Raw genomic sequence first — 103,609 nt, forward strand, 5'->3', positions numbered from 1 at the left:
TGTCTAAAGAAAAATTTGAACGTACAAAACCGCACGTTAACGTGGGTACAATCGGCCACGTTGACCATGGTAAAACCACTTTAACTGCAGCTATCACAACCGTATTAGCAAAACACTACGGTGGTGCAGCTCGTGCATTCGACCAAATCGATAACGCGCCGGAAGAAAAAGCGCGTGGTATCACCATCAACACATCCCACGTTGAATACGACACACCAACACGTCACTACGCACACGTTGACTGTCCGGGACACGCCGACTATGTTAAAAACATGATTACCGGTGCGGCACAAATGGATGGTGCTATCTTAGTAGTAGCAGCAACTGATGGTCCTATGCCACAAACTCGTGAGCACATCTTATTAGGTCGCCAAGTAGGTGTTCCTTACATCATCGTATTCTTAAACAAATGCGACATGGTAGATGACGAAGAGTTATTAGAATTAGTTGAAATGGAAGTTCGTGAACTTCTTTCTCAATATGACTTCCCAGGTGATGATACTCCAATCATTCGTGGTTCTGCATTACAAGCGTTAAACGGCGTAGCAGAATGGGAAGAAAAAATCCTTGAATTAGCTCAAGCATTAGATACTTACATTCCTGAACCTGAGCGTGCAATCGACCAACCGTTCCTTCTTCCAATTGAAGACGTGTTCTCAATCTCTGGTCGTGGTACTGTAGTAACAGGTCGTGTAGAGCGTGGTATCATCCGTACCGGTGATGAAGTTGAAATCGTTGGTATCAAACCAACTGCGAAAACAACCGTAACCGGTGTTGAAATGTTCCGTAAATTACTTGACGAAGGTCGTGCAGGTGAAAACATCGGTGCATTATTACGTGGTACTAAACGTGAAGAAATCGAACGTGGTCAAGTATTAGCGAAACCGGGTTCAATCACTCCACACACTGACTTCGAATCTGAAGTGTACGTATTATCTAAAGAAGAAGGTGGTCGTCATACTCCATTCTTCAAAGGTTACCGTCCACAATTCTATTTCCGTACAACTGACGTAACCGGTACTATCGAGTTACCGGAAGGCGTGGAAATGGTTATGCCTGGCGATAACATCAAAATGACCGTATCCTTAATCCACCCAATCGCGATGGACCAAGGTTTACGTTTCGCTATCCGTGAAGGTGGCCGTACAGTAGGTGCTGGTGTGGTAGCTAAAATTATCAAATAATTGATAATAAACCTAATTAGAAAGGCGTATCGAATGGTACGCCTTTTTGTTTTCATCATGTTGATAAAACGAATCTGGTGAAAACACAATAAAAAATGACCGCACTTTAATGAAATAAAGTGCGGTCATTTTTTTAAATATTTTTAGTAAACTAGCATTTACTATTTCTTCCAATTCTTCAACGCATCCGCAAAGGCATTGCCCATCGCATTATTTACTCGTGGATTACTACGATCTTGGCGGGCATTATCTGAACGCGATTTTGCGGATAAAGTACGGTCAGATTTTCCGTCATTTTTCACCGCACTTTCATCTAAACGCATGGTTAATGCAATACGACGACGTGCCACATCCACTTCCAATACTTTCACTTTTACGACATCGCCGGTTTTCACCACTTGATGCGGATCTTCCACGAATTTATCACTGAGGGAAGAAATATGAACCAAGCCGTCTTGGTGTACACCAATATCCACAAAGGCACCGAAATTGGTCACGTTAGTTACCGTACCTTCTAAGATCATACCTGCTTTCAAATCTGTGATTTCTTCCACACCCTCAGCAAAGGTGGCAGTTTTAAATTCACCGCGCGGGTCGCGCCCCGGTTTTTCCAATTCTTTGAAAATATCTTGAACCGTCGGCAAACCAAATTGCTCATCGGTAAACTGTTTTGCATCAAGCTGGCGCACTAAACTGGCATTGCCCATTAAATCCAGAATCGATTGCTCTGTTGCTTGCAGGATTTTTTCCACCACAGGATAGGCTTCCGGATGTACGCCGGAGGCATCTAATGGATTGTTGCCTGCGGCGATACGCATAAACCCTGCGCATTGTTCAAAGGCTTTAGGGCCTAAACGCGGAACTTTTTTCAGTTGCTCACGGCTGTCAAAACGCCCGTTTTCATCACGGTATGTCACAATATTCTGCGCTATCGTTTTGGTCATCCCCGCCACACGGGCTAATAACGGTACAGAGGCGGTGTTGAGATCCACCCCGACTGCATTTACACAGTCTTCCACCACCGCATCTAGTTTACGCGCTAATTGGCTTTGATTCACGTCATGTTGATACTGCCCCACACCAATGGCTTTCGGCTCAATTTTCACCAATTCTGCCAACGGATCCTGCAAACGACGAGCGATTGACACGGCTCCACGCAAGGATACATCCAAATCCGGAAATTCCTGTGCTGCCAATTCGGAAGCGGAATAGACGGAAGCACCCGCTTCGCTCACCACCACTGTTTGTGGTTTATTTTCTTTAATTTCCTTGATCACATCTTTGGCGAAACGTTCAGTCTCACGAGAGGCTGTCCCATTTCCGATAGCAATCAATTCCACGTTGTGTTGTTTAATTAATTGGAAAATAGACAACATCGCACGCTCCATCTGCCCAGTGTGGGGATAAATGGTATCGGTTGCCAATAACTTACCAGTGTTATCCACCACAGCCACTTTCACGCCGGTACGTAGCCCCGGGTCTAACCCCATCGTGTTCTTGGCGCCTGCCGGTGCAGCCATTAAAAGTGCGGTCAGATTTCGTGCAAACACATCAATAGCTTCATCTTCCGCTTTCTCACGCAAGGTTGCCATAAGTTCCGTTTCCAAATGCAAGGCCACTTTAATTTTCCATGTCCAAGCAATCACTTGCTCACGCCATTTATCGGCAGGTTGGTCATTAAAACGAACACCTAAATAATCACGAATAATCTCTTCGCAATAACTCTGGCGACTCCCCTCTTCCGCTTCAGGATCCGCATTTAAACTTAATTGTAAAATGCCTTCATTACGGCCACGGAACATCGCCAAAGCACGATGAGACGGCACATTTTTAAGCAGCTCTTGGTGATCAAAATAATCTTGGAATTTCGCACCTTCCGCCTCTTTACCCTCAATCACTTTAGAAACAATCAGCGCATTTTTGCTTAAATAATCACGCACTTTCGCCAATAATCCAGCATCTTCGGCAAAACGTTCCATCAAAATATAACGAGCTCCGTCTAATGCAGCCTTAACATCTGGTACGCCTTTCTCTGCATTTACATAATCAAGCGCGGTGCTTTCCGGCGATGTTTTTGGCTCATTCCAAAGCAAATCCGCCAATGGCTCAAGCCCCGCCTCAATGGCAATTTGACCTTTCGTACGGCGTTTGGGTTTAAACGGTAAATACAAATCTTCCAACTCGGTTTTGCTTTGCGTAGCTTGGATTTTGTCACGCAATTCATCCGTTAATTTGCCTTGTTCTTCAATGGATTTCAGAATAGTTTGGCGACGGTCTTCCAATTCGCGTAAATAAATTAAGCGGGTTTCAAAATGACGCAATTGGGTGTCGTCTAGGCCGCCGGTGGCTTCTTTACGATAACGGGCAATAAAAGGAATCGTGTTTCCATCGTCTAATAATTGAATGGCGGCAAGAATTTGACTATCGCGTACATTTAACTCTTGCGCGATAAGTTGGCTAATTTGCTGGTTTAACATGATATGTACTTCTTAATAATGAAAAAACGGGCATAGCATACTGTTTTTGCGCAAGAGGCTCAAATGTTTGTTCCTTTTTCGGTATAATTTTACGGCAATTGAGGACAGGATGATGGCAAAGTCAAATTACATTACCCGACAAGGCTGGAATGTGTTGGATCGGGAATTAAAATTTTTATGGAAAGAAGAACGCCCGCAAGTCACACAGGCGGTATCTGATGCTGCCGCATTGGGCGATCGCAGTGAAAACGCGGAATATATTTACGGTAAACGCCGATTACGGGAAATTGATCGCCGTGTACGCTTTCTCACTAAACGGCTGGAAGTACTACAAATCGTGGATTATTCCCCGAAGCAAGAAGGAAAAGTGTTTTTCGGTGCGTGGGTGGAGCTAGAAAACGAAGATGGCGAAGTTAAACAATATCGTATTGTGGGCTGTGATGAATTTGATCCGGCGAAAAACTGGATTTCCATTGATTCACCGGTAGCTCGCGCCTTAATTGGTAAAGAAGAAGACGATGAAATTACCGTAGAAACGCCTTCCGGTAAGATTCAGCTCTATGTGAACCGTATTTGGTATGAAAAGGTTTAGTTAAGGTAAAGTGCGGTCAGAAAATTCAGTGAATTTTCTGCGCACATTAACTCAAACTTAAATAACGACGGATTTTTCTGAGAAGTAAGAAAATCCAAGGCCAAAGTACACCACTGGCTAACGCCCCGAAAATTTCTTGCCAGTTAAAATTGGCGCTATGCAAAACAAATTCAATCAAGAAAATACTGACTCGAATAGCAAAAACGAAGCCCACCAGCAACAAACTTTGCATCCATAAGGAAAGGTTGCGCAACCGTAAATGATGTCGAGTAATGAGATACGCGAATAAGGACATCACTAAGGCATGCACACCAAGTGTTGAGCCAAGCACCATATCCCAGATAATACCGATAATAAACGCCCACCCAATATTGACTTTATGCGGAATTGACAACGCCCAATAGGCAAACACCAAAACAATCCATGCCGGTTTAAAACTCTGGAAACCAGATGGCCATGGCGCCAATTCCATCACTAAAGCAATCGTAAAAATTGCCGTCAGCACAAGACATTGAAAGAAAAATCGACCTTGCATTAATCTTCCTCTCTGTGAGATTGATTTGGTAACGGTGGATGATTCATCTCATTTTGCGAATCCGTTGGTGCTTCTGCCGGCATGTATTCAGTTGGTAATGGCGAAGTCATATTATTGCTCGGGTCATTCTCTACCGGGACAACGGTTTTCTTCACTTTATTGGCTTCGGCCCCTTGATTATCAAGACGTTGTTGAACCACCTTACGCACTTCTTCCGGCGTAATGGTTTTCGCTTTACGCATATCTTCATTCGTTGGCCACAATAAAAGCACATAACGCAATTTATCAATAGAAGCCAAGGGTTTTGCCGTTACTGTCGCAAAATAATTTTTTCCATTTCTGGAAACTGATTCCACGATCGCCACCGGATAGCCTTCCAAGAAACGCCCGCCTAAACCCGATGTGACTAATAAATCGCCTTTTTGAATATCAACGGAACGCGGCACATTATCTAACGTCAATTCATCACTATGTCCTGTTCCGTTAGCGATCAAACGTACGTCATTACGCAATACTTGAACCGGAACGGCATGCGTCACATCCGTAATCAACAAAATACGGCTGGTGTTTTCCCCCACTGAAATAATTTGTCCAACGACGCCTTTCTCATCAATCACCGGCTGACCGACATAAGCCCCGTCTTTTTCACCTTGATTGATCACGATTTGTTGACGATAAACATCTGTTTCGGCAGTCAATACTTCTGCAATTTTTTTGTATTCGTCGGTTCGTAATGGTGAATTTAGTAATAAACGTAAACGTTGGTTTTCAACTCTTAACTGATCAAGCAACAGTAAATCGGCATTTTTTTCACGCAATTGCTCTTTTAACACGCGATTTTCAATTTGCAGTTTATTGGTATCCACCAAATTATCAGAAACACCATCTAACACCGCACGAGGTGTATTTGCTAAATAATAGAGACTACCGACCGCTGTTTCTAGAAAGCCGCGGGCTTGAATTATCGCATTCGTTTGTCCGTCAGATAGGATTAAACCGACAGAAGCGGTAACAGCTAAAAAGAGTTTCAATCCTAAGGGAGGGGTCTTACCGAAGATAGGTTTCATTGTCGTCAATTCCGACTAAATAAAAGTGCGGTCATTTTTAACCGCACTTTTTCTTGTTCATCAAGCTTAAATTTCGTCGCTGAAAATATCGCCGCCGTGCATATCAATCATATCCAAGGCCTCACCGCCGCCACGAGCAACACAAGTAAGCGGATCTTCTGCCACAATCGTCGGCACGCCGGATTCTTTCGCTAACAATATATCAATATTGCGTAACAAAGCACCACCACCGGTCAACACCATGCCGCGCTCGAAAATATCGGCAGCATGTTCCGGTTGGCATTCTTCTAATGCAGTACGTACTGCCGCGACAATGCCACTCAATGGTTGGCGAATCGCCTCTAAAACATCTTGAGAGGTTAAGGTAATGGAACGTGGTGCACCTTCTGCAATATTGGAACAATGCACTTCCATTTGTTTGACTTCATCGCCTTCTTGAATGTACGCAATACCAATTTCTTGTTTAATACGTTCAGCGGTTGGTTCACCAATAATGGAACCAAAGTTTTTACGCACATAAGACACGATAGCTTCATCAAAACTGTCACCACCAATGCGCACAGAAGAAGAATAAACGATGCCGTTTAAAGAAATTACTGCAACTTCTGTCGTACCACCACCGATATCAATGACCATGGAACCTGTTGCAGTCGAAACCGGTAACTTCGCCCCAATAGCTGCTGCCATTGGTTCTTCGATTAAATACACTTCGCGAGCACCAGCCCCCATGGCAGATTCTTTAATCGCACGACGTTCTACTTGAGTTGCACCTGCCGGCACACAAATCAACACACGCGGACTTGGACGCATGAAGTTGCCGCTGTGAACCTGTTTAATAAAGTACTGCAACATTTTTTCGGTCACGAAAAAGTCTGCAATCACGCCATCTTTCATCGGACGGATAGCTTCGATACTTTTCGGTGTACGCCCTAACATTTGTTTCGCTTCTTTACCTACCGCAGCAATGCTTTTTAATGAGCCGCTACGATCGCGACGAATCGCTACGACGGAAGGCTCATCAAGAACAATACCCTGTCCTTTCACATAAATTAATGTATTTGCTGTACCAAGATCGATTGAAAGATCGTTAGAAAATAAACCGCGAATTTTTTTAAATAACATACGTATTCCACTGAACTAAATTGAATAAAACAAGCTCATTTTCGAGCGTTAAAAAATTGCGCTAAATGTACCAAAAAATGCGCGCCTATAACAGAAAATTTTATGTTTCAGCGGCAAAAAATTACAATTTAACGATGAGCTTGATGCTTTTCCACAAGCTACCGAACCGCAATTTCCCTTGCTTTAGACAAAACAGCGTGTAAACTGACCGCACTTTATTTGATGAAAAGAAAATTATGGCGAAAAAAACAAACAAAGCGATATTGCAAGATCCGAATTATGCAAAGGAATTGGCAAAATATGACAATCCGATTCCGAGTCGTGACTTTATTCTGCAAGTGATTCGCAAACAGAATTCTCCTATGAGCAAAGAGGAGATTTTTAAAACCCTTGCCATTGTAAATGAAGAACAACAAGAAGCCATGCGCCGTCGTTTACGCGCCATGGAAAATGACGGCCAGTTAGTGTTCACCAAACGCAAATGTTATGCCTTACCGGAAAAACTGGATTTACTTAAAGGCATGGTGATAGGCCATCGAGAAGGCTTCGGTTTTTTACAAGTCGAAGGAAAAAAAGAAGACTTTTTTATTCCCAATGTGCAAATGCAGAAAGTCATGCACGGCGATTATGTGTTGGCGCAACCTAACGGATTTGACCGCAAAGGTCGTCCGGAAGTGCGCATTGTGCGTGTATTGGAAGCGAATAAAAAACAAATTGTCGGTCGTTTTTTCCTTGAGCAAGGCATAGGTTATGTAGTGCCGGACGACAGCCGTATTACACGCGATATTTTAATTCCTGATAACGCCCGTCTTGGTGCCCGCATGGGGCAAGTCGTAGTGGTGGAACTCCACCCGCGTACAGCGCCGTTTTTCCAACCTATCGGCAAAATTACCGAAGTACTGGGTGACAATATGGCGAAGGGCATGGAAGTGGAAATTGCCATTCGTAAACATGATATTCCCCACAGTTTCCCAAGTGCGGTAGAAAAACAACTTAAAAAATGGGCTGAAAACGTGCCTGAAGAGGCTAAACGTAGTCGTGTAGATTTGCGTGACTTGCCGTTAGTGACCATTGATGGAGAAGATGCACGCGATTTTGACGATGCGGTATTTTGCCAAAAACAAGGCAAAGGCTGGAAACTTTGGGTGGCCATTGCTGATGTAAGCTATTACGTTCGACCGAAAAGCGCATTGGACACAGAAGCCTATAATCGAGGCAATTCCGTCTATTTTCCAAATCGCGTCGTACCGATGTTGCCGGAAAAACTCTCCAATGGTTTGTGCTCGTTAAATCCGCAAGTGGATCGCTTATGCATGGTGTGTGAAATCACGCTCTCCGCTAAAGGCAAAATGACAGACTATCAATTTTACGAAGCAGTGATGAATTCCCATGCCCGTTTAACCTATAACAAAGTGGCAAAAATACTGGAAAAAGACACCGCACTTTGTGAACGTTACGCCTCATTAGCGCCTCATTTGCAAGATCTGCATGACATGTATCAAGCATTAGTGAAAGCCCGCCAGCAACGTGGTGCCATTGAATTTGAAACCATTGAAAGTAAATTTATTTTCAATGCGTTGGGACGTATTGAACGTATTGAGCCGGTTGTGCGTAACGATGCCCATAAAATCATTGAAGAATGTATGATTTTGGCAAATATTGCGTCTGCCAACTTCATGGCGAAACATCAAGAACCGGCGCTATACCGCATTCATGCCGTACCAAGTGAAGAAAAACTCACGGCATTTCGCAGTTTCTTGGCGGAATGTGGCTTGAGTCTATCCGGTGGGAATAAACCGACACCGATGGATTACGCACAGTTACTTGAACAGATTAAACAACGCCCGGATCATGAATTAATTCAAACCATGTTGTTACGTTCCATGAGCCAAGCGGTTTACAGCGCCGACAACATCGGCCACTTCGGATTGGCGCTAGAAGAATATGCTCATTTCACCTCACCGATTCGCCGTTATCCCGATTTAACCTTGCACCGCAGCATTAAATATTTATTAGCGAAAAAGAAAGGTTCTAAACGTAAAACCACCGACACCGGCGGATATCATTATCAACTTGAGGAAATGGATGTCTTTGGCGCACATTGTTCCTCCACAGAACGCCGTGCCGACGATGCCACCCGTGAAGTCGCCGATTGGCTAAAATGCGAATACATGCAAGATCATGTGGGCGAAGAATTTGACGGTGTCATTTCTTCCGTGACCGGTTTCGGCTTCTTTGTCCGTTTGAATGATCTGTTTATCGATGGCTTAGTGCATATTTCCGGTTTGGCGAATGACTACTACTTATTCGATATGCCGAAACAACGCCTTATTGGTGAAAACAACGGCATGATTTTCCGACTCGGTGATGCCGTGAAAGTGCGTGTAGAAGCCGTGAGTTTAGAACAAAAACAAATTGATTTTTCCTTAATTTCAAGTGAACGCAAGCCGAAACGTAGTGGTAAAACGGCACGAACGAAAGCCAAGAAAACCGAAGTAAAGCCTTCCAAGAAGACGTCGACCAAGAAAAAGGCAAAAGCAGAAAAAAGTGCGGTCAAAAAAAGTCACGTATCTAAAATGAAACCGAAAGCCACCAAAACGAACAAGGTAAAGAAAAAACATGAGTGAAACAATTTATGGCATCCATGCAGTAAAAGCATTTGTCTCTAATCATCCGGAACGTTTAATTGAAGTGTTAGCGTTAAAAGGCCGAGACGACCAACGTTTGCAACCCTTAATTAATGAAATTCAACGACTTGGTATTTCTGTTCAGTTTTTGAATCGTCAAACGTTGGACAAAAAAGCAGAGGGTGAAGTGCACCAAGGCATTATTGCGCGAGTGCACTCGTTACCTGAATTAAATGAGCATGATTTGGATCGTTTACTCGAAACGCGCAACGTGCCTTTGTTATTGGTTTTAGATGGTGTCACCGATCCACATAACCTTGGTGCTTGTTTGCGAACGGCAGATGCTGCAGGCGTAAGTGCGGTGATTGTGCCGAAAGATAAATCTGCCCAACTTAATTCTACTGCACGAAAGGTCGCCTGTGGCGCAGCAGAAAATGTCCCGCTTATTCGAGTGACTAACCTTGCCCGTACCCTGCGTGATCTACAAGAACGACACAATGTATGGGTTGTTGGCACCGCCGGTGAAGCCACCGAAACCCTCTATCAAACCAAGCTCACTGGTGCCTTGGCATTGGTCATGGGGGCAGAAGGCGAAGGCATGCGCCGCTTAACCCGTGAGCATTGCGATCAACTGATCAGCATTCCAATGGCCGGCTCGGTTTCATCTCTCAATGTCTCCGTAGCGACCGGTGTTTGTTTGTTTGAAATCGTCCGCCAACGGTTAGGCTGATTTAGCGAGTAAGATATTGAAAAAGTGAGGCGATTTTTGACCGCACTTTTTCTCATCCAGATAAAAATAAGCGCTTAGAATAGCGCTTATTTTTTTATTTACCCCTACAATTTATGAGCGAAAATGAACAGCTGATGTTCATTTAGCAACGACAAACATTTCGTATTCAATCAAAAGTGCGATTATTTTTGTGATATTTCTCACAAAACACCATAATTTTGCTTTCCTGTTTTTATATTTGCTTTATCATTCCTGCGTTCTTTTCATATAAAGACAATATTACTTATTTAACTCTTGGAGAATTTTATGTTTGGTCCATTTAAACCAGCTCCACATATTGCTGAGCTGCCGGCTGACAAAATCGATTCCACCTACAAACGCCTACGTTGGCAAGTGTTTGCAGGGATCTTCTTTGGTTATGCCGCTTACTATTTTGTACGTGCAAACTTTGACTTAGCACAACCCGGTTTAATTCAACAGGGCTTGTACACAAAAGCGCAACTAGGTGTTATCGGCTCAGCGGCTGGTCTTGCCTATGGTTTATCTAAGTTCGTAATGGCAGGTATGTCTGACCGTTCAAACCCTCGCGTATTTTTACCATTTGGTTTATTGCTTTCTGGTCTCTGTATGACCATGATGGGTTTATTCCCATGGGCAACCTCTGGCGTAGCCATCATGTGGGTAATGATCTTCTTAAATGGTTGGTTCCAAGGGATGGGCTGGCCGCCATGTGGTCGTACAATGGTACACTGGTGGTCTAAATCAGAACGCGGTACTATCGTATCTATCTGGAATACAGCGCATAACATCGGTGGTATGATGCCGGGTGCAATGGTGCTATTAGCAAGTGCCGTTTTCTTCAGTACTCATGGTATCGAAGCACAAGCAAAAGACATTTGGCAACAATCCCTCTACTATCCGGGTATTGCAGCAATGCTCTGTGCAATTCCAGTTTACTTCGTCATGCGTGATACTCCACAATCTTGTGGTTTACCATCAATCGAAAAATGGCGTAATGACTACCCAGATGACTATAACGAAAAAACTTACGAAAACGATTTAAGTACAAAAGAAATCTTCGTAACTTATGTGTTGAAAAACAAATTGTTATGGTACATCGCGATTGCTAACGTATTCGTATACTTAATCCGCTACGGCGTATTAAAATGGTCTCCGGTTTACTTAAGTGAAGTAAAACACTTCAACATCAAAGGTACCGCATGGGCTTACACAATCTATGAATTAGCCGCAGTTCCAGGTACATTATTATGTGGTTGGGTATCAGATAAAGTCTTCAAAGGTAAACGTGGTTTAACCGGTTTCATCTTCATGATCTTAACTACAGCAGCTGTAGTGGCATACTGGATGAACCCAGCTACACCGGAAGCAGAATTAGCAAATTACGCAGCGTGGTATGAAAACCCATATCAATTAACCGACTTCATCTTAATGACCTTAATCGGTTTCTTAATCTACGGTCCGGTTATGCTTATCGGCTTACATGCTCTTGAACTTGCACCGAAAAAAGCGGCAGGTACAGCAGCAGGATTTACCGGTTTATTCGGTTACTTAGGTGGTACAGTATCAGCTTCTGCCGTTATTGGTTGGGCTGCACAACACTACGGTTGGGACGGTGGTTTCTACGTCATGATCGGTGGTGGTGTTCTCGCGGTGCTCTTGCTCTTTATCGTCATGATTGAAGAAGGCAAACACAAAGCTAAAATAGGTGACACCTACGGCACTAAATAATTAAACAATACAAAGGCGCAGGCGAAAGCTTAGCGCCTTTTTTGTACATGAATTTTTAAGTTAAATGATTTTATCCAACATAAGTTTCTGTCGCTGCATTTGGGTAGAATCAAAAACACCCAAAAAATCAACCGCACTTTCAGGGAGAAATGCTGATGAAATTAAAAACCTTAGCCGTTACATTAATTGCAGCAGGCGTATTAGCCGGTTGTAGCCACCAATCCGCCGTAAACAACATGAAATCAGACAAAATTATTATTGCCCATCGTGGTGCAAGCGGTTATTTACCTGAGCATACATTGGAATCTAAAGCGCTTGCTTTTGCACAACAAGCCGATTATTTAGAACAAGATTTGGCGATGACAAAAGACGGTCGCTTAGTCGTCATTCATGATCATTTCTTAGACGGTTTAACTGATGTTGCAAAAAAATTCCCAAATCGTCATCGTAAAGACGGCCGTTACTACGTTATCGACTTTACATTAAAAGAAATTCAAAGTTTGAATATGACAGAAAACTTTGAAATGAAGGAAGGAAAACAGGTCGCTGTTTACCCTGGACGTTTTCCTCTGTGGCAATCTCATTTCAAAATTCATACATTTGAAGATGAAATCGAATTTATCCAAGGTTTAGAAAAATCCACCGGTAAAAAAGTGGGTATCTACCCTGAAATAAAAGCGCCTTGGTTCCACCACCAAAATGGCAAAGATATTGCTGTAGAAACTCTCAAAGTGTTAAAAAAATACGGCTATGACAAGAAAAGTGATCTAGTTTATTTGCAAACTTTCGATTTCAATGAGTTAAAACGTATTAGAACGGAATTACTACCGAAAATGGGCATGGATTTAAAACTTGTCCAGTTAGTGGCATATACCGATTGGCATGAAACGGAAGAAAAAAATGCCAAAGGCAAATGGGTAAATTATGACTATGATTGGATGTTCAAACCAGGCGCCATGGCAGAAGTTGTAAAATATGCCGATGGTGTTGGTCCAGGCTGGTATATGTTAATTGACAAAGATAAATCCAAACTGGGGCAAATTGAATATACGCCTTTAGTGAGAGAATTGGCGCAATATAAGGTTGAATTGCACCCATATACCGTGCGTAAAGATGCATTGCCTGAATTCTTTACTGACGTAAACCAAATGTATGATGCCTTGTTAAACAAATCAGGCGCAACGGGTGTCTTTACCGACTTCCCGGATACGGGCATAGAGTTTTTAAGAAAACAAAAATAATGCACGAATCAAATATGTGAATTAAGCACATTTAATTGCTTATCAACATAAATAAAAAAGGCTTGGAAATCCAAGCCTTTTCTTTTTTCTGGTTTGCGAAATTATTCGCCCAAACGCTCTTTGATACGAGCCGCTTTACCGGAAAGTGCACGTAAGTAGTAAAGTTTCGCTTTACGTACCGCACCTTTACGTTTCACTACGATGCTATCAACTGCCGGAGAGTGAGTTTGGAAAACACGCTCAACACCAACACCGTTGGAGATTTTGCGTACAGTAAATGCAGAGTGCAAGCCACGGTTACGAATTGCAATAACCACGCCTTCGAATGCTTGCAAACGACGTTTGCTACCTTCAACAACCCATACTTTAACTTCTAATGTGTCACCTGGACGGAAGCTAGGTACGTTTTGTTTTAATTGTTCTTGTTCAAGTTGTTTAATGATGTTAGACATTTTTGATCCTTTTTGATCCTAGATTTAACTGAGTTTACTGTTATATTCGGCTTGCGCCTGTTTTAACAGCTTACGTTGTTCGTCAGTCAGAGCTAGGCCTTCCAGTAGCTCAGGGCGTCGTAACCATGTTCTCAATAACGATTGTTTTAACCGCCATTTGCGAATTTCCTCATGGTGTCCCGACATCAGCACGGGTGGCACGGTTAATCCATCAAGCACTTCAGGACGCGTATAATGCGGACAATCCAGTAATCCGTCGGCAAACGAATCTTCCTCAGCGGAAGCTTGTTTACCAAGCACACCTGGGATAAATCGGGCAACTGCATCAATTAACGTCATTGCCGGTAATTCACCGCCGGTGAGGACATAATCACCTACCGACCATTCTTGATCAACAACCGTTTCAATTAAACGCTCATCAATGCCTTCATATCGGCCGCATAACAAAATCAATTTCTGATTCTGCGCTAATTCCTCTACGCCTTGTTGATCGAGTTTACGACCTTGCGGCGAGAGATAAATCACTTTTGCACCTTCGCCTGCTACTTCTTTTGCTGAATCGATAGCGTCCTTTAATGGTTGCACCATCATCAGCATTCCCGGACCTCCGCCATAAGGACGGTCATCCACGGTTTTATGCTTATCGTGCGTAAAATCTCTTGGATTCCAGCACCGCACTTGTAACAGGTTTTGCTTAACAGCCCTGCCGGTTACCCCATATTCCGTAATTGCTTTAAACATTTCAGGGAACAGACTTATTACCCCAATCCACATAATTTAGCCTTAACTTTTGAGCCTTATGTTAATGTTACCGCAAAGCGCTACGGCATACCTGAGATTAGAAACCAGCGTCCCAATCCACTGTAATCGTCTTAGTGGCGGGATCGACTCTTTTAACTACTTGTTCATACAAAAACGGAATTAACCGCTCTTGTTTCCCGAAAGCATCTTTTACATTGGCTTTTACCACCAATACATCATTAGAACCGGTTTCCATCATTTCAGTCACCGTTCCCATGGCATAACCTTCCAGATTCACCACCGCACAACCAATTAAATCGTGCCAGTAGTAATCCCCTTCTTCCAGTTGCGGAAATACTGATAAATCGACACCGATTTCCACATTGGCAAGAGTTTGCGCCGCCTCACGATCATCCACGCCCTTTAATTTAACGATCAGTTCGTGATTATGATGACGCCAGTTTTCCAGTTCGGTTGGCTGCCACTGCCCTTTGATTTTCAAAAACCAAGGTTGATAATCAAAGATACTTTCAGCTTGTTCTGTGGATGAGTAAATACGTAACCAACCGCGAATACCATAAGTCGAACCTAATTTGCCGACCGTTTCGATTCTTTGTTGTTGCATATTCATCACCTCAAAAAAGTAAAATTACGCAGCTTTTTGCGCTTCTTTTACTAAAGTCGCAACGCGATCAGACAATGAAGCACCTTGACTAACCCAGTGGTTAACACGGTCTAAATTGATACGAACACGTTCTGCATTGCCTTGTGCGATTGGATTGAAGAAACCAACACGCTCAATGAAACGACCGTCACGTGGTGAACGGCTGTCAGCAACGACGATTTGGTAAAATGGGCGTTTTTTAGCTCCGCCACGAGATAAACGAATGGTTACCATAACCTTCCTCTAATTATTTGATTACAAAAAGAAAACCCTCAAATATCGAAAGTTAAATGAGAGTTAAACTTACTTTTTTCTCTGTATATATAGACAAAAAGCCCGTGGATTGTACTCTTTTTCGCATAAAAAGCAAGTTAAAATCCATGTTCGGGCGTTGTTGAAATAGGCGTTTTTCAGATAGCGTGAAACTAAAGTGCGGTCGTTTTTCAGAACGTTTTTAAGTGCTATTTTTACCGCGCCAAAAATTACGCATCTGCCATTAATTTTTCAATATCAGCAATTTCTTTCGGTGCAGCAGACGTCAGATTTTTGTTGCCGTAATCGGTAATCAACAAATTGTCTTCAATCCGAATGCCAATGCCTTTGTATTGTTCCGGAATATCCGCCTCTTTAGATAAATACAATCCCGGTTCTACAGTAAGTACCATGCCGGGTTCCAAAGTGCGATCGCGATTTTCACCATATTCACCCACATCATGTACATCCAAACCGAGCCAATGCCCTAACCCGTGCATATAAAATTCACGATAGGCTTTTTGTTCGATTAATTCATCTACGTCGCCTTTCAAAATACCTAAACGGACCAAACCTTCGGTTTTAATACGAATGACTTCTTCATTCGCTTTCGCAATGGAGCCGCCCGGTACCAGCAATTCAATGGCGCGTTTTTGTGCTTGTAGGACAATCTCATAGATCGCTTTTTGCACTTCGGTAAATTGACCATTCACCGGGAAAGTCCGGGTAATATCGCCGGCATACATGGCAAATTCGCAGCCTGCATCAATCAGCACCAAATCGCCGTCGCGCAACGGCATATCATTTTCCGAATAATGCAAAATGCAGGCGTTTTCACCACCAGCAATAATGCTGTTATAGGAAGGATAACGCGCACCGAAGCGGTTAAATTCATGCAAAATATCGCTTTCCACTTCATATTCTAAACGGTTCGGGCGAGTTTGTTGCATAACTTTAATGTGTGCAAGCGCACTGATTTGCCCCGCTTGTTGCATGAGCGCTATTTCATTTTCCGATTTGAACAGGCGCATCTCACCAAGCATCGGCTTCCAATTAAAAACACTCAAAAACTCCACCGCACTTTGTTCCAGCAAGGCATCACCCCAAGGCTGTTGCTTTGGTGCATAATAAAGTGCGGTCTGTTTTTGTACTAAATTTTTAAACTGCGGCACAAACTCGTCGATGGCATAAGCGGTATCCACCAACAACGTTTGCGGCGCATTGTCCACGCCAAGACGGCGTCCGTTCCAAATTTCCAGTAATTTATCGGACGGGCGTACAAACATGATCGCCTGCTGTTCACCTTGCTGTTTACGCAATAACAATGCCGAATTCGGCTCATTAAAACCGGTTAAATACCAGAAATAACTGTCCTGACGGAAAGGATAATCACAGCCGTCATTGCGGCGACGTTCTATGTCGGAAAACACCAAAAATAAGGAATCTTCCTGCATTAGTTCGAAAACCTTAGCGCGGCGTTGGGCAAATTCTTCCATCGGTAACGCTGCCATGTATGCGAGATCCATATTGTATCCTTATTAATGTAACGTCGGTTGTTTGTCTTCTTGTTTGGTGAAATGGGTAAAAAACAAGGTGGCGATGGTGCGCACATATTCCACGATCTCTTCCACCGCTTGCGCCAGTTCCTCAGGATCATCGTCTTCTTCGTAACCTAACTGGCAAATATCGTGTAAATCGTCCACGGCTTCGCCAATATCGCCTTTTTCTTTATCCAAATGCGGTTGAGCCAAACCTAAACCGAGCAGAAAGTGATTCGACCATTCCGCTAAGCCATCCGCCTGTTCAAACACATTTTCCGTATCGGGCAAACAAAGCTCAAAGTCAAAAGCTTCATTGTCCGCCAATTGGCGATGAACTTGTTGATAAATGTCGCTAACTTGCGTTAAAAGCGCAGTAGGATAGGCATGATTATCATTGGTAAATTGATAGAGTAATGGCTGCCAACTTTGATCTTGAATGCCTCCGCAAATTAAGCCGCTCAAAAAGCCGTGTAATTCGGCGGCAGAAAGTGGAATAGAGGCTTGTTGGAGTTGTTGATTCAAGTTTTGATAAGAAATTGTTGTCATTGAAATTATCCTTGTTGAGATTACGCTTAGTTTATCATTCTACACCGCAGGCAACCAGTTTAGAAATTGGCAAGTTTTTTTGCCTATGGCATAATACAGGCAGTTTTGATTAAGGAATTTGAGGCTAAAATGTCATCAAAAAGTATTGAAATTTCCGTCTTAGGGCAGGTATTACGTTTAAATTGTCCGGAAGAACAACATGAAGCTTTACGCAACGCTGCCCGCGAATTAGATCAACGCGTCTTGGAAATGAAAGAGCGCACCGGCATGTTACAAGTTGAAAAGGTCCTTTCCATCGTCGCCTTAAATTTAAGTTTTGAGCTTATGCAAGAGCAACAAAAAACGCATCTCATTGAGGATGTGCTAAAAAACAGAATTTTACGTCCGCTCGATCATTCTCTTGAAAATATCGGGGCACAAAAGCTCAATTCCTGATAATTTCAGATAACAAAATGTCATCTGAGAAAAAGAATTAGTGCTAGTCATTAAACCTAATTTCGAGTAGTATTGAATAAAAGAAATTCCTGAGGTGTTCGCCAGTGGATTACGTCCCTGAGCCGATACTTTTAATCTTATGAATTGGTTTCCTGTCATTGGTGTGCAGGCTTAGCTCCGCTAAGAAGCCTAAAAATGATTTCAACTAATTCCCTTGAACCGTCGGGTTCAAGGACCGACCATCCACAACGGCACCTCGGGTCCTCTCAAACAACAACTATGCGTTTATTTTCCTCAACCGCCTCTCTTCGCCAACAACTTCGTCAGCAAATGCGAGAAACTCGGCAAAAACTGACCGCACTTCAACAGCAACAAGCTGCGCAACATATTACTGAACAGGCGCTAAAACTTATCGAACAACAGCAGGCGAGGAACATTGCGCTCTATCTTGCCTTCGACGGTGAAATTTCAACAAAACCGCTTATTAACGAACTTTGGCAACAAGGAAAACATATTTATTTGCCGGTACTGCATCCTTTTGTTCGTGGTCATTTATTATTTCTGCGCTACTTGCCTGATACGCCGATGAAAGCCAATAAATTCAGGATTTTTGAACCGCACTTAAATGTACAAAATGTAATTCCACTTGAGCAATTAGATGTGATCTTCACGCCGTTGGTCGCCTTTGATAAGCGGGGAAACCGTCTAGGCATGGGGGGAGGATTTTACGATCGTACGTTACAAAACTCACAACGCCGTTTCATCACCGTGGGTTTAGCACATCAATGCCAACAAGTAGAAGCACTCCCAATCGAAAGCTGGGATATTCCGTTAGAACAAATTTTAGCGGGATAAAAAAACCTCCGAAAATTCGGAGGTTTTTTATGGATTATTGTGGCGCTTTCAATTCCGGTTCTTTTGGTTTTTCCGGCTCATCAAATTTCTTGCCTTCATTAGCTGCAATAATTTTTGCGGTTTGATCTGCTAAGTGAGTCAAGTTCATCTTTTCATAAGATGCTTTCATCAACGGTAATGCATCCAAAGTCGCTTGCGTATCCGGATACAGTTTCAACATAGAAACCACACGATTTGCTGTTGCCACATAAGCATCACGTTTAAAATAAAACTTCGCAATCGCTAACTCATGACGAGCAAGACTCGCTTTAATGTAAGTCATACGCGCCAAGGCATCCGGCGTATAAGGACTATTAGGGAAATGTTGCACTAAATTTTGGAAGTTGGCAAAGGCCGTTTTAATGGATGTATTTTCACGGGTTGCGCGATCCACACCAAAGAAATCTTGGAAGAAATTATCACCCAATGCAGAATTAGTTAAACCCGCCATATAAAGAGCATAGTCTAAATGACTACTGTTTGGGAAACGTTGAATAAAACGATCAATGGTGACTAAGGTTTCGGAGTAGTCCTGCGTTTTATAGTAGGCATAAATCAAATTTAATTGTACTTGTTCGCTATAAGAACTCCCCGGAAAACGACTACTCACAGCATTTAAATAACGGATTGCCTGAGAATAATCACCGTCCTGCAAATAGGTTTGTCCTGTGCTGTATAAGGTTTGTTCCGGTGCTTGTTCTACATCTTGTTTAGAGCTTGAACATGCGGTCACCGCCAACGCCATAGCGGTAAGCAATGCAAAGGATTTAAGTTTACGCATTGAATAGAATCCTTATTTTTACGAAAAATGAGAAATGAGTTACAATTGCCCGATATTGTATAGAACATTGCTAAATAAGCAAACTTGATTAACGGATTTTTTATTTATGGCACAAATTACTCTCTCGGCCACCGTGCAACCGCAACAAATGGGACAGCGCTTAGACCAAACCTTAGCGGAATTGTTCCCCGACTATTCCCGCTCCCGCTTAAAAACATGGATTGAGGAGGATTTGGTGTTGGTCAACGGTGTCGTGCAAAATGTGCCACGTACCAAAGTTTACGGTGACGAACACATTGAGATTACTGTAGAAATTGAAGATGAAACCCGCTTTGAGCCGGAAGCTATTCCGTTAAATATCGTTTATGAAGACGAGGACATTCTCGTTATCAACAAACCCAAAGATCTTGTAGTCCACCCCGGTGCAGGCAATCCTAAAGGTACTGTTCTCAATGCGCTACTTTACCATTACCCACAAATTGCCGAAGTGCCGCGCGCGGGCATTGTACACCGTTTAGATAAAGACACCACGGGTTTAATGGTCGTCGCAAAAACTATTCCCGCGCAAACGCAACTGGTACGTGATTTGCAAAAACGCAAAATCACCCGCGAATATGAAGCCGTTGCCTGCGGCATCATGACCAAAGGCGGCACAGTGGATGAGCCTATGGCACGCCACCCAACCAAACGTACTCATATGGCCGTGCATCCGATGGGGAAACCCGCCGTTACCCACTATCGCATTATGGAACGTTTCCGCGATTACACGCGCTTGCGTTTGCGTTTAGAAACTGGCCGCACCCACCAAATCCGTGTGCACATGGCACATATCGCCCACCCGTTATTAGGCGATCAAACCTATGGTGGTCGTCCGCGTCCCCCAAAAAATGCCAGCGAAGAACTCATGGAGGTACTACGCAATTTTAAGCGTCAGGCACTACATGCTGTGATGTTACGTTTACAACACCCGATTAGCGGCGAAATGATGGAATGGTACGCACCATTGCCGGACGATTTTGTGGAATTAGTGACCGCTTTAAAAGCGGATTATGTTCTCCACAAAGACGAATTGGATTATTAATATGCAAGCCATTAAACCGAACTGGAAAGTCCCTCAAAACGTGAAGGCGTTCACCACGCTTCGCCATGGCGGTGTGAGCCTTGCGCCTTATGACAGTTTTAATTTGGGTGATCATGTAGAGGACGATAAAAACGCCGTGAAAATCAACCGCACTTTATTGGTAGAAAAATTCCATTTACCACAAATGCCGTTGTTCTTAAACCAAACTCATAGCACGCGCGTATTAACCCTGCCTTATGACGGGGAAGATTTCAATGCCGATGCGGTTTATACCTGCCAACCGAATCAAGTGTGTTTAGTGATGACTGCCGATTGTTTGCCCGTGTTATTTACCAATAAACAGGGCACGGAAGTGGCCGCTGCCCATGCCGGTTGGCGCGGATTATGCGACGGCGTGTTAGAGCAAACTGTCGCCAAATTTCACTGTCCGCATGAAGACATCTTAGCGTGGTTCGGACCGGCTATTGGCCCAACGGCTTTCCAAGTAGGTCAAGAAGTTATCGATCAATTTGTTGCCCAAGATCCCCAAGCCACATCCGCCTTTATCGCAGATCCGAAAGCGAAAGACAAATTCCTCGGCAACCTTTACCAAATCGCTACGCAACGCCTCAACGCCCTTGGTATTACCCAAATCAGCGGCGGCGAACACTGCACTTATCTTGAAGCAGACAAATTCTTTTCTTATCGCCGAGAGAATGTCACAGGAAGAATGGCGTCGGTAGTATGGATTAACGAATAATTTGATTTTTAATCTTTTTCATAAAAAAAGTGCGGTCATTTTTAACCGCACTTTTATTTATCAAGGAAAGAAATTAAAACGTATATTTCAACGTTGCATAATAAGCACGACCCGGCTCATTGTAAGTATGCGCGTTATAATTGGTACTACTTGAAGAGCGATAAAGTCGTTTATCAAATAAGTTATTTACACCAACTCGAACACTCACGGTATTTTTCCAGTTGTAACCAGCACTTAAGCCCCAAATTGCATAGCTACCGATATCAGAAGAATTTGCTAACTTACCACTTTCCATTCGATTCTCCGGATTCTTACGAGAAGTTTGCTTGCCGTATTGCGTATAGGTCAACATGGTATCGAACGCCTCTGTAATTTGATAGTTCAAACTGGAATTCAATGTATATTTTGGCACGATAGAAAGCGGGTTGCCGGTATCTTTATTTTTGGTTTTATGCATATAGGTGAAATTATTAACCCAAGATAATTTATCTTCAATTAATGGCAAGGTTAGGTTTCCTTCCAAACCTTCAATTACCGCACGGTTTGCATTGCCCCATTTATACACATAGTTTCCAAGAGTACTAAGACCAACAAACTTGCCATCAGATACAATTTTGTTACGGTAATCGTTGCGGAAATAGGCAATGGAGGCTAATAGACCATCTTTATCATATTCAATACCAATTTCCTTGTTCCAGCTAGTTTCCGGTTTAATCTCGCTGTTTCCTTGGAAATAACAGGTTTTGCCATTCGGTACATAGGTTGGACAACCTTGGCCTAGGGTAAATAAAAGATAGTTCGGATTGGTTTGATAGAGGTTCGGTGCTTTATAAGCGCGAGCAATGCCACCTTTTATTTTCCAGTGTTCAGTTAAACCTTGTAAAAAGTTTAATCCTCCACTGATATTCGAACCGGAATAAGTATTGTAATCGTAACGTAGCGATGGCGTTAAAACCATTGACTTAGTAGCTGAGATATTGTCTTCAATAAAGAAAGCCCATTCACTTTGACTAGAATGCCCACCGCGAACATTATGTACACCGCTCGGTAAGGTTTCTGGAAGATCATAAATAACCTTACCGGAACGGTCACGTCTTCCCCCGAGCAATTGTGTCATAGAGGAAGCATCGTCTAAGCTACTGTGTGCTCCTTCAAAACCAACCGTCAGCATATGCTCGACGCCGAAAGTAAACGGAATATAGAATTCTGAACTAAAACGCGTATTTTTAAGAATAGAATCGCTAAAAGCTGATGTACTAGAATAACTGCCCTCTGGACCTCCTGCTAAGTATTCTGGTAAACGGCTATTTTTAGTTTTATCAAAAGTAATATAAGTTTTATTGTCGAAATGATCGAATTTGCCTTCATAAGTTAAAGCATAGTTCTGACGATATAAACGAGCGGTTTCAGCTTTGCTTCCTGCCAACGTTTTAGTTTCAGGATAGTTTTTATTATTGTAAAGCCCTGCTGAGCTATTTTGTGTATCACCGTTGTAAATATTGCCTTGGCGACTGAAACCAGAATCCAAGGTTAATTTATTTTTCTCATTGATATTCCAAACTAAACGACCGTTAATATCTTTGTTACGTACACCTTCACGACCTGCAATAGCCGGATCGCCATTAATGCCCACATCGTCCGCTTGAGTCTTATTCCAGTTACCATATAGGCGGAATTGCAATATGTCTTTAATTAGTGCACCGCTTAAATTGAAACCTACACGATTCGTCGCACCTTCTTTTCTATCTTCCGGTTGATTCGTATAATAGCTTACGCTCCCATGCAAATCATTGGTGACAGGTTTGGTAATAATATTTACTACACCACCCATTGCTCCCGAACCATAACGTGCAGCTGCCGGACCACGCAACACCTCAACAGATTCAATGGCCTCTATCGGTATCCAGTTACTATCACCGCGAGAATTTCGCTCTCCTCTCACCCCATAACGCTCCGCATTACGTGAAGTCACAGGTTTTCCATCGACTAAAATCAGCGTATTTTCAGGTCCCATTCCACGAATATCAATTTGGCGTTTATTTCCACGTTGCCCTGTAGCTGAGTTGCCAGTTAAGTTTACCCCTGGCATTGTTCGTAACACCTCAGAAATATCATTGGTGACGGGGCGTTTTGCTAAATCTTTTTCACTCACTATTGAAACACCAAGCGACTGTTTTACTTGACTTTCCGCTGTAACACGAATTTCATCCAACTGTTGTGTAGCCACCGCAGCGTTTGCATTATTTACAAATAATGCAGTACTGAGCAAACTCAACATGAAAATAGATTGTTTTTGCATAAAATGCTCCTAAAGAAAAAGTATGTAATATATAAGGCGCTTATTCTAACGAAATAACACCCATTGTTGCAAATACGAATTAATTCTATTTATAAAATATTCTGTTTGGTTGGTATTTTCATATTGTGATTATGTTTCAATACTTAATTCTGGTTGAATTATTTTTTTGATGCAGTATTATTTGCGCCCTGCATTTTTGCAGGCTCACAATATGTTCTGGGTTCCCTAACCCCAATTTAAACTAAAAAGGTATTCAAATGACACACGCATTTTCGATTTTTAGCGATCGCCAAAAACGTCGAGCATTAGTTTTGCTCAGTTTCTTCCACATTTTTATCATTGCTGTCAGTAACTATTTAGTGCAGCTTCCTTTTGAAATTCATGTGCCACTGACATTCTTCGGCGCACAAGAAGACTTTATGTTCCACAGCACCTGGGGCGCAATTACCTTCCCATTTATTTTCTTGGCGACGGATTTAACCGTGCGTATCTTCGGTGCGAAAGAAGCACGTTGGATCATTTTCGTGGTAATGATTCCGGCATTAATTATCAGCTATGTGGTCTCAACCCTCTTTTCAGATACCCAATATCAAGGTCTACAAGCATTAACCGAATTTAATATGTTTGTGTTCCGCATTGCAGTCGCGAGTTTCTTCGCCTATGTTTTCGGACAATTATTAGATGTTTTGGTATTCAATCGCTTACGCCAACTCAAAACTTGGTGGATAGCGCCAACCAGCTCCATGGTATTTGGTTCTATGGCAGACACTTATTTGTTCTTCGCGATTGCCTTCTATGCAAGCAGCGATCCGTTTATGGCGGAACACTGGATGGAAATCGGCTTCGTCGATTATTTATTTAAATTATTCATCGGGTTACTGTTATTCGTCCCTGCTTACGGTGTATTCTTAAATATGATTCTGCGTAAGATTCAGCAACTGACTGCAGTGCTCGAAAATGACATGGAATTACCCCAAAATTCTTAAAAAAGAAAGAATAAAAAAATGCCCTGAATCATCAGGGCATTTTGTTTTTTGAAGAGATTATTTTTGCGCTAAAAGTGCGGTCGGATTTTCTGATGTTTCTTCCGATAAGTTGAGATTTTCAACCGCCATCACAGACTTCAAACCGTCTTCACGTAATTGTTGTGCTGCCACCTTATCACCAACTTGCTCAAAGACATAAGATGCCATTGTAATGTCCGCCGGCTCCAATTTCTCTTTATTGGCGATTAACGCTTTAAACACCTCATTGGCTTTAGCAAAATCATTGTTACGCACATATAAATAACCGAGTGCACGATGCGCACAACATTGCACCGATGTGTTTGCGCCTTTTAACCACTTGCTGATAAATTTCACCAACTTGCTATTATCTTCAGGTTGCAAACGGCTGATTTGTTTAAACAATTCTTGCGTTAACGGGCTATTGTCACTATCTAATTTTTTCACTAACTCCAACATGAATTCATAAGCGGACTCATGATCATTGGCATCAATCAAACGCGTAATTAACGCCAGTTTCACACGGGCATCATTGCGGCGTTTACGAGATTGTTCATCCCACCAATCTAACAAACCATCGACGCCTTCTTCATTCATTTTCTCATCAAGCAATCCATCTTCCACTTGGGTTTGTAATGCAACAAATTCCTGTGAGGCATACAAGCCGGATTTTTCGATTTGGTCTAAAATATTATCTAGCGCCTGGTAAGCTTTTGATTTTAAATAAATCTCAACGGCTAATTTAAGTACTTCCTTATTTTTCCCTGCCATCAACAATAAGCTGTCAACTGAACTACGCGCTGCCGGTAATTTATTTTGTTGTAATAAAATACGGATACGGGCAATTTCTAAAACCAAGCTATCAGAACCGGCAATTTCCGTTGCTTCCATTAAATAACGGTTTGCACTAAATTCATCACCACGCTGTTGTGCTGCTTCTGCTGCTTTAATGAAGTTCAGCACCGGCTCATCAGAATGCTTCGCATTTTTACCAATTAATTTTTCCGCTTTAGAATAATCCCCTTCATCCATACGCATTAAGCCTTCCAATGTTTGCTTTTGCGCTTTCGTGCGTTTACGACGAGAAAACCAGCTGTATGTGTTGTTGCTTAAACGGAAAAAACGGCTAATGACGACTTCAATGCTGTACACCAAGGCTAAAGCGAGCACGAAGAAGATCACTAAAGTAGTAATGGACATTTCGACGATATGACTTGCCGTTTCAATTCGCACATAGCCTTGCTTACCCGCTAAATACGGCCCGGCAATTAAACTTGCCAGTAACAACAACATTAAAAATAGCACTCGTAACATAATCTATTTCTCCTATTGTTGTCCTTGATTGACTTCCGGTTTGGTTTCATTCGCCGGCGCGGTGGCAGCCTCATTTTCTTTTCCTGTTGGCTCAGTTCCCGAATTACCGTGCGACTCGAGTTCTTTATCCACAGAAAGCATGATTTTTTGCACTTCTTGTGTTGGCTTATTCAACAATTTATCTAAGGCATTTAACCCACTTAACTGAGTCGGCACATCCACGTAAATTGATTGTTCCGATAATTCATCCAAATTCTTCAAGAAGTTTTGAGCCACATCGGTATTGGTATCAAAATACGTCCGAATCCAAGAAGCTACAGTTTGCAAAGATTGTTTGTATAAATCGTCTTGTTGGCGTGGCACAGATAAAATTGCAATTTGTAAACGTAAACGAATATTCTCACGTAAATAAATATCTTGGTTTGGCGCTAACAACGCTTTGTCATTCGCTTTCTTTGGGGTCACACGAATAAAATGATTTAAAAAACTCACCGCACTTTTTTCTGCATTTTCTTTCCAATCATCCAAAGAATCCGTCAATTTATCGTTGTTCGGATCTTCATCAAAATTCACGTTTAACACCGTTAATTCGTCAACATTGTTCGCAAGCTCGGATAAATCTTGCATGATGGCGTTTTGGTCTACGTTATTAAGCGATAATAAGTTTTTCAAATCTGCGTGAATGGCGTTACGCACTGAAGTCACCTCTGGCAACGCAACTTTCGATAAAGTTTCATCGGCTACTTTTAACAACGCAATGCTGGTGTCCACATCATTATCTAACACCAATTTACGTAACGCATTATTGAGTAGAAAGTCTGCCTCGGTAAGCAACCAATCATTGGGTTGCTCTGCTTTTGCTTGGTTCGCCAAGCGTTGCACTTCTTGTTTCAACGCTGATAAGCTTTGTTCTTTAACGGCAACTTCCTGATGTAACGCACCTATTTGCTCACTAGCGGCTTGAGAAAATACAATAAGTTGCTGAAGCTGTGCTCTTTCAGCTTCAAAATTTTGCCCTTCAGCTATTACTGCCGGTACTGACTGTTGTACTTTCCCTGAAAGTGCGGTCAATTTTTGTTGTATTTCCTCAACCTGTAACTGACCAAAATAATAGCCCGCGCCACCCAAACCTAGCGCAATTAAAATTGCTAACAAACCTAATGCAGAACCGCCTTTTTTTACAACTACCGTTTCTTTTACAGGTGTTTCTTTCGTTGTAGAAGCGTTAGCAACAGTTTCCGCTACAGCAGATTGCTGTTCCGAAGAGAGCGTCTTTTCATTGTGTTCTTGTTGCATAGTGTTTACTTTATCCTCTATTGGAGCCTCAATTTGTTCAGTTAATGCCTCATCTTGTGTCGCTAAATCAAGATCTTCACTGATATCAATTTTCTGTTCCACTTCTGCATTCCGTTTCGACGGGTGAGATTTCTTGTTAGCCATAAAATTTACCTATAAAGAAAAAATGTGGTTTAACGACATTGTAATAAGGTTTGTAATAACGTTCTATTGTCTGAACACGGACAAACCGTCACTTGTTGCCAACCTAACGCTTGCGCCAAATGGGCAATACGCTCACTGATTGTAATAAGGTGACAACTTTTTAGCCAATTATGTTCGCTTTGCGGAACAAAATCCACTAATTGGGTGAGTATTTCAGCACTGGTCACGACTATCGTTTGTACGCCGGCTCGTTTGCACAAACTGGTTTGCTCCGCTTGATTGTAAACGAGAGGTTCACGTCGATAGCATTCGACAATTTCAATACTGCCACCACGTTGTTGTGCCTGTTCGGCAAAAAATTCCCGACCACCATTGCCGCGCAAAATTAATACCGTTTTCTCAGACAAATCTTGCATCATGGATATCTGCAATAATCCTTCACTATTTTCTTGCGTAGTCGGATAGTGAACAGCCATTTCTGTCATGGCAGCAAAATACTGAGCCGTACTTTTACCGACGGCGAAATAGGATAAGTCATCACGCCACTTGAAACCGGTATTTTTAATGGCTTTATCCGCAAAATCTACCGCATTTTTAGAAACAGCAAAGACATAATCGCCAGGTTTCAGCCTCGCTAATCTTGCAGGCAATTCATTCAGCTCCGCCCCACGAGTAATTTGAAATAGGGGTAAATGCAACGCAACAATGCCGGCTTTCACCAACATCTCAACCAGTTGCTCCCCACGTTCATCAGGGCGTGTCACCAAAACAGCCATATTCAACTCTTATGCGTAAATATTTTGCAAAATCTTGTCAGCACCTTGTGCCAAAAGTTGCTCGGCAATTTGCACACCTAAAATTTCAGCATTTTCTACCGCACTTTGACCTTCCGCACGAATAATTGTTGAACCGTCAACACTGCCCACCAAGGCTCGCAAGTTCAACATGCTCTCACGCAACACGGCATAACCACCAATAGGCACTTGGCAACCGCCTTGTAAGCGATTATTCATGGCGCGTTCCGCCAACACACAATAAGTCGTTTCGACATCAGCCAACGGTGCTAATAATTGTTTTACCTGTTCGTCATTCGTACGGCATTCAATCCCTACGGCGCCTTGCCCGGCAGCAGGAAGTGACTGTTCTACCTCAATAAAAGAAGTAATTCGATCTGCCAATCCCAAACGGATTAAACCGGCAGAAGCCAAAATAATCGCATCAAAATCACCGTTGTCCAGTTTGCTCAAACGCGTTCCCACATTGCCTCGCAAAGAGCGAATTTCCAAATCCGGACGTAAGGCTTTTAGCTGACACTGACGACGCAAACTGGATGTACCGACGATGGCTCCCGGAGGCAACTCGGCTAAAGTGCGGTAAGTATTTGAAACGAATGCATCACGCGGATCTTCACGCTTACAAATGACGGATAAACCTAGCCCCTCAGGAAATTGCATCGGCACGTCTTTCATAGAATGCACAGCGATGTCCGCTTCATTATTCAACAATGCATTTTCCAATTCTTTCACAAACAAACCTTTACCGCCGATTTTCGCCAACGGAGAATCTAAAATCACATCGCCTTTAGTGACCATCGTCACTAACTCGATAGATAAATCGGGATACAACTGCTGTAAACGCGCTTTCACAAAGTTTGCCTGCCACAATGCTAATGGGCTTTGACGAGTGGCAATTTTTAAAGTTTTTTTAAACATAATAACGAGATATGAAAGTGATCTTATGTGCTTTATCCTACCATTGTTAGCCCGTATTGTCAGTTTCCATTTAATTTTTTTGCTTTCCTGAAGTACTGGTGATAGAGTACCCACCAGCCAAGTATGACTGTTGTAAAAAAGTTAGGATACGAATTGAAGTTTGATCTCAATGAAGCCAAAAAACGCGTGGACTTTCTAGATAAATTACGCATTGATCGCGCTTTATCCGACACGACTGAATCCTTTCAACTTGTCTTTAAACTCATTCCTTTATTACTTCATTTTAACCATCCGGATCTTCCTGGCTATGTTGCGAACGCGCCAACCGGGATTGCACGCTTTTCTCTCAGTGGTTTTCAACAAGATTACCTTGCTAGAACACTTTCTGAAGAACAAAGAAAAAACATTCAAAAAAACCACCGCACTTTTGAGCAAGAAGCAATTCTAGGCGTATATGTGATGGGCAGTATTGCTTCCATCGCCCAAACACCATCTTCTGATTTGGATATCTGGATTTGTCATCGGGAAGATCTAAGCCAAAGCGCGCTCGAGCTGTTACAACAAAAAACCAATGTGATTCAACAATGTGCAAAACGCTTTCAAGTAGAAATTAACTTCTATTTAATGGATCAAAAGCGTTTCCGTTGTTTCCGTTATACCGAACTGATGGACGGTGAAAATTGTGGTTCAACACAATATATGTTATTGCTAGATGAGTTTTATCGTTCCGCCATACGCCTTGCCGGCAAACCTTTGTTGTGGCTACATTTATTGGTTGAACGTGAAGAAAATTATGAAGCGGAAATTGAGCGTTTAACTCAAGAAGGACAACTGGATTTAAACGATTGGGTCGATTTTGGGGGATTAGGCTCGTTCTCAGCAAACGAATATTTTGGCGCAAGCTTGTGGCAGCTTTATAAAGGCATTGATTATCCGTATAAATCGCTGCTCAAAATTTTATTACTCGAAGCTTATTCTTGGGATTACCCAAACACCTTCTTGATTTCTCGCGAATTTAAGCAAGCTTTACTAAGTGGTGATCTGAACGTTGAACACCAATTTGATGCTTATTTAGCCATGTTGCAGCGGGTAACCGATTATTTAACGCGTCAAAAAGAATTCAAACGGTTGGACTTTGTGCGTTGCTGTTTTTATATCAAAGTACACGAAAACGAAGTGGCCCCCGGGGAAACGAACTGGCGTTTGGATGAACTGTTCAAACTGGCTCAACAATGGGGATGGAAATGCGGTCAATTAGAGTGCCTCAATAATCGCCGACATTGGAAAATCAAACAAACCATGAAAATACATAATAGTTTGATTAAATTCCTCATGTTGAGCTATCGCAACTTAGTCCATTTTGCACGTAAACACCAAGTGAATGCCAGCATCATGCCACAAGACATGAGTGTGCTGACACGTAAACTATACGCTGCTTTTGAAGAATTGCCGGGTAAAGTGACCTTGCTCAACCCACAACTGGCTGTGGATTTATCAGAGCCGGCATTGACGTTTATTGAAGTCAAACATAATCGACATTTTAAAGACGGTTGGTATGTCATCAATCAAACACCAGATGTAGAAGGTTGTTGTCATCCTCGTTATATCGAATACAACGAAAGCTTGAATAAGCTTGTGGCTTGGGCCTATTTCAATCGTTTATTAACCGCCAATACGCAACTGTTCATTTCCAGCGATAACGTCGAATTAAAAACGTTGCGCCAATTTGTCACCGATCTTCGTTTAACATTCCCAATTGAAACGACTTTTGCAAGCAACGCCGATCTCAGCCATCCTTGCGAAATCCGTAGTCTTGCCGTCATTATCAATTTAACTCAAGATCCGACGCAACAGTTGAAGGATATCAAGCCCACCATCCAAGCCAGTGATTTGTTTAGCTTTGGTCCGAATGAAGAAAGCTTGGTCGGCAGCATTGACTTAACCTACCGTAATGTATGGAATGAGGTCAGAACGCTACATTTTGAAGGAGCGAATGCGATTTTATTGGCGTTAAAAGTGCTTTCCAACAAAATTTATCGTGGTGCGCCATCACCGAAATTCGTACAAGTTTTTTGTTATAGCCGCTACTATCGACATGCCTTACGCCGCATCGTCACGACACTCATTAATAAATGTATCAGCATCCAACTCGGGGTCACCGAACCGCCGAAAAACAATTTATTGCGAGTAGCGGGAAAAAACTGGCAATTTTTCTTTGAAGAACGCGGTATTAGTTTGCAAGAAATTCATCACGGACGAGTCACAAAAACACATCAATTTGACACCGCACTTAATAAAAAAGCTGCAGCGACGGATCCGGTGCCAACAAAGCACCAAAAGTATCCACGAGAAATCGATCGATTTGCAACGGAAGGTTTCCTGCAATTCTTCTTTGAAGATAATCCGAACGGCAGTTTTAACGTTTATATTTTAGATGAACTTAATCGCCTTGAGGTTTACCGCAACTGTGATGGTACAAAAGAGAAAAAAATTCATGAGATAAATAGAATTTATCAACTCTCAGGCTTGGATGAAAATGAGAATCCGTATAAAATCGTACAACGCGATTTTAATTATCCACAATTCTACCAATTATTAATGACAGAAGAAGGAATAACGATTGTTCCTTTCCATAGCCGTTTGGCTTTGTCTTGAGGTGTAACATGAATGACAAATTAAAAGTTTTAATTATTGACGACCATCCGTTAATGCGCCGTGGCATACAACAACTTGTTGAATTAGAAGAAGGTTTCGAGGTTGTTGGCGGTGCAGGCAATGGTTCTGAAGGGATTAATTTAGCGCTACAAACCTCACCGGATCTCATTATTTTAGATCTGAATATGAAAGGACTCTCCGGTTTAGATACGCTTAAAGCATTGAGAGCAGAAGACGTTGATGCTCGCATTGTCATTTTGACCGTGTCTGATGCTAAAAACGACATTTTTACCTTAATTGATGCCGGTGCGGACGGGTATTTATTAAAAGATACCGAACCAGACACATTGCTTTCTCAACTAAAACGCATCGCTCAAGGTGAAGTTATCCTCAGTGATTCCATTAAAAATCTCTTATTAGAGCGTCAATCTTCGCAAAGCCCTATTGACTCTCTTACCGATCGTGAAATTGACGTATTGCGTTTAGTGGCAACCGGTCTTTCCAATAAACAAATTGCCGGCCAATTATTTATTTCGGAAGAAACCGTCAAAGTACACATTCGTAATTTGCTACGTAAACTTAACGTTCACTCACGCGTTGCCGCCACAGTGCTTTATTTTGAGCATAAAAACGGCTAAACCGTATAATTTCATAAGAAATAGCCGACAATGCTGTCGGCTATTTTTTTATTATCAATTTACTCGTTCCCTTTTCTTAAAAATATCGAAAAAATCCACCGCACTTTGTATAGGCGAAGCATTGCAGGGAAAAAACCTAACGAGTAAACTACCAAGGTTTAATGTGGGAGTTATATGAAGCAATTGTTCAATAAAAAAGCAAGTCAACGTTTCTATGCACTTGTATTTTCGTGCTTATTTTGGCATTCCTCTGCCTACGCCGAACATCTCGTTGATTTACAAATTGATGGGGTAAAAAACGACGCTTTGAAAAACAATATCCAGATTCACCTCAATGCCATCGATAAAGAAGAGGCTGACGGCTCCGAACGTTATCAAGATATTGTCAGCAAAGCCGTTGATAAAGGTCTGCGTGCTTTAGGCTATTATGATCACCAGATTCAATTTGAATTAAAACCGCGAGCCAAGAACAAGCCGCTATTAATCGCTCACATTACCGTAGGCGAACCGGTAAAAATCTCTACCACAGACATCGTGATTAAAGGGGAGGCCAAACAAGATCCGGAATTCATTCAACTGGAAAAACAGGTTCCTAAAACCGGCACCATACTCAATCACGAAACTTACGAAGATTATAAAAACCAACTGCAACAACTCGCGCTATTTCGTGGTTATTTTGATGCAGAATTTGAACAATCCCGTTTAGAAGTGATGAAATCCACACACGAAGCTTGGTGGAATCTCACCTTCGATAGCAAAAAACGCTACCACTATGGGAAAATTCATTTCTTACACGCGCAAATTCGAGAAGAATATTTACGCAACATGCTCAACATTCACTCAAATGAACCCTATTTAATGAGTGATTTTTCTACCTTAACCAACAATTATTCCTCCTCAAACTGGTTCAGCTCAGTACTATTGCAACCGCACTTAGACGATAAAAAGAAATTAGTGGATGTGGATGTGCTGCTCTATCCACGCAAAAAAAATATTATGAACGTCGGACTAGGTTATTCCACTGATGTTGGGCCTCGTTTTCAATGGAGTTGGACGAAACCTTGGATCAATGATCGCGGGCATAGTGTCAGAAGTAATCTCTATTTTTCCTCACCGAAGCAAACGCTCGAACTGACCTATAAAATGCCCCTACTGAAAAATCCGCTGAATTATTACTATGAATATTCCGGCGGTTTTGAACGTGAAAATAAGAACGATACCAAAACAACCTCATCGACTCTTGCCGCACTACGCTATTGGAACCATCCTACCGGATGGCAGTATTCCTTAGGTTTACGCTTGCGCTACGACGCCTTTACCCAAGCAGATATCGCCGACAAAACGCTATTACTATATCCGACAACCTCGTTAACCCGTACCCGTTTACGCGGTGGTGCCTTTCCTGATTGGGGTGATTCACAACGTATTACCTTCGATTTTGGACGTAAATTGGGGATTTCTGATGTCAATTTCTGGAAAATTCAAGCGTCCACCGCTTGGGTCAGAACCTATGCGCAAAATCACCGTTTTCTTACTCGTCTAGAAATTGGCGTACTCAACACTGCAGATATTCACCGAATTCCACCCTCATTACGTTTCTTTGCCGGCGGCGATCGCAGCGTACGTGGTTATGGTTATAAAAAAATCTCGCCAAAAGATCGAAATGGCAAATTAGTCGGTGGTTCTCGTTTAGCGACAGGAACGATTGAATACCAATATCAGGCTTATCCCGACTGGTGGCTGGCCACCTTTGCTGATACAGGTCTAGCGGCAAATAGCTTTAAACCTGATGAATTACGCTATGGTGCCGGTTTCGGCTTGCGCTGGGCATCACCGGTAGGCGCCATTAAATTTGATGTTGCCACCCCGATAAAAGACAAAGACAAGAGTAAAAACATTCAGTTTTATATCGGGCTGGGTAGTGAAATATAGCAACATAAAACGGATTACTTCATGACAGAACAGACAGAAAAAACGGCTCAAACAACAAAAGCAAAATCGCCAAAACGCCTTTGGCGGTGGATTTTATGCCTTGTAAGTGCGGTCATTTTTTTACCTATTTTGGCCCTCTTCGCCCTCCTTTCAACAGAAAGTGGTCAGCACAAACTCCTCCAGTGGGCAGATGCAGGGCTCGATACTCTTTCCATTGAACAAGCACAAGGCAACTTAAAGGAAGGGTTAACATTAAAACATCTGCGCTTTCAAACAGAAGGTGTGGATGCCCATATTGAGGAAGCGCATCTGCAGCTACAATTAAGCTGTTTATGGCATTTAGACGTGTGCATTGATGATATCACCCTGACACAACCATCCATTCTGATTGACACCTCCTTGCTGCCAGCCTCTGAACCTAAAAAGAACAGCAACGGGAAGATGAAACATGTGTTCTTACCTATCTCAGTTAAAATCAATCGGTTAGCTGTTAACGATTTCTCATTATCTCTTGATAAAAATAAAATCACTTTAGGTACATTCCATACAGCAGCAAGTTTAAATAACGCCAATGGATTAACATTAGCGCCGACACAAATTGAGAATTTCAGTTTTATTCACGATTTAACCTCAACCACAAAAAACACCGATACACCTAAAAAGACTGAAACTTCCACACCAATTCAATGGGAAGAGTTGGAACAGTCTCTCCGTAAACCGCTGTTTAGTGAATTGCAGCAAATTGAACTGCCTTTTGCAATACACATTCAAGGCGTGCAAGGCAAAAACTGGCGATATCAAAGTCTCAGTGGGAAAAATACTGTCGAGCAAGATATCCTCGTTTCTTCCGCTGAGCTTCAAGCACACGCAACTGATGATATTATCGAACTAGCTAAATTTGATGTGCAAAGCTCACTTGGTCAGTTACAAGCGAATGGGCAAGTGGCTTTTCAACAAGATTTCCCATTGCAATTTGATGCCTTCGCTAAAATTAATGACATACGCCAAAATAACGACCTCGTTTTGCCTGCAAGCCAAGCGGAAATCCATCTTTCAGGCGCATTAAAAAAACAGACCGCACTTTCTTGGCAAACCCAAGGCGCGTTGGAATCACAACTAAATGCTCAAATTCAAGCTGCTGAACCCAACCTTCCACTTCAAGTGAACTTGACTGTGCCTCAAGCACAATACCCTTTTAATAACAAAGATCCGTTAAAAATCCAGGATTTCAATTTCACCCTAGACGGCAACTTAGCTACCGCACAAATACAACTTAAAAGTGCGGTCAGTGGTATGGGAATACCAAACAGTAATTTAGCATTACAAGCCGTCTCACATTTATCCGGCATAGAAATCCATCAACTTAAACTCAATACATCAAATGGAACAGCAGATTTAACAGGCAACCTCAATTGGCGTGATGGTGTGGAATGGAACTGGCATTTAGCATTGGCAAAGATGGCGCTTGGTGCCTACTTATCTGATTTTCCGGCAATCATTTCCGGCAGCTTAAATTCACAAGGAAAAATCACTCAAGACAAGCAACAAATTTCGGTTTCAGATATAGATCTGCAAGGCTCACTGTCGCAACGCCCATTGAGCCTAACCGGCAATTTACATATGGCAGAACAACCATTACTTAATGTACCGCAGCTCACCTTCACTTACGGCGACAACAAGATCAACGCTCAAGGCAACCTTGGTTCCGTCTCCGATTTTACTCTTGATATTAATGCGCCGAATTTAAGCGGTTTATTGATCGGTTTATCCGCCTCAGTTAATGGCAAGGGCGCAGTAACCGGCAACATTATGCACCCAAATCTTGTTATGGATTTAACCGCAAAACAGTTTCATTTCCGCGACATAGGACTTACCCAAGCCGGCATTAAGGGGCAGCTGAATACGGAACAACAAATCCAAGGTCAGCTTAATGCCCAGCTCAATGGATTTCATTACAATGACATCAAGGTGAATAGCCTCCAGCTCTCTGCTTCTGGAGATGAACAAAAACACAGTTTGCAGTTGATTTCAGAGGGGTACCCCATTGCTGCCAACATGAATATCATCGGAAATTTCGACCGCACTTTACAACAATGGCAAGGCACGATTAGCCAACTTATGCTAAAAACGGAGTTTGGCCACATCCAAACAAACAAAAGCGTGTCTGTCACATACGACAATAAAAGCACCCAAAGCACCATTGCCGCCCATTGCTGGATGCACAGCAACATAGATCTTTGTTTTCCGCAAACCTTTAATGTCGGCACTAATGGTGAAATACCTTTTGAAATCAAACGCTTTGATTTAGCATTTATCAATAAAATACTTGAAGAGGATCTTTTGAAAGGCAAGCTGAATAGCAAAGGAAAAGTAGCCTGGTCAACACAGGCACCACTATCAGCTGAGATACAAATCAACGGCAATGCCTTATCTTTGGCAAAAAAATTAGATTACCGGACTTTTAAATTAGACATGCCAAAAGTCGTGCTAAATGCCAACTTAGCAAATAACGATCTTGCCTTAAAAACAGAGATTCATGTTCAGGAACAAGGCAAAATCAATGCTGATTTAAAATTACAGGACATTGCTAACACCCGTAAACTCAGTGGAACTTTTACAATTCCGCACCTCAATCCCGCGATTGTTAACCAACTTTTAGCCAATGATGAAAAAGTCAGTGGAGAACTCAAAGCCAATCTCACATTAGGTGGAAACCTAAGCGCACCAACACTGAACGGCGATATTCTACTTAAACAACTAAACGCAAAAATTCGGGCATTACCTTTCGATATTAAAAATAGCGAATTGGCGTTACATTTTGCCGGTACCAACTCCACGCTAAAAGGGTTTGTACAAACAGATGACAGTCGCTTAAATCTCAGCGGTGAAGCCCATTGGAAGAATATCAATGAGTGGCGCACCCGCTTGAACGCGCAAGCAGAGAAATTTAAAGTGGATATCCCATCAATGGCAAAATTGACCATCAGTCCGAATGTTGAAATCACTGCCTCGCCAAAACTCTTAGAATTATCGGGAAATATTGAGATCCCCAAAGCGCGAATCGCCATTGAAAGCTTGCCGGAGAGCGCCATTGAAGTCAGTACTGACGAAGTCATTTTAGACGGTAAGACAAAAAGAACATTGCCAAAAAATATTCCGGCAGAAACACGAAGCGGCATAGCGGTAAAATCTGATCTGAAAATTCATATTGGGGATGATGTCAGCTTAAAGGCTTATGGGCTCAAAACCTATTTACATGGTTTACTTAGCGTAAGACAAGAAAAGGGGAACCTGGGTTTATACGGCGAAGTTAATCTTAAAAATGGGCGTTACGCCTCCTTTGGGCAAGATTTGATTATTCGCAAAGGCTTAATCAGTTTTGTGGGCCAACCTTCCCAACCATTCTTAAATATTGAAGCCATTCGCAACCCAGAAGCGATGGAGGACAATAGCGTCACTGCCGGCGTGAAAGTCACTGGGTTAGCCGGCTCACCAAGCATGACTGTTTTCTCCGAGCCCGGCATGCCACAGGATCAGGCTTTAGCCTACATTCTCACCGGACGTTCTTTAGAAAACAGTGGCGATGCATCTTCAAGTGGCTCTGTGGGTGCGGCCCTATTAGGCATGGGGTTAGCTAAAACCGGGAATGTTGTAGGCGGCATTGGAAAAGCCTTCGGAATTAAAGATCTGAATCTCGGCACACAAGGCGTCGGTGACAGTTCTAAAGTGGTAGTGAGCGGCAATATCACACCACGTTTACAAGTCAAATACGGTGTGGGTTTGTTCGATGGCTTAGCTGAAGTGACCTTGCGTTATCGCTTGTTACCACAACTTTATGTACAATCGGTGTCAGGCGTTAATCAAGCCTTTGATTTACTCTACCAGTTTGAATTTTAATCTATGAATAACGAAAACTTACTCAGTAAAGCCAATGAACTGCATGCGCGACGCGGCGAAGTGCGTGAAATTGCTGCCATTGATCTCGGCTCTAATAGCTTTCACATGATTATTGCCCGCATTGTAAACGGCACACTACAAGTACTTTCCCGTCTTAAGCAAAAAGTACAGCTTGCCGAGGGGTTAGATGAGAATCAAGTGCTAAGTCCAGCCGCGATTGAACGTGGTGTTAACTGTTTAGCATTATTTGCAGAACGCTTACAGGGGTTTCCTGCCGACAACGTCAATGTCGTCGGCACATATACCTTACGCCGTGCTGTGAACAATGAAGAATTCCTACGTCAAGCGGCAAAAGTCTTCCCTTATCCTATTCACATCATCAGCGGTAAAACGGAAGCGAAAACCATCTACGCCGGCGTTTGCCATACACAGCCTGAAATTGGTCGAAAATTTGTTATCGATATCGGGGGCGGGTCAACAGAGATGATCATCGGCGATAACTTTACGCCATTAATTTACGAAAGCCGCCATATGGGTTGTGTGAGTTTTGCCAAGCAATTTTTTCCTCACGGTCAAATCAATGAAGAAAATTTTCGTCTGGCAAAACAAAGCGCTTTAAACAAAATTGAAGATCTCGCTTGGGAATACCGAAATTTGGGTTGGCAATCCGTGCTCGGCTCGTCCGGTACAATTAAAACCGTCCATCAAGTTATTTGTGAAAACATTGATCCGAATGGCACTATTACTGCTGAACGCTTGAACCGACTCATTCAACAAACTTTGCAATTTAGCCACTTTGATCAAATCCAATTTAACGGACTAAATCATGATCGTGCTGACGTTTTTGTGCCGGGCTTAGCCATTTTAAGTGCGGTTTTTGAAAACTTTCAAATTGAGAAAATGCGTTATTCCGATGGTGCTCTGCGGGAAGGGGTAATGTATAGCTTGGAGCAAAACTTCCAAGTCAATAATATTCGTGAACGCACCGCACTTGGTCTGATGGAACAGTTTAATATTGACCAAGCACAGAGTGAACGGGTATATCAAAGCGCCTCGTTACTATTTGAGCAATACCAACATTGGCAAAACCAAGAAATGGTTGCTGAAATGAAAGACGTTCTCTTGTGGGCTGCGCGTTTACATGAAGTGGGGATTGTCATCAATCACAAAAATCTACAAAAACACTCTGCGTATATTTTATACAACACTGAGTTACCGGGTTATGACAACGAGCAACATCGTTTACTGTCAACTTTGGCACGTTATCACTTAGGGAATTTCAAATTGCCGGAGATGTTTAAATTTTCTCGTTATCACGAGCAAGATGTGTTGGCATTAATTCGCATTTTACGCTTAGCAATTATTCTCAATCGAGCCCGTCAAGCGACAGAAAAACCTCAAAAAATTACATTAAAAACTGACCGCACTTTGGTAGATTGGCACTTAACATTTGAAACGGATTATCTACAACATAACCCATTAGTAAAAAACGATCTGGCATTAGAACATCGTTTCTTGCAGACATTGGGATTATCCTTATCAGCTCGTTAATTGATTTACTCTTCCATAAAAAAATCCCCGCGGATAATAGCGGGGATTTTTATTCTTTCGTCAGATTACGCTTTAGGACCTGCAGCAATCAATGCTTTACCTTCAGCATTTGTTGCATATTTTTCGAAGTTCTTCACGAAACGACCAGCAAGATCTTTCGCTTTTGCTTCCCATTGTGCTTTGTCTGCGTAAGTGTCACGCGGATCTAAGATAGCTGGGTCAACACCTGGTAAAGCGTTAGGAATTGCCAAATTGAAGATTGGTAATTCGCCCATTTCAGCTTTTTCGATAGAACCATCTAAGATCGCGTCGATAATACCGCGAGTATCTTTAATAGAGATACGTTTACCTGTACCGTTCCAACCGGTGTTCACTAAGTAAGCTTCCGCACCTACCGCTTGCATACGTTTCACTAACACTTCCGCATACTGAGTTGGGTGTAAAGTTAAGAACGCTGCACCAAAACAAGCTGAGAAAGTTGGGGTTGGTTCGGTAATACCACGTTCTGTACCCGCTAATTTTGCAGTAAAGCCAGATAAGAAGTAGTATTTGGTTTGTTCCGGAGTTAATTTAGAAACCGGTGGCAACACGCCGAATGCATCTGCAGTTAAGAAAATTACTTTCGTTGCGTGGCCTGCACGGGAAACCGGTTTAACGATGTTATCGATGTGATAAATCGGGTAGGACACGCGAGTATTTTCTGTTTTGGAACCGTCATCAAAGTCAACAGAACCATCTGCACGCACAACCACGTTTTCTAATAACGCATCACGACGGATTGCGCGATAAATATCCGGTTCGTTTTCTTCAGAAAGGTGAATAGTTTTCGCATAGCAGCCACCTTCAAAGTTGAAGATACCCACATCATCCCAACCGTGTTCATCGTCACCGATTAATTCACGTTTTGGATCGGTAGAAAGGGTGGTTTTACCGGTACCGGATAAGCCGAAGAATACAGCCACATCGCCATCTTTACCTACGTTAGCGGAACAGTGCATTGCACCAACACCTTTAAGCGGTAGGAAGTAGTTCATCATGGAGAACATACCTTTCTTCATTTCACCGCCGTACCAAGTACCGCCGATTAATTGAACACGTTCAGTCAAGTTAAATGCAACGAAGTTCTCAGAGTTCAAACCTTGTTCTTTCCAGTTCGGGTTGGTGCATTTAGAACCATTCATTACTACGAAACCTGGTTTGAAATTTTTCAATTCAGCTTCTGTCGGACGAATAAACATGTTTTTCACGAAATGTGCTTGCCATGCCACTTCAGTCACGATACGTACCGCAATGCGGTCTTGTTCGCTAGCACCACAGAAACCATCAACCACAAATAGACGTTTACCGGAAAGTTGTTTAGTCACAATGCCTTTCAAGCTTGCCCAAGTTTCTTGGGTCATTGGTTTATTATCGTTTTTCGCTGCATCGGAAGTCCACCAAACAGTGTCTTTTGTGGTGTCATCCAACACAATATATTTATCTTTAGGTGAACGACCGGTAAAGATGCCGGTATCAACAGCTACGGCGCCGGTTGTGGTCAACGTACCTTTTTCAAAACCTTCCAAGCCTGGTTTAGTTTCTTCTTCAAATAATTGTTCATAACTTGGGTTATAAACAACCTCTTTGACATCATGAATACCAAGCGCTTCAAGTTCTTTAATAACTTTACTTAAGTCAGTCATAGATTACCTCTTTGTGTTAAAAGTGTTAAAAATAAAAACTGTCCTTATTCTATGAAAATTTCTACCTAAAAACTGTTATCTTGATCAAATATTTGAACATTACTTTCTTTTTTATTCGATTTTAGGGAGAATTTATCCGCCTTTTGGAAAAGCCGCTCACCGCTTTATCAAAACGCGTCCAAAAAGCACCGCACTTTCAAGTGGGAACTTATGCTTGAAGGCTCGTTCTAAGTTGCACAACAATTTAATGAGATAAAAGGAATCACATGAAATTACTCAAATTATTTTTACTTGCTACATTACTTTATATTCCCGGTGTACAAGCTGCCGAAGCAACGGATTTGAACATCAAATACAGCTCCAATTATCTCATGCCTGCTTATGTGCATTTTCACTCCGATGGCTTTGAATATACGATCAATGCCAACATCAATATCCCCTTGTACAAAATTCAATTTATCTCGAAAGGTGCGCAAAGTAGCAATGTTTTTAACATGTTCAGCTACAAAGACACGCGTAATGACAAACCTTATGCGGAAGCAAAAATTGCCAATCGAAAAATTGAGTACGGCAAAATAAAAAATGGACTCAAAACTGAAGAGTTAACCTTACCAACCTATGATTTATTTACGGTAGCCTTCCAGCTAAGTTATTACGGCAAGTTGCCAAATAGCTTCCAAATCACGAATGGTAAAAAGCTTTATCCGATGGAAAACGTAGTGCTAAACACAACGAAAAAACAAGTGAAATACAACAAACAAGAGGTGACTGAAATCACCTATCAATTTAAAACTGGTGGCAAAGATATTGTGGTAAAAAAACACGAAGGGGAAAAATTCCCGCGCTTTATTTCCTACAGTCGGGATGGTGATGAATACGAGCTTACTTTTAGCGATTTTGTCAAAAATTAATCTTTTCATGAAAAAATAAAGCCACCAAATAGGTGGCTTTATTATTGTGCGGTCTAAAAAACATATGAATTTTAGACCGCACTTTAAGCTAATAATATTCGTATGAATTTTCAACAATAGTACTGCTAGGATTATTACGATTATCAAACTCTTCAATTCTCACTACATTACCATAGTTATCCAACGTGTTTTTCCAGATTTTTACGGAAGATACGCTACCATCACCAAATCCATAAGGAGGAAAATCTTCAAATTGGATTTTATTTCCATTGGTATCAAAAGTCGTTACTTCTCGCCCACCATATGCAAATTGCGTTTGTTCAACTAATTTACCATCAACATATTTGTTGACATATTTAAAAGGTTCGCCACCAAAAATCTCATTTCGAGTTTCCAGAATATTTCCATGCTCATCATAATGATGGCTATATTTGTTCATCCCATTTTCAAGTTTTTCGCAACCTTCTTCACAAGACTCATCTTCTGTTTTTTCAACGAGTAACAACCCATTTTTGTCATAGGTATTTTCAGATACGATCCGTGTTGGGGAGCCTTCCATTTTTAATTTCTGAATAACTGTCAACGTCCCATCAGGATTAGTGCGATAGTGATATTCATTAAAAACATTATCACCCGTCTCAAAAGATTTAACCAATCGCCCTTGTTCATCATAAACAAAGTGTAATACCTGTGTAAAACGCCCTAAAATCTCTTGTCTAGTTTTAAATCCCTGAGGATTAAAGTAGGTAATCTCATGTTCATCAACTTTAGAGCTATCACGATCAATCAATTTTCTTTCCCATTTTTTAACTGCCCCTTTTAGATTTAATAAGGCTAAATCAGTTTTTGGGGTGGCAAAAAGTACGGTGGAAAACAGGGTTAAAAGGCATCCTAATAAAATGTGTCGCATAGAAGATCCGTTAGATAAATAACTAAAAAAGTACGGTCTAAAAAACATATGAATTTTAGACCGCACTTTTCTGTTCTATTTTAGCTGTTGCTCAATGATACCACCACCAAGGCAAACTTCATCCAAATAGAAGACGGCTGATTGCCCCGGCGTGACCGCAATTTGCGGCTCATCAAAAATGACTTTGATACTTTCGTCGTCAATCGGCTCAATCGTACAAGGCACATCCGTTTGGCGATAACGGGTTTTCACGGTACAACGCAACGGTTCACGAATCGGTTGACGATCGACCCAATGCAATTGTTGTGCGATTAAACCGGTAGAAAGTAACGCTGAGTGATCATGCCCCTGTGCCACAATTAACTCGTTATTGACAAGATCTTTTTCCACCACATACCAAGCTTCTTCACTAGCCCCCTTCACGCCACCAATGCCCAAGCCTTTGCGTTGGCCCAATGTGTGATACATCAAACCATCGTGGCGACCAATAATGTCACCCTCTACCGTGCGAATGTTGCCCGGTTGCGCCGGCAAGTAACGGGCTAAGAAATCCTTAAATTTACGCTCACCAATAAAACAAATGCCGGTAGAATCTTTTTTCTTCGCCGTGATCAAACCTAAATCTTCGGCAATCGCACGTACAATCGGTTTTTCAATGTCGCCAACAGGAAACAGACTTTGTCCCACTTGTTTTTTACTTAAGGTGTAAAGGAAATAACTTTGGTCTTTGTTGGCATCCAAACCGCGTAATAATTGTGCGTTATCATCTGCTCCTCGGCGGCGTACATAATGTCCGGTAGCGATATAGTTCGCGCCTAAATCTTCTGCGGCATATTCTAAAAAGGCTTTAAATTTAATTTCTTTGTTACACAGAATATCCGGATTCGGAGTACGACCAGCCTTGTATTCGTTAAGGAAATGTTCAAATACATTATCCCAATACTCTGCCGCAAAATTGATTTTATGCAGCTTAATGCCAAGCTTGTCGCACACAGCTTGAGCGTCAGCTAAGTCCGCAGCAGCTGTACAATAATCGGTGTCGTCATCCTCTTCCCAATTCTTCATAAACAAGCCTTCCACTTGGTAGCCTTGTTGTTGCAGAATAAAAGCAGACACAGAGGAATCTACCCCGCCTGACATGCCACAAATGACTTTTTTCGTGCCATTTTCGGCAAGTTGTTCAGCAGAGAGTTTCGGGAAATGTTTTTCGTAGGTTTGTGATTTCATAGTTTAGTAATAAACGTTCCACTAAATAAATAATTTGGCATTCTACCGCAAATCAAGTAAGAGTAAAAATGCCCGACAATTTCGGGCACTTTCATACAGGTTACGGTATGATCACTTCATTGAACGTCGAGAAGTTACCGTTTTCCCTCTAATCCCCCAGTTATCCATATCGACTTCGTCAATAATCACCACTGTCGTTTCGGGATTTTTGTTTAACACTTTCTGTAATAAATGGGTGACACCTTCAATTAACTCCTCTTTTTGTTTAGCTGTCGGCGCCTCTGCACCACCAGTCACTTTAATATTGACATAGGGCATACTGTTCTCTCATCACAACGTTAAATGGAACTACTTCACTTCGTAAAATTGAGCTTTCTCTTTTTGCGCAAATTTTTGTTCATATTCTGCCTTTGCGTTTTCATCGCCTGCATCCAATTTTTCTTGGAGCGTATCGCAAGGTTTATCGCAGTCACAGGCTTTCGCAATCCCTAAAGACGATAAACCGCCACAACTGCCTTTCAGCGCTTGGCGTTTCACAATATAGCCCAATGCCATGGCCAAAATAATCAGGATGAAAATCCCAAAAGTCACTAAGAATAATTTCATAATCTCTCCATAAATACTCTAAATATCTACCGCACTTTATCACTCAAAGTGCGGTCCTTTCTAACTCTGTTTTTTACTGAGCCAAGAATTGCTTAAATGCAGAAGACATTTCCGTACGATAACCTTTGCCGTCCTTAATGATCATAAAAATCGGCAAATTTTCCCGTTCAGCCACCGCTAAGGCTTTTTCCTCGCCTAATACAAATAAACCGGTGGAAAGGCCGTCAGCCGTCATAGAGCTTGGCGCTAATACGGTAATTGAGGCTAACGCGTGTTGAATCGGGTAGCCTGTTTTCGGATCAATTTCGTGGGAAAAACGCACACCATCTTGTTCAAAATAATTACGATAGTCACCTGACGTTGCCATCGCCATATTATTTAATCCGATGATCTGTTGAGCGGCTTGTTTGCCATCAAACGTCGGACGTTCAATCGCAATCTGCCACAGTTTATTTTCGGCATTTTTTCCTTTAGCACGAATTTCACCGCCGATTTCCACCATGTAGTTTTGCACATGAATACTTTCTAAATAATCCGCTACTTGATCAACACCGAAACCTTTCGCGATAGAAGAAAGATCCACATAAAGCTGTGGTACGCTTTTTGCGAGAAAAAACTTACCACTCTCTTCAGTGAGTGATAGCTTATCAATCCCGACCCAAGCTTGTCGCTCAGTAATTTGCTCTTGCGTTGGCTGTTTTTCCACGCGCTTTTCCGGTCCAAAGCCCCAAAGATTAACCACTGGCCCAACAGTCACATCCAACGCCCCTTGGGTCACTTGATTTAAGCGCATTGCTTCTTTAACCACAAGCGCAAAATCTGCCGAGATTTCGATCGGTGTATTTGTCTGTGTATTTTGATTAAAACGACTGATTTCAGAATCCTGGATGTAAGTGGACATTTTGGCGTTCACCGCTTTCAGAATCGACTCAATCTGTTCATGCGCTTGTTGTGATGTGATAGAAACTTCATTATTACCCCAATATTTAATGTGATAAGTGGTTCCCATCGTTTTACCACTCAGGGCAACTATTTCATTTTTTGCTGCCACTGCTTGCTGCGTTTCTGCTTGTTGTGAGGCTGCTTTCTGATCGCAAGCGCTTAACGTCAATGCGATGGCGACAAAAGCAAGCCCGCGAACGAATAAATGAGAGATTTGCACAATACTTTCCTAACATAAAATGGATCACACGCAAACCAACTGTTGAAATTGATTTGCGTGTGATGAATCAAGATGGAAAACGCTGTAAAAATTGACCGCACTTAAGAAGAAAGTGCGGTCGTTTTTATGGTGTTTTTAAACCAAAACGGGATTAACCACCGAAGTCATCTAATAGGATGTTTTCGTCTTCAACACCGAGGTCTTTCAACATTTTGATTACCGCAGCGTTCATGACCGGAGGTCCACACATGTAGTATTCACAATCTTCAGGTGCTTCATGATTTTTCAAATAGTTTTCATAAAGCACGTTATGAATAAAGCCTGTGTAGCCTGTCCAGTTGTCTTCCGGCAATGCGTCAGAAAGTGCCACATGCCATACGAAGTTATCGTTTTCAGCTTGTAATTGGTCAAAGTCTTCTTGATAGAAAATTTCACGTTTAGAACGTGCACCATACCAGAAAGACATTTTACGTTTAGAGTGCAAACGTTTTAATTGGTCGAAGATATGAGAACGCATTGGCGCCATACCTGCACCACCACCGATGAAGACCATTTCATTATCAGTTTCTTTCGCGAAGAATTCACCGAATGGACCTGAAATGATCACTTTATCACCCGGTTTTAATGACCAAATATAAGAAGACATTTGTCCCGGAGGCGCATCCGGTTGACGTGGTGGAGGCGTTGCAATACGCACGTTCAACATGATGATGCCTTTTTCTTCCGGATAAGATGCCATGGAGTAAGCACGGATAATATGCTCATCGACCTTGGACACATAACGCCACAAGTCATATTTATCCCAGTCTTCATGGTATTCTTTCGGAATATCAAAATCTTTATAGTAAACCGTATGTGGATCGGCTTCAATTTGGATATAACCACCGGCACGGAATGGTACCTCTTCGCCTTCAGGAATCGCCAACTTAAGCTCTTTGATGAAGGTTGCTTTGTTATCATTAGAAATAACGGTACATTCCCATTTTTTCACACCAAAGATTTCTTCCGGCAATTCAATATCCATATTGCCTTTAACGTTAACTTGGCAAGAAAGACGATAGCCTTCTTTCGCTTCACGTTTAGTAATGTGAGATAGCTCTGTCGGTAAAATTTCACCGCCGCCGCTTTTTACTTTCACCACACATTGACCGCAGGAACCACCGCCACCACAAGCAGACGACACAAAAATCCCTTTGCTGGCAAGTGCACCGAGTAATTTTCCACCTGCCGGTAAGGTAATGGCTTTACTCGGGTCATCGTTAATTTGAATGGTAATGTCGCCGGAATCAACTAGTTTGGATTTAGCAAACAGGATAATTGCAACAAGCACCAAAACAATCGCTGTAAAGGCTGCAACACCGAGTACAAGAATTGTTGTTTCGTTCATTTATGTACTCCTTATAACTGAATACCGGAGAATGACATAAAGCCAAGCGCCATCAAGCCCGCGGAGATAAAGGTAATCCCTAAACCGCGTAAACCTGCCGGCACGTCAGCATATTTCATTTTCTCAGTTAAGCCGGCCAATGCAACAATCGCCAGCATCCAACCTAAGCCTGCACCAATACCGTACACGGCGGATTCTGCGAAGGTATATTCACGTTGAATCGCAAAGGATACGCCACCGAAGATCGCACAGTTTACAGCAATAAGCGGAAGGAAAATCCCCAATGCGTTATAAAGTGCCGGGAAGAATTTATCGAGCGTCATTTCAAGAATTTGAACGATACCCGCGATAATCCCGATAAACGTAATAAAGCTTAAGAAGGATAAATCTACGCCTTCAACTAAAGCACCATCTTTTAACACGTGTTCAAACACAAATTGGTTCGCCGGTACAGAAATGCCAAGCACAACGGTGACCGCAACCCCTAAGCCGAACGCTGTTGACACTTTTTTCGATACGGCAAGGAAAGTACACATTCCTAAGAAGAAAGAAAGCGCCATATTTTCAATGAAGATCGCCTTCACAAATAGGCTAATATAATGTTCCATTGATTATTTCTCCTGTTGCTCAGGTTTCCACGTTCTTAAGCCCCAAATCACGAAGCCGATAATAAAGAACGCACTTGGTGCAAGAAGGAACAAACCGTTCGGTTGATACCAACCGCCGTCTTGAATAGTTTGGAATACCGGGAAGCCAAATAAACGACCGGAACCGATTAATTCACGTAAGGTTGCCACGATCAATAAAATCGCACCGTAGCCTAAACCATTACCGATACCATCCACAAAACTTTCTAACGGACGGGATTTCATCGCGAAAGCTTCTGCGCGGCCCATTACGATACAGTTGGTAATAATCAAGCCTACAAATACGGATAACTGCTTGGATAAACCATAAGCAAAGGCTTTTAACACTTGGTCAACCAAGATTACCAAAGACGCGATAATTGCCAATTGCACAATGATACGAATACTGTTTGGGATGTAATGACGAATCATTGAGATAAACATACTGGAAAAACCGGTTACCAAACACACGGCGACAGCCATAACGATTGCCGTTTGTAATTGAGTGGTGACCGCTAATGCAGAACAAATACCCAAAATTTGCAGCGCAATTGGGTTATTTTTTGCGATCGGATCAAGCAAAAGTGCTTTTAAATTGCTTTTTGCATCAGCCATTATCTTGCCCCCGCTTTAAATTTTGCTAAGAATGGACCAAAACCATTTTGGCTAAACCAATAATCAAAAGAACCTTGCACACCATTTGAGGTTAAAGTTGCACCTGATAAGGCATCAACGCCGTGTTCTTTGTTAGAAGACGCATTTTTAGCAACACGAATAGCCACACGTTGATTATCATCAAACAGTTTTTTATCTACGAAAAGTGCTTGCCAACGCGGATTAGCGATTTCACCACCAAGACCGGCTGTTTCACCTTGATCATAGTAAGTAATGCCTTTGATGGTATTGGCATCTGGGGCAACCGCAACGAAACCGTACATTGTTGACCATAAACCACGACCATACATTGGTAATACCACTTGGCTGACATTACCTTGTTCATCTTTAACAAGGTAAACACGCGCCTGATTTGCACGCACTTTAATACCCGCTTTATCTTGTTCAGCAGGAATTGCTTGGCTAAGTGCGGTCGATTTTACCGCTGTTTTTGGATCAAATTTTTCCACATCATCTTTTGATGCTTGAATAAAATCACCGCTTTGCAAATCCACTAAACGCGGTTCAATAAACTTGTTATAAGTGTCTTTAATGACAGAAGCATTATCTTCTTTCATTAGGCCGGCAACCGTTAAAATATTACGCTGAACGTCAAGTGCTTTTTGTTCATCTTGTTTTGATTTCAATGCAACTGCGGCACCGGAAACCACGATAGAACACACCAAACTTAGCAATACAACAACGGTAACTGTACCGCCAACGCTATCTTTATTAAATTTAGCCATTTGTTCTTGCTCTCCGACGTTTGATATTTGCTTGAACCACGATATAGTCGAAAATTGGTGCAAATAAGTTTGCAAATAAGATCGCTAACATCATCCCTTCTGGGTAAGCTGGGTTCACTGTACGAATTAATACTGCCATCACACCAATTAACGCGCCGTACCACCATTTACCGGTATTAGTAAATGAAGCAGAAACAGGGTCAGTTGCCATGAAGATCATACCAAGCGCAAAACCACCTAATACGAAGTGCCAATGCCAAGGCATGGAGAACATTGGGTTAGAATCGGAACCGATAAGGTTGAATAGTGTTGCTGTACCGACCATACCGATCATCACACCCGCTATAATGCGCCAAGAGGCGATACGGGTGAATACGATCACTGCACCACCGATTAATAATGCGAGCGTTGAAACCTCACCCATTGAACCAGGAATATTACCAATGAATGCATCCATCCAAGTAATTGGTTCACCGGTGACCGTATGTTGCAATGCTGCTTGACCACCTTGTGACCATTGGGAAAGTGCAGTTGCACCGGAAAAACCATCTGCAGCAGTCCATACTAAGTCACCGGAAATTTGAGCCGGGTAAGCAAAGAATAAGAACGCACGACCAGCAAGCGCAGGATTCATAAAGTTACGACCTACACCACCGAAGATTTCTTTTGCTACCACGATACCAAAGCTGATACCAAGTGCAGCTTGCCATAATGGCAATGTTGGCGGAACGATTAAGGCAAACAGAATCGTAGAAACGAACATCCCTTCATTCACTTCGTGGCCACGTACAACCGAGAATAATAATTCCCACATCGTACATACGGTAAATACCACTAAGTAAATTGGTAAGAAGAAAATCGCCCCTAATGCCATTTTGGAACCCCAAGTTGCATTATTGGTTAAATCTAAACCTAATGAACTTGCAAGGGCATAGTGCCAATCACTCGCAATTAATTGTTCTAAATTGCCTAATTGATTCAAGGCCGGGATCGCTTGGTTACCCACATTATACATCCCGTAGAAAATCGCAGGGAACAATGCTAGGAAAACCGTAATCATCATACGTTTTGAGTCTAACGCATCGCGAACGTGTGTGTTTTTGTGCGTTACCGTACCCGGTGTATAAAGCAAGGTATAAATCGATTCAAAGATCGGATAAAGCTTGCTGTATTTACCGCCTGGTAAAAACGCGGGTTCCATTTTTTCAAAAAGATTTTTCAAACCCATTTTTAACCTTCCTTCTCAATCTTATCTAAAACGTGACGCAAGATTGAACCGTATTCATATTTGCCCGGGCAAACGAAAGAGCATAACGCTAAGTCTTCTTCGTCTAATTCAAGACAGCCTAACGCTTGTGCACCATCGGTATCGCCCACGATTAAATCACGTAATAATAATGTCGGTAAAATATCCAACGGCATGACACGCTCATAACTACCGATTGGTACCATCGCACGCTCACCACCATTTTCTGCGGTAGTAAAGTTGAATAATTTTTTACCGAAATGACCTAATACGGTACGGGTAATCGAATATTTATTCGGTTGTGGCGTAATCCAGCCGAAGAATTCTTTCTCGTTACCTTCTTCGATCACAGAAACTTGCAATGCATAACGACCGAGATAGTCGTGAGCACCTTTTGCTGTTTGACCGCAAAGTACCGAACCGGAAATAACGCGATTTTCACCCGCACTTAACTCATCCTTCATTAATTGGGAAAGGTTAGCCCCAATAACCGTACGCACTAAACGTGGCGATTTGACTTGTGGTCCTGCAAGAGAAATCACACGTTCTACATTGAGCTCACCAGTGGTAAATAATTTACCGATAGCAATCACATCTTGATAGTTGATATACCAAACGGTTTTATTGATTCCCACCGGATCAATAAAATGGATATGTGTGCCACTTAATCCTGCCGGATGCAGCCCGGCAAATTCATTAATCACCACATTACTCGCATGTGATGCCGGAATTTTATCGTCAGGCGCTTTACATAGGTGAATGTTGCCGTCATGTAAACGACTTAACACGGTTAAACCGTTGACGAAATCATTTTCGGACGCAGCAATAATAACCGCAGGATCTGCCGCTAACGGATTCGTGTCCATCGCATTAACGAAAATGGATGAAGGTACGCCATCAATCGCAGGAACTTTGCTGAATGGACGGGTACGGAATGCTGTCCATAAACCAGATTCCTGTAAATTTTTACGCACTTGCTCCGCACTTAACGTGTTCAATTCAGCTGCAGGGTATTTATCGAAAGAAAGCGCTTCATCGCCTTCAACTTTAATTACCACAGATTGCAATACACGCTTTTCGCCACGATGAATTGCTGTGATCGTGCCACTCGCAGGTGCGGTGAAAATGACACCAGGATTCTTTTTGTCTTCAAAAAGCACCTGACCTTTTTTCACTACATCACCTTCGCGAACCTTCATAGAAGGGCGCATTCCCACATACTCTTCACCAAGCAAAGCAACTTCAGTAACGGTATTCCCGTTATGGATTACCTGCTCCGGTTTTCCTGCAATAGGAAGATCCAAGCCTTTTTTAATCGTAATCATATTGTTTGCACTACTTTTGTTAGATTAAAAATACAGCAATAACCCTAAGGTTATTACCTCGTCTTGAGTGATAGTTGTTGAAATGATTAAAGAAGAAAACGGCAAAACACAGCTATGCCTAAATAACCACTCTCCAACCGATAAAAATAAAACTCAAATTCTGTTTCAATTTTATGGACATTTTCGTCCGTAAAAACGTTAAATTTTTGCTAAAAAAATTAGCTTATTTTAACCAAATAATAACGTTCTTACCACTTTGAAAGCCGATTGTTTATGTATTTTTGTGAAAAACTTCACATTATTTGCCAAAAATCAATTTTTTAATTTTTATTGGGTAATTACAAAGAGGTAAGGGACTTATTGCCCAACACCCGCACAATGAGGTGATTTTGGGAATTGTTGCCCCAATTCATCCCATTCTTGCTTGGTGTAAAGATGCAATGCCAAGGCATGAATGCCATTTTGTAAATCTTGAGAGAGTAATTGATAAATTTTGCGGTGACGAGCAACTTTGCTGCTCACCTCAAAGGCGTCACTTACTAATACGATTTTAAAATGTGAATCCGCACCACGCCCGGAACTATGCATATAACTTTCGTTTTCGACGGCAATAAAGTGCGGTTGAAATTCTTGGCATAATCGTTGCTCTAATTCTTGTTGTTTTGACATATTTCTTCCTAAAACGAATGATTAAATTAAATGAGAGAGACTATACAATCCATTGTAACTTTGTAAGAATAACGCAAATTTATTCAAACTAATGAGGATATTATGAAATTTAATATGAAAACCTTAATGCTCGGTTCAATCTTACTTTCAAGTGCATTATTGAGCGGCTGTCAAAGTGAATCAAACACATTGCGTTTCACACCTACTGCCCCACAAGCGAGCATGAATGTAAACCAATCCGCTGTTGTTTACGTCACCACTCGCGATATGCGCCAAGCACCTGAAATTTCCAGTTATGTTGCCGATGGGAAACTCGTCAAATTATCCGCGATGCCAAGTGTCACCGAGCTATTCCAACAAGTTGAACAACAAAACCTTATCAGTAAAGGATTTCGCATCGGCACGGCAAATAACGCGAATGCGGCAGTCACTGTAAACGTGCAAGAGTTTTTTGCCAAAGTGAATCAAGGAAACTTACGCTATGATATCGATAGCAAAATCCAGTTAGCCATTCATGTGCAAGGCGCTAAAGGTCAATTCACCAAAAATATTGGTACAACACGTAGCCACTCGGGTGCATTCTCTGCCAAAAACTCAGAGATCCAAAAGGTGTTAGGTGAAACCTTTAATGACATTGTTCAATCTATTTATAAAGACCAAGAAGTCACTCAGGCAATTAATCAATACGCTAACTAAAAACACAGTGAAAAACCACCGCACTTTCTAGCTGAGTTTAGCTGAGTTCAGAAAAGAGCGGTAAAAAAAAACAAGTGTTTTTAGGTCACAATCCCAAAGATAAAAATAACGCATAAATTTGATTCCGATTTATGCGTTATTTTTTGCTTTGCAAAATACAAAATCAGAAAAAACAAAAGCCGCTAATTACTTAGCGGCTTTCTAGAATTTGGCTCCTCCTGCGGGACTCGAACCTGCGACATATGGATTAACAGTCCACCGTTCTACCGACTGAACTAAGGAGGAATAGTGGTGCCTCGAGGCGGAATCGAACCACCGACACGGGGATTTTCAATCCCCTGCTCTACCGACTGAGCTATCGAGGCAACTCATCAGTGGTGCGTATTAAACGTTTTTTTGAATTTCAAGTCAACATCTATTTTTAAAAAATACGAAATAATTAACTTGTTTGCACATTTAACAAGCGAAACGTACATAAATGCTACATTTATCGAAAAATATTTACTTCTTATATAAAAAGAAAACCCGCTCAATATTTATTAAGCGGGCAATAAATTTCACAAAAGATTGCGATTAACGTCTGACACGATAGCTCTTTTGCGCTTTATCAACTTTCACCAAATAATTTCGCGCCTGCGCAGATGGGTGGCTAGTAGTCAAAATACGATACACTTGTTCCGGATAAAGCTGGTTAATTTTCATCATGGCCATCTCTTTATCATCGTTAAATACACGCAATACCGCACCGGCACCGCTGTTATACGCCGAAATCATGGCAAAGCGTTTTGATGTCGGATTCGTAATACCATCTAAGTATTTATTTTGTAGCAACCATAAATACGCAGCACCGGCATCAATGTTTTTCTCAGGAGCAAACAAATAATTTTTACTTGGTTGACCACTCATGCCTTTCATTTGGAACACATCACGTCCCGCGGTGTGCGGTACCACTTGCATTAAGCCCATGGCGTTAGCATAGCTTATCGCATACGGGTTAAAGCTCGATTCCGTTTGCATAATGCCCAGAATTAAACTTTCATCTAATCCATAACGACGCGCAACTTTACGCACAATCGGTAAATATTTTTGTGCACGTACTTCCACGTGATTAGCAATCATTGGAATCACCACAAATTGCACTTGATTGCCATTCGATAAACGACGCGTTTGCAATTTATTTTGAATTAAATACGTGGCGAAATTACTTGCGGCAAACTGATCCGCAATAGAGCCGCCACGGTTATCGATCACCTGTCCAACCAAGAAAGGACGAGAACTAATCGGCACATCACCGGAGGCAAATAAATCGATGCCATTCGCATCAGACCCCATCAATAATGTATGCACGATAGCATTATGTAAACGGTTTAAATCTGCCTGCGTTTCGATGGTAATCAAACCTTCATCAAAACTCACATGGCTACGGGTAAAATAACGATCCGTATATTTCACATAGTCCTTACGACTTGCGACCAACAGCTCGTTTACCCCCCAGATGCGGTCGATATTATTGGCAAATTGTCCGGTTAAAATATCCAATCCACGGGTATCTTTCGCAAAAGCTTCATCGTAATCCAATCCCCGATGATGCGAACCGCCGCCACAAGCATATAAAAAAGGGATAAGGGCTAAAATTAAATACTTCTTCATTTTTTATTTCGCTTCAGGAGGAGTGTAACCTTCAATATGCACATCTTTGCCTTCAAAAAGAAAGCTAACCATTTCCTGTTCCAATAACTTACGATGATCCGCATTCATCATGTTTAATTTTTTCTCATTCACCAACATGGTTTGTTTTTTCATCCATTCGCCCCATGCCTGTTTACTAATAGAATCAAAAATACGTTTACCCAATTCACCCGGATATAACTGAAAATCCAACCCTTCAGCTTCTTGTTTTAAACGTTCACAAAATACCATTCTTGCCATAATGATTCCTTACATATTGAGTTAATAAATTCTTCACGGGCGTTGCCAACCCGATAGGTTCAGGATGCTGCGGATCATACCAATATTTGACCGCACTTAACAGGTCTGATTGATATTCCTCCGTCTTTTCCGGCACTTTTTTCCAAGGGGAACAATCCACATCTGCGGTCTCGGTTAAGCCGCCAACTTGCGCATAAATTGGATAAATATCTAAATGAAAATGGCTAAACGTATGGCGAAATGCCGGCCATTCCTGATATTGCTTAATCCCGTTTGCCGCCAAATAAGCTAGCAACGCCTGCTTTTCAGTAAATTGTGGGAAACAATACAACCCGCCCCACAAGCCGCTATTTTCCCGTTGTTCCAACGCAATCTTGCCGTTTTGTTCTAACAACAAGAAATAACTTTCCCGTTCCGGTAGCGTTTTTTTCGGTTTTTTGCCGGGGTAAGCCAGCCAATTTTGTTCGGCATTTGCTCGACAATCCTTTTTTAGCGGGCAAAGATCGCACTTTGGCTTGGTTCGCGTACATACCATTGCGCCAAGATCCATCATTGCCTGATTGAAATCCGCCACCTGTTCCGTTGGCGTCACCTGAGCCGTTAACTGCCACAAACGGTCTTCCGTTTTCTTCTCACCAGGCCAACCGTCTATGGCAAAATAACGGGATAACACCCGCTTCACGTTACCGTCCAAAATGGGATAAGGCGCATTCAAACAAGAAGATAACACTGCCCCCGCCGTGCTTCGCCCCACGCCTGGCAATGCCCAGACTTGTTCAAATTCTGTCGGAAACATACCGCCATATTGATCACGCATGATTTGCGCGGCTTTATGCAAATTTCGCGCCCGCGCGTAATAACCCAAGCCCGTCCACAAATGCAGTACCTCGTCTAACGGCGCATCAGCAAGTGCGGTCAAATTGGGGAACGTTTTAACAAAACGCTCAAAATACGGAATGACCGTTGCCACCTGCGTTTGCTGCAGCATCACTTCTGACAACCAAACGCCATACAAGGTTTTATGTTGTTGCCACGGCAAATTTTTTCGCCCGAACTTGGCATACCACGACAGTACGGCATGTGCAAAAGGCGCATGGGGAGATGATTGAGCGAGCATAAATCCTGATATATTCATAAAAGTACGGTCGTAAAAAACAATGTTTTTAAGCGTCAATTTGCCGCCAATCCAAGGTGGCAAATAACCTAATTTAATTCAATTGTGTGTAAAATATTCGCTGTTTTTTAACCGCTTGATAACTCAAAAACCGGCAAAGTTTATCACAAAGTACAATGCACCTTCAGCAAACTTCAAGAAATCTCTTAGGGTTTAACCGGGCTAAATTGCTAATGCATTGGAAACAGCCTATAATCAGCCGCTAAAATTTTCCGCAGACAATAATTTCAACTTCAAAGAATTCATGTTAGAAACGCAACCAGAACATTCCATTCAACCGACTTTTGCCGACCAAAAACGCAAAACCGTTGAAGCTGCCGAGTTTACCGAAGACGGACGTTATAAACGCAAAGTGCGCAGCTTCGTGTTACGCACCGGACGCTTAAGCGATTATCAAAAAAACGCCATGAACCAAAACTGGGCCGCACTCGGCTTGGACTATCAACCGCAGCCATTTGATTTTAATGCAATTTACGGCAACGACAATCCAGTAATTTTGGAAATTGGCTTCGGCATGGGCAGCTCACTGGTGGAAATGGCAGCGCAAAATCCGGATAAAAACTACTTAGGCATTGAAGTGCATACACCGGGTGTAGGCGCTTGTATCGCTTATGCCGTAGAAAAAGGCGTCACTAATTTACGCGTTATTTGCCACGATGCCACTGAAATTCTGCGTGACAGCATTGCCGATCAAAGTCTCGGCGGGTTACAACTGTTTTTCCCGGATCCGTGGCATAAAGCGAGACATCACAAACGCCGTATCGTACAACCGCACTTTATCGACCGTTTATTAAATAAATTGCAGGCAGGTGCTTTCATTCACATGGCAACCGACTGGCAAAACTATGCGGAACATATGTTGGACGTGTTGCAACAATATCCGCAATTACGCAATACGTCAGACACAAACGACTACATCCCTCGCCCTGATTTTCGCCCGTTGACCAAATTTGAACAACGTGGTCACCGTCTTGGCCACGGCGTATGGGATCTGTATTTCATCAAATCTTAATTTCATCCACCTCAATAGAAGGAAATCATCATGGCTATTAAACGCAACCAAAGACAACGCAAAAAAATGCATATCGCCGAATTCCAAGAATTAGGCTTTTTAGTGCAATGGCAATTTGCTGAAGGTACTTCCGTAGAACAAATCGACAGCACCGTTGACCGCTTCATCAGCGAAGTGATCCAACAAAACGGTTTGGCTTACGAAGGCAGCGGCTACTTACACTGGGAAGGTTTAGTGTGCTTAGAAAAAATCGGTAAATGCGATGCGTCTCACCAAGAATTAGTGAAAAACTGGTTAACGCAAAACGGCTTACAACAAGTGGAAGTTAGCGAATTATTTGATATTTGGTGGGATTACCCAACAAAATAATCGCTATTAAAAATAGCTAAAAAACAGACCGCACTTTCTGCGCTCACAAAGAGCAATAAAAAGTGCGGTCATTTTTTTAAGTCTTTTTACAGAATATTACTGTGAATACTTAACGACATTCGCCTTAACTTGAATTTTCTCACCATTATCAAACAGCAACGTCAGCGGAAAATGTCCCCCAGCCTGCAAAGCCGTAGCAGAATCAAACACCATAATATGCAAACCGCCCGGCTTCAGTTTTACGTTACCTTTAGCAGGAATTTCAATGCCGTCCGAGGTGATCATTTTGCCGTTTTGTGTGCCGTGCAAAACCAAATTTGCCGGCTGACTGCTCTGCACCATCGCAAGATTAACGGCTTCGTTACCGTCATTATGCAATTCCATAAAAACAGCCGTTGGTTCACCCGCCTGTTGGGTTGCAAAAATGATCGGATTGGTCACACTGATTTTTGCCAATGCGCCAAGAGGCAAAAGTGCGGTCATAAAAAACAACGTTTTAAAAATACATCGCATCGTTTTCTCCTTTTTCATTTCTTATTGATTTCGTCGGCATTGCCGATTGCCTTTAAAATATAGCAGAAAAATGCTATATTACCGCCCACTTTTTCATACCTATTTTATGCAATTCTAAAACCTCAATGGCAAATTATTACGACATTACACTCGCCCTAGCCGGCGTCTGCCAAGCAGCGAAACTCGTACAACAACTGGCGTTAAATGGTGAAGCGGACTCAACGGCATTAGAAACCGGTTTAAACAGTTTGCTACAAACCGCACCGGATACAGCATTGGATGTTTTTGGCGGCGATCTAAACAACCTGAAATTGGGGTTAACCACACTTTGCGAACAGCTTAACGGCAGCGAGCCGGAACTAGGTCGTTATTGGCTCAGTCTGTTAGCATTGGCGGCAAAACTCAACAAAACCCCGGAAGCCAAACAAGAATTGGCACGCCGCATTCAATATTTACCCACACAGCTGGAACATTACCACTTACTCGACGAACAGATGTTGTCTAACCTTGCCGGCATTTATGTGGACGTTATCAGCCCGTTAGGTCGCCGAATTCAAGTAACCGGCGTTACTCAATATTTACAACATTTAGGCACACAAAATCGCATTCGCACCGCGTTATTAGCCGGCATCCGTTCTGCTATTTTGTGGCAACAAGTGGGCGGCACCAAATGGCAACTGCTGTTTTTCCGTCGCAAAATCGCCACCACGGCACAACACATTCTCTCTTCTCTTTAATATGGAGCTTTCATCTATGCAACTTAGCGCGCTAACCGCACTTTCCCCGATTGATGGTCGTTATCAAGACAAAACCGCCCGTTTACGTCATATTTTCAGCGAATTCGGATTATTAAAATTCCGCGTCACGGTGGAAGTTCGTTGGTTACAAAAATTGGCGGCGACCGCACAAATCGCCGAAGTGCCTTCTTTGTCAAAAGAAGCAAACGATTACCTTAACCAAATTGTCACTAAATTTGCTATTGAAGATGCCGAGCGCATTAAAGAAATTGAAAAAACCACCAACCACGATGTGAAAGCAGTGGAATATTTCCTTAAAGAAAAAAGCGCAGCATTGCCTGAATTGGCGGCAATCAGTGAATTTATTCACTTTGCCTGCACCTCCGAAGACATCAACAACCTTTCCCACGCCTTAATGTTAAACACCGCGCGTGAAGAAGTGTTATTACCTGAATGGCAAAATTTAATCGAAAAAATCACCGCACTTGCCGAGCAATATAAAACCATTCCATTGCTTTCCCGCACGCACGGTCAACCGGCATCGCCAACCACCGTGGGCAAAGAAATGGCCAACGTGGTGTATCGTTTAAGACGCCAATACAAACAGTTACAACAAATCGATATTCTTGGCAAAATCAACGGCGCCGTGGGCAACTATAACGCCCATTTATCCGCTTACCCAAATATTGATTGGCATACCTTCAGCGAAGAATTTGTGACTTCTTTAGGAATCACATGGAACCCGTACACGACCCAAATCGAACCTCATGACTACATCGCCGAATTGTTCGATTGCGTGGCACGTTTTAACACGATTGTGATCGACTTTGACCGCGACCTGTGGGGTTACATCGCATTAAATCATTTCAAACAACGCACCATCGCCGGTGAAATCGGTTCTTCTACCATGCCACACAAAGTCAACCCAATCGACTTCGAAAACTCCGAAGGTAACCTTGGTTTGGCAAATGCCGTGATGGCACACTTAGGCAGTAAATTGCCGATTTCCCGTTGGCAACGCGATTTAACGGATTCCACCGTGTTGCGCAACCTTGGCGTAGGTTTAGGCTACTGCTTAATCGCCTATGCGGCGACCCAAAAAGGCATCAGCAAATTAGAAGTGAATGAAGCCCATTTACGTGAAGAATTGGATCAAAACTGGGAAGTGCTCGCCGAACCGATTCAAACCGTGATGCGTCGTTACGGCATTGAAAAACCGTACGAAAAACTAAAAGAACTCACCCGCGGCAAACGCGTCGATGCTAAAGCGATGTTTGATTTTATTGAGAAATTAGACATTCCGGCAGAAGAAAAAGCACGCTTGCAACAACTTACACCGGCAAGCTATATCGGTGCCGCAGTACAGTTGGTGGAAAAACTGTAACATCATTAACAAAAACGGTCGTATTTAATACGACCGTTTTTCTTTTTACGCTTTTCTCAGTCCAAAATTCACGAAAAAAACGACCGCACTTTTCACTCTCACCACCAAATCTTAATATTGAGAACAATTTGCATTTATACAAATATCCCCCTAGAATAGACACCGTTCAAATTTGCCATTTAGGCAAAATCTATTTGAATAAACATCTTTTAAAAGGAGCATTTATGAAACTTAGCGCATTAAAACTAGCAACACTTACCGCAGCATTGGCATTCTCTAGCGCTGCTTTCGCTGACATCACCGTGTATAACGGTCAACACAAAGAAGCAGCTAAAGCAGTCACCGAAGCCTTTACCAAAGAAACCGGTATTAAAGTCACTTTAAACAGCGCTAAAAGCGAACAGCTTGCCGGTCAGTTAAAAGAAGAAGGAGACAAAACCCCGGCTGATGTATTCTATACCGAACAAGTCGCCTCCTTTGTTGGATTATCCGACGCAGATCTACTTGAACCCCTCTCTGCAGACATCATTAAACAAACCCAATACAAGGGCGTACCGGTAGCACCGAAAAAAGACTGGATTGCCTTAAGCGGTCGTTCCCGTGTGGTGGTTTATGATAAAAATAAACTCTCCGAAAAAGACATGGAAAAATCCGTGTTAGATTACGCTACGCCAAAATGGAAAGATAAAATCGGTTATGTGCCGACTTCCGGTGCGTTCTTAGAACAAGTTGTAGCCATCACCAAACTAAAAGGCGAAAAAGCGGCATTAGACTGGCTAAAAGGCTTGAAAGAAAATGGCAAACTCTATGCGAAAAACAGCGTAGCATTACAAGCTGTCGAAAATGGCGAAGTGCCGGCTGCGTTGATTAACAACTATTATTGGTATGCCTTAGCAAAAGAAAAAGGCGAAGATAAATTAAACTCCCGTTTATACTTCATTCGTCACCAAGATCCGGGCGCATTAGTCACTTACTCCGGTGCTGCAGTGTTAAAAGGCTCCAAAAATAAAGAAGAAGCGAAAAAATTCGTCGAATTCTTAGCCAGCAAAAAAGGCCAAGAAGCGCTTGTGGCTGTCCGCGCAGAATACCCATTGCGCGCTGACGTGGTTTCTCCATTCAACATGGAACCTTACGCAAAACTAGAAGCCCCTGAAGTCACCGCAACAACAGCACAAGACAAAGAAAAAGCCAATAAATTAATTGAACAGGCCGGATTAAAATAATCACATCCCACGGTATCTCTCAAAATGAAATACCGTGGATACGGTTAAAAATATAAAAAGCCACCTGAAAGTGCGGTCGTTTTTCAACGCGTTTTTCGGGTGTTTTTTTGTTGTAAGAAGAATAATAGCTAAACAAGAAAAAGCTTCCAATAAGATGGAAGCTTTTTGGTTTTAGTCTTTCTTAATCGGAGGGTTCGCATAAATTGGCAATGATGAACGAGAAATCTTCACATTTGGGCATTTTTGTCTCATTTGATGTTGAAATACTTCTACTTTGTGTCTGCTATTGGTTTTCTCATAATTGGTGCCCAAAATCACTTCATCTACTACGTTGCTGATATCAGCATAAGGTAAATAAATAGATTGAGTCGTTTTGCAATATTTAATCTCTTCCGAGCCGATTTCTGCCATTTTTAGCACACGGAATTCTTCTTCATCACGAAAAGCAAAGTCTTTGAATAAATAGCGAATATATTCCAACGCATTTTTGTTTTTATCATTAACATGGTCTTTCTCCTTAAAAAAGCCAATAAGCTCTTGTAGAGCCTCTTTAAGTTGATCAAGACGAAAATTATGCCAATCTTTATTTCCACCTATCGTCTTCAAACAGATTCCAAATGAGTTATCTAGCCATCTTTGACATTTTTCTTCAGCAATGTATTCATCTTTATATGCGATATAAGCAACTTGATAAAGTGGTAGGTTTTCGTATTCCACATTGGAAATATTAGCCTCCTTAAATTCAGCTAAATTTTCGTCCTGATTTTTGGTAATACTACGGAAGGGTGCTGAAATGTCAGGTACTTTTAGCCAATCTCCGTTTTTATTGAATACCAAACAACAGCCCGAAGCTTCAACCCCATCTTCTTTGCCATACAGACGGAATTGATTCAAATCGTTCACCCGGCTAGAAAAGCAGGCAAAAAAAGCATTGTGGTGTAAACAATCCGTTTTATTTTCTAATTCCAAATCTTGTAGCGATAACAATTCCAGTAACCCTTCTCCCTCAGAAGGATCATTCATATAAGAAGAACTGCCTATTCTCATTGGGCTAGAATCATCCTCATTAACAACACCAAACAGTTTGTTACACACTGAGGAAGACGCGTAATGCGCAAGCGGAGTTAAACCCAGTTCAATCGGAGGAATATGTAAAACTGCTAAAACAGTAGAAATTGCTTTCTTTAGTTTTTCATCTAGGATGTTATTCTCATTTGAAAATAAAAACTCATGTATCTCTTGCTTTTTCTCATTAAAATAACCCTCCCAGTTCGTTTCAAGAAAGTCAATATTTCTGGAACAATGTTTAATTCCAGATTGAGCATTGATTTGCTTTTGAATGCTTATTTGCTTATCAGTCAGCTGTTCGGCTAGTTCGAGCTGCTTTCTGAAATACTCAATTGCTTGTAAAAATAAACCCTTTGCTTCACTTATGTCTTTAACCTTCATTGCCTGTTCTAAATAACAACCACCAAGCCAAGATTGAGCATTAATTTGCTTTTGAATGCTTATTTGCTTATCAGTCAGCTGTTCGGCTAGTTCGAGTTGCTCTTGGTGATACTTAACGGCTTGGGCAAATAAATCCTTCGCTTCCCTTATGTCTTTAACCTTCAGTGCCTGCTCGAAATAACAACGACCAAGCCCAAATTGGGCATTGATTTGCTGTTGAATTCTTGTTTGCTCATCAGTTAACTGTTCGGCTAGTTTAAGTTGCTCTTGGTTGTGCTCAATAGCTTGGGCAAATAACCCTTTCGCCTCCGTTATATCTCTAACCTTCCGTGCCTGCTCAAAATAACAACCACCAAGCCAAGATTGGGCATTGATTTGCTTTTGAATGCTTATTTGCTTATCAGTCAGCTGTTCGGCTAGTTTGAGTTGCTCTTGATGATACTTAACGGCTTGGGCAAATAAATCCTTCGCTTCCCTTATGTCTTTAACCTTCAGTGCCTGCTCTAAATAACAACGACCAAGCCTAAATTGGGCATTGATTTGCTTTTGAATGCTTATTTGCTTATCAGTCAGCTGTTCGGCTAGTTTGAGTTGCTCTTGGTGATACTTAACGGCTTGAGCAAATAAATCCTTCGCTTCCCTTATGTCTTTAACCTTCAGTGCCTGCTCTAAATAACAACGACCAAGCCAAGATTGAGCATTGATTTGCTTTTGAATGCTTATTTGCTCATCAGTCAGCTTTTTGGCAAGTTTGAGTTCCTCTTGGTGATACTTAACGGCTTGGGCAAATAAATCCTTCGCTTCCCTTATGTCTTTAACCTTTATTGCCTGCTCGAAATAACAACGACCAAGCCAAAATTGAATATTATTTTGTTCCTCAAGTTGAGAGTTTTTATCTTCAATCTCATCCAAAGCCTGATTAAATTTTGCAATTGCTTGATCAAAATTATTACTTTTGAATAAACCCACACCTTCTTTAATTAAATCATCAACACTCATTGTTTTATTCCTTATGAAAATGCCTTAACGGAAATCAAATTTCGTTAGTAATGAAAATGACATAACTCATTAAGTTTGTTTATATTATCCCGAAAATATCCATGCAAATTTTAATGATTTTAATTCTGAAAAGGAAGCTATAATAGTGCGCTGAAAACAAAATGAAGAGATTTTCATATAGCTAATTTGTGGCAACAATGGCTTTCAGCAAGTATAGATAAGCGCCGGAATTTGGTATATTGCTCTTCCAACCCGAACCATTAATTTGAACCCAATACTAAAAAGGACAAGCCCTTGAACCGTAATCCTCCGTTTTGGCTGACCGCCTTGATTATTCTGATCAGCTTGCCGTTGATTCTACCGTTTCTCTATGTGGTGGTTCGGGCGGTTGATGTGGGTTGGGTACGCAGCATTGAGTTACTTTGGCGACCGCGTATGTGGGAGCTGTTGAGCAATACGTTATTGCTGATGGTGTGCGTGACGACATTTTCCATCATCCTCGGTACGGTTTGCGCCTTTTTGTTAGAACGCTATCGCTTTTGGGGTAAGCCTTTTTTTCAGGTGGCGATGACATTGCCGCTTTGTATTCCTGCCTTTGTCAGTTGTTTCACATGGATTAGTCTCACTTTTAGCGTTGAGGGCTTTTGGGGTACGATCGGCATTATGACCTTAAGCTATTTTCCGCTTGCCTATTTGCCTGTTGCCGCCACGTTAAAACGGCTGGATCGGTCATTGGAGGAAGTCAGTCTTTCTCTCGGCAAAAGCCGTCGCGATACCTTTTGGTATGCCATATTCCCCCAGTTAAAACCGGCTATCGGCAGCAGTATTTTATTAATCGCATTACATACATTGGTGGAATTCGGTGCCGTGTCTATTTTGAATTATCAAACCTTCACCACGGCTATTTTCCAAGAGTATGAAATGGCCTTTAACAACAATACGGCGGCGTTACTGTCGGCGGTGTTAATGGTGATTTGTGCCTTGATCGTGTTCGGCGAAATTTTCTTTCGTGGACAACAAATCCTGTATAACAGCGGCAAAGGGGTGACTCGCCCTTATCCGGTGAAAAATTTAACCGCCGGCAAGCAATTCTTGACTGTTATTTTTTTCCTCACAATTTTTATCCTCAGCATCGGTGTGCCACTCATCATGTTGATTCACTGGATGTTTGTAGGCACGTCTATTGAAAGTGAGGTGGATTTTTCCGCCTTTTTCGAAGCCTTCAGCAATTCCTTGATGGTTTCCGGTTTAGGCGCGGGGCTCACCGTGCTTTGCGCCCTGCCGCTCGTTTGGAGCGCCGTGCGTTATCGCAACCGCCTCACCGTGTGGATTGACCGCCTGCCTTATTTATTGCACGCCGTGCCGGGTTTGGTTATCGCCTTGTCATTGGTGTATTTCACCATTAACTATGCTTATTCTTTCTACCAAACGTTCCTCATGGTGGTGGTCGCCTATTTCATGTTGTATTTGCCGATGGCGCAAACCACATTGCGTAGCTCCTTGGAACAAATATCCGACAATGTAGAAAAAGTGGGGCAAAGCCTTGGACGTAGTCATTTTTATATTTTCCGCACGCTCACCATTCCCGCCATGTTGCCGGGCATTACCGGTGCGTTTGCGTTGGTGTTTCTAAACCTGATGAAAGAACTCACCGCCACCTTATTACTCACCCCGAACGACATCAAAACCTTATCCATCGCCGTTTGGGAATACACCAGCGATGCCCAATATGCCGCCGCCACACCTTATGCCGTGATGTTAGTGCTATTTTCCGGCATTCCGGTGTTTTTATTGAAAAAATATGCGTTTAAATAATGACAATACAAACTTCTATGCAAACAACACCACTCCTCCAAATCCACTGCCTCAATAAACATTTCGGGCAGACACATGTGCTACGTGATATTTCCCTTGAATTGCATAGTGGCGAAATCTTGTTTTTACTCGGTGCTTCCGGCTGTGGAAAAACGACTTTGCTACGTGCTATTGCCGGTTTTGAACAACCTGATAACGGTGAAATTTACCTAAAAGAGCGGTTGATTTTTGGCGCAAATTGCAATATTCCACCGCAACAGCGTCGGCTAGGTTATGTGGTGCAAGAAGGCGTGTTATTTCCACACTTGAATGTGTATCGCAATATTGCTTACGGGTTGGGCGATGGCAAAGGTCGCTCCCCGGAAGAACGACAACGCATTGACGAAGTCATGGCGCTTACCGGCATTTGTGCACTCGCCGACCGTTTTCCACACCAACTTTCCGGTGGGCAACAACAACGTGTCGCCTTGGCACGCGCCATTGCGCCAAATCCTGAACTGATTTTATTAGACGAACCGTTCAGTGCCTTAGATGAACACCTTCGCCAACAAATCCGTCATGATATGTTGCAAGCACTGCGCCAAAGTGGCACCTCCGCCATTTTCGTCACCCATGATCGTGACGAGGCTTTGCGTTATGCCGATAAAATCGCAGTGTTGCAAAATGGAGAAATCTTACAAATTGCCAACCCACGTACGCTTTATTGGTCGCCAAAACACCTTTCCACTGCCACCTTTATCGGCGAAAGCATTGTGTTGCCGGCAACCTTAAATTCACCTTCAACGGCGCATTGCCAATTAGGTGATATTGCCGTCATAGACAAAAGCCAAGGGCAACAAAGCGGCACGCTACTTCTCCGTCCAGAACAATTCTGTTTGTCAAAAACACCGCAAAATTCCACCGCACTTTTTAACGCCATCGTCCACCACGTGGAATTCAAAGGCAAAATAACGGCGATTCAAATTGAAATAAATGGCTTCGAAATTGAATTAGAGGAACACCATGGAATTGAGTTGTGTGTAGGAGATAAGGTTGACGTTTATTTATATGGCACGGGCTTGTTTTATGGCGAATAAGTGTTGGCTTTATGGCGATTGTAATTTACGTTGTAGGTAAAAAAGCGCTATTAATGAGCATATGAGTTAAAAAGTGCGGTGCATTTTTCAGTTATTTTTCAAACAGGAAGCTAGCCCAAGTACGCTTCCAATAACGCTCTTAATTCATCTCCATCATGGCACCGTTTCACCACCTCGAACAACGCGGTGGCTTCTTCATATTCGTATTTTAAATACTGTAGCCATTGCTTAATGCGTGCCACGTGGTAAAAACCGCTGTCGTGGCAATTTTCTAATGTGGCGTATTTGCGCAAAATCGGCAAGATTTCAGACCAGCTTAACGGAGCATCGTTATGTTTTAGCACACGGCTTAAATTAGGCATATTAAGCGCCCCACGACCAACCATTAAATCTTCACAGCCGGTCATTTCTAAGCATCGTTGCCCATCTTCCCAACGCCAAATTTCGCCATTAGCGATCACAGGAATATGGAGTTTTTGCCGGATTTCACCAATTTTTTGCCAGTTGATACGATCAGCGCGATAGCCATCCACTTTGGTGCGGCCGTGAATCGCAATTTCTGTCGCGCCACCTTGTTGCACCGCATCCGCAATGTCAAAAGCAAAGTCGGTGGAATCCCAGCCTAAGCGCACTTTAACAGTCACTGCCTGTTCTGGTGGAACGGCTTGACGAATGGCTTTGGTGGCTTGGTAAATAAGTTCCGGTTGCTTTAACAAAGAGGCGCCGCCGTTGCTGCCATTCACGGTTTTCGACGGACAGCCACAATTTAAATCAACGCCGTGGGAACCTAATTGAATGGCAAGTTCGGCATTTTCCGCCAGCCATTGCGGATGTTGTCCAAGCAGTTGCACACGTACCGGCGTACCGCTTGGCGTACAGCCTTGTTGGAGTAATTCAGGGCAAAGACGATAAAAGACTTTCGGTGGGAGGCGTTGATCCACCACGCGGACAAATTCGGAAATGCACAAATCGTAATCGTTCACTTCCGTTAATAATTGACGCACGAGAGGATCAAGCACGCCCTGCATCGGGGCTAAAATGACGCGCAAAGGTTATTTCCAACCTTTGGCTTTGCAAATCAAGTCGTATGCGGCTTGAATTTGCTGGGTTTTCTCTTTCGCCATTTCCATCATTTCCGGTGGCAACCCTTTTGCCACTAATTTATCCGGATGATTTTCATTCATTAAACGACGATAGGCACGTTTCACTGTGGGCTGATCGTCTGTCGCGCTGACCCCAAGCACTTGATAAGCATCGTTTAAGGTTGGGCCGGAAGAAGATTGAGATTGCTGTTGATAGCCACCTTGGGAGCCGGAATGTTGCTCGTAGTAGCCGCCTTGTTGATAAAAACCGCCGCGTGCAAAGTGACGCGCCGCCATTTCCATCGCCAACATTTGCTCAAATTGAACACGAGATAAGCCCAGTTCTTCAGCAACAATAAACAGCACGTCTTTTTCATTATCATGTAAATGATCATCAGAAAAGGCGGCTTGAATTTGCACAGATAAAAACGCCCGTAATAAATCTGCACGTTGTCCGCAACCAAGACGAAATTCACGAATCACCTGACGAATTGGAAAATCTGTCTGTTTGCCACGATTAAATGCCTCTTGCGCTAAACGACGACCGGCATCGTCCAGTTGCATTTGATCCATTAAATGAGTCGCTAATAGAATGTCATTTTCCGTGACGCGCCCTTTGGCTTTGCTTAAATGCCCCAACACCGCAAAGGTGGTTTGCATAAACAGTAACTGACGGGTGGTTTTCGTTTTGAAGAAAGAAGAATTGACTGTGCCCAGTTCATACAGTTTTTTATCCGCAAGATGCCCTAGAAACACACCGGCCAACATGCCAAAAAAACCGCCCAATCGAAAGCCGATTAAGGCACCTAAAAATTTCCCAATAAAATTCATTGTCGCTCCGTTAGGGTCAAAAAAGTGCGGTGGATTTTCTCAGCAAATTGAAAAACGCGTGGAAAAACAACCGCACTTTCGCTTTATTTAATACCGTATTGCTCACGATAAGCGCGCATTGCCGGTAAATATTGTTGGTATTCCGGTTGAGTTTCAATGAACGCCATCAAATCGGCAAAATCAATGATGGATAACACGTCGCATTGGTAATCGCGCTCGACTTCTTGAATAGCAGACAGCTCGCCATTGCCACGTTCTTGACGATTTAAGGCAATCAATACCGCACTTAATTGCGCTTCATTGGCTTGAATAATTTGCATGGATTCACGAATTGCCGTACCGGCAGTGATCACATCATCCACCAACAACACCTTGCCGCGCAACGGACTACCGATTAAATTGCCGCCCTCGCCGTGATCTTTGGTTTCTTTGCGGTTAAAGCATACCGGTTTATTGATGTCAAAGCGGTTAAATAACGCAATAGATACCGCGGTGGCAATGGGAATGCCTTTGTACGCCGGGCCAAAAATCATGTCGTATTGCAAACCGGCATCTTGCAAGGCTGCCGCATAAAATTCACCTAAACGGGCAAGATCGGCACCTTGGTTAAACAAACCTGCGTTAAAAAAATAAGGGCTAATGCGACCAGATTTCAAGGTGAACTCGCCAAATTTTAAAACCTGACGGGCAAGGGCGAATTCAATAAACTGTTGTTTATAGTTTTCCATCTTCCTATCCTTATTCTGCCAATGCCGCACGTTGGGTTTGGAAAATGACCTCACAGCCTTGTTTGGCCAGATCTAATAAGGTTAATAATTCCTCATGGCTGAACGGTTCGCCTTCTGCGGTGCCTTGCACTTCAATCATGCGGCCGTCTTCCATCATGACCACATTCATGTCTGTTTCTGCAGCGGAATCTTCTACGTATTCCAAATCACATACTGCTTCGCCGTTTACGATGCCGACAGAAATCGCCGCCACCAAACCTTTTAATGGATTTTTGCTTAATGTGCCGTTTGCCACTAAACCGTTCAACGCATCACATAACGCCACGCAAGCGCCGGTAATGGAGGCGGTACGTGTACCGCCGTCCGCTTGGATCACATCACAATCTAAGGTCACACAACGCTCACCAAGGGCTTCCAAATCCACCATGGCGCGTAAGGAACGGGCAATTAAACGTTGAATTTCCAAGGTACGACCGCCTTGTTTGCCTTTTGCCGCTTCACGTTGCATACGGCTATGGGTTGAACGTGGCAACATGCCATATTCCGCCGTGACCCAACCTTGTCCCTGTCCTTTTAAAAAGCGCGGCACGCCATCTTCCACGGTGGCAGTACACAACACTTTGGTATCGCCAAATTCCACCAGCACGGAACCTTCCGCGTGTTTAGTGTAATGACGGGTGATTTTAATTGGGCGGGTTTGGTGGTTGGCACGTTGATTCGGACGCATGAAAAATTCCTCGTTAAGCAATAAAAAATCGCGCCATTTTAGCACGCAAACTGACAGAAACGAAATTTGGCAGTACAATAGCACGCAAATTTTAGCGCCTAAAAATGAAGGAATTATTATGATTTATAGCATGACGGCATTCGCCAGTTTAGAAATTAAAAAAGACTGGGGAAACGCAGTTTGGGAAATCCGTTCGGTTAATCAACGTTATTTAGAAACCTTTTTCCGCCTGCCGGAACAATTCCGCAGTTTAGAAAACACCTTACGCGAAACCCTGCGTCAAAAACTCACTCGTGGCAAAATCGAATGTACCCTGCGTATTGATAATAAAAAACAAACTGCCGCCGAATTACACATTAACCAAGAACTCGCCACGCAAGTATTGCAATCTTTACAATGGCTAAAACAGCAAGCGGGCGAAGGTGAACTCAATTTAACCGATGTATTACGCTACCCGGGCGTGGTGGAAGTGCCGGAGCAAGACGTGGATTTAATCAGCCAAGATCTATTGGCAGCCTTTGAACAGGTTGTGAGTGAATTTATCGCTATGCGTCAGCGCGAAGGGGAGAAAATCCATACGTTGCTGACACAACGCCTTGAAGCCATCCATGAAGAACAACAAAAAGTGCGGTCCAAAATGCCGGAGATTTTACAATGGCAACGCGAGCGTATGTTGCAACGCTTTGAAGAAGTCCAGCTGCAACCGGATCCACAACGTTTAGAACAAGAGTTGATTATGTTGGCGCAACGCATTGATGTCGCCGAAGAATTAGATCGTTTGCAATTACATGTCAAAGAAACGCAAAACATTCTGCGAAAAGGCGGTGCGGTGGGACGCAAGTTGGATTTCATGATGCAAGAGCTCAACCGCGAATCCAACACCTTGGCGTCTAAATCCATTAATGTCGATGTGACCAATTCCGCCATTGAGCTGAAAGTGCTCATCGAGCAAATGCGCGAACAAATTCAAAATCTTGAGTAATTGATTGATATTTTTGAGGAAAGTACGATGGCCTATTCCCTTTTAACGGCACAACAAGACGACATTATTTGCCCGTTAACACACTACTCACTGATTGAAATTGTGGGCACGGATGCAGAAAAATATTTGCAGGGACAGCTTACTTGCGATGTCACTAAGTTAGCTGTTGGCGAATCCACTCTTACCGCCCATTGCGATCCGAAAGGCAAAATGAGCGCGCTGTTCCGTTTAATTCGTCAAGATGAACAGACCTTTTATATGCTGTTAAAAAGTGCGTTATTGCCATCGGCGCTGGATCAACTGAAAAAATATGCGGTGTTTTCCAAAGTCACTTTCACGCTGTTAGATTGGCAAATTCTCGGCGCAGCCGGCACAAAAGGCATCGAAAAGTGCGGTCAATTTTCTGCACAAATTCGCATTGATATAAATGGGCAACAACCGCGGGTGATTTTACTCAACCCGACCTACTTAGCCCTCGAACCTACTGTTGAAGCAGAAGCTTGGGATTTATTGGATATTCAAGATGGCGTGCCTGGTTTAGCGGCAGCGACCCAACTAGAATTTATTCCGCAAGCGTTAAACCTGCAAAGTGTCGAACAGGCGATTTCCTTCCACAAGGGTTGTTACATCGGGCAGGAAACCGTGGCGCGCGCCAAATATCGTGGCGCCAATAAACGCGCCCTCTTTATTTTCGCGGCACGAACGCAAAGTCTGCCGGAAATCGGTTCCGCCCTAGAAATGGCACTCGGCGACAACTGGCGAGCCACAGGCACCATCACAAGTGCGGTCAATTTTCACGGCGTTTTGTGGTTGCAGGCCGTGTTAAATACGCCGTTGGAAGAAGGTCAGGCATTCCGCTTGCCGAACTGCCAAACCTTGCTCGATATGCAACCCTTGCCTTATGAGTTAAGCTAATGAAAGTCGGATTGGTATTGGAAGGTGGCGCTATGCGCGGGATGTTCACCGCCGGCGTGTTGGATGTTTTCCTCGATGAACAGATTCACATTGACGGCATTGTAAGCGTGTCCGCCGGTGCATTATTCGGTGTGAATTTTCCTTCTAAACAAAAAGGGCGTGTACTGCGCTACAACAAAAAATACCTCAACGACAAACGCTACATGGGCTGGCACAGCCTGTTCACCACGGGCAATATCGTCAACAAAGACTTTGCCTTCTATCAATTGCCTTTTGAATTGGACGTGTTCGATCAAGAAGCATTCGCCCGTTCCGGCATCGACTTTTACACGGTGTTAACCAACGTGGAAAGCGGCGAAGCGGAATATGTGAAAATCCACGATGCCTTTGAGCAAATGGAAACCCTGCGTGCCACCTCCGCCATGCCTTTCGTGTCAAAAATGGTGGAAATCAATGGTAAGAAATATTTAGACGGTGGCATTGCAGACAGTATTCCGTTGCGTTTCTGCCAACAGTTGGGCTACGACAAAATCATCGTCATTCTCACCCGCCCATTGGATTACCGCAAAACGCCGACCAATCCGCTGATTTTTAATGCTTTTTATCGCCGTTACCCAAAACTGGTCGAACGCCTGACCAACCGCTATGCCGACTATAACCGTGCAGTGGAAGACGTCATTCGTCTTAACGAACAAGGCGAGATTTTTGTTATTCGCCCTTCTGTTACGCTGCCTATTCGCCGTATTGAAAAAGACGTCGCCAAAGTGCAGGCAATGTATGACTTAGGGGTGCGTGACGGACAAGACATTCTGCCGGCCCTAAAAGCCTATCTAGCTAAGTAAAAACCTGAAAAAAATCCACCGCACTTTTCCCATTTTTCGCACAAATATTATTGCAAAAATGTTAATAATTCTTTAGACTAGCGCCCGCAAATTTAATTTGTAATTTCATTTATATCGCAAGTTTGTGTATAGGAAATGACAAAGCCCTTCTTTTGAGCCTTTTCTCATTGTTATACCTTCCTTGTAATACTTTCATTCACCTTAATAGGATAAAAAATGAACGAAGTTTTACAACAGTTCAAACAACAATATTTGATTAAATATTGGAATCCCGTTATCGCCGTTATCGCCGCCGGTTTAATCTCGGCCTATTATTTCGGCATTACCGGTACGTATTGGGCGGTCACCGGCGAATTTACCCGCTGGGGCGGTCATGCACTACAAACCTTGGGCATCGATGTGTCCAATTGGAGCTACTACAAAATCATCGGTATGCAAGGCACTATTTTCACCCGTGTTGATGGCGTGATGATCTTAGGCATGTTTGCCGGTTGTATCTCCGCGGCCTTGTGGGCAAACAACGTGAAATGGCGTAACCAGCCACATAAACGCCGCATTGTACAAGCCTTAATCGGCGGCGCCATTGCCGGTTTCGGCGCACGTTTAGCCATGGGCTGTAACCTTGCCTCGTTATTTACCGGCATTCCACAATTTTCCGTGCACGCTTGGTTTTTCACCATTGCCACAGCCCTTGGAACTTACGCCGGCGTAAAAGTCACTTTATTACCGATGTTCCGTGTGAAATTGGAATTGAAAAAAGGCGCCGCGAAATTACAAGAAAGCGATCCGAAAAGAGCGCAACGCCGTTTTTGGATCGGCATGATGGTTTTCTTCGCTTACCTCATCGCCTCCTTTTATGTGATGACTCAGTCCGTCAAATTGGGCTTCGCCATGCTATGCGGTTTAGCTTTCGGTTTACTTATCGAACGTGCGCAAATCTGCTTCACATCGGCTTTCCGTGATCTTTGGGTAACCGGCCGCGCTTACATGGCAAAAGCCATTATTTTCGGCATTCTTGCAGGCACCATCGGTGTGTTTAGTTACATTCAATTAGGCGTTCCGGCAAAAATCATGTGGGCGGGTCCAAATGCGATTATCGGTGGTTTATTATTCGGTTTCGGCATTGTATTAGCCGGCGGTTGTGAAACCGGTTGGATGTACCGCGCGATGGAAGGCCAAGTACATTTTATGTGGGTGGGTATCGGCAACGTTATCGGTTCTACCTATCTCGCCTACGCTTGGGATGATTTGGCACCGGCATTGGCGCTTGACTACGAAAAACTGAACTTACTGAAAGAATTTGGTCCGGTCGGCGGATTATTGGTGAACTACGGTTTATTGATCGTCTGCTTAATCGCTGTCGTCTGGTGGGAAAAACGCTTTCTTGCCAAAGCAAAAGCCAAAATCGCCGCTCTCGCACAGGCGTAAAAGTGCGGTTTGATTTGACGTTATTTTTATTTCACAGAAGGAAAACACATTATGGCATTTACCGTTGTACACAAACTAGATAAAGATCCCAAAGACATCGTTCCGGATTACACCATCGACACCGTGGGCGAGCCTTGTCCCTATCCTGCCATCGTCATGTTAGAAAGCATGCCTGAACTCAAAGAAGGGGAAGTGTTGGAATTGTTAAGCGACTGCGCACAATCCATCAACAACATTCCGGTGGACACTAAAAACCACGGTTATACTTTATTAAGCGTGGAACAAGATGGCACAAAATTACGTTATTTGATTCAGCGTTAATCAATGTTCAGAAAAGTAAAAGCCCGTTTGATACGGGCTTTATTTTTTCCCAAAAGAAAGGATGAGATAAGTTCTTTAAAAAATTGACTAAACCTATCAAAAAATTTGCCTATTTCCTCAACAATTTGTCCGAAAAAAACGCTAAAATAAGCAGCTTTTTTAATATTCATCGCTATAACATTTATTTCGGGAGAACAAGATGGAAGCTCAGGGGGCGGGTGATTTAATTCGCGTTGTCACGTTATTAGGTGCGGCTGTTGTGGCGGTGCCATTATTTAAACGCATCGGTTTAGGGTCGGTGCTGGGGTATTTAGCTGCCGGCTTAATTATCGGCCCCTTCGGGTTGAAATTAGTGACCGATTCTCACGCCATTTTGCACATTGCAGAATTTGGTGTGGTGATGTTCCTGTTCATGATTGGTTTGGAAATGAAACCGTCCCATTTATGGAGCTTACGCAAACAAATTTTCGGGCTAGGCAGTTTACAAGTGGTGATATCCGCTCTGTTAATGACCCTCGTTTCCGTACAATTCGGCATTTCTTGGGAGGTGGCCTTTATTTGTTCTTCCGGTTTCGTGCTTACCTCCACCGCCATCGTGATGCAAGTGTTGGGAGAACGTAAACGCCTGTCCACCCGCCCGGGACAAAAAATGGTATCAATCTTATTATTTGAAGATTTGCTGATCGTGCCGTTACTGGCTATTGTGACCTACCTTTCCCCACTCGAAACCGAAAGCACCATATCTTGGTGGGAATCCGCCACAATCGCTTTAGTTGCGTTGGCTATGCTTGTGCTTATTGGACGTTTCATTTTGAATCCGGTATTCCGTATTTTAGCCGACTCCAAAGCTCGCGAAGTGATGACCGCCGCCGCCTTATTTGTGGTATTGGGCTCGGCATTACTGATGGAAGAAGCGGGCTTATCACAAGCCATGGGCGCTTTTGTTGCCGGTGTCATGCTGTCGGAATCGGCTTTCCGCCATCAATTGGAAGCAGACATTGAACCGTTCCGTGGTTTATTGTTAGGGCTATTTTTCCTCGGGGTGGGAATGTCACTCAATCTCACCGTCGTGGCTGAAAACTGGATGCTAATTGGCATCGGTGTATTCGCCTTAATGCTGACAAAAGGTATCTGTATTTATCTCGTTGCCCGCGCAGCAAAAAGCACACACAAAACGGCGATGGAACGTGCTTTGCTCATGGCTCAAGGTGGGGAATTTGCTTTTGTTTTGTTTGCTCAAGCCTTCAACCAAAAAGTTATTGATGAAACCGTCAATGCCAACATGACCGCAATCGTTGTGCTGTCCATGGTGTTAACGCCTATTATGTTGGTTTTGTATGAAAAATTCGCACCCAAACCGACTGCAGAAGAATTACCTGCCGATGAAATCGACGAACAACATCCGATTCTCATCGTCGGCATGGGACGTTTTGGTCAAATCGTGAATGACTTATTGCGCTTAAGCGGCTATGCCACCACCGTTGTTGATTTGAACCCGGACATGATCAAAGGCTTCAATGAATACGGCATTAAATCCTATTTTGGCGACGCATCTCGCCGTGAATTTCTTATCGCTGCCGGTTTAGAACAAGCCGAAATATTGGTCATCGCCATTAATAATAAAGAACAAGCAGAAAACATCGTGCACTTTGCTCGTGAAGTGAATCCGAACATTAAAATCATTGCTCGTGCTTACGACCGTTTCAGCACCTTTGCCTTACACGAAGCCGGCGCAGACGAAATTATCCGTGAAACCTTCGATGCCGCCGTGCGTGCGGGTAAACGCGCGCTGGAAACATTAGGCATGGAGCCGGAATTAGTGAAAGAAATCGGCGACTATTATTTTGATGCGGATCGCCATGAAGTCGCCCTCATGTCACAGGTTTATGATCCCAACATGGGGTTATTCCAAAACCCGCTCATGCGTGATATTGCCCGCGAATGCGATCAAAAAATGGCGGCCGATATCCAAGAAATCATTCTGAGAGCGAAGGAAAAAGAAGAGGAATAAAACATCGCAAAAACAGACCGCACTTTACGTCCTAAAGTGCGGTCGTTTTTTTATCTGTTTTTATGTCAATTTTCCTCTCACAGCAAAATCCGCTGGAAACCCACCGCACTTTATGGTATAAAGCACGCCGTTATTTTGCTGTTTAAAAGTAACGTTTATTTTTTAATCAATTTACTAAAACACACACATATCAGAAAGGCTAAATCGGGGTGCCAAACGGTCGATTGGCTGGATATGTGGAGGCTAAACCCCAAACAAAAGGAAAATTATTATGGCACAAGTTTCTATGCGCGATATGCTTCAAGCAGGCGTTCACTTCGGTCACCAAACTCGTTACTGGAACCCAAAAATGAAACCATTCATTTTCGGACCACGCAACGGCGTTCATATCATCAACCTTGAAAAAACCGTTCCAATGTTCAACGCAGCATTAGCTGAGTTAACCCGCATTGCGAGCAACAACGGTAAAGTATTATTCGTTGGTACCAAACGCGCAGCAACCGATGCAGTGCAAGCAGCAGCATTAGACTGTCAACAATACTATGTAAACCACCGTTGGTTAGGCGGTATGTTGACCAACTGGAAAACAGTTCGTCAATCCATCAAACGTTTAAAAGATTTAGAAACTCAATCTCAAGACGGCACTTTCGACAAATTAACCAAAAAAGAAGCGTTAATGCGTACCCGTGAGATGGAAAAACTTGAATTAAGCCTTGGCGGTATCAAAGAGATGGGCGGTCTTCCGGATGCATTATTCGTTATCGGTGCAGACCACGAACATATCGCAGTGAAAGAAGCAAACAACTTAGGTATTCCTGTATTTGCTATCGTTGATACTAACTCTAGCCCGGACGGCGTAGATTTCGTTATCCCAGGTAACGATGACGCAGCACGTGCAATTCAACTTTATCTTTCTTCTGCTGTTGCTGCGATCAAAGAAGGTCGTGGTAACGAAGAAGCGGTTGCTGAAGAATTAGCGCAAGCCGCAGAATAATTCTGGCGATTGCGATAAGGCGTAAGCCCTTATTAATCAGACGATTAATTAATGAGCAGGGGGCTAAATAGCTCCCTGTATTTTTTAGAGCTAAAAGTGTGGTCTTTTTCCACCGCACTTTAACCGACAGAGGATTTTAAAATGGCTGAAATCACAGCATCATTAGTAAAAGAACTGCGTGAACGTACCGGCGCAGGCATGATGGAATGTAAAAAAGCATTAGTTGAAGCAAACGGCGACATCGAATTAGCTATCGACAACATGCGTAAATCTGGTCAAGCAAAAGCGGCGAAAAAAGCAGGCCGTGTTGCAGCTGAAGGTGTTATCCTTGCTCGCGTACAAAATGGTTTCGGTGTATTAGTTGAAATGAACTGCGAAACTGACTTCGTAGCAAAAGATGCCGGCTTCTTAGGTTTAGCCAACGAAGTGGCTGATTTCGCAGCAGCAAACAAAGGTGCAACCATCGAACAACTTCAAGCACAATTTGAAGAAAAACGTGCTGCATTAGTGGCGAAAATCGGTGAAAACATGACCATCCGTCGTGTTGCTTACATCGAAGGCGATGTTGTAGGTTCTTACCTACACGGCGCGAAAATCGGTGTATTAGTGGCTGGTAAAGGTGCAGACGATGAATTGTTAAAACACATCGCAATGCACGTTGCAGCAAGCCGCCCAGACTACGTTAACCCAAGCGACGTTCCGGCTGAAGTGGTTGAACACGAACGTAACATCCAAGTGGATATCGCAATGCAATCCGGTAAACCACGCGAAATCGCAGAAAAAATGGTTGAAGGCCGTATGAAGAAATTCACCGGTGAAGTTTCTTTAACTGGCCAACCATTCGTCATGGATCCGTCTAAATCCGTTGGCGATTTGTTAAAAGAAAAAGGTGCCGACATCTCTAACTTCATCCGCTTAGAAGTGGGCGAAGGTATCGAGAAAGTGGAAACCGACTTCGCTGCAGAAGTAGCGGCAATGTCCAAAGCTTAATTGAACATTTGAGCAAAAAAGCAGGTGTCAAAGCCTGCTTTTTTATTGCCTGTTGTTCCGAAATCCTCCTTGCAGCAATTCTGTTATATTCCATTTCCTTTTCTTCTAAAATCGCCTACAAAATCCCACAAAGTGCGGTGGGAAATCTGCTAAAATAAATGCCGGTTTTTTATCGACGAAAGGGCGACATCATCGAAAATTGGCAACGCGGTTTCGTACTACATCGCAAATCTTACAGCGAAACCAGTTTATTGGTAGATTTACTCACCGAAGATTTCGGGCGTATCAGCGTATTGGCAAAAGGCGCACGGGCAAAGCGCTCCATGTTAAAAGGCGTGCTACAACCCTTTACACCGCTCCTGCTACGTTGGAGCGGGCGTGGTGACCTGAAAATCCTGACCAAAGCAGAACCTGCCGCCATTGCCTTACCCTTACAAAATGTTGCCTTATACAGCGGATTTTATTTAAACGAACTCATTTGCCGCGTATTGGAACCGGAAACAGCCTATCCGCAATTGTTCCAACACTATTTGCAATGTTTAACGCAATTAGCCTTATCACAAACTCACGTGGAGCCTGCGCTACGCACCTTTGAATTTCAACTCTTGCGCACCTTAGGCTATGGCATTGATTTCACTCATTGTGCCGGCTCCGGTAAAGCCGTGGAAGCGGACATGACCTATCGTTACCGCGAAGAAAAAGGCTTTATTGCTTCCTTAATCAAGGATAATTTAACCTTTTACGGGCGGGAATTATTGGCCTTTGAACAAACCCAATTTGACGAACCCTCTGTATTATCGGCAGCCAAACGCTTCACGCGCATTGCATTAAAACCGTATTTAGGCGACAAGCCCTTGAAAAGCCGAGAATTATTCACCCAACACAGCTTATATTCAAAATAACATGGCATTACTTTACAGCGACAACAAACCAAAGAAAAAGACCGCAAATTTCACCGCACACATTCTTGATTTAGATTATCAAGGCTTAGGTGTGGCTAAAATCAACGGCAAAACCTGGTTTATTGAAAACGCGTTGCCGCAAGAAAGCGTAGAGGTTCGCGTATTGGAAGAAAAACGCCAATACGGTCAAGGCGTAGCGCAGCGTATTTTACGCCCAAGTCCTCAGCGCCAAACACCGCCATGCGTTTATTTTGAACAATGCGGGGGATGCCAAAATCAACACATTCCTATTGAATTACAACGTTCTGCCAAGCAAACCGCATTGGTTCAACGCTTATCCCGTTTACAGCCGGTGCCTATTCATTTCATGCCGTTATTGCAAGGCGAACCTTGGCATTACCGCCGTCGGGTACGCTTAAGTGTGTTGTTGGACAGTAAAAATCGTAAACTGAATATCGGCTTACGGCGTAAAAATTCACAGCAAATTATTCCGATTGAACATTGTTTGGTGTTGGAACAGCCGCTGAATGATTTATTGCCCAAACTGACCGCACTTTTCTCGCAATGGTCAATGCCACAACAGCTGGGGCATATTGAACTTGTTGCGGCAGACAATGGCATCGCCATGTTATTACGCCATATAAAAAACGTCGGTGAAACCGACCGCACTTTATTATTACGGTTTGCCGAACAACACCAACTCATGTTATTTGTACAAGAACATGACAGCATTGAACATTGGTATGGCGAACAGCCTTATTACCGTTTGGGCGATGACATCACGTTGCAATTTGATATTCGCGATTTCATTCAAATTAATGCACAATTAAACCGTCAAATGATCGCAACAGCGTTAGACTGGTTGGAGCTTAATCCACAGGATCATGTGTTAGATTTGTTCTGTGGTATGGGCAACTTCACCTTACCGCTAAGTCGCAAAGTAAAAAGTGCGGTAGGAATTGAAGGTGTTTCTGCGATGGTGGAAAAAGCCCGCGCCAATGCCGAACGAAACGGTTGTCATAATGTCCAATTTTACCGGACTGATTTGGATAAACCCTTTATCAGTCAAGCGTGGGCGCAGCAACCCTTCAATAAAATTTTGCTCGACCCACCACGCACAGGCGCGGCATTTGCTTTAAATGCACTCTGTCAGTTACAGGCTGAAAGCATTCTGTATGTTTCTTGCAATCCTGCAACACTCGTGCGAGATACGGAAATCTTGCGTGACGCAGGCTACCAATTGGATAAAGTCGCCATGATCGATATGTTCCCGCAAACCGGTCATTTGGAGTCGATAAGTTTATTTCGAAAAAGATAAGGATTCGTTATGGTCGCTGTGAGAGGATCTCATTTATTAAATCCTAAAGATTTTGAGATTGAAAAATGGTGCGCTAATTTGAATGTCGCGGAAAATGTCAAAGCCAACTTAATAACGGCATGGCATTATTCGCAACAGAAAATGACCTTGCGTGCCGAGCATCAGCAGGAAGAAGCCCATTTGCTGACGTTCGGCGTGGAAATGGTGGAAATCCTCAACAGCTTAAACATGGATGCCGATAGCTTGTTCACCGCCATGCTCTTCCCTATTGTCCGCGATCAACTAGTGGATTTAGCCCAAATTGAAGAAGATTTCGGCGCGAATATCAGCAAACTGGTACGCGGTGTTATCGAAATGGACAATATCCGCCAACTCAACATCACCCATTCTGCCAGCAGCTTACAGGTGGATAACGTGCGCCGAATGTTGCTCGCCATGGTAGATGATTTCCGCTGTGTGATTATCAAATTGGCGGAACGTATAGCTTTCTTGCGTGATGCCGAAAAAAATTATACAGAAGAAGAACGCGTCCTCGCCGCGAAAGAATGTGCCAATATTTACGCCCCGCTTGCCAACCGCTTAGGCATCGGACAGCTCAAATGGGAACTGGAAGATTACTGTTTCCGTTATCTGCACCCGGAACAATATCGCGCCATCGCCAAATTATTAAAAGAGCGTCGTCTTGACCGCGAACAATATATTGCCGATTTTGTCTCCGAACTTTCCGGTTATTTACAAGAAAATATCCCACAAGTCGAAGTGTATGGTCGCCCGAAACACATTTACAGCATTTGGCGAAAAATGCAGAAAAAGCACTTAGAGTTCAGTGACTTATATGACGTCCGCGCGGTGCGCATCGTCGTGCAAAAATTGCAAGATTGTTACACCGCACTTGGCATTGTACACACCCACTTCAAACATCTGCCAAAAGAATTCGACGATTATGTTGCCAATCCAAAACCGAACGGCTACCAATCTATTCACACCGTAGTGTTGGGTAAAGGTGGCAAACCGATCGAGGTACAAATTCGTACCCAACAAATGCACGATGATGCCGAGTTGGGCGTTGCGGCACACTGGAAATACAAAGAAGGCGCCAGCGCCGGTCGTAACGGCTACGAAGAAAAAATCGCCTGGCTACGCAAACTCTTAGCGTGGCAAGACGATATTGCCGATTCCGGTGAAGTCATGGCGGAATTACGCAGCCAAGTGTTCGATGATCGCGTGTATGTCTTTACACCGAAAGGCGAAGTCGTGGATTTACCAACCGGCTCCACGCCGCTGGATTTTGCCTACGCCATTCACAGTGAAATTGGTCACCGTTGTATCGGCGCCAAAGTGGGCGGACGCATTGTGCCGTTCACCTATCAGCTCCAAATGGGCGATCAGGTGGATATCATCACGCAGAAAAACCCGAACCCAAGCCGCGACTGGCTTAACCCGAATCTCGGCTTTACCCACACGGCAAAAGCCCGTGCAAAAATACACGCGTGGTTCAAAAAACAGGATCGGGACAAAAACATTCCGGCCGGCAAAGAATTGTTGGAAAGTGAAATCAACCGCTTGGGCATCAGCTTAAAACAAGTGGAACAACAAGCCTTGCCGCGTTACAACCTAAAAAATCTCGATGATTTATACGCGGGCATCGGCGGCGGTGATATTCGTATCGGGCCGTTAATCAACTTCCTGCAAAACAAATTCATCAAAATTTCCGCACAGGAAGTGGATGAAGAAATCTTGCGTCACGTCAGCACCAAAAGTGCAGCTAACGCTCAACAAAAAACCGAACGTAAAGATTGCGTTATCGTCGAAGGCGTCGGCAACTTGATGCACCACATTGCACGTTGTTGCCAACCGATTCCGGGCGACAGCATTGTGGGCTACATCACCATGGGGCGTGGTATTTCTATTCACCGTTGTGATTGCGAACAATTCCTTGAGCTGCAAAGCGTTCACCCGGAACGTGTAGTCGAATCCCGTTGGGGCGATAATTATTCTAACGGCTTCCATCTCAACATTCGCATTGTGGCGTCAGATCGTAACGGCTTATTACGCGACATCACCACCGTGCTGGCAAACGACAAAATCAGCGTACTCGGCGTGTCTTCCCGTACGGATACAAAACGCCAAGTGGCAAACATCGACATGCAAATTGAACTCAACAACGTGGAAATGTTGAGTAAGATTCTATCCCGTTTGGAAAAACTGGATGATGTCATTGAAGCTAAACGCCTCTAATAACAATAAACAAAGGAAAACCTAATGGACAAAACGACAGGGCTAACCCACTTAATCAAATCCACTCAATATTCCATGCAAGGCTTAAAAAGTGCGGTCAAATATGAAACTGCTTTTCGCCACGAGCTTTTTTGCTGCCTTTTCATGATTCCACTTGCCCTATGGCTTGGTGATGATGCGGTTGAAAAAGCACTGATGATCGGCAGCGTATTGTTAGTCTTGGTGGTAGAACTGCTCAATAGCGCCATCGAAGCAGTGGTGGATCGCATTGGTACAGAACGCCACGAACTCTCCGGCCGCGCCAAAGATCAAGGTTCTGCCGCCGTGTTTGTTGCCCTGGTTATTGTCGCGATAACTTGGGCGTTCATGTTGTTTAATTAAAAACGTAGTCAAAACTAACCGCACTTTACTTTCGCAAATGGAGAGAAAGGAGGGGGGAGTTTATGAAACAAAAAATGAGCTAAAACAAAGCGTAATATTTTATTAGGAGATGATTTAAACCGTCTCCTTTCTTTTTGCCTGAAGCCCTGCTATGGCTTTGCATTCCGACTTACTATGTTTTCCCTTAATGGCGATGGATTGTAAAAACGCTTTGATATCTTGTAATTGTGAAATTTTTTCTTCCACCCGCGTCAGTTGCTTAAGCACCAATTTGTCAGCGTAATAATGATTAGCAGTGTGAAATTTGAGTGCATTGAGTTGTTTAATATCTTCTAAAGAAAAACCTAGCGTACGGCAGTTTTTAATAAAAATAAGCTGCGTTATGCTTTCTTCGTCATACGATCGGTAACCGTTAGCCTGTCGTTTTGGTTCCGGTAAGACGCCTTGTTTTTCATAGTAACGAATGGTTTCTAAGTGAATCCCGGTACGTTTACTCAGCTCATTGACTTTCATTTCTTCCTCTCCCCAAATATTTACCATTCTAACAAAAAATACTTGATCCCGTAGTCCCTACGGGCTTTAAGCTGTTCTGCACTCAAACAAATTAAGTAAGTAAGGAAGGAAGGAAGGAAGGAACGAGATGCTACATCAACACAAACACGAACATTCACACGCTCATACACCAACAAATAAAAAGATTTTAAGCACCAGTTTGGTCATTATCAGCAGCTATATGATCATCGAGTTTTTAGGTGGCTATTATTTTAATAGCCTCGCCTTAATGGCTGACGCCGGGCATATGGCAAATGACAGCCTATCGTTGCTCCTCGCCCTCATTGCTTTGTTTTTAAATGCACAAAACCAAAAAAGGTTCGCGCTGTTAAATGGCACTTCTCTGATTGTGGTGGCAATATGGATTTTGGTGGAAGCGACAGAACGTTGGCAATACCCAACGACAATGTTGGCGTTGCCTATGCTAGGTGTTGCCATCACTGGACTCTTGGTAAACATTTTCGTAGCTTGGCTAATGATGAAAGGCGATCATGAAAACTTAAACATCAAAGCCGCCTATTTACACGTATTAGCTGACCTGTTTGGCTCTCTGGTGGCAATTATCGCCGGATTAAGCGCATGGCTACTAAACTGGCAATGGGTTGACCTTGTCGCCAGCAGTATTTTAAGCCTACTAATATTGCGAAGCGGTGCCTCTGTTGTCTATCAAGCCTTTAAAGCATTACGAAACAATGAATCGCATTTTGATACAACACCACACCAACATTAAAAAACTGTAACAAAAAAGACCGCACTTTTTATCAAGTGCGGTCTTTTTCTTTTGTGTTTTTATCCTCTAACCTTTCTTATCCAACAAGCGAATATAACGTGTGGCCGATAACCATGCGCCGATGTAGCCCATAATGATGCAAACCACGAGTAAGAAAAGGAATTCCACCAATCCTAAGCCGTTCAAGTTGAAATTGACGGCAAAGATATCAGTCACGTATTTCACCGCACCGGTGAAATAGCCAATGGTGAGGCTACTGAAAATACACGCGAAGAAACCGCCGAGCGCGGCATAAATCATGCCGGTGTAAAGGAACGGGCGCAGGATGAATTGATCAGTGGCGCCAAGCAATTTCATCACTTCAATATTCGATTGATTGCTGTAAACGTCAGCGCGAATGCTGTTACCGATCACCAAGAAAACCGCCACCGCCATCAGCACAGTACAGAAAATGGCCACATGTGCCACCAACCAAGTCAGGGCGGTCAGTTTTTCCAACCAATCGTTATCCAAACGCACTTCCTGCACGCCTTTGATTTTGTCCAAGTTTTCCCGTAATTCATTGCGTTGTTGCGACTCGTTAAACGCTTTAGTCGGTTTAATCATTACCACCGCCGGCAACGGATTATCATCCAACACGTCCAACTCTTCGCTAAAGCCAGACCAATGGCGAAACTCGTTCAAACTTTCCTGACGAGAAATATAATTTAATGATTCAACCCCTTCTTGCTGACGGATTTTTTCCACCACCAAGTTGGCATCCTCTTCCGACAAGTTTTTATGTAAATATACGGTTAGTTCACTTTCGGGGTAAAACTGCGTGGTGGCGTGATGAATATTTTTCCAAAGCAAATAGCTCACGGTCGGAATCGTTAAAGAGACGGCGATCACCAACACGGTTAACAATGTCGCAAACTTACGTTTCATTAAGTCCGCCAACACCGCACGCAACACGTACACACTTTGCACGCCAAAAGGGAAATTCAAACGAAAACTCATGTTGTCTCCTAGCGTAAATAACCTTGCTCAAGCACCAAGCAAGGTTTTGGTTTTTGTTGCACGATGCCCATGTCATGGGTGGCGATTAACACCGTCATACCGAGACGATTGAATTCTTCAAATAAATTGAAGATCTCTAAGGAGAGTGCACTATCTAAGTTCCCGGTAGGTTCATCTGCCAACAATAATTGCGGTTTATGCACCACGGCACGCGCGATATCAATGCGTTGTTGTTCACCACCGGACAAGTGTGCCGGCAAGTGATTTGCACGATCACGCAATCCCACACGATCCAATGCTGCCAACGCACGGCTATTGGCATCTTTCGGATGTTGTCCGGCAATAATCAATGGCAGCGCCACGTTATCCAAGACGGAACGATCGGGCAATAAGCGATAGTCTTGATGCACCATGCCGATTTGGCGGCGTAAAAATGGCACTTCATGACGAGATAAGCGGGTAATATCGTGACCGTTAAACCAAATTTGCCCGCCATTGGCACGTTCCATGCCCATAATTAATTTCAGCAGGGTACTTTTCCCCGCACCGGAATGCCCTACCAAATAGGTCATACTGCCTACCGGTAAATGAAAGCTTAACCCTTGCAGCGCCGGTTTTCCGCCCAAATACGCTTTACTCACATTTGCAAATCGAATCATTTTTCTTCTCTAAAAAACACGTCATTTTTGAACCGCACTTTATTCCTCTTCATGAGCAAATAAAGCGTCAATAAATTCTTCTGCGTTAAATTCGCGTAAATCTTCAATTTTTTCACCTACGCCGATATAGCGGATCGGCAAATTAAACTGGTCGGCGATAGCAAAAATCACGCCGCCTTTGGCGGTACCATCCAATTTGGTTAAGCTAATGCCGGTAAGCCCAACGGCTTCGTTAAATAACTTAGCTTGGCTAATGGCATTTTGACCGGTGCCCGCATCCAGGGTGAGCATAATTTCATGCGGTGCACTTTCATCGTATTTTTTCATCACGCGCACGATTTTCTTCAGCTCGTCCATCAAGTTATTTTTATTTTGTAAACGACCGGCGGTGTCGGCAATAAGCACATCAATATTGCGCGCTGCCGCCGATTGCATCGCATCAAAAATCACCGATGCAGAATCGGAACCGGTGCTTTGTGCCACAACCGGAATATGATTACGCTCGCCCCACACTTGCAACTGCTCTACTGCGGCGGCTCGGAAAGTATCACCCGCCGCCAACATGACAGATTTGCCTTCCATTTGGAATTTACGCGCCAGTTTGCCGATGGTAGTGGTTTTCCCTACGCCATTCACCCCCACCATTAAAATCACATAAGGCTTTTTGCTGCCATCAATGCGTAATGGTTGCGCCACCGGTTTTAAAATCTCGCCCATTTCCAATTTAAGTTGTTGGTATAAGGTATCTGCGTTTTGTAACTGCTGACGGGTCGCATGTTGCGTTAAGTTATTGATAATTTTTGTGGTAGTCGGCACGCCGATATCGGCAATGAGAAGTTGTTCTTCTAATTCTTCAAACAATTCATCATCGATTTTTTTACCGAGGAAGAAACTGCGGAAGCCTGCCCCGATGTTTTGTTTGGTTTTTACCAAGCCTTTGAGTAATCGGCTAAAAAAACCACCCTCGCTTGGTTTTTCCTGTGTTTCTACGATGTCGGCAACGGCGCTTTCTTCTTCGAATTCTTCCGCTTCAACAACAGATTCATCTTCAATATTCACCGCTCTTTCGGCTTGTACGTCTGCTTCGCTCTCAGAAAGTGCGGTTGAATTTTCCAGCGTTTCTTCAATAGATTGAGTTGACTCATCTGATGGCACAAGCGTCGATGCTTGTGCCGCTGGGTTTTCCTCTTGAGAGATCTCTACTTGAACATCATGGCTTTCAGGCGCAGGCATAGTAGAAGCTTGTTCAACCGATGGCGCACGCTTCATAGCGTGTGCCCCATCTTCTTCCGATTGCGTTATTTCAGATTGAGCTTCATGAAGTTCAGGCACAAGCGTGGACGCTTGCGCCATCAATGTCTCTTCTGTTGATGGATTTTCGCGCGCAGTTTTATCTAAAAGTGCGGTCGTTTTTTCTGCCGTTTCTTGCACTTCAGATTCATTAGGGAGCTGTTCTTTTGACTCCGGTTCTTTCGGTTCCGTTGATTCTCCTTGTTTATTTTTGCTTAATCCGAACCAAGACCAAAATCCGCCTTTTTTCTCTTCATCTGACATAAATTGCCCACTCTTGTTTAAACTTGATAAAATGCCGCTCATTCTAGCAAAAAAACACATCATTTTCCTGCCGATTTATATGAAAAAAGCAACAACACAACAAAGCACGAAAGGCGAAGTACGCATTATCGCCGGCTTATGGCGCGGACGAAAATTACCGGTGCTGCCATCCCAAGGCTTGCGCCCTACCGGAGATCGTGTAAAAGAAACCCTATTCAATTGGCTCATGCCTTATATCGTTGACAGTGAATGCTTAGACGGGTTTGCCGGTAGCGGTTCTCTTGGCTTTGAAGCGCTTTCGCGCCAAGCGGCAAAGGTGACATTTCTGGAATTGGAAAAAGCCGTGGCGCAGCAGTTAAACAAGAATATTCAAACCTTAAAATGTGCCGATCGCGCGCAAGTCGTCAATCAAAACAGCTTGCACTTTTTAAATCAGCCACAAAATCAACCGCACTTTGATGTGGTCTTTCTCGATCCGCCCTTTCATTTTAATTTAGCCGAGCAAGCCATGGCTCTATTAGCGCAAAACAACTGGCTGCGTCCGCAAGCCTTGATTTATGTGGAAACGGAAAAAGGCAAGGAACCGAACGTACCGGAAAACTGGCATGTATTAAAACAAAAAGACAGCGGTCAAGTGAGTTATCGATTATATCAAGCGGAGTAATCTCCGCTCTTTTTTTGCTGAAATCGCAACAATTTCACAAAATTTCCTTAAGATTTCACCCTATTAATTCACGTTTCATTTATATTTTTTTGTATAAAAAAACACACTTCTCATACCACTTGATCATCATAATTTTAGCATTCTCCATTTGACGGCACACTGCTCAACAGCCAACATCAGATCACACCAAAAACGGAAGAAGCGATTAAGAATGTGCTAAAACAAGGCATTCCGTTTATTCCTGTTTCCGCCCGTCCGCCTTACGCCATTACGCCTTACACAGAACAACTCTGGGGCACAACATGGTATGATTTGTTACAGCGGCGCATTAATTTTAGATAAAAATCTGACCGCACTTTATAGCGTGACTTTAGAACCCCAGGACTTACAAAAACTCAACGCGCTTTTAGCCGATTTTACGCACCTTTCCATCAGCTACTACGCCGGTTTGGATTGGTTTTGTAATGATGTGAACAATAATTGGATCAAGCAAGAAAGCGAAATTACGGGCTTAAGCGCCAAGTTGCTGCAAGGCAACCTCACGGATGTACACAAAATATTAGTCATGGGCAGCGCCGAAGAAATCCAAACGGTAGAACCCGTACTGAAACAAGCCCTACCACACTTAAGTATTCACCGCTCCAAAGACGAATATTTAGAAATCATGAACTCTGCCGCGACCAAAGCAAAAGCCATTCAATTTATGGAACAGCATTTGGGCATTAGTGCCGAACAAGTTATCGCTTTCGGCGACAATTTTAACGACTTGGATATGTTGCAATACGCCGGCCTTAGCATCGCCATGGGCAACGCCCCCGATGCCATCAAACAAGCGGCAAAAGAAGTCACCGCCACGAATAACGAAGACGGTATTGCATTGGTGTTAAATCGTGTGTTTGGGAAGTAAACCTAATTAAAATTCAGCGTAAAAAAGGCCGCAATTTTAAGTTTAAAGTGCGGTCGTTTTTTGAGTGAATTTCACTTTCCTTAGAAAAAAGTAATAAAGTGGCATTTTCTCATTAGAAAAAGTATTTTGTATGGTTGCGTAAAGGTTTTCCATAGTGGATTATAAAGAACCTAATTGAGGGTAAATTTGCCGTTGTATGCAGTAAATTTTTTATATAAGGAAGAATAAATGCTGTCAGCAATATTACATGGGAAGAAGACAGGTAGTGGACTAGCCGGAACCAGATTAAAAATAGGAGAAACGCAAGGAGCCGAGGATATTTTGACATCAAGTGTTTTTGAAAGAATAGCTTATTTACCCGATGAAGTATTTAACCGATTTATTCAAAATCTTCTTAATGGTTATGATTTTGGTCACTTATACGAAATAGAATTCTGGCCATATTGGGAAATAAATAACGCCAAAATCGAGCCCGATGTCGTCTTATTTAATCAAATGCAACAAACCATTATTGTCGAAGCCAAACGATACGATAATACCCAGCAACAATATGCGTATCAACTTGCTAATGAAATTCAGGCTGCTTATAACAATGAAATAAACGATCCTATTTTACTAACTGTTGGTGGAATGTATGAATATAGCGCCAAAAACAAGAAACAATTAAAGAAACAAATAGACGATATACTACAAGCTAGAAATCTTGAAATCACTTATCAATTATATATTAAAAGCTGGCAAGACATTTATTTGACTTTAGAGCGAACTATAAAAGAAGACAAAGCTCAATCTCTACAAAGACTACTTAGCGATATTAGGGAGGCTTACAATTGGCATGATATTCGTTATAAACCTTACCAATGGCTAAACGAATTAAAAGAACAAAAGATCACTTATACTGAATACCCTCAATTAATTAAGCAAAAAAACACATGGGTTCAATTAAAACCCATTAATTTAACACATGAAAAATTTCCCTCTTTTCTAGGAGAATGTTAATGAACAAAAATGATATGAACCTTATTCTACAAGATGTCAGAAAGGCCTATCGATTTCTAGCTGATTATCAACAAAGAATTATTGAATTAATTACCTTCATAAAAAAAGAACTAGATATTGAACATTATCACCACTCAATTCCAAACTATTGCGATCCACGTTCCCTTTATAAAATTTATAATATTGAGGATGGTATTGGTTGGCGATTTTTACCAATGATGAACTTAACCTTATTACTGCATAAAACTCGTAGCATTCCAGCTGGTGAAGAATGGCAAAATCACATTAAGCCAAATGATTTAGCCTTTAGTATAGTCATAGCCTCTGATGAAGATAACGACGGAGAGCTATCCCCTATTGACAGTAAAAGTGAGATCCACATCTATATTTATCAATGCCAAAAGCATAAGAGAAAAAAGGACTGGTATAGTGATGTGTGGTGGAATATAGAATACCCAGACTTTGGAACAGTTACTCACTATCAAGATAAATCAGGTGAAATTGAATACCAAATCTATGGAGAATCTTTAGATTTATCTGAAATGTATGACGAGGAAAGTGTGAGATCGACTCTTGATGCCTTTAGAAAACGCGCTTCTGAGAAACTAGGGCAAGAGATTTAGAAATAGCAGTTCGTCCTCCGTGGTGCACGCACCTATTGAAAACAGCACCAGCGTAGACGCTGGTGCTATCAAAAGAAGTAAAATTTAACATGAAAAAAGACCGCACTTTTAAACCCAAAGTGCGGTCTTTTTTTCTAACGTTTTTACGGTGACAATCTCACCCTTTTAAAGCGTTTCATTGGAAGGCCAGGCATTGACCACCGCTTTCACGAGGGTTGCCAGTGGAATGGCAAAGAAAACGCCCCAGAAGCCCCATAAACCGCCGAAAATCAACACGGCGATGATGATAATTAACGGGTGGAGGTTGACGACTTCGGAAAATAAAAACGGCACAAGGAGATTTCCGTCTAATAATTGGGAAACGACGAAAGCAATCAAAATATACCAGAATGTGTGAGTGTCGCCAAATTGGAAAATCGCGACTAACACGACCGGAATGGTGACTAATACCGCCCCAATGTAAGGCACCAAGACGGAAAACCCAACCGCCACAGCCAATAGCAACGGATAATTCAAGCCGAAAGTTAAGAAGATGGCGTAAGTAACTGCGGTCACTACTAAAATCTCGAGCAATTTCCCACGAATATAATTGGCAATTTGCTGCTGCATTTCCACCCACACTTTTGAAGCAAGTGTGCGATTACGTGGCAGGAAACGGCTGACGCCATCAATCAGCTGGCGTTTATCTTTAAGTAGGAAAAACACCATTAACGGCACCAAGAAAGCATAAATCCCAAGCGTCACCAAGTTCATGATAGATGCCAGAGAGAGTTTTAATGCCGATTCACCCAAACTGAGAATTTTCTCTTTTACCGTACCGAAAATAGATTCCACGGTTTGTGCATCAATCAGTTCCGGATAGCGTTCCGGCAAAGATAAAAACCACTCGTTAAAGCGATTAAACATGTGAGGTAAATCACTTAATAAATTCGCTAACTGTGCCCATAAATTCGGAATCAAAACTAATACAACGACAAAAACCAAGCTGATAAAACTGCCTAGCACCAACATCGCAGCCACTAAGCGGGGACACTTCAATTTTTCATTTAATAAGCGTACCGGCCATTCCAATAAATAGGCCAACACAATCGCCACCAACAACGGCGCAATAAGGTCGCTAAAAAAATAAATGGACACGAAACCGAACAGCAAAATCGCCGCCAATCCCATGGCTTGCGGATCAGTGAAGCGTCGGTTATACCAACTTTTAAACATCTCAATCATGTTTGATTCCTCTATAAAACCTGCCTGATTATAAGGTAAAATCTATGCAAAGCACACATTAAGCAGGAGGAATTTCTATGTCGATTACTATCTACCACAACCCTCGTTGTTCCAAAAGCCGTGAAACATTAGCCTTGTTGGAAAGCCATCATATTCAACCGACCATCGAACTGTATTTACAACACAACTACGATGTTGAAACGCTACAAAGCATTGCGGATAAATTGGGTATTACGGATATTCGCCAAATGATGCGAACCAAAGCTGAACTCTATAAAACCTTGGGGTTAGATAATCCAAGCCTAACAGCACAGGATTTACTCAATGCCATTGCACAACATTCTGAATTATTGGAACGCCCGATTGTGGTAAACGGCAATAAAGCCAAAATCGGACGCCCGCCGGAAAGTGTGTTAGCAATTTTATAAAAACACCGTTAAAAATCCGTTGGATTTTGTAACCGCACTTGATCGTGTAAGCGGACAAAAATAAACCCGATTCTACGTCGGGTTTATTTTTTATTGGTTAATCTTTCGCAAGCCCTAAATTGCCAATTTTAATCCCCAAATGTCCTAATGCCACCGGAGAGATTTGCTCGCTTAAATAAATGAATAATTCATCCAAATCGGTGAAGTCTTTTTTGATTTTAATTTGGTCTTCCACTTTGCGGGTAAAGGTATAGTTTGTTTCATTGCCGTTGATGTGCGCTTCTAAGGTCACATAAATAGTCTCAAAAAAGTGGCTTTTCGCGCCTTCTTCGCCCGGATCGCTGATTCTGACGTTCCATGTGTTGTTAAATAAAATTTCTGTTTTCACTGTCATAATAACCTCATTCATATCAATACATTACATAAACTTTACGAGTAGAAAAAAGCCCGATAATAAAATCTCTTATCATAGAAATCTTATTATCGGGCTTTTCGTAATAGCGATTTGCGTGTTTCGCTTGACGTTGATAGCTGCCTTTGCCTTTCTTATTTCGTTCAACACGTTGGCGAAAGAGTTTATCGTGTAATAATGCTTGAATTGCATTCTCTTTAATCACACCGCGCTGATGCTGATAGGTCATCGTTCCTTGCGAATTTTGAGGCGGTGTCTGCAAGGCATGTTTTTGTTTTGCCATGATTTTTCCTCTTATGAATGAAAATAGGTTATGTTTTTTAAGGGCTAAAAAACGGCACACATTATAGCGGATTCCGCTGAAATGAAAAGCCGTTGCACGGAAAGCAAAACGTGAAAACCCGATTTTTATTGGTATTTCACTGTCGCCTTTTTGTACAAAAAAAGGTAGAATTAGCCCCTTTTTTATTACCCGCGATAGACTTTTTGAGAAAATTTATGAGTTCTACCCCAAACATCGGCTTTGTCAGCCTTGGCTGTCCGAAAAATTTAGTGGATTCAGAACGTATTCTGACGGAATTACGTTCCAACGGTTATAACATTATTCCAAGCTATGAAAATGCCGATTTAGTGATCGTGAATACCTGTGGTTTTATTGACAGCGCCGTACAAGAATCTTTGGAAGCCATTGGCGAAGCGTTAGAAGAAAACGGTAAAGTGATTGTGACCGGCTGCCTTGGCGCAAAAGAAGATCAAATTCGCCAAGTTCACCCAAAAGTGTTAGAAATCAGCGGTCCGCACAGTTATGAAACCGTGATGAATCAGGTACAAAAATACGTACCGAAACCGGCTTATAATCCGTATGAAAGCCTGCTGCCGGCACAAGGTGTGAAACTTACACCAAAACATTACGCCTATTTAAAAATATCCGAAGGCTGCGACCATCGTTGCACGTTCTGTATTATCCCGTCCATGCGGGGCGATTTGGATAGCCGTCCGATTACTCAAGTTTTGGATGAAGCCAAACGTTTGGTGGATGCCGGCGTAAAAGAGCTGTTAATCGTGTCCCAAGACACCTCCGCTTATGCCTTAGACCAAACCAAAGAAAACCAAAATAAAACCGTCTTCTGGAACGGTATGCCGATTAAAAATAATTTAATCAGCTTGTGTCGCCAATTAGGCAATTTGGGCATTTGGGTTCGCTTGCACTATGTTTATCCGTATCCACATGTGGACGAATTGATTCCACTGATGGCGGAAGGCAAGCTGTTGCCTTATTTGGACATTCCGTTGCAACACGCCAGCCCGAAAATTCTGAAAGCCATGAAAAGACCCGGCAAAATCGACCGCACTTTAGAGCGCATTAAAACATGGCGTGAGATTTGCCCGGAATTAACCTTACGCTCCACCTTTATCGTTGGTTTCCCGGGGGAAACAGAAGAAGATTTCCAAATGCTGTTGGATTTCTTGAAAGAAGCACAGCTAGACCGCGTGGGCTGTTTCAAATTCAGCCCGGTAGAAGGTGCGCCGGCGACAGATATGCCGGATCAAGTACCGGAAGACGTGAAAGAAGAACGTTATCATCGTTTCATGCAACTCCAACAAGCCATTTCCGCGGCTCGCTTACAACAAAAAATCGGCAAAACGTTAAAAGTGATTGTGGATGACATCAATGAAGAAGGCATTATTGGTCGTTCCATGGCGGATGCGCCGGAAATTGATGGCTTGGTGTATGTAGACAATCAAAGCCAAAGTGCGGTCAATATTGGCGACGTGATTTCTGTGCATATTACGGATGCTGATGAATACGATTTATGGGGAACCTGTTAATTCCTTCAACAAAAATCCTCGCCATGAGGATTTTTTTTATGACTTTTGAGAGAGAAAAAAATGCAACCAATCAACATCCTTTTCGTCTGTTTAGGCAATATTTGCCGTTCCCCGATGGCAGAATACGTCATGCGGGAAAAAATCAAACAAGCCCATTTGCAACATAAAATCCTGACTGCCAGCGCCGGCACCTCCGGGTGGCACGACGGTGAAGGCATGCACTGTGGCACGGCCGACATACTGGATCAACATAAAATCGCGTCGAATGATTTTGTCAGCCGTAAAGTGCGGTCAAAAGATTGGGCGGATTTTGATTATCTGATTGCCATGGACAATGAAAATTTACAGGATTTGGAAAAGCTATTTGGACATCATCCGGAAAAACAGTTTCAAATCACCGCACTTTGTCCTGATTTAGGCATCGATCACATTCCGGATCCTTGGTACACCAAGAACTTTCAGCAAACTTATGCCTTGCTCGATCAATGTTGCGATGCCTTGTTAACCAAAATTCGTCAAACACATCATTTGTGATAGAAATGTTAATTTGATACATGCATTTTGTGATCTCTCGCACGTTTATTTCGCTGCGAATTCGGTAAGATAATGCCAGCATAACTGCCGTTATGCCATGTAAAATTTATAATGAGGTATTTCCACTATGTTTCCAGAATTTAGAGATCTAATTACCAAACTGAAAGTTGAAGATGCTTATTTTGCAAATTTATTTGATAAACATAATGAACTAGACCAACGTATTAAAAACATCGAATCCAATATTGAATTGGGTACGCACAATGAAGTGGAAATGTTGAAAAAGGAAAAACTACGTTTGAAAGATGCAATGTACGAAGTCTTGAAAAAGGCTAGCGCAAAATAAACGAGCATAAAAACAAAAGACCGCATTGAAGTGCGGTCTTTTTTATGGACATTTTTAGTGTTTGCCGCCACAGCCGCAACCACCGCCATGGTGATGATCGTCATCATGATGGTGACCATGACCGCCACAGCAACCTTCGTGCTGATGATCGTGGTCGTGATGATGGTGGTGGTGATGATGGCCGCCACAACCGCAACCATGACCTTCTTCATCGCTATCATGGTCGTGGCCGCCACAACAACCGCCTTCTTGGTGTAAATGACCGTGTGCGATTTCTTCCAATGTCGCCTCACGGGTATCCACTACTTCCACGGTGAAATGTAATTCTTGACCGGCTAACATATGGTTGCCATCAACAACAACATCTGTATCGCCCACTTCAGTAATCACTACCGGCAATGGCCCCATATCCGTATCTGCAATGAAACGCATACCGACTTCTAAATCTTCCACGCCAACAAAAACATCTTTTGGTACGCGTTGCACCATATTTTCGTTGTATTCGCCGTAACCTTCTTCCGGTTTCACGCGAACTTCAAATTTGTCGCCCACAGATTTGCCTTCTAAGGCATTTTCCAAACCGATCACAAGGTTATTATGACCTTGTAAATATTGTAACGGTTGATTCGCAGGTGCTTCATCCACCAATACACCATCTTCGGTACGAACTTGATAAGCGATGCTTACCACCACATTTTTTGCAACTTTCATTGTTTACCTCATTTGTTCAAAGGGGAATTTCTGCGTCAATCTTAACCGCAGAAAAGCGTTGTCATTTTATAAAAAATCTCATTCGGGAAAAAGGGATTAGTTTAATAACTTAATCTGTGCACTCACTGAGGCTTTTAATTCCGCTTTACCGTTATTATCCAGATTCACTTCATCAGCTGCCTCTGAAGAGAAAGAGTTCATTTTGGCAACTGGCATCATACGTCTGTCAAAATATAGCATTTCATTTCGGCTATCCAGATTCAAATTTACCACCTCATAGCCTTTAGCATTCAGTGAAGTTTGGATCAACTGCGCTTTGTGCTGGAATTGTGCTAAAGCGCTTTTAATCATTTCATCTTCAAATTTTACAGCGGCTTCTTTTGATAGCTTCTGAACAACATCGGTAATGGCGAAAGTGTCATTTAAGTCGGAAATCACTTGAGACAACACCACAAAATCCTTACTTTCCAACACTAAATCGGCTCGTTCAATCCATCCGGACTGCTTACCTTTGCTGTCATAACGCACCTGTGTGCTACGCGTATTTTTCTTAACTTCCACCGCACTTTGTTTTTTAAGCACCTCTAGCGCGGCATTCACTTTCTGATTAATGGTTTGATTTAATTCTTTTAAGTTTTTATTTTCTTCTTTGACGAAAAGCGTCACTTCCATGACATCATAATCCACGTCCTTAGTAACTTCCGTACTAAAAGAAATCACATTTTTTTCCGTCTCATCAGCAGATTTTGTTTCTGCATTGGCAGCCAAAGCCATGCTTAAAGGCAAAAGTACTAAAGCAAAATGTTTTAATTTCATGAGTGTCTCCTATATACAAAAGTGCGGTCGATTTTCAGATTGTTTTTTAATGTTTAACGATATCCTCATCATCATCTAAGTCATCGTCTTCGTCAAAAAATTCACCGTCATCACCATATTCATCGTCATCCGCATTCGGATCTTCAAAATAGGTTCCCCAACCGTCATAACTGCCTTGATATTTTTCTACTAACGGCAGTAATTCTTTTTGTTGGGCATCAATGATTTCAGGTTTGAGCTCCACTTCGCTGATAATATCGCAGCAGAACAATACGCTGCCATTTTCCTCTTCAAATTCTTCCGCCTCAGAAACCTCATAGCCGGCTTTAAATGCATCCATAACAATTTTTTCTAATTTATCAAAATTATGGTGAGAAATATGATGTTCAATAATATACAACGCATTCGGATCGCTACCGTCATTTAACAAATCGGTAATAATTTCGCGGGTCTCAGCTTTTAATTCGTCTAAATGACTCATAATGTTTCCTTGCAAAAAGTGGGAAGGGACAAGTGCGGATATGATACAGGAATAAAAAGAAAAATCTTCTCACAAGGAGAAGATTTTATCTAATAAAAATTATTTTTTAAGTAAATCGCGGATTTCAGTCAATAATTTTTCTTCAGCGCTAGGTTCTTTGACTGCTTCGACTGGTTTCTTCAATTTGTTCAATGCTTTAATCATCATAAAAATTGCAAACGCAATGATGATAAAATCAAATACATTTTGAATAAAGACACCATAATTTAATGTCACCGCCGGAATATCGCCAGCCGCTTCTGCTAAGGTGAGTTTAAGGTCTTTAAAATCAATCCCACCGGTTAAAATACCTAATACCGGCATAAAAACATCTGCCACTAATGAACTGACGATTTTGCCGAATGCACCACCGATGATCACACCGACTGCCATATCAACAACATTGCCACGCATGGCAAATTCACGAAATTCTTTAATAAAGCTCATAGACGCTCTCCTAAGATAAGTCAAAAAATCAACGACAAAACATTTGCCGATTGGTTAAAAAAGGCGCACATTATAGTGAGTTTGCGCAGAAATAACAATTTTTATTCAAATAAAAAATGCGGTTGGTTGGAATAATTTCTCCACATCAGAAATATATTTTTTCTCACTTAAATACACCACAACATGATCGCCTGCTTGAATAACGGTTCTTGAATCCCCAATCAACACATCATTGCCTCGTAAGATAGCGCCAATCACCGCACCGGTAGGCATTTTTAATTCATTAACCATGCGACCGATAACATGAGAGCTACTTTCTTCGCCATGAATGATAATTTCAAGCGCCTCCGCTAATCCATGACGTAAAGAAACGACATTTGCCACATCCCCTTTACGCACATGCCCAAGCAACGCAGAAATAGTGGCTTGCTGTGGAGAAATCGCAATATCAATGGTACCGCCTTGAATCAAATTGATATACGCAATGCGTTGGATCAACACCATAGCTTTTTTCGCGCCAAGCCGTTTTGCCAATAACGCCGACATAATATTGGCTTCATCATCACTTGAAAGGGAAAGGAATACATCGATATTTTCAATGTGCTCTTCAAACAGCAAAGATTGATCGGACGCATCTCCGTTGAACACCAACGTTTTTGATAATTTTTCCGCAAGGACCGACGCCCGTTCAGCATTACGCTCAATGAGTTTCACGGTGCAATGCTCTTCTAACAACTTCGCTACACCGGTGGCGATATTTCCTCCACCCACAATCATAATGCGCTTATAGGGTTTTTCGAGGCGTTGTAGCTCACTCATTACCGCTTTAATGTGCACGGTGGCACAAATAAACGTAATTTCATCACCGGCTTCAATAATCGTTGAGCCTTGTGGGCGAATCACTTTATCTTGGCGCAAAATCGACACAATACGGCAATCAATATGCGGTAAATGTTCTTTCAGCGTAGAAATCGAATAACCAACCAAGGGGCCGCCGTAATAGGCTTTCACCACAACCAAACTGATCTTATCTTTCGCTAAATGCGCCACTTGTAATGCGCCGGGATAGCTAATTAAACGAACAATATCCTGCGTCACCAAATTTTCCGGTGAAATAATGTGATCAATAGGAAACGCCTCGTCAGAAAATAATTTCTCTTTTTCCTTCAAATATTCACTATTACGAATACGGGCAATTTTAGTTGGCGTATTAAACAAGGTATACGCAATTTGGCAGGCAACCATGTTAATTTCGTCAGAACTGGTCACCGCAATTAATAAATCCGCATCCGGCGCACCGGCATCACGCAACATCTTTGGCGAAGAGGCTAACCCTTGCATCACGCGCAAATCGTGTTTATCGCGTAAATGCTCCAAACGCAAGGATTCATCGTCAACCAAAGTAATATCATTGTCTTCACTGACCAAATTGGCTGCCAAGGTAGAACCGACTTGTCCTGCGCCTAAAATAATTATCTTCATTTGATTCTCTCCATGGCTAACGTTAACCCTGACGTTTCACCAATTTCGCGTAATAAAAACCATCGCCACCGTCAATTTGTGGAATAAACTGAAAACCAACCGCACTTTGATTACGCTCAAGTACATCAGGCGGTAAATCCAACGGGAGCAATTGCGCATCAGGCGTATTTTGCAAAAAGCGCTCAATCTGCTGACTATTTTCTTCTGCAAGCACAGAACAGGTTGCATACAACAATACCCCATTCGGTTTCAAATAATGCCACAATGCATCCAAAATCTGCCCTTGCAAAGCGACTAACTGCTTGATATCAGCCTCTTTACGTAACCATTTAATATCCGGATGACGGCGAATTACCCCGGTGGCGGAACAAGGTGCATCTAATAAAATGCGGTCAAAACGCACCGCACTTTTGCCCAATTTGTCTAGCCATGCTTGTGGATTCGCCGCATCACCGCACACGACTGTCGCCTGCTGTTGCATCCGTGCTAAATTTTCTTTCACGCGCTGCAAACGGTTTTCTTCCACATCCAACGCCATCACATCAGCCTGCGGCGCCAGTTCTAAAATATGGGTGGTTTTGCCGCCCGGTGCCGCACAGGCATCTAAAATAACCTCATGATTTTGTGGCTGTAATAATAACGCCGCCCATTGTGCATGAAGATCTTGAACTGTCACACCACCTTCGGCAAACAACGGTAAATTTTGCACGGCGGTCGGCTGAGTTAAACCCAGCGCCTGCGGATGAGACGTTACCTGTGTTTCCGTCTGCTGCGCTGCTAATAAAGTGCGGTAAGTTTCCAAGCTGTTTTTTTGCGTATTCACCCGTAACCACATGGGTGGCTTTTGATTATTGGCGTCAATGATCTCGCGCCAGTTCGGATAACTCTTCTTCAGTTTATTCACAAACCAATCAGGATGCAGCGTTTGCCAATGTTTATCCACAATCGCAAGAATATCATCTTGTTCACGCAAAAATCGACGCAGCACCCCATTCACCAAACCACGAAAACTGTCGGATTTTAAAGATTTCGTTGCATTCACGACTTCATCTACCGCAGCATGCGCAGGGATTCGCATATAAAGCAGCTGATATAAACCGACCAATAGCAAACAATGCACAATGCGCGTTTTGCCTTTAAGTGGTTTATCCACAAGGCGTTTGATAATTTGTTCCAAACGAGGCAGTACGCGACATATGCCGAAACAAATTTCTTGCAACAAAGGTAAATCTTGCGCTTTCACCGAAGATTGCGCTTCCGGTATCAACGTAGACAAGGATTTCCCTTCATCCAATACTTGCAAAATCACTTTCGCCGCCATTGCACGCGTAGAAAGTGCGGTTGTTTTTGGCGGTATTTTTTTAGATGAGTATTGTTTTTCCATTAGGCCAGCACCTTACCCACTTGGAACCAATCGGCACGACCGTTTAATAGATCCTGTGCCGACATGGGTTTCTTACCCGCCGGTTGTAATTGCAATAAATTCAGTACGCCATCCGCTGTCGCGATTTGGATACCCTGTTTATCAGCCGCTAAAATCGTCCCCGGTGTTTTATTCACATGGGGCAACACGGTTGCTTGATACACTTTCAGCGTTTGCGGATTATTCTGTCCATCCATTAATTCCAAATAAGCCATTGGCCAAGGATTAAATGCGCGAATGTTGCGTTCCAACTGCGCAGCCGATAGCTGCCAATTTAACTTGGCTTCTTCTTTGGAAAGTTTGTCAGCATAATTACTTTGGGTGTCATCTTGTTTTTCCGCGGTGAATTTACCGGTTCCTAAATTATCCAATACATCAATTAACGCCGACGGCGCAAACTCTGCCAGTTTGTTATAAAGGCTTGTGGACGTTTCTGTCGGCAAAATATCACAATACACTTTGTGCAACATATCGCCTGTGTCCAACCCGGCATCCATCTGCATAATCGTGACACCGGTCCGTGTATCACCTGCCCAAATTGATCGTTGAATCGGTGCGGCACCACGCCAACGCGGCAACAAAGAACCGTGCACATTTAAGCAACCATAGGTTGGTGCATCCAAAACGGCTTGAGGCAAAATCAAACCGTAAGCCACTACGACCATGACATCTGCATACAACGCACACAATTCTGATTGTGCTTCAGGCTTCCGCAAGGATTTCGGTTGATAGACAGGAATCTGATGTTGCTCGGCTAACTGTTTCACAGGGCTGGCTTGCAATTTTTTACCACGCCCGGCAGGTTTATCCGGCTGGGTGTAAACGGCAATAACGTTATGGGAAGAATTGAGTAAAGCTTGTAAATGCTGTGCAGCAAAGTCCGGCGTGCCGGCAAAGATAATATTGAGTGGTTTCATAATGTTCTACGTCATAGATAAATAAAAGTGCGGCTAAAAATTACCGCACTTCTGGAGGATTCACAATTATTTTTGCTTTTCCATTTGTTTTTTCACTTTCATCAGCTTCTCTTTGATGCGTTGACGTTTCAACGGAGAAAGATAATCTACAAAAAGAATACCGTTAAGATGATCAATTTCATGCTGAATACAAATAGCCAGTAAACCATCGGCTTTTAAGGTAAATTCTTTACCATCACGATCGAGGGCTTTTACTGTCACTTTCTCTTTGCGAGGCACTAAAGCGCGAAATCCCGGAATAGATAAACACCCTTCTTCAATGCCCGTCTCACCTTCGGCATCCAAAATTTCAGGGTTAATCAATACCAATTGATTTTGTTTATCACCTTCAATGTCGATAGTGATAATACGCTGTAAAATATCGACCTGAGGTGCGGCTAAACCAATGCCTTCTTCTTGATACATAGTGTCAAACATATCATCAATAATTTTGCGGGTATCATCATTTACGTTCAACACAGGATCGCAAACAACTTTCAGATGTTCTTCTGGATAAATAAGTACATTTAAAGCAGTCATAATTTCTCTTAGAATTTAAAATAAGTGCGTTATTGTAGCCTTTTTCTCATAAAATTCCTATGCTGTAAAAAGCAAAAACCCCCGATGCTCTCACATCAGGGGTTCATATCAGGCTTGGCGGTGACCTACTCTCACATGGGGATA

At 42.7% G+C, this 103,609-nt stretch carries 98 protein-coding genes, 2 tRNA genes, 1 other RNA gene and 1 pseudogene; 47 read left to right on the forward strand and 55 right to left on the reverse strand.

Annotated elements, in window-relative coordinates:
• Positions 1-41: 41 nt before the first annotated feature.
• Positions 42-1,184, forward strand: a complete 1,143-nt coding sequence (gene tuf / locus HMPREF9064_RS01685) for an elongation factor Tu (RefSeq protein WP_204100856.1) — start codon at positions 42-44, stop codon at positions 1,182-1,184.
• A 161-nt stretch (positions 1,185-1,345) separates the two neighbouring features.
• Here the strand turns inward: tuf and HMPREF9064_RS01680 are convergent, their stop codons facing one another.
• Positions 1,346-3,661: a Tex family protein gene (locus HMPREF9064_RS01680; protein ID WP_006719345.1), complete on the reverse strand. Its 2,316-nt coding sequence runs from the start codon at positions 3,659-3,661 to the stop codon at positions 1,346-1,348.
• Positions 3,662-3,773: 112 nt separating this feature from the next.
• Here HMPREF9064_RS01680 and greB point away from each other — a divergent pair, with 112 nt between their 5' ends.
• A complete protein-coding gene (greB, locus tag HMPREF9064_RS01675) occupies positions 3,774-4,253 on the forward strand; it encodes a transcription elongation factor GreB (protein ID WP_032997984.1) in 480 nt (159 codons plus the stop codon).
• Between the two features lie 46 nt (positions 4,254-4,299).
• On the opposite strand, the gene mreD is transcribed toward greB, so the two are convergent.
• The 3 genes from mreD to HMPREF9064_RS01660 form a co-directional block, all read right to left on the reverse strand.
• A complete protein-coding gene (gene mreD, locus HMPREF9064_RS01670; RefSeq protein WP_006719349.1) occupies positions 4,300-4,788 on the reverse strand; it encodes a rod shape-determining protein MreD in 489 nt (162 codons plus the stop codon).
• A complete protein-coding gene (gene mreC / locus HMPREF9064_RS01665; protein ID WP_006719351.1) occupies positions 4,788-5,855 on the reverse strand; it encodes a rod shape-determining protein MreC in 1,068 nt (355 codons plus the stop codon). Before mreC ends, mreD begins: the two co-directional genes overlap by 1 nt.
• Before the next feature lie 66 nt (positions 5,856-5,921).
• Complete coding sequence (locus HMPREF9064_RS01660; protein ID WP_006719353.1) at positions 5,922-6,977, reverse strand: rod shape-determining protein; 1,056 nt, start codon at positions 6,975-6,977, stop codon at positions 5,922-5,924.
• A 236-nt stretch (positions 6,978-7,213) separates the two neighbouring features.
• Between HMPREF9064_RS01660 and rnr the strand changes: the two genes are divergently transcribed.
• The 4 genes from rnr to glpQ all read left to right on the forward strand — a co-directional run bounded on the left by rnr (position 7,214) and on the right by glpQ (position 13,324).
• The gene (gene rnr, locus HMPREF9064_RS01655) at positions 7,214-9,604 is read left to right on the forward strand and encodes a ribonuclease R (RefSeq protein WP_006719356.1); all 2,391 of its coding nucleotides are present in this window, start codon (positions 7,214-7,216) and stop codon (positions 9,602-9,604) included.
• On the forward strand, positions 9,597-10,334 hold the full coding sequence (gene rlmB / locus HMPREF9064_RS01650; protein WP_006719359.1) for a 23S rRNA (guanosine(2251)-2'-O)-methyltransferase RlmB: 738 nt from the start codon (positions 9,597-9,599) through the stop codon (positions 10,332-10,334). Before rnr ends, rlmB begins: the two co-directional genes overlap by 8 nt.
• A 306-nt stretch (positions 10,335-10,640) precedes the next feature.
• On the forward strand, positions 10,641-12,083 hold the full coding sequence (gene glpT / locus HMPREF9064_RS01645; RefSeq protein ID WP_006719361.1) for a glycerol-3-phosphate transporter: 1,443 nt from the start codon (positions 10,641-10,643) through the stop codon (positions 12,081-12,083).
• Between the two features lie 155 nt (positions 12,084-12,238).
• Complete coding sequence (gene glpQ, locus HMPREF9064_RS01640) at positions 12,239-13,324, forward strand: glycerophosphodiester phosphodiesterase (protein WP_032997985.1); 1,086 nt, start codon at positions 12,239-12,241, stop codon at positions 13,322-13,324.
• Between the two features lie 101 nt (positions 13,325-13,425).
• On the opposite strand, the gene rplS is transcribed toward glpQ, so the two are convergent.
• The 6 genes from rplS to HMPREF9064_RS01610 form a co-directional block, all read right to left on the reverse strand.
• Positions 13,426-13,776 carry a 50S ribosomal protein L19 gene (rplS, locus tag HMPREF9064_RS01635; RefSeq protein ID WP_006719364.1) on the reverse strand — a complete coding sequence of 117 codons (351 nt, stop codon included), beginning with the start codon at positions 13,774-13,776 and terminating at the stop codon, positions 13,426-13,428.
• A 24-nt stretch (positions 13,777-13,800) separates the two neighbouring features.
• Positions 13,801-14,550, reverse strand: a complete 750-nt coding sequence (trmD, locus tag HMPREF9064_RS01630) for a tRNA (guanosine(37)-N1)-methyltransferase TrmD (protein WP_006719366.1) — start codon at positions 14,548-14,550, stop codon at positions 13,801-13,803.
• A 64-nt stretch (positions 14,551-14,614) separates the two neighbouring features.
• Positions 14,615-15,142: a ribosome maturation factor RimM gene (gene rimM, locus HMPREF9064_RS01625; protein ID WP_032997986.1), complete on the reverse strand. Its 528-nt coding sequence runs from the start codon at positions 15,140-15,142 to the stop codon at positions 14,615-14,617.
• 24 nt (positions 15,143-15,166) lie between these two features.
• The gene (rpsP, locus tag HMPREF9064_RS01620; RefSeq protein WP_006719370.1) at positions 15,167-15,415 is read right to left on the reverse strand and encodes a 30S ribosomal protein S16; all 249 of its coding nucleotides are present in this window, start codon (positions 15,413-15,415) and stop codon (positions 15,167-15,169) included.
• A 248-nt stretch (positions 15,416-15,663) separates the two neighbouring features.
• Complete coding sequence (gene pepP, locus HMPREF9064_RS01615) at positions 15,664-16,959, reverse strand: Xaa-Pro aminopeptidase (protein WP_006719371.1); 1,296 nt, start codon at positions 16,957-16,959, stop codon at positions 15,664-15,666.
• A 12-nt stretch (positions 16,960-16,971) separates the two neighbouring features.
• Positions 16,972-17,520, reverse strand: a complete 549-nt coding sequence (locus tag HMPREF9064_RS01610) for a YecA/YgfB family protein (RefSeq protein WP_006719374.1) — start codon at positions 17,518-17,520, stop codon at positions 16,972-16,974.
• A gap of 129 nt (positions 17,521-17,649) precedes the next feature.
• Here HMPREF9064_RS01610 and HMPREF9064_RS01605 point away from each other — a divergent pair, with 129 nt between their 5' ends.
• The 3 genes from HMPREF9064_RS01605 to HMPREF9064_RS01600 all read left to right on the forward strand — a co-directional run bounded on the left by HMPREF9064_RS01605 (position 17,650) and on the right by HMPREF9064_RS01600 (position 18,810).
• The gene (locus HMPREF9064_RS01605; protein WP_032997987.1) at positions 17,650-17,955 is read left to right on the forward strand and encodes a cell division protein ZapA; all 306 of its coding nucleotides are present in this window, start codon (positions 17,650-17,652) and stop codon (positions 17,953-17,955) included.
• Between the two features lie 83 nt (positions 17,956-18,038).
• A non-coding RNA gene (ssrS, locus tag HMPREF9064_RS09845) (6S RNA) lies at positions 18,039-18,222 on the forward strand.
• 12 nt (positions 18,223-18,234) lie between these two features.
• Entirely contained in the window at positions 18,235-18,810 is a 576-nt protein-coding gene (locus tag HMPREF9064_RS01600; RefSeq protein WP_006719378.1) for a 5-formyltetrahydrofolate cyclo-ligase, read from the forward strand.
• 34 nt (positions 18,811-18,844) lie between these two features.
• Here HMPREF9064_RS01600 and HMPREF9064_RS01595 read toward each other — a convergent pair whose 3' ends face one another.
• Positions 18,845-19,630: an outer membrane protein assembly factor BamD gene (locus HMPREF9064_RS01595; RefSeq protein WP_006719379.1), complete on the reverse strand. Its 786-nt coding sequence runs from the start codon at positions 19,628-19,630 to the stop codon at positions 18,845-18,847.
• Between the two features lie 106 nt (positions 19,631-19,736).
• Here HMPREF9064_RS01595 and rluD point away from each other — a divergent pair, with 106 nt between their 5' ends.
• A complete protein-coding gene (gene rluD / locus HMPREF9064_RS01590) occupies positions 19,737-20,711 on the forward strand; it encodes a 23S rRNA pseudouridine(1911/1915/1917) synthase RluD (protein ID WP_006719382.1) in 975 nt (324 codons plus the stop codon).
• A gap of 1 nt (position 20,712) precedes the next feature.
• Positions 20,713-21,450: a peptidoglycan editing factor PgeF gene (gene pgeF, locus HMPREF9064_RS01585; RefSeq protein ID WP_032997988.1), complete on the forward strand. Its 738-nt coding sequence runs from the start codon at positions 20,713-20,715 to the stop codon at positions 21,448-21,450.
• 73 nt (positions 21,451-21,523) lie between these two features.
• On the opposite strand, the gene HMPREF9064_RS01580 is transcribed toward pgeF, so the two are convergent.
• Positions 21,524-23,749, reverse strand: coding sequence for a FepA family TonB-dependent siderophore receptor (locus tag HMPREF9064_RS01580; protein ID WP_006719387.1), 2,226 nt, complete (start codon positions 23,747-23,749; stop codon positions 21,524-21,526).
• Between the two features lie 257 nt (positions 23,750-24,006).
• Here HMPREF9064_RS01580 and HMPREF9064_RS01575 point away from each other — a divergent pair, with 257 nt between their 5' ends.
• Entirely contained in the window at positions 24,007-24,735 is a 729-nt protein-coding gene (locus HMPREF9064_RS01575) for a 7-cyano-7-deazaguanine/7-aminomethyl-7-deazaguanine transporter (protein ID WP_006719388.1), read from the forward strand.
• Between the two features lie 57 nt (positions 24,736-24,792).
• Here HMPREF9064_RS01575 and HMPREF9064_RS01570 read toward each other — a convergent pair whose 3' ends face one another.
• Genes HMPREF9064_RS01570 through hemC form a run of 4 tightly spaced genes read right to left on the reverse strand, consistent with a single transcriptional unit; the run spans position 24,793 to position 29,219 of the window.
• Positions 24,793-26,067 carry a heme biosynthesis protein HemY gene (locus HMPREF9064_RS01570; protein WP_006719390.1) on the reverse strand — a complete coding sequence of 425 codons (1,275 nt, stop codon included), beginning with the start codon at positions 26,065-26,067 and terminating at the stop codon, positions 24,793-24,795.
• 12 nt (positions 26,068-26,079) lie between these two features.
• Positions 26,080-27,507, reverse strand: a complete 1,428-nt coding sequence (locus HMPREF9064_RS01565; RefSeq protein WP_006719392.1) for a uroporphyrinogen-III C-methyltransferase — start codon at positions 27,505-27,507, stop codon at positions 26,080-26,082.
• Positions 27,508-27,536: 29 nt separating this feature from the next.
• A complete protein-coding gene (locus tag HMPREF9064_RS01560; protein ID WP_006719394.1) occupies positions 27,537-28,283 on the reverse strand; it encodes a uroporphyrinogen-III synthase in 747 nt (248 codons plus the stop codon).
• 9 nt (positions 28,284-28,292) lie between these two features.
• Entirely contained in the window at positions 28,293-29,219 is a 927-nt protein-coding gene (gene hemC, locus HMPREF9064_RS01555; protein WP_032997989.1) for a hydroxymethylbilane synthase, read from the reverse strand.
• Positions 29,220-29,372: 153 nt separating this feature from the next.
• On the opposite strand from hemC, the gene HMPREF9064_RS01550 reads away from it, so the two are divergent.
• The 5 genes from HMPREF9064_RS01550 (at position 29,373) to ppx (ending at position 39,892) form a co-directional block, all read left to right on the forward strand.
• Entirely contained in the window at positions 29,373-31,874 is a 2,502-nt protein-coding gene (locus tag HMPREF9064_RS01550; RefSeq protein ID WP_032997990.1) for a class I adenylate cyclase, read from the forward strand.
• Positions 31,875-31,882: 8 nt separating this feature from the next.
• The gene (narL, locus tag HMPREF9064_RS01545; RefSeq protein WP_006719400.1) at positions 31,883-32,512 is read left to right on the forward strand and encodes a two-component system response regulator NarL; all 630 of its coding nucleotides are present in this window, start codon (positions 31,883-31,885) and stop codon (positions 32,510-32,512) included.
• Between the two features lie 174 nt (positions 32,513-32,686).
• On the forward strand, positions 32,687-34,444 hold the full coding sequence (gene tamA, locus HMPREF9064_RS01540) for an autotransporter assembly complex protein TamA (protein WP_006719403.1): 1,758 nt from the start codon (positions 32,687-32,689) through the stop codon (positions 34,442-34,444).
• Positions 34,445-34,465: 21 nt separating this feature from the next.
• Positions 34,466-38,341, forward strand: coding sequence for an autotransporter assembly complex protein TamB (gene tamB / locus HMPREF9064_RS01535; RefSeq protein ID WP_006719404.1), 3,876 nt, complete (start codon positions 34,466-34,468; stop codon positions 38,339-38,341).
• 3 nt (positions 38,342-38,344) lie between these two features.
• Entirely contained in the window at positions 38,345-39,892 is a 1,548-nt protein-coding gene (gene ppx, locus HMPREF9064_RS01530) for an exopolyphosphatase (protein ID WP_006719407.1), read from the forward strand.
• Between the two features lie 65 nt (positions 39,893-39,957).
• On the opposite strand, the gene pckA is transcribed toward ppx, so the two are convergent.
• Positions 39,958-41,574: a phosphoenolpyruvate carboxykinase (ATP) gene (pckA, locus tag HMPREF9064_RS01525; protein WP_006719409.1), complete on the reverse strand. Its 1,617-nt coding sequence runs from the start codon at positions 41,572-41,574 to the stop codon at positions 39,958-39,960.
• 266 nt (positions 41,575-41,840) lie between these two features.
• On the opposite strand from pckA, the gene HMPREF9064_RS01520 reads away from it, so the two are divergent.
• Entirely contained in the window at positions 41,841-42,485 is a 645-nt protein-coding gene (locus tag HMPREF9064_RS01520; protein ID WP_006719410.1) for a hypothetical protein, read from the forward strand.
• Between the two features lie 88 nt (positions 42,486-42,573).
• Here the strand turns inward: HMPREF9064_RS01520 and HMPREF9064_RS01515 are convergent, their stop codons facing one another.
• From HMPREF9064_RS01515 to HMPREF9064_RS01460, 12 genes are all read right to left on the reverse strand, one after another.
• The gene (locus tag HMPREF9064_RS01515) at positions 42,574-43,395 is read right to left on the reverse strand and encodes a hypothetical protein (RefSeq protein WP_006719412.1); all 822 of its coding nucleotides are present in this window, start codon (positions 43,393-43,395) and stop codon (positions 42,574-42,576) included.
• Positions 43,396-43,470: 75 nt separating this feature from the next.
• On the reverse strand, positions 43,471-44,622 hold the full coding sequence (mnmA, locus tag HMPREF9064_RS01510) for a tRNA 2-thiouridine(34) synthase MnmA (RefSeq protein ID WP_006719415.1): 1,152 nt from the start codon (positions 44,620-44,622) through the stop codon (positions 43,471-43,473).
• Between the two features lie 111 nt (positions 44,623-44,733).
• The gene (locus tag HMPREF9064_RS01505; RefSeq protein WP_006719418.1) at positions 44,734-44,940 is read right to left on the reverse strand and encodes a tautomerase family protein; all 207 of its coding nucleotides are present in this window, start codon (positions 44,938-44,940) and stop codon (positions 44,734-44,736) included.
• A 30-nt stretch (positions 44,941-44,970) separates the two neighbouring features.
• Complete coding sequence (gene nqrM, locus HMPREF9064_RS01500; protein ID WP_006719419.1) at positions 44,971-45,228, reverse strand: (Na+)-NQR maturation NqrM; 258 nt, start codon at positions 45,226-45,228, stop codon at positions 44,971-44,973.
• Between the two features lie 73 nt (positions 45,229-45,301).
• Positions 45,302-46,390, reverse strand: coding sequence for an FAD:protein FMN transferase (locus HMPREF9064_RS01495; RefSeq protein ID WP_006719421.1), 1,089 nt, complete (start codon positions 46,388-46,390; stop codon positions 45,302-45,304).
• 151 nt (positions 46,391-46,541) lie between these two features.
• Positions 46,542-47,777, reverse strand: a complete 1,236-nt coding sequence (nqrF, locus tag HMPREF9064_RS01490; RefSeq protein WP_006719423.1) for an NADH:ubiquinone reductase (Na(+)-transporting) subunit F — start codon at positions 47,775-47,777, stop codon at positions 46,542-46,544.
• An 11-nt stretch (positions 47,778-47,788) separates the two neighbouring features.
• A complete protein-coding gene (gene nqrE / locus HMPREF9064_RS01485) occupies positions 47,789-48,385 on the reverse strand; it encodes an NADH:ubiquinone reductase (Na(+)-transporting) subunit E (RefSeq protein ID WP_006719425.1) in 597 nt (198 codons plus the stop codon).
• A 3-nt stretch (positions 48,386-48,388) separates the two neighbouring features.
• Complete coding sequence (locus tag HMPREF9064_RS01480; RefSeq protein WP_006719427.1) at positions 48,389-49,018, reverse strand: NADH:ubiquinone reductase (Na(+)-transporting) subunit D; 630 nt, start codon at positions 49,016-49,018, stop codon at positions 48,389-48,391.
• Positions 49,018-49,803 (reverse strand): Na(+)-translocating NADH-quinone reductase subunit C, encoded by a 786-nt coding sequence (locus HMPREF9064_RS01475; protein WP_006719428.1) that lies wholly within the window; start codon positions 49,801-49,803, stop codon positions 49,018-49,020. The genes HMPREF9064_RS01480 and HMPREF9064_RS01475 overlap by 1 nt, the downstream gene beginning before the upstream one ends.
• The gene (locus HMPREF9064_RS01470; RefSeq protein ID WP_006719430.1) at positions 49,796-51,031 is read right to left on the reverse strand and encodes an NADH:ubiquinone reductase (Na(+)-transporting) subunit B; all 1,236 of its coding nucleotides are present in this window, start codon (positions 51,029-51,031) and stop codon (positions 49,796-49,798) included. Before HMPREF9064_RS01470 ends, HMPREF9064_RS01475 begins: the two co-directional genes overlap by 8 nt.
• Before the next feature lie 2 nt (positions 51,032-51,033).
• Positions 51,034-52,374 carry a Na(+)-translocating NADH-quinone reductase subunit A gene (locus HMPREF9064_RS01465; protein WP_006719432.1) on the reverse strand — a complete coding sequence of 447 codons (1,341 nt, stop codon included), beginning with the start codon at positions 52,372-52,374 and terminating at the stop codon, positions 51,034-51,036.
• Between the two features lie 357 nt (positions 52,375-52,731).
• On the reverse strand, positions 52,732-53,043 hold the full coding sequence (locus tag HMPREF9064_RS01460) for a BolA family protein (protein ID WP_006719433.1): 312 nt from the start codon (positions 53,041-53,043) through the stop codon (positions 52,732-52,734).
• Positions 53,044-53,145: 102 nt separating this feature from the next.
• On the opposite strand from HMPREF9064_RS01460, the gene HMPREF9064_RS01455 reads away from it, so the two are divergent.
• On the forward strand, positions 53,146-53,739 hold the full coding sequence (locus tag HMPREF9064_RS01455) for a YajG family lipoprotein (RefSeq protein WP_006719435.1): 594 nt from the start codon (positions 53,146-53,148) through the stop codon (positions 53,737-53,739).
• A 209-nt stretch (positions 53,740-53,948) separates the two neighbouring features.
• Here HMPREF9064_RS01455 and HMPREF9064_RS01450 read toward each other — a convergent pair.
• The 5 genes from HMPREF9064_RS01450 to mutY form a co-directional block, all read right to left on the reverse strand.
• Positions 53,949-54,024 (reverse strand) — tRNA-Asn (locus HMPREF9064_RS01450).
• Between the two features lie 4 nt (positions 54,025-54,028).
• Positions 54,029-54,104 (reverse strand) — tRNA-Phe (locus tag HMPREF9064_RS01445).
• A 208-nt stretch (positions 54,105-54,312) separates the two neighbouring features.
• Positions 54,313-55,389 (reverse strand): membrane-bound lytic murein transglycosylase MltC, encoded by a 1,077-nt coding sequence (gene mltC / locus HMPREF9064_RS01440; protein ID WP_006719438.1) that lies wholly within the window; start codon positions 55,387-55,389, stop codon positions 54,313-54,315.
• A gap of 3 nt (positions 55,390-55,392) precedes the next feature.
• Entirely contained in the window at positions 55,393-55,668 is a 276-nt protein-coding gene (locus HMPREF9064_RS01435; protein ID WP_006719440.1) for an oxidative damage protection protein, read from the reverse strand.
• On the reverse strand, positions 55,646-56,785 hold the full coding sequence (gene mutY, locus HMPREF9064_RS01430; protein ID WP_032997993.1) for an A/G-specific adenine glycosylase: 1,140 nt from the start codon (positions 56,783-56,785) through the stop codon (positions 55,646-55,648). Before mutY ends, HMPREF9064_RS01435 begins: the two co-directional genes overlap by 23 nt.
• A 301-nt stretch (positions 56,786-57,086) precedes the next feature.
• On the opposite strand from mutY, the gene trmB reads away from it, so the two are divergent.
• Both trmB and HMPREF9064_RS01420 read left to right on the forward strand, forming a co-directional pair.
• The gene (gene trmB / locus HMPREF9064_RS01425) at positions 57,087-57,854 is read left to right on the forward strand and encodes a tRNA (guanosine(46)-N7)-methyltransferase TrmB (RefSeq protein WP_032997994.1); all 768 of its coding nucleotides are present in this window, start codon (positions 57,087-57,089) and stop codon (positions 57,852-57,854) included.
• A gap of 30 nt (positions 57,855-57,884) precedes the next feature.
• The gene (locus HMPREF9064_RS01420; protein ID WP_006719446.1) at positions 57,885-58,223 is read left to right on the forward strand and encodes a YggL family protein; all 339 of its coding nucleotides are present in this window, start codon (positions 57,885-57,887) and stop codon (positions 58,221-58,223) included.
• A 96-nt stretch (positions 58,224-58,319) separates the two neighbouring features.
• On the opposite strand, the gene HMPREF9064_RS01415 is transcribed toward HMPREF9064_RS01420, so the two are convergent.
• Positions 58,320-58,736 carry a copper chaperone PCu(A)C gene (locus HMPREF9064_RS01415; protein ID WP_032997995.1) on the reverse strand — a complete coding sequence of 139 codons (417 nt, stop codon included), beginning with the start codon at positions 58,734-58,736 and terminating at the stop codon, positions 58,320-58,322.
• Positions 58,737-58,861: 125 nt separating this feature from the next.
• On the opposite strand from HMPREF9064_RS01415, the gene hflD reads away from it, so the two are divergent.
• From hflD to HMPREF9064_RS01400, 3 genes are all read left to right on the forward strand, one after another.
• Entirely contained in the window at positions 58,862-59,473 is a 612-nt protein-coding gene (gene hflD / locus HMPREF9064_RS01410) for a high frequency lysogenization protein HflD (protein WP_006719450.1), read from the forward strand.
• A 16-nt stretch (positions 59,474-59,489) separates the two neighbouring features.
• Positions 59,490-60,857 (forward strand): adenylosuccinate lyase, encoded by a 1,368-nt coding sequence (gene purB / locus HMPREF9064_RS01405; protein WP_032997996.1) that lies wholly within the window; start codon positions 59,490-59,492, stop codon positions 60,855-60,857.
• A gap of 224 nt (positions 60,858-61,081) precedes the next feature.
• Complete coding sequence (locus tag HMPREF9064_RS01400; protein ID WP_006719454.1) at positions 61,082-62,080, forward strand: iron ABC transporter substrate-binding protein; 999 nt, start codon at positions 61,082-61,084, stop codon at positions 62,078-62,080.
• Positions 62,081-62,251: 171 nt separating this feature from the next.
• On the opposite strand, the gene HMPREF9064_RS01395 is transcribed toward HMPREF9064_RS01400, so the two are convergent.
• Entirely contained in the window at positions 62,252-64,528 is a 2,277-nt protein-coding gene (locus HMPREF9064_RS01395) for an SEL1-like repeat protein (RefSeq protein ID WP_006719458.1), read from the reverse strand.
• A gap of 294 nt (positions 64,529-64,822) precedes the next feature.
• Here HMPREF9064_RS01395 and HMPREF9064_RS01390 point away from each other — a divergent pair, with 294 nt between their 5' ends.
• Together HMPREF9064_RS01390 and HMPREF9064_RS01385 are read left to right on the forward strand one after the other, a co-directional pair.
• Entirely contained in the window at positions 64,823-66,343 is a 1,521-nt protein-coding gene (locus HMPREF9064_RS01390; RefSeq protein ID WP_006719460.1) for an ABC transporter permease, read from the forward strand.
• A gap of 17 nt (positions 66,344-66,360) precedes the next feature.
• Positions 66,361-67,419: an ABC transporter ATP-binding protein gene (locus HMPREF9064_RS01385; RefSeq protein WP_032997997.1), complete on the forward strand. Its 1,059-nt coding sequence runs from the start codon at positions 66,361-66,363 to the stop codon at positions 67,417-67,419.
• Between the two features lie 110 nt (positions 67,420-67,529).
• Here HMPREF9064_RS01385 and dusC read toward each other — a convergent pair whose 3' ends face one another.
• The 4 genes from dusC to rph all read right to left on the reverse strand — a co-directional run bounded on the left by dusC (position 67,530) and on the right by rph (position 70,787).
• The gene (dusC, locus tag HMPREF9064_RS01380) at positions 67,530-68,468 is read right to left on the reverse strand and encodes a tRNA dihydrouridine(16) synthase DusC (protein WP_006719464.1); all 939 of its coding nucleotides are present in this window, start codon (positions 68,466-68,468) and stop codon (positions 67,530-67,532) included.
• Between the two features lie 3 nt (positions 68,469-68,471).
• The gene (gene djlA, locus HMPREF9064_RS01375) at positions 68,472-69,332 is read right to left on the reverse strand and encodes a co-chaperone DjlA (RefSeq protein ID WP_006719466.1); all 861 of its coding nucleotides are present in this window, start codon (positions 69,330-69,332) and stop codon (positions 68,472-68,474) included.
• An 83-nt stretch (positions 69,333-69,415) separates the two neighbouring features.
• Entirely contained in the window at positions 69,416-70,060 is a 645-nt protein-coding gene (gene pyrE, locus HMPREF9064_RS01370; RefSeq protein WP_006719468.1) for an orotate phosphoribosyltransferase, read from the reverse strand.
• 10 nt (positions 70,061-70,070) lie between these two features.
• Positions 70,071-70,787: a ribonuclease PH gene (gene rph / locus HMPREF9064_RS01365; protein ID WP_006719470.1), complete on the reverse strand. Its 717-nt coding sequence runs from the start codon at positions 70,785-70,787 to the stop codon at positions 70,071-70,073.
• A gap of 118 nt (positions 70,788-70,905) precedes the next feature.
• Here rph and HMPREF9064_RS01360 point away from each other — a divergent pair, with 118 nt between their 5' ends.
• From HMPREF9064_RS01360 to HMPREF9064_RS01305, 12 genes are all read left to right on the forward strand, one after another.
• Positions 70,906-71,769 carry a YicC/YloC family endoribonuclease gene (locus HMPREF9064_RS01360; RefSeq protein ID WP_032998201.1) on the forward strand — a complete coding sequence of 288 codons (864 nt, stop codon included), beginning with the start codon at positions 70,906-70,908 and terminating at the stop codon, positions 71,767-71,769.
• Between the two features lie 27 nt (positions 71,770-71,796).
• A complete protein-coding gene (ygfZ, locus tag HMPREF9064_RS01355) occupies positions 71,797-72,684 on the forward strand; it encodes a CAF17-like 4Fe-4S cluster assembly/insertion protein YgfZ (RefSeq protein ID WP_032997999.1) in 888 nt (295 codons plus the stop codon).
• On the forward strand, positions 72,684-73,526 hold the full coding sequence (locus tag HMPREF9064_RS01350; protein ID WP_006719475.1) for a patatin-like phospholipase family protein: 843 nt from the start codon (positions 72,684-72,686) through the stop codon (positions 73,524-73,526). The genes ygfZ and HMPREF9064_RS01350 overlap by 1 nt, the downstream gene beginning before the upstream one ends.
• 216 nt (positions 73,527-73,742) lie before the next feature.
• Positions 73,743-74,954 carry a selenium metabolism membrane protein YedE/FdhT gene (gene yedE / locus HMPREF9064_RS01345; protein ID WP_006719476.1) on the forward strand — a complete coding sequence of 404 codons (1,212 nt, stop codon included), beginning with the start codon at positions 73,743-73,745 and terminating at the stop codon, positions 74,952-74,954.
• Between the two features lie 51 nt (positions 74,955-75,005).
• Complete coding sequence (yedF, locus tag HMPREF9064_RS01340) at positions 75,006-75,275, forward strand: sulfurtransferase-like selenium metabolism protein YedF (RefSeq protein ID WP_006719477.1); 270 nt, start codon at positions 75,006-75,008, stop codon at positions 75,273-75,275.
• Positions 75,276-75,474: 199 nt separating this feature from the next.
• On the forward strand, positions 75,475-77,286 hold the full coding sequence (locus HMPREF9064_RS01335) for a monovalent cation:proton antiporter-2 (CPA2) family protein (RefSeq protein ID WP_006719479.1): 1,812 nt from the start codon (positions 75,475-75,477) through the stop codon (positions 77,284-77,286).
• A 271-nt stretch (positions 77,287-77,557) separates the two neighbouring features.
• Positions 77,558-78,280, forward strand: coding sequence for a 30S ribosomal protein S2 (gene rpsB, locus HMPREF9064_RS01330; RefSeq protein ID WP_006719480.1), 723 nt, complete (start codon positions 77,558-77,560; stop codon positions 78,278-78,280).
• 141 nt (positions 78,281-78,421) lie between these two features.
• Positions 78,422-79,270, forward strand: coding sequence for a translation elongation factor Ts (gene tsf, locus HMPREF9064_RS01325; RefSeq protein WP_006719481.1), 849 nt, complete (start codon positions 78,422-78,424; stop codon positions 79,268-79,270).
• A gap of 158 nt (positions 79,271-79,428) precedes the next feature.
• Positions 79,429-80,172, forward strand: a complete 744-nt coding sequence (gene recO, locus HMPREF9064_RS01320) for a DNA repair protein RecO (protein WP_006719484.1) — start codon at positions 79,429-79,431, stop codon at positions 80,170-80,172.
• Position 80,173: 1 nt separating this feature from the next.
• On the forward strand, positions 80,174-81,490 hold the full coding sequence (gene rlmD / locus HMPREF9064_RS01315; protein WP_006719485.1) for a 23S rRNA (uracil(1939)-C(5))-methyltransferase RlmD: 1,317 nt from the start codon (positions 80,174-80,176) through the stop codon (positions 81,488-81,490).
• A 9-nt stretch (positions 81,491-81,499) separates the two neighbouring features.
• A complete protein-coding gene (relA, locus tag HMPREF9064_RS01310) occupies positions 81,500-83,728 on the forward strand; it encodes a GTP diphosphokinase (protein WP_006719486.1) in 2,229 nt (742 codons plus the stop codon).
• A 24-nt stretch (positions 83,729-83,752) separates the two neighbouring features.
• Positions 83,753-84,109: a diacylglycerol kinase gene (locus tag HMPREF9064_RS01305; protein WP_006719487.1), complete on the forward strand. Its 357-nt coding sequence runs from the start codon at positions 83,753-83,755 to the stop codon at positions 84,107-84,109.
• Between the two features lie 114 nt (positions 84,110-84,223).
• On the opposite strand, the gene HMPREF9064_RS01300 is transcribed toward HMPREF9064_RS01305, so the two are convergent.
• Positions 84,224-84,622, reverse strand: coding sequence for a MerR family transcriptional regulator (locus HMPREF9064_RS01300; RefSeq protein ID WP_032998000.1), 399 nt, complete (start codon positions 84,620-84,622; stop codon positions 84,224-84,226).
• A gap of 127 nt (positions 84,623-84,749) precedes the next feature.
• On the opposite strand from HMPREF9064_RS01300, the gene HMPREF9064_RS01295 reads away from it, so the two are divergent.
• Entirely contained in the window at positions 84,750-85,391 is a 642-nt protein-coding gene (locus HMPREF9064_RS01295; protein ID WP_006719493.1) for a cation diffusion facilitator family transporter, read from the forward strand.
• Positions 85,392-85,457: 66 nt separating this feature from the next.
• Here HMPREF9064_RS01295 and ftsX read toward each other — a convergent pair whose 3' ends face one another.
• The 3 genes from ftsX to ftsY are packed head-to-tail and all read right to left on the reverse strand — an operon-like array spanning position 85,458 to position 88,603.
• Positions 85,458-86,390 (reverse strand): permease-like cell division protein FtsX, encoded by a 933-nt coding sequence (gene ftsX / locus HMPREF9064_RS01290; RefSeq protein WP_006719494.1) that lies wholly within the window; start codon positions 86,388-86,390, stop codon positions 85,458-85,460.
• An 8-nt stretch (positions 86,391-86,398) separates the two neighbouring features.
• On the reverse strand, positions 86,399-87,049 hold the full coding sequence (ftsE, locus tag HMPREF9064_RS01285; protein ID WP_006719495.1) for a cell division ATP-binding protein FtsE: 651 nt from the start codon (positions 87,047-87,049) through the stop codon (positions 86,399-86,401).
• A gap of 39 nt (positions 87,050-87,088) precedes the next feature.
• Entirely contained in the window at positions 87,089-88,603 is a 1,515-nt protein-coding gene (ftsY, locus tag HMPREF9064_RS01280; protein ID WP_032998203.1) for a signal recognition particle-docking protein FtsY, read from the reverse strand.
• Between the two features lie 79 nt (positions 88,604-88,682).
• On the opposite strand from ftsY, the gene rsmD reads away from it, so the two are divergent.
• From rsmD to HMPREF9064_RS01265, 4 genes and pseudogenes are all read left to right on the forward strand, one after another.
• Positions 88,683-89,267 carry a 16S rRNA (guanine(966)-N(2))-methyltransferase RsmD gene (gene rsmD / locus HMPREF9064_RS01275; RefSeq protein ID WP_032998204.1) on the forward strand — a complete coding sequence of 195 codons (585 nt, stop codon included), beginning with the start codon at positions 88,683-88,685 and terminating at the stop codon, positions 89,265-89,267.
• A gap of 159 nt (positions 89,268-89,426) precedes the next feature.
• Positions 89,427-90,174: pseudogene (locus tag HMPREF9064_RS09655) on the forward strand (Cof-type HAD-IIB family hydrolase).
• 228 nt (positions 90,175-90,402) lie between these two features.
• The gene (locus tag HMPREF9064_RS01270) at positions 90,403-91,173 is read left to right on the forward strand and encodes a hypothetical protein (RefSeq protein WP_006719500.1); all 771 of its coding nucleotides are present in this window, start codon (positions 90,403-90,405) and stop codon (positions 91,171-91,173) included.
• Positions 91,173-91,796: a hypothetical protein gene (locus tag HMPREF9064_RS01265; protein ID WP_032998002.1), complete on the forward strand. Its 624-nt coding sequence runs from the start codon at positions 91,173-91,175 to the stop codon at positions 91,794-91,796. The genes HMPREF9064_RS01270 and HMPREF9064_RS01265 overlap by 1 nt, the downstream gene beginning before the upstream one ends.
• Before the next feature lie 165 nt (positions 91,797-91,961).
• Here the strand turns inward: HMPREF9064_RS01265 and HMPREF9064_RS01260 are convergent, their stop codons facing one another.
• Complete coding sequence (locus HMPREF9064_RS01260) at positions 91,962-93,020, reverse strand: AI-2E family transporter (protein ID WP_006719502.1); 1,059 nt, start codon at positions 93,018-93,020, stop codon at positions 91,962-91,964.
• Positions 93,021-93,097: 77 nt separating this feature from the next.
• Here HMPREF9064_RS01260 and arsC point away from each other — a divergent pair, with 77 nt between their 5' ends.
• Positions 93,098-93,448, forward strand: a complete 351-nt coding sequence (gene arsC / locus HMPREF9064_RS01255) for an arsenate reductase (glutaredoxin) (protein WP_006719503.1) — start codon at positions 93,098-93,100, stop codon at positions 93,446-93,448.
• A 97-nt stretch (positions 93,449-93,545) separates the two neighbouring features.
• Here the strand turns inward: arsC and HMPREF9064_RS01250 are convergent, their stop codons facing one another.
• Positions 93,546-93,842 carry a DUF5377 family protein gene (locus tag HMPREF9064_RS01250; protein ID WP_032998003.1) on the reverse strand — a complete coding sequence of 99 codons (297 nt, stop codon included), beginning with the start codon at positions 93,840-93,842 and terminating at the stop codon, positions 93,546-93,548.
• Positions 93,843-93,858: 16 nt separating this feature from the next.
• Positions 93,859-94,143 (reverse strand): alternative ribosome-rescue factor A, encoded by a 285-nt coding sequence (locus tag HMPREF9064_RS01245; RefSeq protein ID WP_006719506.1) that lies wholly within the window; start codon positions 94,141-94,143, stop codon positions 93,859-93,861.
• A gap of 215 nt (positions 94,144-94,358) precedes the next feature.
• Between HMPREF9064_RS01245 and rimO the strand changes: the two genes are divergently transcribed.
• The 3 genes from rimO to HMPREF9064_RS01230 all read left to right on the forward strand — a co-directional run bounded on the left by rimO (position 94,359) and on the right by HMPREF9064_RS01230 (position 96,570).
• Positions 94,359-95,690, forward strand: a complete 1,332-nt coding sequence (gene rimO, locus HMPREF9064_RS01240) for a 30S ribosomal protein S12 methylthiotransferase RimO (RefSeq protein WP_032998004.1) — start codon at positions 94,359-94,361, stop codon at positions 95,688-95,690.
• Between the two features lie 60 nt (positions 95,691-95,750).
• Positions 95,751-96,224, forward strand: coding sequence for a low molecular weight protein-tyrosine-phosphatase (locus tag HMPREF9064_RS01235; RefSeq protein ID WP_006719508.1), 474 nt, complete (start codon positions 95,751-95,753; stop codon positions 96,222-96,224).
• A gap of 127 nt (positions 96,225-96,351) precedes the next feature.
• The gene (locus tag HMPREF9064_RS01230; RefSeq protein WP_006719509.1) at positions 96,352-96,570 is read left to right on the forward strand and encodes a YdcH family protein; all 219 of its coding nucleotides are present in this window, start codon (positions 96,352-96,354) and stop codon (positions 96,568-96,570) included.
• Positions 96,571-96,624: 54 nt separating this feature from the next.
• Here HMPREF9064_RS01230 and slyD read toward each other — a convergent pair whose 3' ends face one another.
• The 8 genes from slyD to def all read right to left on the reverse strand — a co-directional run bounded on the left by slyD (position 96,625) and on the right by def (position 103,465).
• Entirely contained in the window at positions 96,625-97,281 is a 657-nt protein-coding gene (slyD, locus tag HMPREF9064_RS01225) for a peptidylprolyl isomerase (RefSeq protein ID WP_006719510.1), read from the reverse strand.
• A gap of 96 nt (positions 97,282-97,377) precedes the next feature.
• Entirely contained in the window at positions 97,378-98,097 is a 720-nt protein-coding gene (locus tag HMPREF9064_RS01220) for an SIMPL domain-containing protein (protein ID WP_006719511.1), read from the reverse strand.
• A gap of 46 nt (positions 98,098-98,143) precedes the next feature.
• Positions 98,144-98,578, reverse strand: a complete 435-nt coding sequence (rraB, locus tag HMPREF9064_RS01215; RefSeq protein WP_006719512.1) for a ribonuclease E inhibitor RraB — start codon at positions 98,576-98,578, stop codon at positions 98,144-98,146.
• A 99-nt stretch (positions 98,579-98,677) separates the two neighbouring features.
• A complete protein-coding gene (gene mscL / locus HMPREF9064_RS01210; RefSeq protein ID WP_006719513.1) occupies positions 98,678-99,064 on the reverse strand; it encodes a large-conductance mechanosensitive channel protein MscL in 387 nt (128 codons plus the stop codon).
• Between the two features lie 105 nt (positions 99,065-99,169).
• Positions 99,170-100,546, reverse strand: coding sequence for a Trk system potassium transporter TrkA (gene trkA / locus HMPREF9064_RS01205; RefSeq protein ID WP_006719514.1), 1,377 nt, complete (start codon positions 100,544-100,546; stop codon positions 99,170-99,172).
• A 22-nt stretch (positions 100,547-100,568) separates the two neighbouring features.
• The gene (gene rsmB / locus HMPREF9064_RS01200; RefSeq protein WP_006719515.1) at positions 100,569-101,930 is read right to left on the reverse strand and encodes a 16S rRNA (cytosine(967)-C(5))-methyltransferase RsmB; all 1,362 of its coding nucleotides are present in this window, start codon (positions 101,928-101,930) and stop codon (positions 100,569-100,571) included.
• The gene (gene fmt, locus HMPREF9064_RS01195; protein ID WP_006719517.1) at positions 101,930-102,886 is read right to left on the reverse strand and encodes a methionyl-tRNA formyltransferase; all 957 of its coding nucleotides are present in this window, start codon (positions 102,884-102,886) and stop codon (positions 101,930-101,932) included. Before fmt ends, rsmB begins: the two co-directional genes overlap by 1 nt.
• 66 nt (positions 102,887-102,952) lie before the next feature.
• On the reverse strand, positions 102,953-103,465 hold the full coding sequence (gene def, locus HMPREF9064_RS01190) for a peptide deformylase (protein ID WP_006719518.1): 513 nt from the start codon (positions 103,463-103,465) through the stop codon (positions 102,953-102,955).
• Between the last annotated feature and the right edge of the window lie 144 nt (positions 103,466-103,609).

Source organism: Aggregatibacter segnis ATCC 33393 (assembly GCF_000185305.1).
GTDB lineage: Bacteria > Pseudomonadota > Gammaproteobacteria > Enterobacterales > Pasteurellaceae > Aggregatibacter > Aggregatibacter segnis.

Coding starts and splice junctions, on each gene's coding strand:
- HMPREF9064_RS01680 (WP_006719345.1), bottom strand. CDS start 3,661: ATGTTAAACCAGCAAATTAGCCAACTTATCGCGCAAGAGTTAAATGTA.
- greB (WP_032997984.1), top strand. CDS start 3,774: ATGGCAAAGTCAAATTACATTACCCGACAAGGCTGGAATGTGTTGGAT.
- mreD (WP_006719349.1), bottom strand. CDS start 4,788: ATGCAAGGTCGATTTTTCTTTCAATGTCTTGTGCTGACGGCAATTTTT.
- mreC (WP_006719351.1), bottom strand. CDS start 5,855: ATGAAACCTATCTTCGGTAAGACCCCTCCCTTAGGATTGAAACTCTTT.
- HMPREF9064_RS01660 (WP_006719353.1), bottom strand. CDS start 6,977: ATGTTATTTAAAAAAATTCGCGGTTTATTTTCTAACGATCTTTCAATC.
- rnr (WP_006719356.1), top strand. CDS start 7,214: ATGGCGAAAAAAACAAACAAAGCGATATTGCAAGATCCGAATTATGCA.
- rlmB (WP_006719359.1), top strand. CDS start 9,597: ATGAGTGAAACAATTTATGGCATCCATGCAGTAAAAGCATTTGTCTCT.
- glpT (WP_006719361.1), top strand. CDS start 10,641: ATGTTTGGTCCATTTAAACCAGCTCCACATATTGCTGAGCTGCCGGCT.
- glpQ (WP_032997985.1), top strand. CDS start 12,239: ATGAAATTAAAAACCTTAGCCGTTACATTAATTGCAGCAGGCGTATTA.
- rplS (WP_006719364.1), bottom strand. CDS start 13,776: ATGTCTAACATCATTAAACAACTTGAACAAGAACAATTAAAACAAAAC.
- trmD (WP_006719366.1), bottom strand. CDS start 14,550: ATGTGGATTGGGGTAATAAGTCTGTTCCCTGAAATGTTTAAAGCAATT.
- rimM (WP_032997986.1), bottom strand. CDS start 15,142: ATGCAACAACAAAGAATCGAAACGGTCGGCAAATTAGGTTCGACTTAT.
- rpsP (WP_006719370.1), bottom strand. CDS start 15,415: ATGGTAACCATTCGTTTATCTCGTGGCGGAGCTAAAAAACGCCCATTT.
- pepP (WP_006719371.1), bottom strand. CDS start 16,959: ATGGATCTCGCATACATGGCAGCGTTACCGATGGAAGAATTTGCCCAA.
- HMPREF9064_RS01610 (WP_006719374.1), bottom strand. CDS start 17,520: ATGACAACAATTTCTTATCAAAACTTGAATCAACAACTCCAACAAGCC.
- HMPREF9064_RS01605 (WP_032997987.1), top strand. CDS start 17,650: ATGTCATCAAAAAGTATTGAAATTTCCGTCTTAGGGCAGGTATTACGT.
- HMPREF9064_RS01600 (WP_006719378.1), top strand. CDS start 18,235: ATGCGTTTATTTTCCTCAACCGCCTCTCTTCGCCAACAACTTCGTCAG.
- HMPREF9064_RS01595 (WP_006719379.1), bottom strand. CDS start 19,630: ATGCGTAAACTTAAATCCTTTGCATTGCTTACCGCTATGGCGTTGGCG.
- rluD (WP_006719382.1), top strand. CDS start 19,737: ATGGCACAAATTACTCTCTCGGCCACCGTGCAACCGCAACAAATGGGA.
- pgeF (WP_032997988.1), top strand. CDS start 20,713: ATGCAAGCCATTAAACCGAACTGGAAAGTCCCTCAAAACGTGAAGGCG.
- HMPREF9064_RS01580 (WP_006719387.1), bottom strand. CDS start 23,749: ATGCAAAAACAATCTATTTTCATGTTGAGTTTGCTCAGTACTGCATTA.
- HMPREF9064_RS01575 (WP_006719388.1), top strand. CDS start 24,007: ATGACACACGCATTTTCGATTTTTAGCGATCGCCAAAAACGTCGAGCA.
- HMPREF9064_RS01570 (WP_006719390.1), bottom strand. CDS start 26,067: ATGTTACGAGTGCTATTTTTAATGTTGTTGTTACTGGCAAGTTTAATT.
- HMPREF9064_RS01565 (WP_006719392.1), bottom strand. CDS start 27,507: ATGGCTAACAAGAAATCTCACCCGTCGAAACGGAATGCAGAAGTGGAA.
- HMPREF9064_RS01560 (WP_006719394.1), bottom strand. CDS start 28,283: ATGGCTGTTTTGGTGACACGCCCTGATGAACGTGGGGAGCAACTGGTT.
- hemC (WP_032997989.1), bottom strand. CDS start 29,219: ATGTTTAAAAAAACTTTAAAAATTGCCACTCGTCAAAGCCCATTAGCA.
- narL (WP_006719400.1), top strand. CDS start 31,883: ATGAATGACAAATTAAAAGTTTTAATTATTGACGACCATCCGTTAATG.
- tamA (WP_006719403.1), top strand. CDS start 32,687: ATGAAGCAATTGTTCAATAAAAAAGCAAGTCAACGTTTCTATGCACTT.
- tamB (WP_006719404.1), top strand. CDS start 34,466: ATGACAGAACAGACAGAAAAAACGGCTCAAACAACAAAAGCAAAATCG.
- ppx (WP_006719407.1), top strand. CDS start 38,345: ATGAATAACGAAAACTTACTCAGTAAAGCCAATGAACTGCATGCGCGA.
- pckA (WP_006719409.1), bottom strand. CDS start 41,574: ATGACTGACTTAAGTAAAGTTATTAAAGAACTTGAAGCGCTTGGTATT.
- HMPREF9064_RS01520 (WP_006719410.1), top strand. CDS start 41,841: ATGAAATTACTCAAATTATTTTTACTTGCTACATTACTTTATATTCCC.
- HMPREF9064_RS01515 (WP_006719412.1), bottom strand. CDS start 43,395: ATGCGACACATTTTATTAGGATGCCTTTTAACCCTGTTTTCCACCGTA.
- mnmA (WP_006719415.1), bottom strand. CDS start 44,622: ATGAAATCACAAACCTACGAAAAACATTTCCCGAAACTCTCTGCTGAA.
- HMPREF9064_RS01505 (WP_006719418.1), bottom strand. CDS start 44,940: ATGCCCTATGTCAATATTAAAGTGACTGGTGGTGCAGAGGCGCCGACA.
- nqrM (WP_006719419.1), bottom strand. CDS start 45,228: ATGAAATTATTCTTAGTGACTTTTGGGATTTTCATCCTGATTATTTTG.
- nqrF (WP_006719423.1), bottom strand. CDS start 47,777: ATGAACGAAACAACAATTCTTGTACTCGGTGTTGCAGCCTTTACAGCG.
- nqrE (WP_006719425.1), bottom strand. CDS start 48,385: ATGGAACATTATATTAGCCTATTTGTGAAGGCGATCTTCATTGAAAAT.
- HMPREF9064_RS01480 (WP_006719427.1), bottom strand. CDS start 49,018: ATGGCTGATGCAAAAAGCAATTTAAAAGCACTTTTGCTTGATCCGATC.
- HMPREF9064_RS01475 (WP_006719428.1), bottom strand. CDS start 49,803: ATGGCTAAATTTAATAAAGATAGCGTTGGCGGTACAGTTACCGTTGTT.
- HMPREF9064_RS01470 (WP_006719430.1), bottom strand. CDS start 51,031: ATGGGTTTGAAAAATCTTTTTGAAAAAATGGAACCCGCGTTTTTACCA.
- HMPREF9064_RS01465 (WP_006719432.1), bottom strand. CDS start 52,374: ATGATTACGATTAAAAAAGGCTTGGATCTTCCTATTGCAGGAAAACCG.
- HMPREF9064_RS01460 (WP_006719433.1), bottom strand. CDS start 53,043: ATGTCAAAACAACAAGAATTAGAGCAACGATTATGCCAAGAATTTCAA.
- HMPREF9064_RS01455 (WP_006719435.1), top strand. CDS start 53,146: ATGAAATTTAATATGAAAACCTTAATGCTCGGTTCAATCTTACTTTCA.
- mltC (WP_006719438.1), bottom strand. CDS start 55,389: ATGAAGAAGTATTTAATTTTAGCCCTTATCCCTTTTTTATATGCTTGT.
- HMPREF9064_RS01435 (WP_006719440.1), bottom strand. CDS start 55,668: ATGGCAAGAATGGTATTTTGTGAACGTTTAAAACAAGAAGCTGAAGGG.
- mutY (WP_032997993.1), bottom strand. CDS start 56,785: ATGCTCGCTCAATCATCTCCCCATGCGCCTTTTGCACATGCCGTACTG.
- trmB (WP_032997994.1), top strand. CDS start 57,087: ATGTTAGAAACGCAACCAGAACATTCCATTCAACCGACTTTTGCCGAC.
- HMPREF9064_RS01420 (WP_006719446.1), top strand. CDS start 57,885: ATGGCTATTAAACGCAACCAAAGACAACGCAAAAAAATGCATATCGCC.
- HMPREF9064_RS01415 (WP_032997995.1), bottom strand. CDS start 58,736: ATGCGATGTATTTTTAAAACGTTGTTTTTTATGACCGCACTTTTGCCT.
- hflD (WP_006719450.1), top strand. CDS start 58,862: ATGGCAAATTATTACGACATTACACTCGCCCTAGCCGGCGTCTGCCAA.
- purB (WP_032997996.1), top strand. CDS start 59,490: ATGCAACTTAGCGCGCTAACCGCACTTTCCCCGATTGATGGTCGTTAT.
- HMPREF9064_RS01400 (WP_006719454.1), top strand. CDS start 61,082: ATGAAACTTAGCGCATTAAAACTAGCAACACTTACCGCAGCATTGGCA.
- HMPREF9064_RS01395 (WP_006719458.1), bottom strand. CDS start 64,528: ATGAGTGTTGATGATTTAATTAAAGAAGGTGTGGGTTTATTCAAAAGT.
- HMPREF9064_RS01385 (WP_032997997.1), top strand. CDS start 66,361: ATGCAAACAACACCACTCCTCCAAATCCACTGCCTCAATAAACATTTC.
- djlA (WP_006719466.1), bottom strand. CDS start 69,332: ATGAATTTTATTGGGAAATTTTTAGGTGCCTTAATCGGCTTTCGATTG.
- pyrE (WP_006719468.1), bottom strand. CDS start 70,060: ATGGAAAACTATAAACAACAGTTTATTGAATTCGCCCTTGCCCGTCAG.
- rph (WP_006719470.1), bottom strand. CDS start 70,787: ATGCGTCCGAATCAACGTGCCAACCACCAAACCCGCCCAATTAAAATC.
- HMPREF9064_RS01360 (WP_032998201.1), top strand. CDS start 70,906: ATGATTTATAGCATGACGGCATTCGCCAGTTTAGAAATTAAAAAAGAC.
- ygfZ (WP_032997999.1), top strand. CDS start 71,797: ATGGCCTATTCCCTTTTAACGGCACAACAAGACGACATTATTTGCCCG.
- HMPREF9064_RS01350 (WP_006719475.1), top strand. CDS start 72,684: ATGAAAGTCGGATTGGTATTGGAAGGTGGCGCTATGCGCGGGATGTTC.
- yedE (WP_006719476.1), top strand. CDS start 73,743: ATGAACGAAGTTTTACAACAGTTCAAACAACAATATTTGATTAAATAT.
- yedF (WP_006719477.1), top strand. CDS start 75,006: ATGGCATTTACCGTTGTACACAAACTAGATAAAGATCCCAAAGACATC.
- HMPREF9064_RS01335 (WP_006719479.1), top strand. CDS start 75,475: ATGGAAGCTCAGGGGGCGGGTGATTTAATTCGCGTTGTCACGTTATTA.
- rpsB (WP_006719480.1), top strand. CDS start 77,558: ATGGCACAAGTTTCTATGCGCGATATGCTTCAAGCAGGCGTTCACTTC.
- tsf (WP_006719481.1), top strand. CDS start 78,422: ATGGCTGAAATCACAGCATCATTAGTAAAAGAACTGCGTGAACGTACC.
- recO (WP_006719484.1), top strand. CDS start 79,429: ATGCCGGTTTTTTATCGACGAAAGGGCGACATCATCGAAAATTGGCAA.
- rlmD (WP_006719485.1), top strand. CDS start 80,174: ATGGCATTACTTTACAGCGACAACAAACCAAAGAAAAAGACCGCAAAT.
- relA (WP_006719486.1), top strand. CDS start 81,500: ATGGTCGCTGTGAGAGGATCTCATTTATTAAATCCTAAAGATTTTGAG.
- HMPREF9064_RS01305 (WP_006719487.1), top strand. CDS start 83,753: ATGGACAAAACGACAGGGCTAACCCACTTAATCAAATCCACTCAATAT.
- HMPREF9064_RS01300 (WP_032998000.1), bottom strand. CDS start 84,622: ATGAAAGTCAATGAGCTGAGTAAACGTACCGGGATTCACTTAGAAACC.
- HMPREF9064_RS01295 (WP_006719493.1), top strand. CDS start 84,750: ATGCTACATCAACACAAACACGAACATTCACACGCTCATACACCAACA.
- ftsX (WP_006719494.1), bottom strand. CDS start 86,390: ATGAGTTTTCGTTTGAATTTCCCTTTTGGCGTGCAAAGTGTGTACGTG.
- ftsE (WP_006719495.1), bottom strand. CDS start 87,049: ATGATTCGATTTGCAAATGTGAGTAAAGCGTATTTGGGCGGAAAACCG.
- ftsY (WP_032998203.1), bottom strand. CDS start 88,603: ATGTCAGATGAAGAGAAAAAAGGCGGATTTTGGTCTTGGTTCGGATTA.
- rsmD (WP_032998204.1), top strand. CDS start 88,683: ATGAAAAAAGCAACAACACAACAAAGCACGAAAGGCGAAGTACGCATT.
- HMPREF9064_RS01270 (WP_006719500.1), top strand. CDS start 90,403: ATGCTGTCAGCAATATTACATGGGAAGAAGACAGGTAGTGGACTAGCC.
- HMPREF9064_RS01265 (WP_032998002.1), top strand. CDS start 91,173: ATGAACAAAAATGATATGAACCTTATTCTACAAGATGTCAGAAAGGCC.
- HMPREF9064_RS01260 (WP_006719502.1), bottom strand. CDS start 93,020: ATGATTGAGATGTTTAAAAGTTGGTATAACCGACGCTTCACTGATCCG.
- arsC (WP_006719503.1), top strand. CDS start 93,098: ATGTCGATTACTATCTACCACAACCCTCGTTGTTCCAAAAGCCGTGAA.
- HMPREF9064_RS01250 (WP_032998003.1), bottom strand. CDS start 93,842: ATGACAGTGAAAACAGAAATTTTATTTAACAACACATGGAACGTCAGA.
- HMPREF9064_RS01245 (WP_006719506.1), bottom strand. CDS start 94,143: ATGGCAAAACAAAAACATGCCTTGCAGACACCGCCTCAAAATTCGCAA.
- rimO (WP_032998004.1), top strand. CDS start 94,359: ATGAGTTCTACCCCAAACATCGGCTTTGTCAGCCTTGGCTGTCCGAAA.
- HMPREF9064_RS01235 (WP_006719508.1), top strand. CDS start 95,751: ATGCAACCAATCAACATCCTTTTCGTCTGTTTAGGCAATATTTGCCGT.
- HMPREF9064_RS01230 (WP_006719509.1), top strand. CDS start 96,352: ATGTTTCCAGAATTTAGAGATCTAATTACCAAACTGAAAGTTGAAGAT.
- slyD (WP_006719510.1), bottom strand. CDS start 97,281: ATGAAAGTTGCAAAAAATGTGGTGGTAAGCATCGCTTATCAAGTTCGT.
- HMPREF9064_RS01220 (WP_006719511.1), bottom strand. CDS start 98,097: ATGAAATTAAAACATTTTGCTTTAGTACTTTTGCCTTTAAGCATGGCT.
- rraB (WP_006719512.1), bottom strand. CDS start 98,578: ATGAGTCATTTAGACGAATTAAAAGCTGAGACCCGCGAAATTATTACC.
- mscL (WP_006719513.1), bottom strand. CDS start 99,064: ATGAGCTTTATTAAAGAATTTCGTGAATTTGCCATGCGTGGCAATGTT.
- trkA (WP_006719514.1), bottom strand. CDS start 100,546: ATGAAGATAATTATTTTAGGCGCAGGACAAGTCGGTTCTACCTTGGCA.
- rsmB (WP_006719515.1), bottom strand. CDS start 101,930: ATGGAAAAACAATACTCATCTAAAAAAATACCGCCAAAAACAACCGCA.
- fmt (WP_006719517.1), bottom strand. CDS start 102,886: ATGAAACCACTCAATATTATCTTTGCCGGCACGCCGGACTTTGCTGCA.
- def (WP_006719518.1), bottom strand. CDS start 103,465: ATGACTGCTTTAAATGTACTTATTTATCCAGAAGAACATCTGAAAGTT.